This is a genomic window from Streptomyces sp. NPDC034085 (assembly GCF_055575555.1).
The window spans coordinates 54,917-167,157 of the sequence record NZ_JBVISL010000001.1 but is presented as its reverse complement, the minus strand read 5'-3'; the positions used below and the strand labels follow the sequence as shown (position 1 = coordinate 167,157).

General features: G+C 73.4%; 104 protein-coding genes, 1 pseudogene and 1 riboswitch (2 of these 106 running past the window's edge). Of the genes and pseudogenes, 60 read left to right on the top strand and 45 right to left on the bottom strand.

The features are described 5' to 3' along the window. Positions 1-89, bottom strand: the 5' portion of a protein-coding gene (locus ACZ501_RS00805) for a class I SAM-dependent methyltransferase (protein ID WP_361603132.1). It extends 760 nt beyond the left edge of the window; the window shows 89 of its 849 coding nt (coding positions 1-89); it begins with the start codon at positions 87-89; its stop codon lies off the left edge, out of view. A gap of 364 nt (positions 90-453) precedes the next feature. On the opposite strand from ACZ501_RS00805, the gene rpsA reads away from it, so the two are divergent. The 4 genes from rpsA (at position 454) to ACZ501_RS00785 (ending at position 4,263) form a co-directional block, all read left to right on the top strand. After that, a complete protein-coding gene (rpsA, locus tag ACZ501_RS00800) occupies positions 454-1,971 on the top strand; it encodes a 30S ribosomal protein S1 (protein WP_361603129.1) in 1,518 nt (505 codons plus the stop codon). A gap of 174 nt (positions 1,972-2,145) precedes the next feature. Beyond that, positions 2,146-3,084, top strand: a complete 939-nt coding sequence (locus ACZ501_RS00795) for a PAC2 family protein (protein ID WP_362463729.1) — start codon at positions 2,146-2,148, stop codon at positions 3,082-3,084. Positions 3,085-3,144: 60 nt separating this feature from the next. Then, positions 3,145-3,774 (top strand): dephospho-CoA kinase, encoded by a 630-nt coding sequence (gene coaE, locus ACZ501_RS00790; protein ID WP_468791492.1) that lies wholly within the window; start codon positions 3,145-3,147, stop codon positions 3,772-3,774. Positions 3,775-3,909: 135 nt separating this feature from the next. Next, positions 3,910-4,263: a tetratricopeptide repeat protein gene (locus tag ACZ501_RS00785; protein ID WP_361603121.1), complete on the top strand. Its 354-nt coding sequence runs from the start codon at positions 3,910-3,912 to the stop codon at positions 4,261-4,263. 28 nt (positions 4,264-4,291) lie between these two features. Here ACZ501_RS00785 and ACZ501_RS00780 read toward each other — a convergent pair whose 3' ends face one another. Together ACZ501_RS00780 and ACZ501_RS00775 are read right to left on the bottom strand one after the other, a co-directional pair. After that, complete coding sequence (locus ACZ501_RS00780) at positions 4,292-4,552, bottom strand: DUF6343 family protein (RefSeq protein ID WP_361603118.1); 261 nt, start codon at positions 4,550-4,552, stop codon at positions 4,292-4,294. Between the two features lie 60 nt (positions 4,553-4,612). Continuing rightward, a complete protein-coding gene (locus ACZ501_RS00775) occupies positions 4,613-5,227 on the bottom strand; it encodes a hypothetical protein (RefSeq protein WP_468791490.1) in 615 nt (204 codons plus the stop codon). Between the two features lie 259 nt (positions 5,228-5,486). Between ACZ501_RS00775 and ACZ501_RS00770 the strand changes: the two genes are divergently transcribed. After that, positions 5,487-8,354, top strand: a complete 2,868-nt coding sequence (locus ACZ501_RS00770; RefSeq protein WP_468791487.1) for a DEAD/DEAH box helicase — start codon at positions 5,487-5,489, stop codon at positions 8,352-8,354. Further along, positions 8,351-9,556 (top strand): SWIM zinc finger family protein, encoded by a 1,206-nt coding sequence (locus ACZ501_RS00765; protein ID WP_468791484.1) that lies wholly within the window; start codon positions 8,351-8,353, stop codon positions 9,554-9,556. The genes ACZ501_RS00770 and ACZ501_RS00765 overlap by 4 nt, the downstream gene beginning before the upstream one ends. Here the strand turns inward: ACZ501_RS00765 and ACZ501_RS00760 are convergent. Beyond that, positions 9,537-10,085 carry a hypothetical protein gene (locus ACZ501_RS00760; protein ID WP_361603106.1) on the bottom strand — a complete coding sequence of 183 codons (549 nt, stop codon included), beginning with the start codon at positions 10,083-10,085 and terminating at the stop codon, positions 9,537-9,539. The genes ACZ501_RS00765 and ACZ501_RS00760 overlap by 20 nt on opposite strands. A 126-nt stretch (positions 10,086-10,211) precedes the next feature. Here ACZ501_RS00760 and ACZ501_RS00755 point away from each other — a divergent pair, with 126 nt between their 5' ends. After that, positions 10,212-10,904: a chaplin gene (locus tag ACZ501_RS00755; protein WP_468791481.1), complete on the top strand. Its 693-nt coding sequence runs from the start codon at positions 10,212-10,214 to the stop codon at positions 10,902-10,904. Here the strand turns inward: ACZ501_RS00755 and ACZ501_RS00750 are convergent. Then, positions 10,897-11,556 carry a DUF2293 domain-containing protein gene (locus ACZ501_RS00750; RefSeq protein WP_361603100.1) on the bottom strand — a complete coding sequence of 220 codons (660 nt, stop codon included), beginning with the start codon at positions 11,554-11,556 and terminating at the stop codon, positions 10,897-10,899. The two genes, ACZ501_RS00755 and ACZ501_RS00750, sit on opposite strands and share 8 nt — an antisense overlap. 123 nt (positions 11,557-11,679) lie before the next feature. On the opposite strand from ACZ501_RS00750, the gene ACZ501_RS00745 reads away from it, so the two are divergent. Next, entirely contained in the window at positions 11,680-12,054 is a 375-nt protein-coding gene (locus tag ACZ501_RS00745; protein WP_361603097.1) for a cupin domain-containing protein, read from the top strand. A gap of 10 nt (positions 12,055-12,064) precedes the next feature. Continuing rightward, positions 12,065-12,712 carry a nucleoside/nucleotide kinase family protein gene (locus tag ACZ501_RS00740; protein WP_468791478.1) on the top strand — a complete coding sequence of 216 codons (648 nt, stop codon included), beginning with the start codon at positions 12,065-12,067 and terminating at the stop codon, positions 12,710-12,712. 208 nt (positions 12,713-12,920) lie between these two features. On the opposite strand, the gene ACZ501_RS00735 is transcribed toward ACZ501_RS00740, so the two are convergent. Together ACZ501_RS00735 and ACZ501_RS00730 are read right to left on the bottom strand one after the other, a co-directional pair. Next, positions 12,921-13,832 carry a carbohydrate kinase family protein gene (locus ACZ501_RS00735; protein WP_468791475.1) on the bottom strand — a complete coding sequence of 304 codons (912 nt, stop codon included), beginning with the start codon at positions 13,830-13,832 and terminating at the stop codon, positions 12,921-12,923. Beyond that, the gene (locus tag ACZ501_RS00730; RefSeq protein WP_468791472.1) at positions 13,829-14,773 is read right to left on the bottom strand and encodes a pseudouridine-5'-phosphate glycosidase; all 945 of its coding nucleotides are present in this window, start codon (positions 14,771-14,773) and stop codon (positions 13,829-13,831) included. The genes ACZ501_RS00735 and ACZ501_RS00730 overlap by 4 nt, the downstream gene beginning before the upstream one ends. A gap of 246 nt (positions 14,774-15,019) precedes the next feature. Between ACZ501_RS00730 and ACZ501_RS00725 the strand changes: the two genes are divergently transcribed. Continuing rightward, positions 15,020-15,400: a cupin domain-containing protein gene (locus tag ACZ501_RS00725; RefSeq protein WP_361603085.1), complete on the top strand. Its 381-nt coding sequence runs from the start codon at positions 15,020-15,022 to the stop codon at positions 15,398-15,400. 103 nt (positions 15,401-15,503) lie between these two features. Here ACZ501_RS00725 and ACZ501_RS00720 read toward each other — a convergent pair whose 3' ends face one another. The 3 genes from ACZ501_RS00720 to ACZ501_RS00710 form a co-directional block, all read right to left on the bottom strand. Beyond that, on the bottom strand, positions 15,504-16,805 hold the full coding sequence (locus ACZ501_RS00720) for an MFS transporter (RefSeq protein ID WP_468791469.1): 1,302 nt from the start codon (positions 16,803-16,805) through the stop codon (positions 15,504-15,506). Between the two features lie 169 nt (positions 16,806-16,974). After that, the gene (locus ACZ501_RS00715; RefSeq protein ID WP_361603079.1) at positions 16,975-17,538 is read right to left on the bottom strand and encodes a methylated-DNA--[protein]-cysteine S-methyltransferase; all 564 of its coding nucleotides are present in this window, start codon (positions 17,536-17,538) and stop codon (positions 16,975-16,977) included. Positions 17,539-17,649: 111 nt separating this feature from the next. Further along, entirely contained in the window at positions 17,650-18,552 is a 903-nt protein-coding gene (locus tag ACZ501_RS00710) for a glycerophosphodiester phosphodiesterase (RefSeq protein WP_361603076.1), read from the bottom strand. Between the two features lie 247 nt (positions 18,553-18,799). On the opposite strand from ACZ501_RS00710, the gene uvrB reads away from it, so the two are divergent. The 4 genes from uvrB to ACZ501_RS00690 all read left to right on the top strand — a co-directional run bounded on the left by uvrB (position 18,800) and on the right by ACZ501_RS00690 (position 24,881). Next, the gene (gene uvrB / locus ACZ501_RS00705; protein ID WP_361603074.1) at positions 18,800-20,959 is read left to right on the top strand and encodes an excinuclease ABC subunit UvrB; all 2,160 of its coding nucleotides are present in this window, start codon (positions 18,800-18,802) and stop codon (positions 20,957-20,959) included. 88 nt (positions 20,960-21,047) lie between these two features. Further along, positions 21,048-21,626, top strand: coding sequence for a TerD family protein (locus tag ACZ501_RS00700; RefSeq protein ID WP_361603072.1), 579 nt, complete (start codon positions 21,048-21,050; stop codon positions 21,624-21,626). Between the two features lie 47 nt (positions 21,627-21,673). After that, positions 21,674-23,641 carry a TerD family protein gene (locus ACZ501_RS00695; RefSeq protein ID WP_468791466.1) on the top strand — a complete coding sequence of 656 codons (1,968 nt, stop codon included), beginning with the start codon at positions 21,674-21,676 and terminating at the stop codon, positions 23,639-23,641. Between the two features lie 259 nt (positions 23,642-23,900). After that, complete coding sequence (locus ACZ501_RS00690) at positions 23,901-24,881, top strand: TerC family protein (protein ID WP_468791463.1); 981 nt, start codon at positions 23,901-23,903, stop codon at positions 24,879-24,881. Between the two features lie 111 nt (positions 24,882-24,992). Here ACZ501_RS00690 and ACZ501_RS00685 read toward each other — a convergent pair whose 3' ends face one another. Both ACZ501_RS00685 and ACZ501_RS00680 read right to left on the bottom strand, forming a co-directional pair. Next, entirely contained in the window at positions 24,993-26,276 is a 1,284-nt protein-coding gene (locus tag ACZ501_RS00685; protein WP_468791460.1) for an MFS transporter, read from the bottom strand. A gap of 149 nt (positions 26,277-26,425) precedes the next feature. After that, positions 26,426-26,622, bottom strand: a pseudogene (locus ACZ501_RS00680) (MBL fold metallo-hydrolase); the annotation flags it as partial. Positions 26,623-26,680: 58 nt separating this feature from the next. On the opposite strand from ACZ501_RS00680, the gene ACZ501_RS00675 reads away from it, so the two are divergent. Next, complete coding sequence (locus ACZ501_RS00675) at positions 26,681-28,168, top strand: PP2C family protein-serine/threonine phosphatase (RefSeq protein WP_468792636.1); 1,488 nt, start codon at positions 26,681-26,683, stop codon at positions 28,166-28,168. Beyond that, the gene (locus ACZ501_RS00670; RefSeq protein WP_361606732.1) at positions 28,165-28,533 is read left to right on the top strand and encodes an STAS domain-containing protein; all 369 of its coding nucleotides are present in this window, start codon (positions 28,165-28,167) and stop codon (positions 28,531-28,533) included. The genes ACZ501_RS00675 and ACZ501_RS00670 overlap by 4 nt, the downstream gene beginning before the upstream one ends. Before the next feature lie 170 nt (positions 28,534-28,703). On the opposite strand, the gene ACZ501_RS00665 is transcribed toward ACZ501_RS00670, so the two are convergent. Beyond that, entirely contained in the window at positions 28,704-29,357 is a 654-nt protein-coding gene (locus tag ACZ501_RS00665; RefSeq protein WP_468791457.1) for an MBL fold metallo-hydrolase, read from the bottom strand. A 9-nt stretch (positions 29,358-29,366) separates the two neighbouring features. Continuing rightward, on the bottom strand, positions 29,367-30,062 hold the full coding sequence (locus ACZ501_RS00660; RefSeq protein WP_361606726.1) for a maleylpyruvate isomerase family mycothiol-dependent enzyme: 696 nt from the start codon (positions 30,060-30,062) through the stop codon (positions 29,367-29,369). 188 nt (positions 30,063-30,250) lie between these two features. Here ACZ501_RS00660 and uvrA point away from each other — a divergent pair, with 188 nt between their 5' ends. After that, entirely contained in the window at positions 30,251-33,226 is a 2,976-nt protein-coding gene (gene uvrA, locus ACZ501_RS00655; RefSeq protein WP_468791454.1) for an excinuclease ABC subunit UvrA, read from the top strand. A gap of 100 nt (positions 33,227-33,326) precedes the next feature. Here the strand turns inward: uvrA and ACZ501_RS00650 are convergent, their stop codons facing one another. Beyond that, positions 33,327-33,977: an NAD(P)-dependent oxidoreductase gene (locus tag ACZ501_RS00650; protein WP_362463671.1), complete on the bottom strand. Its 651-nt coding sequence runs from the start codon at positions 33,975-33,977 to the stop codon at positions 33,327-33,329. A 65-nt stretch (positions 33,978-34,042) separates the two neighbouring features. On the opposite strand from ACZ501_RS00650, the gene ACZ501_RS00645 reads away from it, so the two are divergent. Next, a complete protein-coding gene (locus tag ACZ501_RS00645) occupies positions 34,043-34,648 on the top strand; it encodes a TetR/AcrR family transcriptional regulator (RefSeq protein WP_362463669.1) in 606 nt (201 codons plus the stop codon). Here ACZ501_RS00645 and ACZ501_RS00640 read toward each other — a convergent pair. Beyond that, positions 34,638-35,531: a carbohydrate kinase family protein gene (locus tag ACZ501_RS00640; protein ID WP_468791451.1), complete on the bottom strand. Its 894-nt coding sequence runs from the start codon at positions 35,529-35,531 to the stop codon at positions 34,638-34,640. The genes ACZ501_RS00645 and ACZ501_RS00640 overlap by 11 nt on opposite strands. Before the next feature lie 83 nt (positions 35,532-35,614). Here ACZ501_RS00640 and ACZ501_RS00635 point away from each other — a divergent pair, with 83 nt between their 5' ends. Further along, positions 35,615-36,046: a QcrA and Rieske domain-containing protein gene (locus ACZ501_RS00635; RefSeq protein ID WP_361606714.1), complete on the top strand. Its 432-nt coding sequence runs from the start codon at positions 35,615-35,617 to the stop codon at positions 36,044-36,046. Positions 36,047-36,067: 21 nt separating this feature from the next. Here the strand turns inward: ACZ501_RS00635 and ACZ501_RS00630 are convergent, their stop codons facing one another. Beyond that, a complete protein-coding gene (locus ACZ501_RS00630; RefSeq protein ID WP_468791448.1) occupies positions 36,068-37,027 on the bottom strand; it encodes a hypothetical protein in 960 nt (319 codons plus the stop codon). A gap of 236 nt (positions 37,028-37,263) precedes the next feature. On the opposite strand from ACZ501_RS00630, the gene ACZ501_RS00625 reads away from it, so the two are divergent. The 13 genes from ACZ501_RS00625 (at position 37,264) to pgi (ending at position 53,053) form a co-directional block, all read left to right on the top strand. Next, entirely contained in the window at positions 37,264-37,884 is a 621-nt protein-coding gene (locus ACZ501_RS00625; protein WP_361606708.1) for a papain-like cysteine protease family protein, read from the top strand. Between the two features lie 5 nt (positions 37,885-37,889). Beyond that, complete coding sequence (locus ACZ501_RS00620) at positions 37,890-38,675, top strand: hypothetical protein (RefSeq protein WP_468792634.1); 786 nt, start codon at positions 37,890-37,892, stop codon at positions 38,673-38,675. Between the two features lie 154 nt (positions 38,676-38,829). Beyond that, positions 38,830-40,830 (top strand): excinuclease ABC subunit UvrC, encoded by a 2,001-nt coding sequence (uvrC, locus tag ACZ501_RS00615; protein WP_361608507.1) that lies wholly within the window; start codon positions 38,830-38,832, stop codon positions 40,828-40,830. Continuing rightward, positions 40,827-41,822, top strand: coding sequence for an RNase adapter RapZ (rapZ, locus tag ACZ501_RS00610; RefSeq protein ID WP_361608509.1), 996 nt, complete (start codon positions 40,827-40,829; stop codon positions 41,820-41,822). Before uvrC ends, rapZ begins: the two co-directional genes overlap by 4 nt. Then, positions 41,819-42,874: a gluconeogenesis factor YvcK family protein gene (locus tag ACZ501_RS00605; RefSeq protein ID WP_361608511.1), complete on the top strand. Its 1,056-nt coding sequence runs from the start codon at positions 41,819-41,821 to the stop codon at positions 42,872-42,874. Before rapZ ends, ACZ501_RS00605 begins: the two co-directional genes overlap by 4 nt. Continuing rightward, positions 42,865-43,860, top strand: coding sequence for a DNA-binding protein WhiA (gene whiA, locus ACZ501_RS00600; protein WP_030237199.1), 996 nt, complete (start codon positions 42,865-42,867; stop codon positions 43,858-43,860). Before ACZ501_RS00605 ends, whiA begins: the two co-directional genes overlap by 10 nt. 152 nt (positions 43,861-44,012) lie before the next feature. Then, on the top strand, positions 44,013-46,973 hold the full coding sequence (locus ACZ501_RS00595) for a M14 family metallopeptidase (protein WP_468791445.1): 2,961 nt from the start codon (positions 44,013-44,015) through the stop codon (positions 46,971-46,973). A gap of 232 nt (positions 46,974-47,205) precedes the next feature. Then, positions 47,206-48,210 carry a type I glyceraldehyde-3-phosphate dehydrogenase gene (gene gap, locus ACZ501_RS00590; RefSeq protein ID WP_361608515.1) on the top strand — a complete coding sequence of 335 codons (1,005 nt, stop codon included), beginning with the start codon at positions 47,206-47,208 and terminating at the stop codon, positions 48,208-48,210. Positions 48,211-48,360: 150 nt separating this feature from the next. Then, positions 48,361-49,572: a phosphoglycerate kinase gene (locus tag ACZ501_RS00585; RefSeq protein ID WP_468791442.1), complete on the top strand. Its 1,212-nt coding sequence runs from the start codon at positions 48,361-48,363 to the stop codon at positions 49,570-49,572. Positions 49,573-49,587: 15 nt separating this feature from the next. Next, positions 49,588-50,364, top strand: coding sequence for a triose-phosphate isomerase (tpiA, locus tag ACZ501_RS00580; protein ID WP_361608520.1), 777 nt, complete (start codon positions 49,588-49,590; stop codon positions 50,362-50,364). 118 nt (positions 50,365-50,482) lie between these two features. Beyond that, positions 50,483-50,716, top strand: a complete 234-nt coding sequence (secG, locus tag ACZ501_RS00575) for a preprotein translocase subunit SecG (RefSeq protein WP_361608522.1) — start codon at positions 50,483-50,485, stop codon at positions 50,714-50,716. A 179-nt stretch (positions 50,717-50,895) separates the two neighbouring features. Continuing rightward, positions 50,896-51,231 (top strand): RNA polymerase-binding protein RbpA, encoded by a 336-nt coding sequence (locus ACZ501_RS00570; RefSeq protein WP_007263454.1) that lies wholly within the window; start codon positions 50,896-50,898, stop codon positions 51,229-51,231. Positions 51,232-51,400: 169 nt separating this feature from the next. Continuing rightward, complete coding sequence (gene pgi / locus ACZ501_RS00565; protein ID WP_468792631.1) at positions 51,401-53,053, top strand: glucose-6-phosphate isomerase; 1,653 nt, start codon at positions 51,401-51,403, stop codon at positions 53,051-53,053. Positions 53,054-53,116: 63 nt separating this feature from the next. Here pgi and pgl read toward each other — a convergent pair whose 3' ends face one another. The 5 genes from pgl to tkt form a co-directional block, all read right to left on the bottom strand. Beyond that, the gene (pgl, locus tag ACZ501_RS00560) at positions 53,117-53,899 is read right to left on the bottom strand and encodes a 6-phosphogluconolactonase (protein ID WP_361611403.1); all 783 of its coding nucleotides are present in this window, start codon (positions 53,897-53,899) and stop codon (positions 53,117-53,119) included. 372 nt (positions 53,900-54,271) lie between these two features. Continuing rightward, positions 54,272-55,408 (bottom strand): glucose-6-phosphate dehydrogenase assembly protein OpcA, encoded by a 1,137-nt coding sequence (gene opcA, locus ACZ501_RS00555; RefSeq protein ID WP_468791439.1) that lies wholly within the window; start codon positions 55,406-55,408, stop codon positions 54,272-54,274. Continuing rightward, positions 55,405-56,934, bottom strand: a complete 1,530-nt coding sequence (zwf, locus tag ACZ501_RS00550; protein WP_361599261.1) for a glucose-6-phosphate dehydrogenase — start codon at positions 56,932-56,934, stop codon at positions 55,405-55,407. Before zwf ends, opcA begins: the two co-directional genes overlap by 4 nt. A gap of 2 nt (positions 56,935-56,936) precedes the next feature. Continuing rightward, positions 56,937-58,055, bottom strand: a complete 1,119-nt coding sequence (tal, locus tag ACZ501_RS00545) for a transaldolase (protein ID WP_361599132.1) — start codon at positions 58,053-58,055, stop codon at positions 56,937-56,939. Between the two features lie 35 nt (positions 58,056-58,090). Continuing rightward, positions 58,091-60,178: a transketolase gene (tkt, locus tag ACZ501_RS00540; RefSeq protein ID WP_361599135.1), complete on the bottom strand. Its 2,088-nt coding sequence runs from the start codon at positions 60,176-60,178 to the stop codon at positions 58,091-58,093. A gap of 319 nt (positions 60,179-60,497) precedes the next feature. Here tkt and ACZ501_RS00535 point away from each other — a divergent pair, with 319 nt between their 5' ends. The 3 genes from ACZ501_RS00535 to ACZ501_RS00525 all read left to right on the top strand — a co-directional run bounded on the left by ACZ501_RS00535 (position 60,498) and on the right by ACZ501_RS00525 (position 63,015). Then, positions 60,498-61,439, top strand: a complete 942-nt coding sequence (locus tag ACZ501_RS00535; protein ID WP_361599138.1) for a heme o synthase — start codon at positions 60,498-60,500, stop codon at positions 61,437-61,439. A gap of 15 nt (positions 61,440-61,454) precedes the next feature. Continuing rightward, positions 61,455-61,814 carry a hypothetical protein gene (locus tag ACZ501_RS00530; protein WP_468791436.1) on the top strand — a complete coding sequence of 120 codons (360 nt, stop codon included), beginning with the start codon at positions 61,455-61,457 and terminating at the stop codon, positions 61,812-61,814. Positions 61,815-61,920: 106 nt separating this feature from the next. Continuing rightward, positions 61,921-63,015, top strand: a complete 1,095-nt coding sequence (locus ACZ501_RS00525) for an amidohydrolase family protein (protein ID WP_468791433.1) — start codon at positions 61,921-61,923, stop codon at positions 63,013-63,015. Between the two features lie 25 nt (positions 63,016-63,040). On the opposite strand, the gene ACZ501_RS00520 is transcribed toward ACZ501_RS00525, so the two are convergent. The 4 genes from ACZ501_RS00520 to ACZ501_RS00505 form a co-directional block, all read right to left on the bottom strand. Further along, on the bottom strand, positions 63,041-64,033 hold the full coding sequence (locus ACZ501_RS00520) for a COX15/CtaA family protein (RefSeq protein WP_468791430.1): 993 nt from the start codon (positions 64,031-64,033) through the stop codon (positions 63,041-63,043). Between the two features lie 4 nt (positions 64,034-64,037). Continuing rightward, positions 64,038-65,174, bottom strand: coding sequence for a hypothetical protein (locus ACZ501_RS00515; protein WP_468791427.1), 1,137 nt, complete (start codon positions 65,172-65,174; stop codon positions 64,038-64,040). A 92-nt stretch (positions 65,175-65,266) separates the two neighbouring features. Next, positions 65,267-66,034 (bottom strand): ABC transporter permease, encoded by a 768-nt coding sequence (locus ACZ501_RS00510; RefSeq protein ID WP_361599153.1) that lies wholly within the window; start codon positions 66,032-66,034, stop codon positions 65,267-65,269. Next, positions 66,031-66,957, bottom strand: a complete 927-nt coding sequence (locus tag ACZ501_RS00505) for an ABC transporter ATP-binding protein (RefSeq protein WP_468791424.1) — start codon at positions 66,955-66,957, stop codon at positions 66,031-66,033. Before ACZ501_RS00505 ends, ACZ501_RS00510 begins: the two co-directional genes overlap by 4 nt. 313 nt (positions 66,958-67,270) lie before the next feature. Between ACZ501_RS00505 and ACZ501_RS00500 the strand changes: the two genes are divergently transcribed. From ACZ501_RS00500 to ACZ501_RS00465, 8 genes are read left to right on the top strand one after another with little or no spacing between them, the layout of a single operon-like run. Then, positions 67,271-68,032: a helix-turn-helix transcriptional regulator gene (locus ACZ501_RS00500; protein ID WP_468791421.1), complete on the top strand. Its 762-nt coding sequence runs from the start codon at positions 67,271-67,273 to the stop codon at positions 68,030-68,032. Next, complete coding sequence (gene sufB / locus ACZ501_RS00495) at positions 68,029-69,444, top strand: Fe-S cluster assembly protein SufB (RefSeq protein ID WP_361599162.1); 1,416 nt, start codon at positions 68,029-68,031, stop codon at positions 69,442-69,444. Before ACZ501_RS00500 ends, sufB begins: the two co-directional genes overlap by 4 nt. A 60-nt stretch (positions 69,445-69,504) precedes the next feature. Beyond that, positions 69,505-70,683 (top strand): Fe-S cluster assembly protein SufD, encoded by a 1,179-nt coding sequence (gene sufD / locus ACZ501_RS00490; RefSeq protein ID WP_361599165.1) that lies wholly within the window; start codon positions 69,505-69,507, stop codon positions 70,681-70,683. Continuing rightward, a complete protein-coding gene (locus ACZ501_RS00485; protein WP_007263437.1) occupies positions 70,683-71,000 on the top strand; it encodes a bifunctional 3-phenylpropionate/cinnamic acid dioxygenase ferredoxin subunit in 318 nt (105 codons plus the stop codon). The genes sufD and ACZ501_RS00485 overlap by 1 nt, the downstream gene beginning before the upstream one ends. 7 nt (positions 71,001-71,007) lie before the next feature. Then, positions 71,008-71,775 carry a Fe-S cluster assembly ATPase SufC gene (sufC, locus tag ACZ501_RS00480; RefSeq protein WP_361599169.1) on the top strand — a complete coding sequence of 256 codons (768 nt, stop codon included), beginning with the start codon at positions 71,008-71,010 and terminating at the stop codon, positions 71,773-71,775. Continuing rightward, complete coding sequence (locus ACZ501_RS00475; RefSeq protein ID WP_361599172.1) at positions 71,772-73,028, top strand: cysteine desulfurase; 1,257 nt, start codon at positions 71,772-71,774, stop codon at positions 73,026-73,028. Before sufC ends, ACZ501_RS00475 begins: the two co-directional genes overlap by 4 nt. 36 nt (positions 73,029-73,064) lie before the next feature. Beyond that, complete coding sequence (gene sufU, locus ACZ501_RS00470; RefSeq protein WP_361599175.1) at positions 73,065-73,526, top strand: Fe-S cluster assembly sulfur transfer protein SufU; 462 nt, start codon at positions 73,065-73,067, stop codon at positions 73,524-73,526. Further along, positions 73,523-73,867 carry a metal-sulfur cluster assembly factor gene (locus ACZ501_RS00465; protein ID WP_361599178.1) on the top strand — a complete coding sequence of 115 codons (345 nt, stop codon included), beginning with the start codon at positions 73,523-73,525 and terminating at the stop codon, positions 73,865-73,867. The genes sufU and ACZ501_RS00465 overlap by 4 nt, the downstream gene beginning before the upstream one ends. A gap of 153 nt (positions 73,868-74,020) precedes the next feature. Here ACZ501_RS00465 and ACZ501_RS00460 read toward each other — a convergent pair whose 3' ends face one another. After that, complete coding sequence (locus ACZ501_RS00460) at positions 74,021-74,887, bottom strand: hypothetical protein (RefSeq protein WP_468791418.1); 867 nt, start codon at positions 74,885-74,887, stop codon at positions 74,021-74,023. A gap of 106 nt (positions 74,888-74,993) precedes the next feature. Here ACZ501_RS00460 and ACZ501_RS00455 point away from each other — a divergent pair, with 106 nt between their 5' ends. Continuing rightward, complete coding sequence (locus ACZ501_RS00455; RefSeq protein WP_468791415.1) at positions 74,994-75,317, top strand: DMT family transporter; 324 nt, start codon at positions 74,994-74,996, stop codon at positions 75,315-75,317. Continuing rightward, entirely contained in the window at positions 75,317-75,856 is a 540-nt protein-coding gene (locus ACZ501_RS00450) for a TetR/AcrR family transcriptional regulator (RefSeq protein ID WP_361599187.1), read from the top strand. Before ACZ501_RS00455 ends, ACZ501_RS00450 begins: the two co-directional genes overlap by 1 nt. Before the next feature lie 83 nt (positions 75,857-75,939). Here the strand turns inward: ACZ501_RS00450 and ACZ501_RS00445 are convergent, their stop codons facing one another. Beyond that, on the bottom strand, positions 75,940-76,824 hold the full coding sequence (locus ACZ501_RS00445; protein ID WP_468791412.1) for a winged helix-turn-helix transcriptional regulator: 885 nt from the start codon (positions 76,822-76,824) through the stop codon (positions 75,940-75,942). A gap of 95 nt (positions 76,825-76,919) precedes the next feature. On the opposite strand from ACZ501_RS00445, the gene ACZ501_RS00440 reads away from it, so the two are divergent. Both ACZ501_RS00440 and dapD read left to right on the top strand, forming a co-directional pair. Beyond that, complete coding sequence (locus tag ACZ501_RS00440; RefSeq protein WP_468792628.1) at positions 76,920-78,176, top strand: MFS transporter; 1,257 nt, start codon at positions 76,920-76,922, stop codon at positions 78,174-78,176. Between the two features lie 9 nt (positions 78,177-78,185). Continuing rightward, positions 78,186-79,166, top strand: coding sequence for a 2,3,4,5-tetrahydropyridine-2,6-dicarboxylate N-succinyltransferase (dapD, locus tag ACZ501_RS00435; RefSeq protein WP_361599193.1), 981 nt, complete (start codon positions 78,186-78,188; stop codon positions 79,164-79,166). 103 nt (positions 79,167-79,269) lie between these two features. On the opposite strand, the gene ACZ501_RS00430 is transcribed toward dapD, so the two are convergent. From ACZ501_RS00430 to ACZ501_RS00420, 3 genes are all read right to left on the bottom strand, one after another. Next, entirely contained in the window at positions 79,270-79,524 is a 255-nt protein-coding gene (locus tag ACZ501_RS00430) for a hypothetical protein (RefSeq protein ID WP_361599196.1), read from the bottom strand. A gap of 137 nt (positions 79,525-79,661) precedes the next feature. After that, a complete protein-coding gene (locus ACZ501_RS00425; protein WP_468791410.1) occupies positions 79,662-80,129 on the bottom strand; it encodes a GNAT family N-acetyltransferase in 468 nt (155 codons plus the stop codon). 56 nt (positions 80,130-80,185) lie between these two features. Further along, positions 80,186-82,027: an endonuclease/exonuclease/phosphatase family protein gene (locus tag ACZ501_RS00420; protein ID WP_468791407.1), complete on the bottom strand. Its 1,842-nt coding sequence runs from the start codon at positions 82,025-82,027 to the stop codon at positions 80,186-80,188. Between the two features lie 349 nt (positions 82,028-82,376). On the opposite strand from ACZ501_RS00420, the gene ACZ501_RS00415 reads away from it, so the two are divergent. After that, positions 82,377-83,882 carry a hypothetical protein gene (locus ACZ501_RS00415; RefSeq protein ID WP_468791404.1) on the top strand — a complete coding sequence of 502 codons (1,506 nt, stop codon included), beginning with the start codon at positions 82,377-82,379 and terminating at the stop codon, positions 83,880-83,882. 226 nt (positions 83,883-84,108) lie between these two features. Next, complete coding sequence (locus tag ACZ501_RS00410) at positions 84,109-85,557, top strand: alkaline phosphatase PhoX (protein ID WP_468791401.1); 1,449 nt, start codon at positions 84,109-84,111, stop codon at positions 85,555-85,557. 90 nt (positions 85,558-85,647) lie between these two features. Here ACZ501_RS00410 and ACZ501_RS00405 read toward each other — a convergent pair whose 3' ends face one another. From ACZ501_RS00405 to ACZ501_RS00390, 4 genes are all read right to left on the bottom strand, one after another. Then, positions 85,648-85,827 carry a hypothetical protein gene (locus ACZ501_RS00405; RefSeq protein ID WP_361599210.1) on the bottom strand — a complete coding sequence of 60 codons (180 nt, stop codon included), beginning with the start codon at positions 85,825-85,827 and terminating at the stop codon, positions 85,648-85,650. Between the two features lie 113 nt (positions 85,828-85,940). Then, positions 85,941-87,185: a TerD family protein gene (locus ACZ501_RS00400; protein WP_468791398.1), complete on the bottom strand. Its 1,245-nt coding sequence runs from the start codon at positions 87,183-87,185 to the stop codon at positions 85,941-85,943. Positions 87,186-87,247: 62 nt separating this feature from the next. After that, positions 87,248-87,469: a hypothetical protein gene (locus tag ACZ501_RS00395; protein WP_361599216.1), complete on the bottom strand. Its 222-nt coding sequence runs from the start codon at positions 87,467-87,469 to the stop codon at positions 87,248-87,250. A 41-nt stretch (positions 87,470-87,510) separates the two neighbouring features. Continuing rightward, positions 87,511-89,037, bottom strand: a complete 1,527-nt coding sequence (locus tag ACZ501_RS00390) for an aldehyde dehydrogenase (NADP(+)) (protein ID WP_468791395.1) — start codon at positions 89,035-89,037, stop codon at positions 87,511-87,513. A gap of 137 nt (positions 89,038-89,174) precedes the next feature. Between ACZ501_RS00390 and ACZ501_RS00385 the strand changes: the two genes are divergently transcribed. The 8 genes from ACZ501_RS00385 (at position 89,175) to ACZ501_RS00350 (ending at position 97,267) form a co-directional block, all read left to right on the top strand. Then, positions 89,175-89,975, top strand: a complete 801-nt coding sequence (locus ACZ501_RS00385) for an IclR family transcriptional regulator (protein WP_362457885.1) — start codon at positions 89,175-89,177, stop codon at positions 89,973-89,975. A 96-nt stretch (positions 89,976-90,071) separates the two neighbouring features. Continuing rightward, positions 90,072-91,166 carry a hypothetical protein gene (locus tag ACZ501_RS00380; protein ID WP_468791392.1) on the top strand — a complete coding sequence of 365 codons (1,095 nt, stop codon included), beginning with the start codon at positions 90,072-90,074 and terminating at the stop codon, positions 91,164-91,166. A 117-nt stretch (positions 91,167-91,283) separates the two neighbouring features. Further along, a complete protein-coding gene (locus ACZ501_RS00375) occupies positions 91,284-92,630 on the top strand; it encodes a sensor histidine kinase (protein ID WP_468791389.1) in 1,347 nt (448 codons plus the stop codon). After that, a complete protein-coding gene (locus ACZ501_RS00370) occupies positions 92,627-93,289 on the top strand; it encodes a response regulator (protein ID WP_468791386.1) in 663 nt (220 codons plus the stop codon). Before ACZ501_RS00375 ends, ACZ501_RS00370 begins: the two co-directional genes overlap by 4 nt. A 62-nt stretch (positions 93,290-93,351) precedes the next feature. Further along, entirely contained in the window at positions 93,352-94,800 is a 1,449-nt protein-coding gene (locus ACZ501_RS00365; RefSeq protein ID WP_468791383.1) for a peptidoglycan D,D-transpeptidase FtsI family protein, read from the top strand. Between the two features lie 63 nt (positions 94,801-94,863). Further along, entirely contained in the window at positions 94,864-95,352 is a 489-nt protein-coding gene (locus ACZ501_RS00360; protein ID WP_468791380.1) for a GNAT family N-acetyltransferase, read from the top strand. 72 nt (positions 95,353-95,424) lie between these two features. Further along, entirely contained in the window at positions 95,425-96,129 is a 705-nt protein-coding gene (locus tag ACZ501_RS00355) for a DsbA family oxidoreductase (protein WP_468791377.1), read from the top strand. Positions 96,130-96,199: 70 nt separating this feature from the next. Beyond that, a complete protein-coding gene (locus ACZ501_RS00350) occupies positions 96,200-97,267 on the top strand; it encodes an aminotransferase class V-fold PLP-dependent enzyme (protein WP_468791374.1) in 1,068 nt (355 codons plus the stop codon). Positions 97,268-97,286: 19 nt separating this feature from the next. Here the strand turns inward: ACZ501_RS00350 and ACZ501_RS00345 are convergent, their stop codons facing one another. Next, the gene (locus tag ACZ501_RS00345; protein ID WP_361599246.1) at positions 97,287-98,357 is read right to left on the bottom strand and encodes a pyridoxal-phosphate-dependent aminotransferase family protein; all 1,071 of its coding nucleotides are present in this window, start codon (positions 98,355-98,357) and stop codon (positions 97,287-97,289) included. Positions 98,358-98,421: 64 nt separating this feature from the next. Between ACZ501_RS00345 and ACZ501_RS00340 the strand changes: the two genes are divergently transcribed. Both ACZ501_RS00340 and ACZ501_RS00335 read left to right on the top strand, forming a co-directional pair. Continuing rightward, complete coding sequence (locus tag ACZ501_RS00340) at positions 98,422-99,516, top strand: amidohydrolase family protein (RefSeq protein WP_468791371.1); 1,095 nt, start codon at positions 98,422-98,424, stop codon at positions 99,514-99,516. Positions 99,517-99,713: 197 nt separating this feature from the next. Next, positions 99,714-100,616, top strand: coding sequence for an SCO1860 family LAETG-anchored protein (locus ACZ501_RS00335; RefSeq protein WP_468791368.1), 903 nt, complete (start codon positions 99,714-99,716; stop codon positions 100,614-100,616). 3 nt (positions 100,617-100,619) lie between these two features. On the opposite strand, the gene ACZ501_RS00330 is transcribed toward ACZ501_RS00335, so the two are convergent. Beyond that, positions 100,620-101,804 carry a CapA family protein gene (locus tag ACZ501_RS00330; protein ID WP_361599255.1) on the bottom strand — a complete coding sequence of 395 codons (1,185 nt, stop codon included), beginning with the start codon at positions 101,802-101,804 and terminating at the stop codon, positions 100,620-100,622. A gap of 129 nt (positions 101,805-101,933) precedes the next feature. Then, positions 101,934-103,343, bottom strand: coding sequence for an Rv2231c family pyridoxal phosphate-dependent protein CobC (gene cobC, locus ACZ501_RS00325; protein WP_468792626.1), 1,410 nt, complete (start codon positions 103,341-103,343; stop codon positions 101,934-101,936). 116 nt (positions 103,344-103,459) lie between these two features. Here cobC and ACZ501_RS00320 point away from each other — a divergent pair, with 116 nt between their 5' ends. Then, positions 103,460-104,230 carry a ZIP family metal transporter gene (locus tag ACZ501_RS00320; protein WP_468791365.1) on the top strand — a complete coding sequence of 257 codons (771 nt, stop codon included), beginning with the start codon at positions 103,460-103,462 and terminating at the stop codon, positions 104,228-104,230. A gap of 20 nt (positions 104,231-104,250) precedes the next feature. Here the strand turns inward: ACZ501_RS00320 and ACZ501_RS00315 are convergent, their stop codons facing one another. From ACZ501_RS00315 to ACZ501_RS00285, 7 genes are all read right to left on the bottom strand, one after another. After that, a complete protein-coding gene (locus tag ACZ501_RS00315; protein WP_362458037.1) occupies positions 104,251-105,609 on the bottom strand; it encodes a cobyrinate a,c-diamide synthase in 1,359 nt (452 codons plus the stop codon). A 5-nt stretch (positions 105,610-105,614) separates the two neighbouring features. Then, positions 105,615-106,214: a cob(I)yrinic acid a,c-diamide adenosyltransferase gene (gene cobO / locus ACZ501_RS00310; protein WP_361610884.1), complete on the bottom strand. Its 600-nt coding sequence runs from the start codon at positions 106,212-106,214 to the stop codon at positions 105,615-105,617. After that, entirely contained in the window at positions 106,214-108,334 is a 2,121-nt protein-coding gene (locus ACZ501_RS00305) for a putative cobaltochelatase (RefSeq protein ID WP_468791362.1), read from the bottom strand. The genes cobO and ACZ501_RS00305 overlap by 1 nt, the downstream gene beginning before the upstream one ends. A gap of 220 nt (positions 108,335-108,554) precedes the next feature. After that, complete coding sequence (locus ACZ501_RS00300; protein WP_468791359.1) at positions 108,555-110,075, bottom strand: cobyric acid synthase; 1,521 nt, start codon at positions 110,073-110,075, stop codon at positions 108,555-108,557. After that, complete coding sequence (locus tag ACZ501_RS00295) at positions 110,072-111,061, bottom strand: cobalamin biosynthesis protein (protein WP_361609007.1); 990 nt, start codon at positions 111,059-111,061, stop codon at positions 110,072-110,074. Before ACZ501_RS00295 ends, ACZ501_RS00300 begins: the two co-directional genes overlap by 4 nt. A 58-nt stretch (positions 111,062-111,119) precedes the next feature. After that, positions 111,120-111,205: riboswitch (cobalamin riboswitch) on the bottom strand. Positions 111,206-111,363: 158 nt separating this feature from the next. Beyond that, positions 111,364-111,585 (bottom strand): hypothetical protein, encoded by a 222-nt coding sequence (locus ACZ501_RS00290; protein ID WP_362457933.1) that lies wholly within the window; start codon positions 111,583-111,585, stop codon positions 111,364-111,366. Positions 111,586-111,613: 28 nt separating this feature from the next. Beyond that, positions 111,614-112,241 carry the end of an inorganic phosphate transporter gene (locus ACZ501_RS00285; RefSeq protein WP_361609011.1) on the bottom strand. Its footprint extends 647 nt past the window's final position, so the window shows 628 of its 1,275 coding nt (coding positions 648-1,275); the start codon falls outside the window, past its right edge; the stop codon is at positions 111,614-111,616.

Below are 112,241 nucleotides of genomic sequence, written 5' to 3'. Positions count from 1 at the left end.
CCCGCGTCACGCCGCGTGGCCTCGGCGTCCTCCTCGGCGGCGCCGGCCGTCCCGGGCGCGTCTTCGGGGGCGTAGTCCTCTTGGTTCATGGGGCCCGTCGTCGTAGTCTGCGTATGGCTGGAAGATGCGGCTGGTGGGAAGTTTGCGGATCGCTCATCGCCGCGTCCCCGCCCACGAATTGCGCCGGTTATGCGGTGATCTGCCCGCGGTGTGCGCCTTCGCGCATTGACCCTGTCCGGCTGCCCCCGTATGCTACAAGTTGCGCTGCGAGCCTGTGCTCCTCAGACCTAGCAGGCTGCGCTTGCTTCTGTTGATGTCCCCTCGGTTTTCGAGGCCCTACCGCTCCAGCGGATTCGGGGCTTCCTTGGCTGTCCGGCTTCGGCAGATGCCGATAAGGGCTCCCGGCGTAGCAGTACCTACGACTTTCTGTCCGTAACCGGAGCCCTTTCCCACATGACGAGCAGCACCGAGACCACCGCCACCACCCCTCCGCAGGTAGCGGTCAACGACATCGGCGACGCGGACGCGTTCCTCGCGGCGATCGACGAGACGATCAAGTACTTCAACGACGGCGACATCGTCGACGGCGTCATCGTCAAGGTGGACCGGGACGAGGTTCTCCTCGACATCGGTTACAAGACGGAAGGCGTGATCCCGAGCCGCGAGCTCTCGATCAAGCACGACGTCGACCCGAACGAGGTCGTCAAGGTCGGCGACGAGATCGAGGCCCTGGTTCTCCAGAAGGAGGACAAGGAAGGCCGCCTGATCCTGTCCAAGAAGCGCGCTCAGTACGAGCGTGCCTGGGGCACGATCGAGAAGATCAAGGAAGAAGACGGCATCGTCACCGGTACCGTCATCGAGGTCGTCAAGGGTGGTCTCATCCTCGACATCGGCCTCCGCGGCTTCCTGCCGGCCTCCCTCGTCGAGATGCGCCGCGTCCGCGACCTCCAGCCCTACGTGGGCAAGGAGCTCGAGGCGAAGATCATCGAGCTGGACAAGAACCGCAACAACGTGGTCCTGTCCCGCCGCGCCTGGCTCGAGCAGACCCAGTCCGAGGTTCGCCAGACGTTCCTCACCACCCTGCAGAAGGGTCAGGTCCGCTCCGGCGTCGTCTCCTCGATCGTCAACTTCGGTGCCTTCGTGGACCTGGGCGGCGTCGACGGTCTCGTGCACGTCTCCGAGCTGTCCTGGAAGCACATCGACCACCCGTCCGAGGTCGTCGAGGTCGGTCAGGAAGTCACCGTCGAGGTCCTCGACGTGGACATGGACCGCGAGCGCGTCTCCCTGTCGCTGAAGGCGACGCAGGAGGACCCGTGGCAGCAGTTCGCCCGGACCCACCAGATCGGCCAGGTCGTCCCGGGTAAGGTCACCAAGCTGGTTCCGTTCGGTGCGTTCGTCCGCGTGGACGAGGGCATCGAGGGTCTGGTCCACATCTCCGAGCTGGCCGAGCGCCACGTGGAGATCCCGGAGCAGGTCGTCCAGGTCAACGACGAGATCTTCGTCAAGGTCATCGACATCGACCTCGAGCGTCGCCGGATCTCGCTGTCCCTGAAGCAGGCCAACGAGTCCTTCGGTGCCGACCCGGCGTCGGTCGAGTTCGACCCGACCCTGTACGGCATGGCCGCGTCCTACGACGACCAGGGCAACTACATCTACCCCGAGGGCTTCGACCCCGAGACCAACGACTGGCTCGAGGGCTACGAGACCCAGCGCGAGACGTGGGAGCGCCAGTACGCCGAGGCGCAGGTCCGCTTCGAGCAGCACCAGGCGCAGGTCATCAAGAGCCGCGAGGCCGACGAGGCCGCTGCCGCCGAGGGCGCTGCCGCCCCGGCCGCCGGTGGCAACGCCGGTGCGGGCGTCTCGGGTGGCGGTTCGTACTCCTCCGAGGGTGCGGACGAGACCTCCGGCGCCCTGGCGTCGGACGAGGCCCTGGCCGCGCTCCGCGAGAAGCTGGCCGGCGGCCAGAGCTGATCGCAGCGCATCGCACTCCGGTGTGAGCTGAGCTGAGCAGAACGACGAGGCCCGTCCCCTTCGGGGGGCGGGCCTCGCCGCGTTGCGTTTCCGTGAATGCGGCCAACCGGGGAATGGGGGCGCGACCTTGGACGTTCTGTGCAGAGAACACGGCGCGAGGGAGGAGTGGTGACGGTGCTTGATCCACAGGGTCTGTACGAATGGGATGCCAAGGGTCTGGCGGTGGCAGACCTGGCGCTCGCCCAGGACTCGGCCGGACTGGTCATGCTCTACCACTTCGAGGGGTACATCGACGCGGGCGAGACCGGCGAGCAGATCGTCGAACGGCTCCTGGACACCCTGCCCCACCAGGTGGTGGCCCGCTTCGACGCGGACCGGCTGGTGGACTACCGGGCGCGCCGCCCCCTGCTGACCTTCCAGCGCGACCACTGGACCGAGTTCGAGGAGCCCCGCCTGGAGGTGCGCCTCGTCCAGGACGCCACCGGCGCGCCCTTCCTGCTGCTCTCCGGCCCCGAGCCGGACGTGGAGTGGGAGCGCTTCGCCGTGGCCGTCCGGCAGATCGTGGAGCGGCTCGGGGTCCGGCTCTCGGTCAACTTCCACGGCATCCCGATGGGCGTGCCGCACACCCGGCCCGTCGGCATCACCCCGCACGGCAACCGCACCGACCTGATGCCCGGCCACCGCAGCCCCTTCGACGAGGCCCAGGTGCCGGGCAGCGCGGAGTCGCTGGTCGAGTTCCGCCTCGCCCAGGCCGGGCACGACGTCCTCGGCGTCGCCGCACACGTACCGCACTACGTCGCCCGCTCCCCGTACCCCGACGCGGCCCTGACCGTGCTGGAGGCGATCACGGCCGCCACCGGGCTCGTCCTGCCGGCCGTCGCGCACGCGCTGCGCACCGAGGCGCACCGGACCCAGACGGAGATCGACCGGCAGATCCGCGAGGGCGACGAGGAACTCGTCAGCCTGGTCCAGGGACTGGAGCACCAGTACGACGCCGCGGCCGGGGCCGAGACCCGGGGCAACATGATCGCCGAAGCGGCCGAGATCCCCTCCGCGGACGAGATCGGCCGGGAGTTCGAGCGGTTCCTGGCGGAGCGCGAGGGCGAGGCGTAGCACGATGCCCGACGCCGGCCGCTGTTCCCCGGCGGCGCGGCACCGCCTAGGGTGCTGACCATGCTGAAAGTGGGCCTGACGGGCGGAATCGGAGCCGGCAAGAGCGAGGTCTCGCGGCTGCTGGCGCAGTACGGGGCGGTCGTCGTGGACGCCGACCGGATCGCGCGGGAGGTCGTGGAGCCGGGCACGCCCGGGCTCGCGGCCGTGGTGGAGGCCTTCGGGGAGTCCGTGCTCACGGCCGACGGCCGCCTGGACCGCCCCGGTCTGGGTGCCGTCGTCTTCGCCGACCCGGCGAAGCTCCGGATCCTGAACGCCATCGTGCACCCGCTCGTGGGGGCCCGGTCCGCCGAGCTGGAGCGGGCGGCGGGGCCCGACGCGATCGTGGTGCACGACGTACCCCTCCTGGCGGAGAACGGGCTCGCGCCGCTGTACGACCTGGTCATGGTCGTGGACGCGGCCCCCGGCACCCAGCTGGCCCGGCTGACCGCGCTGCGCGGGATGGCCGAGGAGGAGGCGCGGGCCCGGATGGCCGCCCAGGCCACGCGGGAGCAGCGGCTGGCGGTGGCCACCCTCGTGATCGACAACGACGGGCCGCTGGAGGCGCTGGAACCGCAGGTGCGCAAGGTGTGGGAAGAGCTCACCGCGCGGGCCGCGCGGAGCGCCGCCGAGGGCGCCGGGCCCGCGGAATAGGGGGAGCGGCGGGGTGCGTTGAACGCGCCCGTAGAGGGAAGGAAAGACACCGTGTCCGATACCACGCCCCCGCCGCCGTCCACCGGACCCGGATCCGGACCCGGGGAATCGTCCGGAGCCGGATCATCCGGTTCTGTGAGTCCCGAAACGCACGTCATCGACTACCGGGCCGCCGAGCAGCTGCTGGCCGCCCGGGACCCGCGCGGCGCGGTCCGGTTGCTCGACTCCGTCATAGCCGCCCACCCCGAGAACACCGCGGCCCGCCTCCTGCGCGCCCGCGCCTTTTTCGCGGCGGCCCAGCTGCGGCCCGCACAGCTGGAGTTCGAGCTGGTGCTGGAGCGGGAGCCGGACAACGCCTTCGCCCACTTCGCGCTCGCCCGCACCCACGAGCGGTCGGGGCGCCCGGAACAGGCCCGGCGCCACTTCCGGCTCGCCGCTGCCCTCGATCCGCAGCCCGAGTACCTGGAGGCGGCCCGCTTCGAGCGCTGAGCCGGCGCCCGAAGGGGGCGCCGGCGGTTCAGCGGCTGCGCGGGGGTTCGTACGGGGGGATGTCCGGGCCCGGCTGGTAGTGGGGGCCCTGGTGCATGTGCCGGACGACGACGGCCAGGTCGACGGCCGCCACCAGCGCGAGCGCCGCGCAGGCGGCCGCCCACCCGGGACGGGCGGCCAGCGAGAACGCGGCCGCCCCGCCGGCGGCCCAGACCAGCCCCCACAGGCTCAGCCAGAACCGCAGCCGCAGCGGACTGCGGGCGGTCACCGGCTCGTTTCCGGTACGCATGGCCATCACCTCGCCCTGGGTGGAAGCCTTGCTTCCATGGTCCCACGCGGGTGGGGCGGGTCAGGGGTTGAGCTTGTTCACCGCCGTCGTGGTCGTCTTCCTGAAGGCGGGCACGGGCGCGTCGGGCAGGTTGCCCATCTGTCCCCACTTCACGACGGTCACGGTGGAGCCGTCGCGCCCGATCCCGTACAGGTGTACGCCCGGCTCCGAGTCCGGGACGGAGGCGCCGACCCCGTAGACGTGGGCGCCCTCCTCGACGGCCAGCCCGCCGTAGTCCTGCCAGGAGGCCGTCCCGCCCGGGTTCGCGCGCAGCCAGTCGGCGGCGCAGGCGGCGACCTTGCGCTCCAGAGCGGCCGCGAGCCTGGCCGCGGCGGCGTCCGAGGCGGCCCGTACGGAGATCTGCACGGCGCCCGTGTCCAACTCCGTACCGAAGGTCCGGTGCCAGCTGCCGCCCACCGGGAGGACCCCGTCCAGGCAGAAGGGCGCGTTCTCGGGCAGCCCCCTGGTGACCTTGCCCGGGTACCAGGGGGAGGAGGGGTGCGGCGGCAGGTCGGCGCCGGCCAGGAACCCGGGTGCGGTGGCCGCCGTGGCGGTGGCCGGGGCGGTGAGGACGAGGGCTGCGGCCGCCGCGAGGACGGCGGTGGCGAGGGCCGGGGCGCTGGAACGTCGGAACACGGAGTCTCCCCCTGCGGGATGCGGTCGGGACGGTTCGGGACGCGGCCGGGGTACGACCGCCCGGAGAGCCTTCCCCGGCACGGGCCGCCGCCTGCGGTTCGGGACGGAACCGTGACACGGGGCATCCCCCGGCCGGGCCGGCGCCCACGGAGGGGGCCCGTATGCGCAGGTCAGCGGGGGTTGTCAGTGGGCGCGCCTAGACTCGGCTGGAGTGGATCCGCCATGACCGGGCGGAGCCGAGCAGCAGGGAGGGGGACCCGTGACCGCGCAGCCGCCGCCGCAGCCGTCGTCGCCGCGCCATGCCGCGGTGTTCCTCCCCGCCGCCGTACCCCGGGAGGGGCGGGTGGCCTTCTGGTGCCCCGAGGGCGGCCCGCTGCCCGAGACGGGGACCCCGTACCCGCTCAAGGTGGTCCGGCCGCACGGCGACGGCGTCCGCACCCGTGAGGTGCCCGCGGTGGCGCTGTCCGTGGCCGCCGCCCTGCCCGTGCTGGTGCGGGCGGCCCGCAGCCCCGCCGCCCACCCCGCGGCCCGCGCCTGGGGCACCGCCGCCACGCAGGCGCTCTCCCTCGCCGCCCGGGGCCGTCTGCTGCCCGGGCTCACCGCCGACGGTGTCGACGCCTGGCGCGCCGGGCCGCTGGACGCCGAGGACGTGGGGTACCTGCGCGCCGTCGCCGCCGCCCTGCCGTACGAGGCGTACGCCACCCCGCTCGCCGGCCGCCGCCCGCTCGCGCTGCCCGAACCGGAGGCCCTGGTGCGGGCCTTCCTCGACGCCGTCGCCGACGTGCTGCCCCGGACGCCCGCCGCGCCGTACGCCGCCGGCCGGCCCTTCGCCGCGCTGGAGCCGCAGCGGGTGCCCGGCATACAGGAGTGGGCCGCTCAGGTCGCGGCCGGCGCCGATGCGGGGGTGGGGATCTCGCTGCGGCTCGACCTGTCCTCCTTCCGCCTGTTCGACGAGGCCGAGCCCGAGGAGGTCCGCCGCGCCGGAGCCGCCGTGGTCCAGGTCCACAGCCTCGCCGACCCCACCCTGGTCACCGACGCGGCGCAGCTGTGGGCCGGGGCGGCGGCCGCCGGATTCGGCCCGCGCGCCCGGATCGACGCCGTGCTCGCGCTGCGCCGGGCCGCCCGGGTCTGGCCCCCGCTGCTGCGCCTGCTCGACCAGCCGGTGCCGGACGCCCTGGCGCTGTCCGACCCGGAGCTGGAAGACCTGCTGGGCATCGCCGCGACGCGGCTGGCGGCGGCCGGGGTGGTGGTGCACTGGCCGCGCGAGCTGGCCCGTACGCTCACCGCGACCGCCGTCGTACGGCCGGCCGCGCCCGGCTCCGCCACCGACGGCACCGCCTTCTTCGACGCGGCCGCCCTCTTCTCCTTCTCCTGGGAACTGGCCCTGGGCGGAGACCGGCTCACCCCGGGCGAGATGGACGCCCTCGCGCAGGCCCACCGGCCCGTCGTGCGGCTGCGGGACCAGTGGGTGCGGGTCGACCCCGCGCTGGTGCGCAAGGCGCGCAAGCGGGAGCTGGGACTCCTGGACCCGGTGGACGCGCTCGCCACCGTACTGACCGGCACGGCCGAGGTCGCGGGAGAGACGGTACCGGCGGTCCCCGTGGGGGCGCTGGCCGCGCTGCGGGACCGCCTGACCGGGGACCTGGCCCCGGTGCCGGCGCCCGCCGGCCTGAAGGCGACCCTGCGGGACTACCAGCTGCGGGGGCTGGCCTGGCTGGACCTGATGACCTCGTTGGGGCTGGGCGGCTGCCTCGCCGACGACATGGGACTGGGCAAGACGGTCACCCTGATCGCCCTGCACCTGCACCGGGACCGGCCCGAGCCCACCCTCGTCGTCTGCCCGGCGTCCCTGCTGGGCAACTGGCAGCGCGAGATCGAGAAGTTCGCCCCCGGCACCCCCGTACGCCGCTTCCACGGCGCGGGCCGCAGCCTGGACGGCCTGACCGGCGGCTTCGTCCTCACCACGTACGGGACGATGCGGGCCGCGGCCGCCCGGCTGGCCGAGCAGGGCTGGGGCATGGTCGTCGCGGACGAGGCCCAGCACGTGAAGAACCCGCACTCGGCGACGGCGAAGGCGCTGCGCACCATCCCGGCCCCGGCCCGCGTGGCCCTCACCGGAACCCCCGTCGAGAACAACCTCTCCGAACTGTGGGCGCTGCTCGACTGGACGACCCCGGGGCTGCTGGGCCCGCTCACCGCCTTCCGGGCCCGCCACGCCCGCCCGGTGGAGCACCAGCAGGAGGAGGACGGCGGGAACGAGGCGGCGGTGGCCCGGCTGGCCGCCCTGGTCCGGCCGTTCCTGCTGCGCCGCAAGAAGTCCGACCCCGGCATCGCCCCCGAGCTGCCCCCGAAGACGGAGACCGACCATCCGGTGTCCCTGACCCGCGAGCAGGTCTCCCTCTACCAGGCCGCGGTGGACGAGGCGATGGCCGTGATCGAGGCGAGCGAGGGCATCGAGCGCCGCGGCATGATCATGAAGCTGCTGGCCTCGCTCAAGCAGATCTGCAACCACCCCGCGCAGTACCTGAAGGAACCCGTCCCGCAGGAGCACGGCCGGAGCGGGCACGGCCCGCGGGGGGCCGAGCCGCGCATCGCGCACCGCTCGGGCAAACTCGCCCTGCTGGACGAGCTGCTGGACACGATCCTCGCGGAAGACGGCTCGGTCCTGGTCTTCACCCAGTACGTGACCATGGCCCGGATCCTGGAACAGCACCTCACCGCCCGCGGCATCCCCTGCCAGCTCCTGCACGGAGGCACCCCCGTGCCCCGCCGCGAGGAACTCGTCGACCGCTTCCAGTCCGGTGAGGTGCCCGTCTTCCTGCTGTCCCTCAAGGCCGCCGGCACCGGCCTCAACCTCACCCGCGCCGGCCACGTCGTGCACTACGACCGCTGGTGGAACCCCGCCGTCGAGGAGCAGGCCACCGACCGCGCCTACCGCATCGGCCAGACCCAGCCCGTCCAGGTGCACCGCATCATCGCCGAAGGCACCGTCGAGGACCGCATCGCCGAACTGCTGGAGGCCAAGCGGGCCCTGGCCGACGCGGTCCTCGGCTCCGGCGAGTCGGCGCTGACCGAGCTGACCGACCGCGAGCTGGCCGATCTCGTCTCCCTGCGGAGGCCGGCGTGATCACCGCGCGGGACGACCGCCGCCGCACCTTCGAGACCGTGCCCCCGGGGGTGGAGGCCGCGACGTGGTGGGGCCGGGCCTGGGTGGCCGCACTGGAGGCGCGCGCGCAGGACGCGGCCCGCCTCCAGCGCGGGCACGCGTACGCCGCCGAGGGCCATGTCGAGGCGGTCACGGTCACCCCGGGCCGGATCGTGGCCTACGTCCGCGGCAGCCGGGCCCGCCCCTACCGCACGGAACTGTCCCTGGCCGCCTTCGCCGACGCCGAGTGGTCCGCACTGCTGGAGACGGTGGCCGCCGACCCCTCGGCCCTCGCAGCCCTGCTGGAGCGGGAGGTTCCGCAGTCCCTCGCGCAGACCGTGCTGCCCGGCGCGGGCGAGCTCGTCCCGCGCTGCTCCTGCCCGGACACCAGCCGCCCGCCCTGCAAGCACGCCGCGGCCCTCTGCTACCGGGCCGCCCGGCTCCTCGACGCCGACCCGTTCGTCCTGCTGCTCCTGCGCGGCCGCGGCGAGCGCGAGCTCCTCGACGACCTGGCCCGGCGCAACGCCGCCCACGCGGCGCGCGAACAGCCCGACGCCGCGCCGGACTTCCCCGGCACCCCGGCCCGGGCGGCGTTCGCCCGCACGGGCCCGCCGCCGCTGCCGGCACCGCTCACCGCACCCGCCGCCGCCGGCCTGCCCCCCGCCTACCCCGCCGATCCGGCCGCGCCAGACCCGCTGGCCCTGGACCAGCTCGCCACCGACGCGGCCGCCCGCGCCCTGGCCCTGCTCGCGACCGGCGAGGACCCCCTCGCCGGGCTCACCCTCTGGCAGGACGCCGTCCGGCTGGCCTCCGCGCACCCCACCTCGGGCCTCACCGGCTCCGCCCGCACCCTCTACCGCGACCTGGCCCGGGCCACCGGCCGCAGCACCACGGACCTGGCCCGCGCCGCCGCGGCCTGGCGCCAGGGCGGCCTGCCCGCGCTCGTCGTCCTCGACGAGCCCTGGGACCCCCCGGCCGGCCCCTTCGACCGGGCCCGCCCCGCCCTGCTCGCCGCCGGCCAGGGCTCCTTCCGCCCCGAGCACAACCGCCTCACCGCCCGAACCCGCCAGCTGCGCCTGAGCCGCGAGGGCCTCTGGTACGCCTACGAGTCCCGCCCGGACGCCGCCGACTGGTGGCCCACCGGCACACCGTCCCCCGACCCGGTCACCGCCCTGCTGCGCTGATCCCGCCCGCCCAGGCGGCCAGGGTGGCGAAGTCCCGCTCGCGCAGTCCGTGGCGGGGGTGGATGCGCAGCAGGAGGCTCGGAGCCGGGTGGTGCGCGGCGACCCAGGCCCGGTCCTGTGCGGTGATCATGTCGTCGACCCAGGCGAACGGCCGGCCGGCCGCCCAGGCGAGGATCGGGCGGGTCTTCCAGAAGAGGCCGTCCGGGTCCCGGGCGAAGAGCTCCGGCCACTCCACCACCGGGAGATCGGCGGGGAGCCCGATGTGCGGGGCGATCAGGGTGTTGGCCTCGTGCGTCCAGGCCGTGGCCCAGGCGAGGTCGTAGGGCAGGGCCCGCAGCCGGGCGCCGTGGGCGGGATGCAGGCGCACCCGGACGCCGCGCCTCGCCCGGCGGGACCGCGGGTCGCGGTACGAGAGCCAGACCTCCGGCCGCATCCGGTGGCTCGTATAGCCGCGCAGACCGGCGAGGCGGGACCGGAAGGGGTTGAGCGGGCCGTCCACGTCGAGCAGGAGGAGCGGTCGTTCCGTCATGACGTAGGCAGTACCCAGTACACGATGGAGTGAAATGCCTATCGGCTCTATAACCCGAATGGGTTTACCGCGTTGTCTCCGGTGCGGGCGCGATGCCCTTGAACCCTCCGGAAGGCAGGAAAACTGATGCGTCACAGTCGTCGGAACGGCTTGATCGCGGCGATGGTCGCCGGTGGCGGACTGGCGGTCGCGGGGGTGGGCGGCCTCGCGCACGCCGACGCCGACGCGGCCGGGCAGGCCGAGCGCTCCCCGGGGCTGCTCTCCGGGAACCTGGTGCAGCTGCCCGTGCACACCCCGGTGAACGTGTGCGGGAACACCGTGAACGTGGTCGGCCTCCTCAACCCCGCCGCCGGCAACCGCTGTACGAACGCCGCGCCTGAGGCGGGGAAGCCGGACCCGCGGCCCTCCCATCCGTCGAAACCGGGGCCCGGCCACGGGGGAGGGGCGACAGCCGGGGGAAGCGCGCAGGGCTCCCCCGGCCTGCTGTCCGGCAACGGGATCCAGCTTCCCGTCGATCTCCCGCTGAACGTCAGCGGGAACTCGGTCAACGTCGTCGGCGTCGGCAACGGCACCCACGGGAACACCTCCGTGAACGGCGAGACCCCGACCGGCGGGAAGCCGGCCCAGCCGCCCGCCGTCCAGCCGCCCGTCGCCCCGCGGCCCGCGACCCCTCCGGCCCCGCCCGCCTCCTCCCACCACGGGCAGGGCCCGGCGGCCCTGGCCCACACGGGTTCCGACGGCCTCGGCTACCTGGTGCCCGGCGGCGGTGCCCTGCTGCTCGGCGGAGCGCTCCTCTACCGCCGCTTCCGCCTCAACTGAGGGGCCCCGCGCGCCAGCCGTCCAGGATCGCGTCGATCCGCGCCGCCAGCCGGGCCCGCGCCGCGAACCGGGGCACCCCCGCCATCAGCAGCGCGTCGTACTCGGTGTCGGTGTGCCGCACCGCGGCCCGTACCGCCACCGACACCGCCTGCGCGTCGAGCGCCCGGCCGGCGGCGGTACGCCCGACCCGGCCGCTGCCGCGCACCGAGGCGTGGGCGGCGATCGCCTGGGCGCGGTCGGCCGGGCATCCGGGGAACAGCCGCCGTATCTCCGCGGCGAACGCCGCCGTGAACCGGACGTCCTCGGCCGCGCGGCGCAGCCGGTCCCGCTCCCGGCGGCGGGCCCGGGCATCGGCGTCGGCGAGGCAGGCGCGCTCGGCGCGGACCAGCGCGGCGTCCTCCACCAGCAGCCCCTGGCGCTCGTAGCGGCGGCGGCCGCGGTGCCGGCGCACCACGACGGCGTGCAGCGAACTGGCCTCGCGCGCCCGGCGCGTGAGCGCCGCGTCGCCGCGCGGCAGGTAGACGAGATGGCCGAGGTCGGCGCAGTCCAGGCAGCGGGGCACCCCGGACTCGCGGACGAGGTGCCGCAGCGGCCCCCGCCGGCACGCGGCGCAGTGGATCGGCTTCTGTACCTCGAAGACGACGAGACTCATGTGGTGGGGATACCGCCCGCCGAGCTCCTTATCACCTCGCGGGGCAAGGTCGTTGGACTTTCGTAAAATCCGACTGAATGTCATGAGGTCCGTCTACCGTGAGCCCCTGGCGAGGAGGAGCACATGGGGGGACGACAGGCGACGGCACGCCGCACGAGAGCGGCGGTGCCCTCGGGCCTCACCGGCCGGGAGGTCGTCATAGCACCTGGTGAGTGCACGGGATGGCACTACCACCACGTGCCGCTCATGGCGGTGGTCAAGTCCGGGACCCTGACCAGGTTCCTGCCCGACGGCACCGTCGAGGTGCATCCGGCGGGGGCCACCTTCGTCGAGCCGGCGGGTGTCCGGAACACGCACGCCGGCCGCAACCTCGGCTCCCGGCCCGTCGTCCTCCAGGTGACCTGCGCGCTCGCCGACGACGACCCGTGGTCGGTCCCCGCGCCGGCCCCGCCGGGCGCCGCGCCCTGCCTCTGCCCGGCGGCCGGCGCCCACGGCTGACAATGGTCCGGTGAAGCTCGAAGCGATCACCTGGCAGCGGATGGCCGAGCGGCTCGCCGGCCGCCTCGACGGCTCCCCGGCCCCCGCCGGGCAGGCGACCTGGCAGCGCGTCGGCATCGACGGGGCGCCCGCCGCCGGCACCGGCATCCTCGCGGAGGAACTCGCCGGCGCGCTGCGCCTGCGCGGCCGGTCGGTGCTCGTGGTACCGGTCGGCGGCTTCCTGCGGCCGGCCTCGCTCCGCTACGAGTTCGGGCGCGAGGACGTGGACGCGTACCTCGGCGGCTGGTACGACACCGGAGCCCTGTGGCGGGAGGTGTTCGGCCCGACGGATCCCGGCGGCAGCGGGCGGGTCCTGCCCGACCTGTGGGACCCGGTGACCGACCGGGCCACCCGCAGCCCCTACGCCGAACTCCCGCCGGGCGGTGTGCTGATCGTGCACGGGCCGCTGCTGCTGGGGCACTGGTTCCCCTTCGACCTCAGCGTGCACATCAGCCTCTCCGCCGGTGCGCTGTCCCGCCGGACGGAGGAGTCCGAGCGGTGGACGCTGCCCGCGTTCGCCCGCTACGCGCGGGAGACGGACCCGGAGTCGGCCGCCGACGTGCTGGTCCGCGCCGACGACCCGCGGCACCCGGCGTGGACGGGACTCCGGGACCCGTAGGGGGTGTCCGCACAGTCCCGCCTGCCCTGCGACGCCTGGCACCGCACCTCGCCGCGTTGTCGGGCCGACCCGAGTAGTCCAGTACGCGGGCGGCCCTCCGCCTTGCGATGCACGGCACCAGACGCCGCAGGGCCCGCCCTTCGGGCGGCCGGCGCTACTGTGCGGACACCCCCTAGGCCCGCGCTCCGCGACGCTCACCGGGCGGGGTCTACGGGCGGCCGCCCATGCGGGTCACCGCGCCGGCCGCCGCGCGGCAGCCCGCACGGGCCGACTCCGCCGGGGTGGCCCCCGACAGGCGGGCCGAGAGGAAGCCGCCGGTGAAGGCGTCCCCGGCGCCCGTGGTGTCCACCGCCTCGGCCGGCTCCGCCTCGACCTCGGCGGTGATCCGGCCGCCCTCCGCGACGAGCGCTCCGCCGGTGCCCCGGGTGACCACCACCAGCGGCACCCGCCGGCTCAGCTCCTCGGCCGCCCGGGCCGTTCCGGCCGTCCCCCGCACCCCGGCCAGCAGCCGGGCCTCGTCCTCGTTCGGCAGCAGTACGCCGGCCCCCGCCACCGCCTCCAGGAACCGCTCCGCCCCCAGCTCGGCCAGGAACCCCGCCGAGGCGGGGTCCACGCTGACGGGCACCCCCCGCGCCCGGGCGGCCCGCAGCGCGACCAGGGCCAGCTCCCGGCTGCTGTCCGAGAAGAACAGGTAGCCCGACAGGTGCAGGTGCCCGGCACCGTCCAGCAGCGCCGGCACCCAGTCGGCCGGGCACAGCCGCAGCGAGGCCCCGCTGTCGGTGAGGAACGTGCGCTGCGCGTCCTCGCCGACCAGCGCCACCACCGTCCCCGTCGGCTCCGCCGGATCCACCACCAGCCGGGGGCACACCCCCGCGTCGACCAGCGCCCGCTCGTGCCAGCGGGCCGACTCCGCACCCACCCTCGCGAGGAGGCGTACCTCCGCCGTACCCGTACGGGCCGCCCAGCAGGCCGCGTTGGCCCCGGCGCCGCCCGGGAGGGTGCGGATGCGGGCGGCGGTGTCGGTGGCCGGGGCCAGGGGCTCGCGGTGCACCGCCACCACGTCCGTCACCACGTCGCCGACCACCAGCAGCGCCCCCGGTGCGGGCACCGCCCCCGTCATGCCCGGGCCGCCCAGGCCCGGGCGATGCGGGCGCCGAGCCGCACGTTGCCCCGTACCGCCGCCAGGTTCGCCTCCAGCGAGGCACCGCCGGTCGCGCGGACCAGGAACGCCAGCAGGAACGGCGTCACCGCCTGTCCCGTGATGTCCCGCTCCCGGCACTCGGCCAGGGCCTCGGCCAGCACCGCGTCGTGCAGCGCCGGATCCAGCTGATCCGCCTCCGCCACCGGATGGGCCACCAGCAGCGCCGACTCCGGTCCGCCCACGGCGTCCTGGGCGGCCATCACCGCAGCCACCTCCTCCGGCTCCTCCACCGTCCAGTCGACCGGCTCGCCGGAGTCGGCCAGGTAGAACCCGGGAAAGCGCTGCGTGCGGTAGCCGACGACACCGACGCCCAGCGTCTCCAGCCGCTGGAGCGTGGCCGGTACGTCCAGGATCGACTTGACCCCCGCGCACACGACCGTGATCCGGGTCCGGGCGAGCAGCGACAGGTCCGCCGACTCGTCCTGCGAGCGCGTCCACTCCCGGTGCACGCCGCCCAGCCCGCCCGTGGCGAACACCCGCAGCCCCGCCCGCGCGGCCAGCGACGCCGTCGCCGACACCGTCGTCGCCCCGGTCGCGCCCGCCGCGACGGCGGGAGCGAGGTCCCGGTGGCCCAGTTTGCGCACGCCCACGCCCGCCGCGATCCGCTCCAGGGCGGCCTTGTCGAGCCCCACCCGGGCCACGCCGTCCAGCACGGCCACGGTCGCCGGGACCGCGCCCTCCGCCCGGACCAGGGCCTCCAGTTCGAGACCCACCTCCAGATTGCGCGGGCGCGGCAGGCCGTGCGCGATGATCGTCGACTCCAGGGCGACGACGGGCCGGCGCGCGGCGAGCGCCTCGCGCACCTCGTCCGACAGGACCGGTCCACCGGACGGGGATGCAGTTGCTCCGTGCTGTGACATGTCCCCATCCCTGGCACGGGATCCGCGCCCCCAAACACCCCGGTCCCGCTCCGGCGCGAACCTGTCCGAGTAGCGTTCCCGCATCGGCCACCCGGGGCTTCCACGACGAACTCGATTCCGCCGGCCCGTGCTCGGTGCGCGCCCCCCTGGGGTGCGCGCGGTCGACGGAGTGACGCGTCGGACGCGCCCGTGCTGGACGCTCTGGTCACCCCGCGGGGCCGGTGGACGGCCCTAGGGTGACGGATCATGAGCACCAGTGACCGCGGCCCCGCCGCCCCCGGCTCCTTCGCCGTGCCCGTCGCGGACCTCCCCGACTCCGAGCTGGAGGCCGAGGACCTCGACCCCGCACAGATCGTCTCCGGCGCCCCGGTCGTGACGGGCAAGGTGCTGTGGGAGTCGCCGGACGGCTCGCAGATCCGGGGGATCTGGCAGATCACCCCGGGGGTGGTCACCGACACCGAGGCCGACGAGCTGTTCGTGGTGGTCAGCGGCCGCGCCACCATCGAGGTCGAGGGCGGGGCGACGCTGGAGGTGGGCCCCGGCTCCGCCTGCGTGCTCCGGGAGGGCGACCGGACCACCTGGACGGTCCACGAGACGCTGCGCAAGGCCTACCACATCAACTGCTGACCCCGCCCGGGACGCCCGTGCTGCCGCACGGCGCCCGTCGACCGGCGGGCGGGGACCGTCATACCCGGGCCCCACCGGCCAGGAGGGGCCTCGACGCCACGGGCTAGGAGCCGGACTTCGGCGGCGCGGCGTGCCGCCGGGCCGTGAACAGGGCGAGCGCCGCCATCGGCAGGAGCAGCGCCGCGCCGATCGCGTTGAGCCAGCCGTAGCCGGCCTGGGCCATGACCAGGCCCGCTGCGGCGCCGCCCACGCCGGCCGCGGTGTTCATCGTCAGGTCGCTCAGCCCCTGTACGGCGGCCCGCGCGGCCTGCGGCACCGAGTCGGTCAGCAGCGCCGAGCCGGAGACCATCCCGGCGGACCAGCCGAGCCCGAGCAGGAAGAGGCCGGCGGCGCTCTGGGCGTGGTGGCCGTCCGCGGTGCCGGCGAGCAGCGCGGCGACCGAGAGCAGCCCGGCGGCGAGCCCGATCACGGACAGCCGGCCGAGGCGGTCGGCGAGCCAGCCCATGACCGGGGAGAAGGCGAACATCCCGGCGATGTGCCCGCTGATCACCAGGCCGACGAGTTTGAGGCCGGCGCCGTGATGGCCGAGGTCGACCGGGGTCATGACCATGATCGAGACCATGGTGGTGTGCGATACGGCGACCGTCAGCAGCGCGAGCCGTGCCCGCGGGGAGGCCTTCACGGCGGCGAAGCCGGCGCGCAGGGAGCGGGCGTGACGGGACTGTTCGCCGGTCCCGGCCAGCGCGCGGGCGGTCAGCAGCGGGTCCGGCCGCAGGAACACGGCGATCAGCGTGCCGGTGAGGACGAAGACGGCGGCGGCCCAGACGAAGGGGCCTGCCGTCTGGGGTATGGAGGTGCCGGCGAAGCTGTCGCTGGCCGGGGCGGAGAGGTTGGGGCCGAGCACCGCACCGAGGGTGGAGGACCAGACGACCAGCGAGATCGCGCGGGCCCGCCGGTCGGGCGCGGCGAGGTCGGCGGCGGCGAAGCGGGCCTGGAGGTTGGCGGAGGAGGCCGCTCCGAAGGCGGCCATGCCGAGCATCAGCAGCGGGAAGCTCTTGACCGAGGCGGCCAGGACCACCAGGGCCGCGCCGAGCGTGCCGATCGCGTACGCCACCACCAGGCCCGGCCGGCGTCCGCGCGCGGTCATCAGGGCGGCGAGCGGCAGCGAGACCAGCGCGGTGCCGATCACGGAGGCGGTGGAGGCGAGGCCGGACAGGGCCTCGGTGCCGCTGATCTCGGTGGCGAGTACGGGGGCCAGGGCGATGCTGATCGGCACACCCAGGCCGCCCAGCATCTGGCTGGCCATGAGCACGGCGGATATCCGGCGCTGCAGGCCGGGCAGCGCGGCCGCGTCGACCGGCGCGGTGCCCGTCGTACCGGCGGAGGTGCCGGGGGAGGCGGTCACGCCGCGCACCCCCGTCGCGGGAGTTCGGCGGGGGCGGACGGAGCGGGGCCTGGTGCGGCGGGAGTGGTCACGGCGGCAGTTTCCCACCGCGGGCCGCCCGGGGAAACCGGGTATGGCCGATCGCGGTCCGGCCGGCACCGGCTGCCGGCGGGGCGGGAGACGGCGCAGGTCAGAAGAGGGGCTGCGGGAGCACGCCCTCCAGCGCGAGCAGGATCCGCTTGGTCTCCACACCGCCCCCGAAGCCCCCGATCCCGCCGTCGTTCTCCACCACGCGATGGCAGGGCACGACCACCGGCAGCGGATTCGAGCCCATGGCGTTGCCCACCGCCTGGGCCGCCCCCGGCTGCCCGGCCCGGGCGGCCAGCTCCCCGTACCCGACGACCGAGCCGTAGGGCACCGAGCGGTCGAGCTCCAACAGCACCTGGCGGTTGAAGCCGGAGCTGAGCCGCCAGTCCAGCGGCAGCTCGAAGCGGCGCAGCGAACCGGCGAAGTACGCGTCCAGCTGGCGTATCGGCTCGGCCAGCAGCACCTCCTCGCCCGGGGCCGGGCGCCAGGCGTCGGCGCCGAGCCGGGAGACGAGCGAGCCGATCATCCGGCCGGCCCGGTCGGGGCCCGCGTGGAACTCGACCCGGACCAGGCCCTCGGGGGTCGCGGCCAGGAGCAGGGGGCCGATGTCGCTGGGGACGACGGTCCATTCGAGGTGCGGCCCGCGCGGCCGCTCGGTGCTGTCCACGCCCCCACGGTACGGCCCCCCACCGACAGCGCCGCCGCCCCGCCCCGGGAGGCCCGCCCCGCCTCGCCCGCGCCCCGCGCCGCCGGCCCCGGTCCGCCCCCGCCCCGCTCCTCAGAAGCCGGTCACGGCGTTCTGCACGACGTCGGGGGCGTTCGTGATGATCCCGTCCACGCCCATGTCCTGGACCCTGCGGGCCGTGGCCGCGTCGTCCACGATCCAGGTGTCCACCTCCAGGGCCCGGCCGTGGGCCCCCAGCAGCGCGTGGACCGCCCGCACCCAATCCGCCGAGATCGTCGTGTGCCACGGGTTGATCCGGTCCGTGAACTCCGCGTACCGCGGCAGGTCGGCCACGGCTGGGGTGCCCAGGAAGGCCGTCACCAGGTCCGGGCGCAGGCCGTGCACGGTCCGTACCGAGTCGGCGCTGAAGCTCTGCACCACCAGCCGGCGGGCCACGTGCTCCTCGTCGAGCCAGCCCGTCTCGTCCAGGAGCTCCAGCGTCTCCTCCTCGATCCCGGGGTAGAGCTCCGGCTTCTTGATCTCCAGCAGCAGCCGCTGCCGGTTCTGCTGGGCCCGCCGCAGGTACGCGCGCAGCGTCGGCACGCGGGCGCCCGCGAACCGCGGCGCGAACCAGCTCCCCGCGTCGAGCCGCGCAATCTCCGCCGCCGTGAAGTCCTTCACCCGCCAGGGCCGGCGGCCGGGGAAGAGCTCCTCGACGTCGGTGGTGCGGGCGAGGGTGTCGTCGTGGACCACCACCAGCTGGCCGTCGCGGGTCCGCTGGACGTCGTTCTCGACCCAGTCGAAGCCCAGCCGCCTCGCCAGGTCGACCGCCTCGAGGGTGTTCTCCGGGGCGTACGCGGAGGCCCCCCGGTGGGCGTACACGACGGGGCCCAGCAGCCCGGTCGTGCCGGCGGGGGAGCCGGGGCCGGTGGCGGCCGGGGAGGCCGTCCCGCCCAGCACCGCGAGGGTGAGGCCCAGGATCGCGGCGGCGGCCGCGGCGGCGGGTCGGACGTACATGTGCTCTCTCCTCGGGTCGTGAGCCCTGTTCCTGCGTCAGACGGCGGCGCGGAGGCAGACGTTGTGGCGGTGCACTTCACGGCGGAGCGTTCACGGCGATCATCGGCGCGAAGATCACCGGGCCGCCACCGGACTACGACAAAAGGACCGGAAAGGGGGAGATCCGCTCCGCCCGCCGGACCTGTGGCGGGGCACCGCGGCCCGGCGGGGGGACGTGAGTGTCAGTGCGGAGTCGTACGGTGGAGTCATGCGGCCCGTATCGAAGATCGAACGCACGGTGGCACCCTTTGAGGTCGTCAGCCCGTACCAGCCCAGTGGTGACCAGCCGGCGGCCATCGCCGAGCTGGAGAAGCGCATCCGCGCAGGTGAGAAGGACGTCGTACTACTCGGTGCGACCGGCACGGGCAAGTCCGCCACCACGGCCTGGATGATCGAGAAGCTCCAGCGCCCCACGCTGGTGATGGCGCCGAACAAGACGCTGGCCGCCCAGCTGGCGAACGAGTTCCGCGAGCTCCTGCCGAACAACGCCGTCGAGTACTTCGTCTCGTACTACGACTACTACCAGCCCGAGGCCTACGTTCCGCAGTCGGACACCTACATCGAGAAGGACTCCTCGATCAACGAGGAGGTGGAGCGGCTGCGCCACTCCGCGACCAACTCGCTGCTGACCCGGCGCGACGTCATCGTCGTCGCCTCCGTGTCCTGCATCTACGGCCTCGGCACCCCGCAGGAGTACGTGGACCGGATGGTCCCCCTCAAGGTGGGCGAGGAGATCGACCGGGACCAGCTGCTGCGCCGCTTCGTCGACATCCAGTACACGCGCAACGACCTCGCCTTCACCCGGGGCACCTTCCGGGTGCGCGGCGACACCATCGAGATCTTCCCGGTCTACGAGGAACTGGCCGTCCGCATCGAGATGTTCGGCGACGAGATCGAGGCACTGTCCACCCTGCACCCGCTGACCGGCGAGGTCATCAGCGCGGACCGCGAGCTGTACGTCTTCCCCGCCAGCCACTACGTCGCCGGCCCCGAGCGCATGCAGAAGGCGATCGCCGGCATCGAGGCCGAGCTCGCCGAGCGCCTCGCGGAGCTGGAGAAGCAGGGCAAGCTGCTGGAGGCCCAGCGGCTGCGCATGCGCACCACGTACGACCTGGAGATGATGCGCCAGATCGGCTCCTGCTCCGGCATCGAGAACTACTCGCTGCACATGGACGACCGCGAGCGGGGCTCGGCGCCCAACACCCTCATCGACTACTTCCCCGAGGACTTCCTCCTCGTCATCGACGAGTCCCACGTCACCGTGCCGCAGATCGGGGCGATGTACGAGGGCGACGCCTCGCGCAAGCGGACTCTGGTCGACCACGGGTTCCGGCTGCCGTCCGCCCTGGACAACCGGCCCCTGAAGTGGGAGGAGTTCCTGGAGCGGGTCGGCCAGACCGTCTACCTGTCGGCCACCCCCGGCAAGTACGAGCTCTCCCGCTCCGACGGCTTCGTCGAGCAGATCATCCGCCCCACCGGCCTCGTCGACCCCGAGGTCGTGGTCAAGCCCACCGAGGGCCAGATCGACGACCTCGTGCACGAGATCCGCAGCCGGGTGGAGAAGGACGAGCGCGTCCTGGTCACCACCCTCACGAAGAAGATGGCCGAGGACCTCACCGACTACTTCCTGGAGCTCGGCATCCAGGTCCGCTACCTGCACAGCGACGTCGACACGCTGCGCCGCATCGAGCTGCTGCGCGAGCTGCGGGCCGGCGAGTACGACGTCCTGGTCGGCATCAACCTGCTGCGCGAGGGCCTCGACCTGCCCGAGGTGTCGCTCGTGGCGATCCTCGACGCGGACAAGGAGGGCTTCCTGCGCTCGGGGACCTCCCTCATCCAGACCATCGGCCGCGCCGCCCGCAACGTCTCCGGCCAGGTCCACATGTACGCGGACAAGATGACCCCGGCGATGGAGAAGGCCATCGAGGAGACCAACCGGCGCCGCGAGAAGCAGATCGCCTACAACACGGCCAGGGGGATCGACCCCCAGCCGCTGCGCAAGAAGATCAACGACATCGTCGCCACCATCGCCCGCGAGGAGCTGGACACCGAGGAGCTGCTCGGCACCGGCTACCGGCAGGCCAAGGACGGCAAGGGGCCCAAGGCCCCCGTCCCGGCGCTCGGCGGGGCGGCGACGGCATCGGCCAAGGGCGGCAAGGCCAGGGGCGGCAAGGCGGCCAAGGGCGCGGCGGCCGCCGTGCCGACCGACCGGCCCGCCGCCGAACTCGCGGCGCTCATCGAGCAGATGACCGACCGGATGAGGGGAGCGGCGGCGGAGCTCCAGTTCGAGGTGGCCGCCCGGATCCGCGACGAGGTGGGCGAACTGAAGAAGGAGCTTCGGCAGATGAGGGAAGCGGGCCTCGCCTGACCCGGGGGCGGTCAGTAGGGTGTGGAACCAGCCGCAGGTGCACGCTGCGGGCCCTTTTAGGGGGCGGGCTATGGAGAGGGGAACGCGCGTGACGGTCAACATGACCAAGGGTCAGGCCATCAGTCTGCAGAAGACGGACGGTGGCACGCTGACCGCGGTCCGGATGGGCCTCGGCTGGCAGGCGGCCAAGCGCCGGGGTCTGTTCGGCTCGCGGACGCGGGAGATCGACCTGGACGCGTCGGCGGTGCTGTTCGCCGACAAGCAGCCGGTGGACGTGGTGTTCTTCCGCCACCTCCAGAGCGACGACGGCTCGGTCCGGCACACCGGCGACAACCTCGTCGGCGGCGTCGGCCAGGGCGGGGACGACGAGGCCATCCTCGTCGACCTCCAGCGGGTCCCGGTCCACATCGACCAGATCGTCTTCACGGTGAACTCGTTCACCGGGCAGACCTTCCAGGAAGTGCAGAACGCGTTCTGCCGCATCGTCGACGAGACCAACGGCCAGGAGCTGGCCCGCTACACCCTCGACGGCGGCGGCCAGTACACCGCCCAGATCATGGCGAAGGTGTCCCGGGCCGGCGCCGGATGGCAGATGACGGCCCTCGGCAACCCGGCCAACGGCCGGACCTTCCAGGACCTGATGCCGGCGATCCTGCCGCACCTGTAAGAGCACGACGGGAACAAGAGAAGAAGGCACGGGGGAGGGGCTGCACGATGACGGCCGAACTGGTCCGGGGGCAGAACCTCCCCGTGCCCCACGAGAGGATCGAGGTCAGGGTCTCGGCGGGCACCCCGGTGCTCGCCCTGGCCGCGCTGGCCGACGAGGAGGGCCGCCTCGCGGGCCCCGGGGCGCTGGCCCATCCGGGAGCCCCGGCCCCGTCCTGGCTCGGGCTGCCGGGAGAGGCCGCCGACCGGCACACGCTGGCCGTCGACCTCGACGCCGTCGCGGCGGAGGTCCACCGGATCGGCGTGCTCCTCGTGCTGCCGCCCGGCGGGCCGTCGCGCTTCGGCGCCGTGCCGGCCGCGCGCGCCGCGGTGGCCGCGCCGGACGGGCCCGAGTTCGCCGGCTTCACCCTCACCGGTCTTGACGCCGAGACCGCCGTGGTGGCCCTGGAGCTCTACCGGCGCCAGGGTGCCTGGAAGGTCCGGGCCGTGGGCCAGGGGTACGCCGACGGGCTGGGCGCGCTGCTCACCGACGGCGGCCTGGCCGCGCCGCAGGCCGCCGAGCTGGCCGGCGCCGCCCTGCGCGCGGCCGCCCGGACCGCCGGGGACGGCCACGCCCTCGCCTCCCTCCCCCCGCAGGCCGGGGCGGAGCCGCAGGACGGCGGCACCGGCCGTCCCCCCGCGCCGCAGGCGCCCGCGGCCGTCCCCGGGCCGCCGCCGGAGCCGGTCCCGGTCTCCGGGGCGCCCTACGCCGGCACCCCCGGGCCCGCGGCCGCCGCGGGACCGCCCACCATCGACTACGCCCACCCGCGCCGGCGCCGCACCAGCGCCGAGGCGCCCGAACCGGCGCCCCGCCCCGCGCCCGCCGCCGAGCCCGGCCGGCCCCCGGCCCCCGTCGCCGGGGACGCCGCCGGCTGGTCCATGGACGAGCGGCTCTACAACCAGGTCTGGGGCATGTTCGAGGACCTGGCCCGGACCGTCGCCGCCTACCGCAGCGCCGTCGACTTCGCCGACTCGCGCCTCGACCGCGAACTGGACGAAGCCCTGTCCGACCCGCGCCACCGCATCGGCGGCGCCGCGGACGCCGCCCGCGACACCGCCCGGGCCCGCCGCGACGACCTGGTCGCGCAGGCCCGGGCCGTCCTCGACCGGGACCTGGCCCAGCTGGTCGCCGAGTCCGAGGTGGTCGAGCCCGCGCTGCCGCCCGCGTACGCCCGCTGGGACAACCCCGTCTGGCACGGCCGGGGCGTCCCCGAGGAGGCCCCGCTGGCGCTGCGCCTGGGCAACCTGAGCCTGCCCGAGATGCCCGGCCTGCGGATCCCGATGCTGATGCGGGTGCCGCTGGAGCGCGGCCTCTGGATCGACAACGGCCGTACCGGCTCCGAGGCCGCCATGGCGATGGACACCGACCGGTTGCGCCGGGCCGCCATGGACATGGCCGTCGCGCACGCCGTGCGGCTGCTCGCGGTGCACCCGGCCGACCGGATCTCCGTCCACGTCATCGACGCCGCCGGGGCGGGCGCCGCCTCCCTGGCCCCGCTGGTGCGCGCCGGAGTGCTGGCGGCGCCGCCGGCCGCCGGCGCCGAGGGCGTCAGCCGGACCCTCGCGCAGCTCACGCGGCGCGTGGACCTCGTCCAGATGGCGCTGCGCGCCGACGCCCCCGAGGACCTGCCCGCGGACGTGGACCGGGCCGAGCAGCTGCTGCTGGTGCACGACTTCCCGCACGGCTTCGACGACCGGGCGGTGACCCAGCTGCGCTACCTGGCCGACGAGGGCCCGGCGGTCGGGGTGCACCTGCTGATGGTCGCCGACCGGGACGAGGCCTCCGCGTACGGGCCGCTGCTGGACCCGCTGTGGCGCTCGCTGATGCGGCTCTCGCCGGTGCCGGACAGCCACCTCGCCGACCCCTGGGTCCAGCACGCCTGGACCTTCGAGCCGGACCTGCCCCCGCAGGGCAGCACGGTCCTCGACCAGGCGCTGGACCGAGTGAGGGAGGCCCGCCGCGCGGCCCGCCCGTGAAGCGCCCATGACCGATCGGTGACCCCTTCTTGGGGAGCCCTTTACCTTTCACCCCTTCCGCCGGTACTGTGGGACCCGCGGAGGGGAGTATTCCTGCTATTTCCTGCGCGGCGTGCCCGTCAATACGGACCTGTGTGCTGATGTGACGCAGTCGGTCCCGGGGCGCCGGCCCGCGGCCTCCCGGCCGCCGGGTGGAAGAGACCTCCGGCAGCGATGACGCTGACCCTGTGCTGAGCCATCCGCCGGAGGCGTGAATACCGTGGACGTTTCGATGAACCTGTGGGTGCTGACCGTTGCCGGTCTGTGCATCCTCATCGGCGCCGATTTCCTCATCGGCCGCAAACCGCACGACGTTTCGATCAAGGAAGCGGGCATCTGGACGGTCGTCTGGATCGTGCTCGCCGTCCTCTTCGGCCTCGGCCTGCTGTTCTTCGGCAACGGCCAGGCCTCCCAGGAGTTCTTCGCCGGCTTCATCACCGAGAAGTCCCTGAGCGTGGACAACCTCTTCGTCTTCGTCCTGATCATGGCGAAGTTCTCCGTACCCTCCCACCTCCAGCAGCGCGTCCTGCTGGTGGGCGTTCTGATCGCCCTCGTGCTGCGCGCCGTCTTCATCGCCGCCGGCGCCGCGATCATCACCACCTTCTCGTGGGTCTTCTACCTCTTCGGCGCCTTCCTGATCTACACCGCCTGGAAGCTGATCCAGGAGGCCCGCAAGGACGAGGAGGACGAGGAGTTCGAGGAGAACCGCCTCCTGAAGACGATCGAGAAGAAGTTCGGCGTCGCCGACCGCTACCACGGCACCAAGCTCTTCATCCGCAGCAACGGCAAGCGCGTGCTGACCCCGCTGATGGTCGTCATGCTGGCCATCGGCACCACCGACGTGCTGTTCGCCCTGGACTCGATCCCCGCGATCTTCGGCCTCACCCAGGACCCGTACATCGTCTTCACCGCCAACGCCTTCGCCCTGATGGGCCTGCGCCAGCTGTACTTCCTGATCGGCGGCCTGCTCAAGAAGCTGGTCCACCTCAGCTACGGCCTGTCCGTCATCCTCGGCTTCATCGGCGTCAAGCTGGTGCTGCACGCCCTGCACGAATCCGGGGTGCACGTCCCGCAGATCTCGATCCCGCTCTCCCTGGGCGTCATCTGCGGCGTCCTCGCGATCACCACCGTCACGAGCCTGCTGGCCTCCAGGAAGCAGCAGGCCGCCGAGGAGGCGCAGGCCAAGAGCATCGACGCCTGACCGGCGGCCGCACGCCCGACGGGCCCGGGAGCACGCTCCCGGGCCCGTCCCGTCATTCCGGTCCGACATACCGTCAACTTGGCGCCGTGTCACGTCCGACGGCCCGAAGGGTCAGGCCGCCGCCGGTTCCGTTGCGGGTACCCGGGCCGGCGCCGGGTGGGTGTTCGGGAGCAGGGCGAAGCAGCCGAGGCTGGTCAGTGAGAGCAGCGTCAGGTACACCGCCACGCCCCAGGGCGGGCCTGAGCCGTCCGCCAGTGCCGTCGCCACGACCGGGGTCAGCGCGCCGCCCAGCACGCCGCCCAGGTTGTAGCCGACCGCCGCGCCCGTGCAGCGGAGGCGCGGGGCGTACAGCTCGGGCAGGTAGGCGCCGACCACGGCGAACATCACCGCCATCGCCAGCAGCGCGACGACGCAGCCCAGGGTCATCAGCAGCGGGTTCCCCGTGCTCAGCAGAGCCACGAAGGGGAACATCCACACCGCGCACGCCGCGCTGCCGGCCAGGCACAGCGGCCGCCGTCCCCAGCGGTCGCCCAGCACCGCCAGCGGCGGGGTGACCAGCCCCATGAGCAGGACCGCCGCCATCACGACGGCCAGCATCACGGTGCGGTCCACGCCCGGGCGGCCGGTGGCGTACGCGAGGGACCAGGTGGTGACCGAGTAGAAGACGGCGTACCCGACCGCCATCGCCCCGCCGGTCAGCAGGAGCAGCCGCCAGTGGCCGCGTACCACCTCGGTGAGCGGGGCGTCGGCCTGCCGGCCGGCCTCGGCGAGCGCCCGGAACTCGGGGGTCTCCTCGACCGACCGGCGCAGCCACAGCCCGGCCAGCGCCAGCAGCCCGGCCGCCCAGAACGGCACCCGCCAGCCCCAGGCGGCGAACCGGTCCTCGCTGAGGGCCCCGGACAGGGCCAGCGTCAGGCCGTTGGCGAGCAGGAAGCCCACGGCGGGGCCCATCTGCGGGAAGCTCGACCACAGTCCGCGCCGCCGCTCGGGGGCGTGCTCGCCGGTCAGCAGTACGGCTCCGCCCCATTCGCCGCCCAGGCCCAGCCCCTGGAGGAAGCGCAGCAGGAGCAGCAGCACGGGCGCGGCGAGGCCGATGGAGGCGAAGGAGGGCACGCATCCAACGGCCACCGTGGCCAGGCCGGTCAGGAGCAGGGAGCCGAGCAGCACCGGACGGCGCCCGTAGCGGTCGCCGATGTGGCCGAAGAGGGCGGAGCCGAGCGGGCGGGCGAGGAAGCCGACGCCGAACGTGCCGAAGGCGGCGAGGGTTCCGGCGAGCGGGGAGAACGAGGGGAAGAAGAGCGGGCCGAGCACCAGGGCGGCGGCCGTGCCGTAGACGAAGAAGTCGTAGAACTCGATGGCGGTGCCGACCAGGGCGGCGGTGGCCAGCCGCAGCATTGAGGGGGAGGAAGGGGAGGGGAGCGGGAAAGGGGACGGGGAGGGGTGTTGCTGCATGGTGCAGCAACTACCCCGGCCCGCCCCCCTGGGACATGCGTTCGGTCAAGGTCGACCGGAAGGAGTGCACGGCCCCGCGGCGTTGACCGCGCTCACCAGCCGCGCTCGCGCCACTCCGCGAGGTGCGGCCGCTCGGTGCCGAGCGTGGTGTCGTTCCCGTGGCCCGGGTAGACCCAGGTCTCGTCCGGCAGCTGCTCGAAGAGCTTGTGCTGGACGTCGTCGATGAGGCTGGCGAAGTTCTTCGCGTCGCCCCCGTGTTGCCGACGCCGCCCGGGAATCGGGCGGCGCCGGGGCGTTCGGTACAGTGCTGGGGTGCTGACTGTCTGGTCGGCGCCTTCCTGGGGGGGATGAGCGAGACGAGGGTTATGCCGGAGCAAGCGAGCCCGCCTGCGATAGCACCGAAGGAACCTCTGGGCGCGTCGGCCGAGGCGGCACGGATGGCGGCGGTGCGCCGTTACGACATTCTCGATACCCCTCCAGACGGCGCCTACGACCGAGTCGCAGCGCTGGCGGCGCGTCTGTTCGAGGTGCCGGTGGCGACGGTGACGATCGTGGACGAGGACCGGATCTGGTTCAAAGCCACACACGGCCTGGAAGGCGTCACCGAGATCGGCCGCGACCCGGGCCTGTGCGCCTCGGCGGTCCTGACCGATGACACCACCGTCATCCCCGACACCCTGCTGGACCCGGTCGCCTGCTCCAACCCGCTGGTCGCCGGCCCGATGGGGGTGCGGTTCTACGCCGCCGCTCCGATCATCACCGCTGACGGGTACCGGCTGGGCACGGTCAACGTCCTCGACACCCGCCCCCGCGAGATCAGCGAGGCGGATTCGGCCACGCTCGCGGACCTGGCGGCGGTGGTGCGCGATCAGCTGGAGCTGCGGCTGTCGGCGTTGCACGTGGTGCGGGCCGAGCAGGAGCGCCGCAAGGTCGAGGAGGAGAAGCGCCAGGCGGAGGAAGAGGCACGGCAGCGCGCGGAGCGGGACAAGGCGGCCATCGCCGCGTTCGCCTCCACCCTGCAGCGCACCCTGGTGCCTCCCGCCCTGCCCGCAGTACCGGGCCTGGAGCTGGCCTGCCACTACAAGACCGCCTCCCCGCAGGAAGTGGGCGGCGACTTCTACGACGTCTTCCCCGTCAAGCGAGGCCGGTGGGCGTTCTTCCTGGGCGATGTGTGCGGCAAGGGCGCCGAAGCCGCCTCGGTCACCTCACTGACCCGCTACACGCTGCGGGCCGCGGCCCTCGTGGATGCGGACCCCACGGCCGCGCTGAAGGCCCTGAACACCGCGCTGCTGCTGGACGCGGCGGTCGGTACCCGTTTCTGCACCGCCATCTTCGGTCTGCTCGATCCGGCCCGGGACGGCGGTTTCACGGTCACGCTGGCCACCGGCGGCCACCCGCCCGCCTACCACCTCAGCCCCACCGAGGAGGGCGGTGTGCGGGTCGAGGCGGTCCGCGCCAAGGGCGGCATGCTGGTCGGCGCGATCGCCGAAGCCACCTTCGCCTCACGCACCCTGCACCTGGCACCCAGCCAGGGCCTGCTGCTGTACACCGACGGACTGACCGAGGCCCGCACCGCCGATGGCCGCATGCTCGACGATGCCGGTCTGACAGGCTTCCTGGCCCAGCGCCGGGGGCCGGTAAGTGCCGGCGCCTTGATCGACGACACCGTAGCGCTGCTGGCCACACTTCCCGACACCGAACGCGACGACGTGGCGCTGCTGGCTCTGTCCGTTCCCACCGCGGATGCTGCTCCTGTGGGCATCACCGCCACCGCTCACAGCGCCGCCGCCCCGACCGCCGACGTCTCCGTCGGGCAGGAGAACCGACGCCCATGACCGACGCATTCCACATCGACGTCTCCCACACCGACGGCGCCCTGGCCGTGATCGCACTGTCCGGCGAATTCGACATCGCCGCCGCACCCGCCGTGCGGGCCCGCGCCCTGGAACTCATAGCGGCCGGGCACCCCGACCTGGTCGCCGACCTGTCCGGCGTTACCTTCTGCGACTCCTCCGGGCTGGGAGCCCTCGTAGGCATCTGGCGCTGCGCCAAGGACGCTGACGGCTCCCTCACGCTGGCGGCCATCCCTGACCGACTGGGCCGCCTGCTCAGCGTCACCGGGATGGACACCTTCCTGCCCACCCATCCCAGCGCCGAGGCCGCGCTCACTGCCCGCCAGGGCAACCGCACCACCGCCTGAAAACCCCTCACGCGCGGAACTGGTTTCAGCGGGTTCGCCTGACACGGCACAGTGACGCGCGGGGGCATGACCAAGCGCGCGCCGCGACCTACGAACTGATCGCGACGCGCGCTCGGCCGCTCTGTTCAGGGCGCCACAAGTCGCGCGGCGGCTTCGGCCAAGCCGAACGGTTACCAGCCTCGTGCTCGCCACTCCGCGAGGTGGGGCCGCTCCGTGCCTAGGGTGGTGTCGTTACCGTGGCCGGGGTAAACCCACGTCTCGTCGGGCAGGGCGCCGAACAGCTTGGTCTCCAGGTCGCCCATCAGGGAGTCGAACTCCTCCGGATGTGTTGTCCGTCCAGGACCGCCGGGGAAGAGGCAGTCGCCGGTGAACACGTGCGGGTGCCCGTGCGGGTCGTCGTAGACCAGCGCGATCGAGCCCGGGGTGTGCCCGACCAGGTGGCGCGCGGTCAGGGAGACCCGCCCGACCCGGATCGTGTCCCCGTCCCCGACCGGGACGTCCGTGGGGACCGGGATCCCCTCGGCGTCGAGGGCGCCCGCGTAGGTCCGCGCGCCGGTGGCGTCGACGACGGCCTGGAGCGCGCCCCAGTGGTCGCCGTGCTGGTGAGTGGTGACGACGGACGCGATGCCGTCGTCGCCGATCAGGTGCAGCAGCGTTTCCGCCTCGGCCGCCGCGTCGATCAGCAGCTGCTCGCCGGTGGCCCGGCAGCGCAGCAGGTACGCGTTGTTGTTCATCGGGCCGACCGCGACCTTGGAGATCATCAGGTCCGCGAGTTCGTGCACGTCGGCGGGACCGCCGACCTTGACCGCTCCGCTGTACGTCATGTCGGCATCCTAGAGCGCGGGGAGCTCGGGCAGGCCGTCGCCGGCCTCGACGGTGAGGTGGGCGCCCTTGGGGCCGCGGCCGGCCAGCCAGCCGAGCAGCTCGTCCTTGGGGCCGCTGAGGGTGACCGGGGTGCCCTCGGTGCCGCCCGTGCGCGCGACCGGCTCGCCGTCGGGCAGGGTGAGGGTGACCGGCGGGACCTCGGGGCGCCCCGACCAGCGGTCGGCGAGGAAGGCGATCTCGCGGTCGGTGAACTCCTCCGGGAGGTCGCTGAGCCCGTAGCCGATGTTCAGGTCGACGTGGTGGAGCTCGACCTCGACGAGCCGGCGGAACGGCACGTTGGCGGCGAGGTCGGTGATCCCGTTGCGCAGCTCGACGGTGCGCTGCCAGTCCTGGGCGGCCTCGGTGGTGGCGAGGAAGCGGGCCGCGGAATCACGGAGGTCCGTCAGGTGTTCTTCCAGGGGCCGGCCGGAGTCGCGTTCGATGTCCGCGTCGCGGGCGGCGCCGCTCTCGTACATGGGGCGGCCCTCGAAGACGTTGACCAGGGCGTCGGCGTTGCGTGCCAGGTGGGCCAGGATGTGGCCGCGGGTCCAGCCCGGGAGGTGTGACTCCTCGGACAGGGAGGCGTTGTCCATTTTCGCGACCGCGGTCAGCAGCCGGTCCGTGGCTTCACGTACAGAGGCCAGGTCGTGCACATGATCAGTCATGGATCCGAGCCTAGTGGCACGCGGGCGTCGGCCACACGATCGGGTGAAGCGCTCTTGCGAGTGCCGTAAATCGAATGTGCGTGCTATACGCTCGGAAGGCCAGACCCACTCCATCGCAGAGGCGCCCCCCATACCCTGGACAGCCGGGGGCCCGTGCCCCCGCTCTCTCAAGAAAGGTGCGGACCGGCGTGACCGACCGTCTCATCGTTCGTGGCGCTCGCGAGCACAACCTGAAGAACGTCTCGCTCGACCTGCCCCGCGATTCCCTCATCGTCTTCACCGGACTCTCCGGCTCGGGCAAGTCCTCCCTGGCCTTCGACACGATCTTCGCCGAGGGCCAGCGCCGCTACGTCGAGTCGCTCTCGTCGTACGCCCGCCAGTTCCTGGGGCAGATGGACAAGCCCGACGTCGACTTCATCGAGGGCCTCTCCCCGGCCGTCTCGATCGACCAGAAGTCGACCTCGCGCAACCCCCGCTCCACCGTCGGCACCATCACCGAGGTCTACGACTACCTCCGCCTGCTCTTCGCCCGCATCGGCAAGCCGCACTGCCCCGAGTGCCGCCGTCCGATCTCCCGCCAGTCGCCGCAGGCGATCGTCGACAAGGTCCTCGCGCTCCCCGAGGGCAGCCGCTTCCAGGTGCTGTCCCCGCTGGTCCGCGAGCGCAAGGGCGAATTCGTCGACCTCTTCGCCGACCTCCAGACCAAGGGCTACAGCCGGGCGCGGGTGGACGGGGAGACGATCCAGCTCGCCGAGCCGCCCGTGCTGAAGAAGCAGGAGAAGCACACCATCGAGGTGGTCGTCGACCGCCTCACCGTCAAGGACAGCGCCAAGCGCCGGCTCACCGACTCCGTCGAGACCGCGCTGGGCCTCTCCGGCGGCATGGTCATCCTGGACTTCGTCGACCTCGCCGAGGACGACCCCGAGCGTGAGCGGATGTTCTCCGAGCACCTCTACTGCCCGTACGACGACCTCTCCTTCGAGGAGCTGGAGCCGCGCTCCTTCTCCTTCAACTCGCCCTTCGGCGCCTGCCCCGAGTGCACCGGCATCGGCACGCGCATGGAGGTGGACCCGGAACTGATCGTCCCGGACGAGGACAAGTCCCTGGACGAGGGCGCCGTCTCGCCGTGGTCGCTCGGCCACACCAAGGACTACTTCCAGCGGCTGATCGGCGCGCTCGCCGGGGAGCTGGGCTTCCGCACCGACATCCCCTGGGCCGGGCTGCCGCAGCGCGCCAGGAAGGCCCTGCTGTACGGGCACAAGACCCAGATCGAGGTCCGCTACCGCAACCGGTACGGGCGCGAGCGGGCGTACACGACGGCCTTCGAGGGTGCCGTGCCGTTCGTCAAGCGCCGGCACGCCGAGTCCGAGAGCGACGCCAGCCGCGAGCGCTTCGAGGGCTACATGCGCGAGGTGCCCTGCCCGACCTGTGAGGGCACCCGGCTCAAGCCGATCGTGCTCGCGGTGACGGTGATGGAGCGCTCCATCGCCGAAGTGGCCGCCATGTCGATCAGCGAGTGCGCGGACTTCCTGGGCAGGCTGCGGCTGGACGCCCGCGACAAGAAGATCGCCGAGCGGGTCCTCAAGGAGGTCAACGAGCGGCTGCGCTTCCTGGTGGACGTGGGCCTGGACTACCTCTCGCTGAACCGCGCCGCCGGCACCCTGTCGGGCGGCGAGGCCCAGCGCATCCGGCTGGCCACGCAGATCGGCTCCGGCCTGGTCGGCGTGCTGTACGTACTGGACGAGCCGTCCATCGGCCTGCACCAGCGGGACAACCACCGGCTGATCGAGACGCTGGTGCGGCTGCGGGACATGGGCAACACGCTCATCGTGGTCGAGCACGACGAGGACACCATCAAGGTGGCCGACTGGGTCGTGGACATCGGCCCCGGCGCCGGCGAGCACGGCGGCAAGGTGGTGCACAGCGGCTCGCTGAAGGAGCTGCTGGCGAACACCGAGTCGATGACCGGCCAGTACCTGTCCGGCAAGAAGTCCATCCCCGTGCCGGACGTGCGCCGCCCCGTGAACGGCGAGCGCAGGCTGACCGTCCACGGCGCCAAGGAGAACAACCTGCGGGACATCGACGTGTCCTTCCCGCTGGGCGTCCTCACGGCCGTCACCGGTGTCTCCGGTTCCGGCAAGTCGACGCTGGTCAACGACATCCTGTACACGCACCTGGCGCGCGAGCTGAACGGCGCCCGGTCGGTGCCGGGCCGCCACACGCGGGTGGAGGGCGACGACCTCGTCGACAAGGTGGTGCACGTCGACCAGTCGCCGATCGGCCGGACCCCGCGGTCCAACCCGGCGACGTACACGGGCGTCTTCGACCACGTGCGCAGGCTCTTTGCGGAGACGATGGAGGCGAAGGTGCGCGGCTACCTGCCGGGCCGCTTCTCCTTCAACGTCAAGGGCGGCCGGTGCGAGAACTGCTCCGGTGACGGCACCATCAAGATCGAGATGAACTTCCTGCCGGACGTGTACGTCCCGTGCGAGGTGTGCCACGGCGACCGGTACAACCGGGAGACGCTGGAGGTGCACTACAAGGGCAAGTCCATCGCCGAGGTCCTGAACATGCCGATCGAGGAGGCGCTGGACTTCTTCGAGGCCGTCCCGACGATCGCGCGGCACCTGCGCACGCTGAACGAGGTGGGGCTGGGGTACGTCCGCCTCGGCCAGTCGGCGCCGACGCTGTCGGGCGGTGAGGCACAGCGCGTGAAGCTGGCGTCGGAGCTGCAGAAGCGGTCGACGGGCCGGACGGTCTACGTACTGGACGAGCCGACGACGGGCCTGCACTTCGAGGACATCTCGAAGCTGATCAAGGTCCTGTCCGGGCTGGTGGACAAGGGGAACTCGGTGATCGTCATCGAGCACAACCTCGACGTCATCAAGACGGCGGACTGGGTCGTCGACATGGGCCCCGAGGGCGGGTACGGCGGCGGCCTCGTGGTGGCCGAGGGCACGCCGGAGCAGGTCGCGTCGGTGGGTGCGAGCCACACCGGCAAGTTCCTGCGGGACATCCTGGGGGCGGAGCGGGTATCGGACGCGGGGGCGCCTCCGGCGCCGGCCCGGCGGACGAAGAAGACGGCCGCCACCGCCAAGAAGGCGACCCCGGCGAAGAAGGCGACCCCGGCCAAGAAGGCGGCGCCCCGCACCCGCAAGGCATAGCCGCCGCCTCCGGCGGGCGTGGGGCTGGAGTGCCCGGAGGGCACTTCCAGCCCCACGGGCGCTTGAGGCGCGCGCGGGGCGCCGCGTCGGAAGGGGCCGGTCAGGCCGCGATGCCGAGGGCGTGGCCCGCCGTCGCCGGGTCGGTCAGCGTCGTCAGCAGCGCGTCCGCGACATCCGCGCGGGCGATGACCTTCCCGCCCGGCACGTTGGCGTCCAGGGCGCGCCGGTACGCCCCCGTGCGGGGCCGGTCCAGCAGTCGTGGCGGCCGGACCACCGTCCACCGGGCCCGGCTCGCGCCGATCGCGGCCTCCATCACCGCCAGGTCCGCGTACACGTCCCGCAGCAGGCGCCGCAGCAACGGGTAGACCACCACCCGCATCAGCGCCCCGTCCCCCGGCGCATCCGGCCCCAGCGGTGCGGCGCTGACCGCGGAGAGCCGGCTCACCCCGGCGCGGTCCATCGCGGAGACGATCGCCCGCAGCGCCGGGCCGGCGACCGGGGTCAGCCGGGCCTGCTTGTTGCTCGAGGGGCCGAGGGCGGACACCACCGCCTCCCGGCCCGCCAGGACGGGCACCAGCGCGTCCTCGTCGGTCAGGTCGGCCACCACCGCCACCAGGAGCCGGTCGTGCGGCGGCACGTCCAGCCGGGCCGGGTCGCGTACGACGGCCGTCACCTCATGGCCCGCGTCGAGGGCCTGCCGGACCACCTCGCGACCGACCCCGCCCGTCGCTCCGAACACCGTGATCTTCATCGTGGACCCCGTCGAAGATGGGTGGGTGAGCATTTACTCACCCATCGGTCCACTAGGGTGAGTGAATGCCCACCCCCACGTCAAGCCGCCCCACCCCCGAGCGCCTCCTGGACGCCGCCGAGGCCCTCATGCGCACCGTCGGCCTCGCCAACACCACCACCAAGGCCATCGCCCGCGAAGCGGGCTGCTCGGAGGCGGCGCTCTACAAGCACTACGCCAACAAGGAAGAGCTGTTCGTACGCGTGCTGCTGGAGCGCACCCCCAACGCGGGCCCGCTCATGGCCGCCCTCACCGCCGAGCCCGGCGGGGGCGGGGTCGAGGAGGCGCTGGCCGGCATCGCCCGGCACGCCTCGCTGTTCTACGCCGAGGCCATGCCGATGGCCGCCTCCCTCTTCGCGGAGCCGGCCCTCCTCATGCGCCACCGCGAGGGCATCCAGGAGATCGGCACGGGCCCCCACGTGGTGCTGGACGCCCTGGAGGGGAGGCTGCGCCGCGAGCTCGCCGCCGGCCGGCTCCGGGAGGGCGCCGACCCGCGGGCCGCCGCCCAGCTGCTGCTCGGCGCCTGCTTCCAGCGGGCCTTCTTCCTGCACTTCTCCGGAGCCGAGTCCGTGCAGCCGGCCGAGGAGTTCGCCGCGGCGCTCGCCCGGACCCTGTGGGCCGCTATCGGCTGAGCTCCAGCTCCGCCGCGTACGGGGGCTCGGCGCCCGCCCGGGTACAGGTCAGCGCGGCCGCGCGGGCCGCATAGGCGAGGACGTCGGGCCAGTCGGCTCCGGCCGCGCCGGGGTCCGCGGCCGCCGTGAGGCGGTGCAGCAGCGCCGCGTTGACGGTGTCGCCCGCGCCGATGGTGTCCGCCACGGCGACCGGGCGGGCCGCCGCGCCGTACTCGGCGCCGTCCGCGGTCCACACCGTCAGCCCCGCCGCACCCCGGGTCAGCACCACCGCCGACGGGCCGGCCGCCAGCCAGTCGCCGGGCCTGCCGCCCAGCCAGGCCGCGTCCTCCTCCGAGAGCTTGAGCACCGACACGTACGGCAGCCACTCCAGGAACCGCCTCCGGTACGCCGCCGGGTCCGCGATCAGCGCCGGGCGGACGTTCGGGTCCAGCAGGGTCAGCAGCCCGCGCCGCGACTCCCGCCGCAGCAGCGCCTCGTACGCCGACGCGCCGGGCTCCAGCACCAGCGAGCACGTGCCGAGCGCGAGGGCCCGTACCGCCGGGGGCAGCGCGGGCGGCAGGGCGAAGAGCCGGTCGGCGGTCCCCTCGACGTAGAAGCGGTACGAGGCCGAGCCGTCCGGGGCCAGCGAGGGCACCGCCAGCGTCGTCGGCTCGGGCCCGCGCTGCACCAGCGAGAGGTCCACCCCGGCGGCCCGCAGCCCGGCGAGCAGGCTCTCGCCGAAACCGTCCTGCGACACCCGGGAGCAGAAGGCGGCCTCCGCCCCGAGCCGGCCCAGCGCCAGGGCGGTGTTGTAGGGCCCGCCACCGGGCCGGGGCAGCAGCGCGCCCGGCGGCCGCTCGACGGGCACGAGGTCGATCAGGGCTTCTCCACCGACGACGATCACGCGGGGGAAGGTATCCCATCCGGCGCCGGTATCGTCGGGTGGACCCCGCCCCCGGGGCCCGTCACTCGTGCCAGGAGAACCACATGTCCGCGTCGCAGCCCGCCGCCCGCCGTACCGTCCTGAAGGGCGCCGCCGCGCTCGCCGGGGCCGTGGGCGCGGGGACGGCGCTCACCGCGTGCTCCACCGAGGGCAACAGCGGCGCCGGCAGCCCGGCCGTCCCGAAGGAGCCGGTCGAGCTGGGCGGCGTGGCGGACGTCCCGGTCGGCGGCGCGAAGCTGTTCCGCGAGCGGAAGGTCATCGTCAGCTGCCCGGCGGAGGGGCAGTACAAGGCGTTCAGCGCCCAGTGCACGCACGCCGGCTGCGTCCTGGACAAGATCGTCGAGGGTGAGGGCAACTGCCCGTGCCACGGCAGCCGCTTCGACGTCGCCACCGGCAAGGTCCTGCGCGGCCCGGCCACCGACCCGCTGCCGGCCGTCCCGGTCAAGGCGGAGAACGGCAAGCTGATCGCCGGCTAGCGGGGGAGTGCCGCCGACGGGCTACTCCCAGTCCCAGGCGATCCCCAGGATCCCGCGCCGCACGGCCTGTTCGACCAGGTGGACCGCGCGGTGGCGGCCGCTCGGGGTGAGGTCGTGCAGGGCGGTGCGGGGGGCGTGGGGGCCCGTGCGGGCGAAGCGGCGGCAGCGCACCGGCAGGGCCGCCTCGTCGAAGCGGACCTGGAGCATGTACTGCCCGCCCGCGTAGCTGAAGCCCCGTACGTACTCGGTGCTGCGCCCGCCCGTGGCGTCCTCGATGCCGTAGCCGAAGACGTACGTGTCCCCGCACCGCAGCCGCGCGTCGAACAGCAGCTCCGCCACCACCACCCCGGCCTCGGGGTGGCAGCGCACCCGGCCCGTGCGGCAGTTCTCGTACGCCGTCACCCGCACCCGCGCCGCGTCGCAGCCCGGGTCGCCGTGGTGGACGGCCAGGTAGCGGTCGACGCCGTCGCGGTGGGCCCGCACGATCTGCTGCGACTCGCGCGTGCGCAGCTCGCCCCCCGGGCCGATGCGGACGCGCTCGTGGTGGCCGACCGAGTGCAGGCCGCCGTCCGCCGGGAGTTCCATGCCCGCCAGCAGCTGCTCCACCGCCGCGCCGACGCTCACCAGCGCCCGGTAGGAGCGGGCGGCCGGGCGGGCCGGTCCGGCGGCGGGCAGGGGGTCGGCCAGCAGGCGCAGCAGGGCGCCCGGCGGCAGGTCCAGGATCTCCTCCAGGGCGGACACCGCCCGCAGGGACTCGGAGTGGCGCGGCCGCCGGGCGCCCTGCTGCCAGTAACTCAGGCTGGTCACGCCGACCTTGATGCCGCGCGCCGCGAGCCGGTGCTGCACCCGGTGCAGGGGCAGGCCGCGGGCGGCGAGGGCGGCGCGCAGGGCGAGGTGGAAGGGGCCGCCGCGCAGGAGCTCGTGCAGCTCCGGCGTGCCTGCCGTGCCCGTCGTGCCGGGACGGTCGCCGTCGGGCCGCATGGCGACTCCTCTGTGAACGTTCACACGCGCCGGGTGGGGGGCCGGGCCGGTGGTGCCGGGGGACCTGGTGGAACGGCAGCAACCGTTCACACCACAGCCCCACCGTTCACACTGCAATGTCACCGCGTATTGAAGCGTGTTGACCTGGTCGCGACAACACCCTGATGCTCCTCCACAGCGTCCGGACGCGCTCCCCCCCACTTCCCACACCGGGTCCCCACCTCGGGAGGAACGCGATGCGCAACAGAAGCGGGCGGCTGTCCCTGGCCGCCCTGATCTCCGCCCTGCTCCTCGTCCTGCTGCCCGTCGGCACCGGCGCCGGTACCGCCACCGCCGCCACCGCCACGGGCGGCTCCGACACCCCGAACGCCGCACTGGCCTCCAAGCGGCTCGACATCACCATGCAGGCCCAGCAGAAGAACAACTGGTGCTGGGCCGCAGGCGGCAACACCATCGCCACCTGGTTCGGCCGCACCTACAGCCAGAACCAGTTCTGCAACGCCGCCTTCAACCGCCAGCAGGGCACCGAGTGCCCCAACAACCAGGCCACCCTGGGCAACGTCCAGACCGCCCTGCGCTGGGCCGGCATCAACTCCGGCAGCTACGTCAACGGCTGGCTCCAGTACTCGACCGTCCAGACCGAGATCAACGCCGGCCGGCCCGTCGAGACCCGTATCCAGTGGTCCAACGGCGGCGGCCACATGCACGTGCTCTACGGGTACGACACGGCGAGCAGCTGGGTCTACTGGGGCGACCCCTGGCCCTCCAGCAACCGCTACAACTGGGCCTCCCACGCCTGGTACGTCGACAACGGCACCTTCTCCTGGACCCACTCCCTCTACCGGATCGGGGCGTGACCGCCATGACCCTGCGCGCCTCCGCCGCCGCCGCGGTCCTCGCGGCCGCCGCCCTCCTCTCCCTGGGCGGCCAGGCCTCCGCCTCCCCCGTACCCCAGCCCCGGGCGGCCACCGCCGAGCACCGGGCGGCCGCCCACGAGGCCGCCACCGCGCCCGGCACCCTGGCGACGCTCTCCCGGTTCTTCGCCCGCGAGGGGAGGCTGTCGGCGGCCGACGCCCGGCCCCGGATCGAGGGCGAGGCGGTCCCCGTGCACTACCTGTCGCCCGACTTCGTCGCGGGCACGGCCGGTGCGCCGGTCGCCCGGCTGGAGTTCCTGGCGAGCGAGGCCGTCTCCGCCGACGGGCAGAAGGCGGCCCTGTGGACCGCGAGGACGGAAGCCGGCTGGCAGGTGGTGAACATCGCCACCGGCGACGACGAGTTCCGCTACGCGCGGCTGGGCGAGCGGAAGCTGCCCGGCGGGACGGTGTTCCGCGAGCCGCAGACCGACGCCTGGTACGTGGCCCGGGGCGACCGGGTGCTGCCGCTGGACGAGGACGCCGCGGGGGCGGTGGGCGAGCGGGGCACGACACTGGCCGGGTACCGGGCCCGGGTGACGACGCTGTACGGGGACAAGCTGCCGGGGTCCGCGTACGCCGAGCGGGGCGTGGCCGGGGGCTTCGACGGCCCCGGCGGCGGCCGGGCCGGCGGTGTGCCGGCGGTGGCGGCCGCAGGGGGCGCCGGGGCGCTGGCGCTGGGCGCGGGCGGGGCGGTCGTCCTGCTGCGGCGGCGCCGCACCGCCGCCGGGGGGTAGCCCGCGCACCCGCGGGGTCCGGCCGCCCGCCGTCGGCCGGGCCCCGCGGGTCCGTCCCCTCCCCGCCCCGCCCCGCCGGGGGGCCCTCCGGGGCCCCGTTCCGGGTGGGGCGGGGTGCGGGGGGTTGTCGGTGGGCGCCAGTAGGGTGGTTGGCATGGCCGACCCTTCCAGCTACCGTCCCGCGCCCGGGCAGGTCCCCGACTCCCCGGGGGTCTACAGGTTCCGCGACGACCACCGCCGGGTGATCTACGTCGGGAAGGCCAAGAGCCTGCGCCAGCGCCTGGCCAGCTACTTCCAGGACCTCGCCAACCTGCACCCCCGTACCGCCACCATGGTCACCACGGCCGCCTCCGTCGAGTGGACCGTCGTGTCCACCGAGGTCGAGGCGCTCCAGCTCGAGTACTCCTGGATCAAGGAGTTCGACCCCCGGTTCAACGTCAAGTACCGGGACGACAAGAGCTACCCCTCCCTCGCCGTGACGATGAACGAGCAGTACCCCCGGGTCCAGGTCATGCGCGGCCCCAAGAAGAAGGGCGTGCGCTACTTCGGCCCGTACGGGCACGCCTGGGCGATCCGCGAGACCGTCGACCTGATGCTGCGCGTCTTCCCGGTGCGCACCTGCTCCGCCGGCGTGTTCAAGCGCTCCGCGCAGATCGGCCGCCCCTGCCTGCTCGGCTACATCGGCAAGTGCTCCGCGCCCTGCGTCGGCCGGGTCACCCCCGAGGAGCACCGCGAACTGGCCGAGGACTTCTGCGACTTCATGGCGGGCCGCACCGGGACCTACCTCTCCCGGCTCGAGAAGCAGATGCACGAGGCCGCCGAGGAGATGGAGTACGAGAAGGCCGCCCGGCTGCGCGACGACATAGGCGCCCTGCGCCGCGCGATGGAGAAGAACGCCGTCGTGCTCGCCGACGCCACCGACGCCGACCTCATCGCGGTCGCCGAGGACGAGCTGGAGGCCGCCGTGCAGATCTTCCACGTCCGCGGCGGCCGGGTCCGCGGCCAGCGCGGCTGGGTCACCGACAAGGTCGAGGCCGTGGACACCGCCGGGCTCGTCGAGCACGCCCTCCAGCAGCTGTACGGGGAGGAGAAGGGCGAGGCCGTCCCCAAGGAGGTCCTCGTACCGGCGCTCCCCGAGGACACGCCCGCCCTGAGCCAGTGGCTCGCCGGCCGGCGCGGGTCCGGCGTCAGCCTGCGCATCCCGCAGCGCGGGGACAAGAAGGCCCTGATGGAGACCGTCCACCGCAACGCCCAGCAGTCCCTCGCCCTGCACAAGACCAAGCGCGCCGGCGACCTCACCACCCGCTCCCGGGCCCTGGAGGAGATCGCCGAGGCCCTGGAGCTGGACGGCGCGCCGCTGCGCATCGAGTGCTTCGACATCTCGCACCTCCAGGGCGAGGACGTCGTGGCCTCCATGGTCGTCTTCGAGGACGGGCTCCCCCGCAAGAGCGAGTACCGCAGGTTCCAGATCAAGGGCTTCGAGGGGCAGGACGACGTCCGGTCCATGCACGAGGTCGTCTCCCGGCGCTTCCGGCGCTACCTCCAGGAGAAGCTCACGACGGGGGAGTGGTCCCCGGAGGACGGCGAGCCCGAGGACGACGGCCGGCCCAAGCGCTTCGCGTACCCGCCGCAGCTCGTCGTCGTGGACGGCGGGCAGCCCCAGGTGGCGGCGGCCAAGCGGGCCCTGGAAGAGCTCGGGGTCGACGACGTGGCGGTCTGCGGGCTCGCCAAGCGGCTGGAGGAGGTCTGGCTGCCGGGCGAGGACGACCCCGTCGTGCTGCCCCGCACCAGCGAGGGCCTCTACCTGCTCCAGCGGGTACGTGACGAAGCCCACCGGTTCGCCATCCAGTACCAGCGCAACAAGCGCGGCAAGCGGCTGAGGACGAGCCCGCTGGACGACGTCGCAGGCCTCGGCGAGAGCCGCAAGCTGGCCCTGCTGAAGCACTTCGGTTCGGTGAAGAAGCTGAGACAGGCGACAATCGACCAGATCTGCGAGGTCCCCGGCATAGGCCGCAAGACGGCGGAGACGGTGGCCGCCGCCCTCGCCGGGGCGGCTCCCGCCGGTCCTGCCGTCAACACGGCGACAGGAGAGATCATTGAGGACGAACCCTCCGCACCTGCGGAGACATCGTCCGAACGGGGGACCGCGCCATGACCGAGCACGAGACCGCACAGACGACCGAGCGCACGGCCGACAGCACGGCCGGGCACACGACCGAGCACGACCGAGACGGAGCACAGGTGAGTACGGGCACGACCCTGGAGCCCGGCGACAACGCCGAGGCGGCCATCCCCGAGCTGGTGATCATCTCCGGGATGTCCGGAGCCGGCCGCAGTACGGCGGCCAAGTGTCTGGAGGACCTCGGCTGGTTCGTCGTCGACAACCTGCCGCCCGCGCTGATCCCCACCATGGTGGAGCTCGGCGCCCGCTCCCAGGGCAACGTCGCGCGGATCGCCGTCGTCGTCGACGTCCGCGGCCGGCAGTTCTTCGACGCCCTGCGCGAGTCCCTCGCCGACCTGGAGGCCCGCGGCGTCACCCGGCGCATCGTCTTCCTCGAGTCCTCCGACGACGCGCTGGTCCGCCGCTTCGAGTCGGTGCGCCGCCCGCACCCCCTCCAGGGCGACGGCCGCATCGTCGACGGCATCGCCGCCGAGCGCGACCTGCTGCGCGAGCTGCGCGGCGACGCCGACCTGGTCATCGACACCTCCAGCCTGAACGTCCACGAGCTGCGCGCCAAGATGGACGCCCAGTTCGCGGGCGACGAGGAGCCCGAGCTGCGGGCCACCGTCATGTCCTTCGGCTACAAGTACGGCCTGCCCGTCGACGCCGACCTCGTCGTCGACTGCCGTTTCATCCCCAACCCGCACTGGGTCCCCGAGCTGCGCCCCTTCACCGGGCTCAACGAGGAGGTGTCGGGCTACGTCTTCAGCCAGCCCGGCTCCAAGGAGTTCCTCGACCGGTACACCGAGCTGCTCCAGCTCATCGCCGCCGGCTACCGCCGCGAGGGCAAGCGGTACGTGACCATCGCGGTCGGCTGCACCGGCGGCAAGCACCGCAGCGTGGCCATGTCCGAGAAGCTCGCCGCCCGCCTCGCCTCCGAGGGAGTCGAGACCGTCGTCGTCCACCGGGACATGGGGCGCGAGTGACCGGACGGACCCCGCGGCTGAGCCGCCTGCGCCGCCTCACCCCGGGACGGGGAGAGGAAGGGGCGGGCCGCTCCGGCCGCCGGAGGGGCGCCACGCCCAAGGTGGTCGCGCTCGGTGGCGGCCAGGGCCTGTCGGCCTCACTCGCCGCCCTCCGCCGGATCACCGGTGACCTCACCGCCGTGGTCACCGTCGCCGACGACGGCGGCTCCAGCGGACGGCTCCGGGAGGAGCTCGGCGTGCTGCCCCCCGGCGACCTGCGCAAGGCGCTGGCCGCGCTGTGCGGCGACGACGACTGGGGCCAGACCTGGGCGCGCGTCATCCAGCACCGCTTCCAGTCCGAGGGGGACCTGCACGGGCACGCCGTCGGCAACCTGCTGATCGTCGCCCTGTGGGAGCAGCTCGGCGACCCCGTGCAGGCCCTCGACCTGGTCGGCCGGCTGCTGGGCGCGCAGGGCCGGGTGCTGCCGATGTCGGCGGTGCCGCTGGAGCTCCAGGCCCTGGTCAAGGGGCACGACCCGGCGCGCCCGGACGACGTCGACACCGTCCGGGGGCAGGCCACGGTGGCCCTCACCCCGGGCGAGGTGCTCTCCGTGCAGGTCGTGCCCGCCGACCCGCCGGCCGTGCCGGAGGCCGTCGCCGCCGTGCTCGACGCCGACTGGGTGGTGCTCGGCCCGGGGTCCTGGTTCTCCTCCGTGATCCCGCACCTGCTGGTGCCCGAGCTGCTGGACGCGCTGGTCCAGACCAAGGCCCGGCGGGTCCTGTCGCTGAACCTGGCACCGCAGCCCGGCGAAACCGAGGGCTTCTCTCCGCAGCGTCATTTGGAGGTTTTGGCCCGACACGCCCCTAAACTCGCCCTGGACGTGGTGCTGGCCGACGAGGCCGCCGTGCCCGACCGCGAGTCCCTCGCCGATGCCGCCAAACGGTTCGGTGCCGCGGTCGAGCTGGCGCCCGTGGCCAGGCAGGACGGTTCTCCGAAGCACGATCCGGAGCTGCTGGCCGCCGCGTACGACCGTATTTTTCGGATGCATGGAAGGATCGGCCCATGGCGATGACGCCCGCGGTGAAGGATGAGATCTCACGCCTCCCCGTCACCCGGACCTGCTGCAGGAAGGCGGAGGTCTCGGCGATCCTTCGGTTCGCGGGCGGCCTGCACCTGGTGAGCGGCCGTATCGTCATCGAGGCGGAGCTGGATACCGGGATCGCGGCCCGGCGGCTGCGCAAGGACATCCTGGAGATCTTCGGGCACTCCTCCGACCTGGTGGTGATGGCCCCGGGCGGACTGCGCCGGGGCAGCCGGTTCGTCGTACGCGTCGTGGCGGGCGGGGACCAGCTGGCACGCCAGACGGGCCTGGTCGACGGCCGCGGCCGCCCCATCCGGGGCCTCCCCCCGCAGGTGGTCTCCGGGGCCACCTGTGACGCGGAGGCGGCCTGGCGCGGTGCCTTCCTGGCCCACGGCTCCCTCACCGAGCCGGGCCGGTCCTCCTCCCTGGAGGTCACCTGCCCCGGCCCGGAGGCCGCCCTGGCCCTGGTGGGCGCCGCCCGCAGGCTCTCCATCGCCGCCAAGGCGCGCGAGGTGCGCGGCGTCGACCGGGTCGTGGTCCGCGACGGTGACGCGATCGGCGCGCTGCTGACCCGCCTGGGCGCCCACGAGTCGGTGCTGGCCTGGGAGGAGCGGCGGATGCGGCGCGAGGTGCGCGCCACCGCCAACCGCCTCGCCAACTTCGACGACGCCAACCTGCGCCGCTCGGCGCGGGCCGCGGTGGCCGCCGGAGCCCGGGTCCAGCGTGCGCTGGAGATCCTCGGCGAGGAGGTCCCCGAACACCTCGCCGCGGCCGGCCGGCTGCGCATGGAGCACAAGCAGGCCTCCCTGGAGGAGCTCGGCGCGCTCGCCGACCCGCCGCTGACCAAGGACGCCGTCGCGGGCCGGATCCGCCGGCTGCTGGCGATGGCCGACAAGCGGGCCCAGGACCTCGGAATCCCGGGCACCGAGTCGAACCTGGACCTCAGCGAGGAGCTGGCCGACAACATGGCCGGCTGACCTGCACCTCCCGGACGCGAGGCCGGGCCGGGCCCGCACCCCCAGCCGGTGCGGGCCCGTTCCGCTCCCCTTTGTCCCGTTGACATGGGCATCGCCGGATCGTGAGCCTGGCGTCCGAACGCTTTCGTGGCAGACGACGCCCAGGGGGGCACATGAGGCACCGCGCGAGATCGATCCTCGCCGCAAGCGCACTCGTCTTGGGAACCACACTGGCCGCACTACCCGTCGCGGCCCAGGCCCAGCCCGCGTCCGGCCCGGCATCCGGAGCCGACGAGGTACGGGCCTACGACGCCGACATCACCCGCGAGCAGGTCCCGCTCGTCCTCGCCGCCGGCCAGGACGCCCACGAACTCTCCGAGCGGGCCCCGCAGAGCGGGACCGCCCGGGTCGAACTTTTCCTCACCGGGGAGCAGGCGGAGGAACTCGCCGCCCAGGGGGTCCGCCTCGCCGAGCGCCGGATCTCCGCCCAGGGGCTGGCCCGCGCCAAGGCCGCGGGGGACGGGGTCTTCCGCCCGTACAGCGGCAAGGGCGGCCTCCAGGAGGAGATCCTGCGGACCGCGCAGGAGAACCCGGCGCTCACCAAGGTCGTCTCCATCGGCAAGACCGTCCAGGGCAAGGACATCCTCGCCCTCAAGGTCACCAAGGACGCCAAGAGGACCGAGGACGGCGACAAGCCGTCCGTGCTCTACATGTCCAACCAGCACGCCCGGGAGTGGATCACGCCCGAGATGACCCGGCGGCTGATGCACCACACCCTGGACAACTACGGCAAGGACGAGCGGATCACCAGGCTCGTCGACTCCACCGAGCTGTGGTTCCTGCTCTCCGCCAACCCGGACGGCTACGACCACACCTTCACCTCCGACGACGCCCGGCTGTGGCGCAAGAACATGCGCGACAACAACGGCGACGGCAAGATCACCGCCGTCGACGGGGTCGACCTCAACCGCAACTTCGCCTACAAGTGGGGCTACGACAACGAGGGTTCCTCGCCGAACCCGTCGAGCGAGACCTACCGCGGCCCCAAGGCGTCGTCGGAGCCCGAGACCGCCGCCCTCGACGGCTTCGAGAAGCGCATCGGCTTCGCGTACGCCATCAACTACCACTCCGCCTCGGAGCTGCTGCTCTACGGAGTGGGCTGGCAGGTCGCCACCCCGACCCCCGACGACGTCGCCTACAGGGCGCTCGCCGGCACCCCCGAGCACCCCGCCGTCCCCGGCTACTACCCGCAGCTCTCCTCCGAGCTGTACACCACCAACGGCGAGGCGGACGGCCACGCGGCGAACGCCAACGGCGTCATGATGTTCACGCCGGAGATGACCACCTGCCAGACGGCCTCCGCCGCCGATCCCCAGGACCGGTGGAAGCCGGAGGACTGCCGCTCCGGCTTCAACTTCCCGGACGACGAGAAGCTCATCCAGGCGGAGTTCGCCAAGAACGTCCCCTTCGCGCTGTCGGTCGGCGAGAGCGCCGCCCACCCCGACCAGCCGAAGTCGTCGGTCGGCACGAGCGCCGCGGACTTCACCCTCGACCCGTTCACCACCTCCTACGCCGAGCGCGGCGAGGACCAGACCGTCTCGGTCACCGCGCGCAAGGCGCTCGCCGACAAGCAGCTGAAGTTCCGCATCAACGGCGGCCGGACGCACGACGACGGGCTGAGGGCCTGGAAGGGCGGCGACGTCTACGGCGGCGAGGACAACAACTGGTACGACGAGTACCGGGCCACGGTGGACGGCGCGAAGCCCGGCGACAGGGTCGAGGCGTGGTTCACCGGCCGCGACCGCTCCGGCAGGGAGGTCTCCAGCGCGCACTTCACCTACACCGTGGCGCAGCGCCCCCGCGCCGACGTCCTGGTGATCGCGGAGGAGGGCGCGAAGGCGCGGCACGCCCAGGAGTACGTCGACGCGCTGCGGGCCGCCGGGAAGCCGGCCGCGGTGTGGGACGTGGCCACCCAGGGCGCCCCGCACCACCTCGGGGTGCTCTCGCACTTCCGCACCGCCGTGCACTACACCGGCGCCGGCGCTCCCGGCGGCCCGACCCAGCTGGCGGTCCGCGACTTCCTCAACGAGGGGGGCAGGCTGATCGAGGCCGGCGAGCTCGCGGGCGGCCGGGCCGAGGTCGGCCGCGCACTGACGGACGACTTCAGCCAGTACTACCTCGGCGCCTACGGCCGGGCCTCGGTCAAGGGTGCGACCGCGTTCACCGGCGCGGGCTCCCTGGCCGGCGCCAAGGGCTCCCTCGGTGACGCGGCCGGCAACCCGTTCGACGCCCCCGGTGCCTACACCGTCACCTCCGACGCCCTCCCGCCGGCGCAGTTCCCGCAGTTCAAGAGCGCGCGGGCGGGCCAGTACGCCGGAGTCGTGAACCCGTACGCGCCCTACGCGGGCACCGGCATGGCTGCGGCCGCCCATGACGACGACGACTGGAAGCGCCTCACGCGGACCATCGACCTCACCCGGGTGACCGCCGCCGACGCGCCGCGGTTGAAGGCCGCCCTCAACTGGAACACCGAGGAGGGCTACGACCACGCGGTCCTGGAGGCCCGTACGGCCGGCGGGGACGACTGGACCACACTTCCGGAAGCGAGCGGGCTGACGTCCGCCACAGTCCCGGCGGAGTGCGGAGCCGGCTTCTTCGTCAACGGCCACCCGTTCCTGCGCCGCTACCTCACCGTGGACGCCGGCGGCTGCACCGCGGCCGGCACCAGCGGAGCGTGGAACAGCTTCACCGGCTCCTCCGGCGGCTGGAAGCAGGTCGCCTTCGACCTGAGCGCCTACGCCGGCAAGACGGTCGAGGTGTCCCTCTCCTACATCACCGACCCCGGCTCGGGCGGCCGCGGCGTCTTCGCCGACGAGGCGCGGGTGTCCGTCGGCGGCACCGACCAGCCCGCCGAGGGCTTCGAGACCTCCCTCGGGGCGTGGACCGCGCAGGCCTCGCCCGCCGGAAGCCCGGACGTCCCCGGGGATTGGTCCAGGAGCGGCGAGCTGTTCAAGTCCTACGCGGCGGTCACTACGCGTGACACGGTCCTCCTCGGTTTCGGGCTGGAACACGTGCCGGCCGCGGCGGACCGCGCCGTAATCGTCGGCAAGGCGCTCCGTTCCCTGGACCGCTGATCCACCACCCCGTCACCGCTCACACAGGGTGACGGGGGTCCGGGCCCCCGGGGTTCCGTACAAGAGCAACTGGTACAGGGCTTCGGGGGCGTCCCCCGCGGGGTAGGGGGAGTGTCAGGCCCCGGCCGATGTCACTCGGAAGCTCACAGAGAGGTAGGGTCGTAAGCGGTCGGGGACATCCCATACAGCTCGCCGGCGGGACAGGCCGGCGCACCAACGAGGAGATCGGTTCGTGACGATCCGCGTAGGCATCAATGGTTTTGGCCGAATTGGCCGTAACTACTTCCGGGCTCTTCTCGAGCAGGGAGCGGACATCGAGATCGTCGGTGTCAACGACCTGACGGACAACGCCACCCTGGTGCACCTGCTCAAGTACGACACCATTCTGGGCCGCCTCAAGGCCGAGGTCTCCCACACCGACGACACCATCACGGTGGACGGCAAGACCTTCAAGACCTTCGCCGAACGCGACCCCGCGAACCTCCCCTGGGGCGAACTGGGCGCCGACATCGTCATCGAGTCGACCGGCATCTTCACGAAGAAGGCCGACGCCGCCAAGCACATCGCGGCCGGCGCGAAGAAGGTCCTCATCTCGGCTCCGGCCAAGGACGAGGACATCACCATCGTGATGGGCGTCAACCAGGACAAGTACGACGCCGCCAGCCACCACGTGATCTCCAACGCCTCCTGCACCACCAACTGCGTGGCGCCGATGGCCAAGGTCCTCGACGAGAACTTCGGCATCGTCAAGGGCATGATGACGACGGTCCACGCCTACACCAACGACCAGCGCATCCTGGACTTCCCGCACTCGGACCTGCGTCGTGCCCGCGCCGCCGCCGAGAACATCATCCCGACCTCCACCGGTGCCGCCAAGGCCACCGCGCTGGTCCTGCCGCAGCTCAAGGGCAAGCTCGACGGCATCGCCATGCGCGTCCCGGTCCCGACCGGCTCGGTCACCGACCTCGTCCTCGAGCTCGACCGCGAGGTCACCAAGGACGAGATCAACGCCGCCTTCCAGAAGGCCGCGGAGGGCCAGCTCAAGGGCATCCTCGACTACACCGAGGACGCGATCGTCTCCTCCGACATCGTGAACTGGCCGGCCTCCTGCACCTTCGACTCCTCCCTGACCATGGTCCAGGGCAAGCAGGTCAAGGTCGTCGGCTGGTACGACAACGAGTGGGGCTACTCCAACCGACTCGTCGACCTCACCGTCTTCGTCGGCGGTCAGCTCTAAGACCGTCAGCTCTTAAAAGCGTAGGGCAAGGCACCACGATGTGAGCACAGGGTCCGCTCGGCGCGATGAGGCGCCGTCCGGGCCCTGTTGCTTGCCTGGCCCTCCCGTCCTCGCCCTCCGGGCGAAGGTCTCCCAAGGAGTAGGAAACACATGAAGACGATCGACGAACTGCTCGCCGAGGGCGTCGCCGGCAAGCGGGTCTTCGTCCGCGCCGACCTCAACGTGCCGCTTTCGAACGGTGAGATCACCGACGACGGCCGCATCCGCGCCGTCCAGCCGACCATCGCGAAGCTGGCCGAGGCCGGCGCCCGCGTGGTCGTCGCCTCGCACCTCGGCCGCCCCAAGGGCGCCCCGGACCCGGCCTTCTCGCTGGCCCCGGCCGCCCAGCGGCTCGGCAAGCTGCTCGGCGCGGAGGTGGCCTTCGCCACCGACACCGTCGGCGCCTCCGCCAAGGAGACCGTCGCGGCCCTCGCCGACGGACAGGTCGCCGTCATCGAGAACCTGCGCTTCAACGCCGGTGAGACCTCGAAGGACGACGCCGAGCGCGCCGCCTTCGCGGACCAGCTCGCCGAGCTGGCCGACGTCTACGTCGGCGACGGCTTCGGCGCCGTCCACCGCAAGCACGCCTCGGTCTTCGACCTGCCGGCGCGCCTCCCGCACGCGGCCGGCTACCTCATCGCCACCGAGGTCGGCGTCCTGCAGAAGCTGACCGCGGACGTCCGGCGCCCCTACGTGGTCGTCCTCGGCGGCGCCAAGGTCTCCGACAAGCTCGCCGTCATCGACGAGCTGCTCGGCAAGGCCGACCGCATCCTCATCGGCGGCGGCATGGCCTACACCTTCCTCAAGGCCAAGGGCTACGAGGTCGGCATCTCCCTGCTCCAGGAAGACCAGCTGCTCAAGGTCACCGAGTACATGGAGCGCGCCGAGAAGAACGGTGTCGAGCTGGTCCTCCCCGTCGACATCCTGGCCTCCTCGGACTTCCCCGACCTCAAGGGCAAGACCCCGGCCGAGTTCATCACCGTCCCCGCGGACGGGATCCCCGCGGACAAGGAGGGCCTGGACATCGGCCCCAAGACGCGTGAGCTGTACGCTTCGAAGATCGCCGATGCCGAGACCGTCTTCTGGAACGGTCCGGTGGGCGTCTTCGAGCACCCCGACTACGCGGGCGGCACCACCGCCATCGCGCAGGCGCTCGTCGACAGCAGCGCCTTCACCGTGGTCGGCGGTGGCGACAGCGCCGCCGCGGTCCGCATCCTCGGCTTCGACGAGAACGCCTTCGGTCACATTTCCACCGGTGGTGGCGCCAGCCTCGAATACCTCGAGGGCAAGACGCTCCCCGGCCTCGCCGCCCTGGAGGGCTGAACCCCCATGACCCCTGTGAACGGCCGCACCCCGCTGATGGCGGGCAACTGGAAGATGAACCTCAACCACCTCGAGGCCATCGCCCACGTGCAGAAGCTCGCCTTCGCGCTCGCCGACAAGGACTACGACGCCGTCGACGTCGCGGTGCTCCCGCCCTTCACCGACCTCCGCTCGGTCCAGACCCTGGTGGACGGCGACAAGCTGAAGATCAAGTACGGCGCCCAGGACATCTCGGCGCACGACTCCGGCGCGTACACCGGCGAGATCTCCGGCCCGATGCTGGCGAAGCTGAACTGCGCCTTCGTCGCCGTCGGCCACAGCGAGCGCCGCCAGTACCACGGCGAGAGCGACGAGCTCTGCAACGCCAAGGTCAAGGCCGCCTACCGCAACGGGATCACCCCGATCCTGTGCGTCGGCGAGGGCCTGGACGTCCGCAAGGCCGGCAACCAGGTCGCCCACACGCTCGCCCAGGTCGACGGCGGTCTCAAGGACGTCCCGGCCGAGCAGGTCGAGTCCATCGTGATCGCGTACGAGCCCGTCTGGGCGATCGGCACCGGCGAGGTGGCCACCCCCGAGGACGCGCAGGAGGTCTGCGGGGCGATCCGCGGCCGCCTCGCGGAGCTGTACTCCCAGGAGCTGGCCGACAAGGTCCGCATCCAGTACGGCGGCTCGGTGAAGGCCGGCAACATCGCCGCGATCATGGCCCAGCCGGACGTCGACGGCGCGCTGATCGGCGGCGCGGCACTGGACCCGGACGAGTTCGTCAAGATCGTCCGCTTCCGCGACCAGTGAGTATGCGGTAGGGCCGATCCGTCGTACCCTTGCGGGGGCCGGGGGCTGCGCGAGCAGCTGCCGGCCCCCGCTTCCTCCCAGCAGCAGAAAGCCCAGAAAGTAGGAATCAGCCGTGGTTATGGGGTTCTCGGTCGCCCTGATCGTCTTCAGTGCTCTGCTGATGCTCCTCGTGCTGATGCACAAGGGCAAGGGCGGCGGCCTTTCCGACATGTTCGGCGGCGGCATGCAGTCCTCGGTCGGCGGCTCCTCCGTGGCGGAGCGCAACCTCGACCGCATCACGGTCGTCGTCGGCCTGCTGTGGTTCGCCTGCATCGTCGCGCTCGGCCTGCTCATGAAGTCCACCGCCGCCTGACGGTTCTGGCCATTCCGCCCGTACCGCCGGTTCCGTCCGGCCTATCATGAGGTCCTGCGTCCACGGCTGGAGCGAGTAACTCCGGTTGCTGGACGCGCGTTGGGCCTTACGTAGACTGGGGCGCCCGCAGCGGGCACCCCCTCACGCTCCGCGGCACCATCACGCAGGGAGTTACGACCGTGGCAAGTGGCAACGCGATTCGTGGAAGTCGGGTCGGAGCCGGGCCGATGGGCGAGGCCGAGCGCGGTGAGTCCGCGCCCCGCCTGCGCATCTCCTTCTGGTGCTCGAACGGGCACGAGACGCAGCCGAGCTTCGCCAGCGACGCGCAGGTGCCGGACACCTGGGACTGCCCGCGCTGCGGGTTCCCGGCCGGCCAGGACCGGGACAACCCGCCCGCGCCGCCGCGCACCGAGCCGTACAAGACGCACCTCGCGTACGTCCGAGAGCGCCGCACGGACGCCGACGGCGAGGCGATCCTCGCCGAGGCCCTGGCCAAGCTCCGCGGCGAGATCTGACACCCGGCCGACGACGGCGGGGCCGCACTCGAGAGCGACTGGGGGCCCGGCCCGTGGGAAAGCGAATCCCGCGGGCCGGGCCCCTTTGTGTGCGTTGTCCCCCATCCGATCCCTTAGGTTGGACGGTGGCGGGGCACAACAGGACGGAAGAAGTGGGTTGATGTCCGAGATGAACGCAGACAGCCGTACGAGGCTCAACCGGACGCCCGAGTGGCAGGCACTCGGCAAGCACCGGGAAGAGCTGGGGCAGACGCATCTGCGGGAGCTGTTCGAGTCGGACCCGGGCCGGGGCACCGGCTACACGCTGCGGGTCGGGGACCTGCACATCGACTACTCGAAGCACCTCGTGACCGACGAGACGCTCGGGCTGCTGCGCGAACTGGCCGCGGCCACCGGCGTGGCACAGCTGCGGGACGCGATGTTCCGCGGCGAGAAGATCAACGTGACGGAGGACCGCGCGGTCCTGCACACCGCGCTGCGCGCCCCCCGGGACGCGGTCGTCGAGGTGGACGGCGAGAACGTCGTCCCCGCCGTGCACGCGGTCCTCGACAAGATGGCGGCCTTCTCCGACCAGGTCAGGTCGGGCCGGTGGACCGGGTCCACCGGCAAGCGCATCAAGAACGTCGTCAACATCGGCATCGGCGGCTCCGACCTGGGCCCCGCGATGGCGTACGAGGCGCTGCGCGCCTTCACCGACCGCGGGCTGACCCTGCGGTTCGTGTCCAACGTGGACGGCGCCGACCTGCACGAGGCCGTACGGGAACTCGACCCGGCGGAAACGCTGTTCATCATCGCCTCGAAGACCTTCACCACCATCGAGACCATCACCAACGCCACTTCGGCGCGGGAATGGCTGCTCGCGGGCCTCGGCGGTGACCAGGCCGCCGTGGCACGGCACTTCGTGGCGCTGTCCACCAACGCCGAGAAGGTCACCGAGTTCGGCATCGACCCGGCCAACATGTTCGAGTTCTGGGACTGGGTCGGCGGACGCTACTCCTTCGACTCGGCCATCGGCCTCTCCCTGATGATCGCCATCGGCCCGGACGCGTTCCGCGAGCTGCTCGGCGGGTTCCACGCCATGGACGAGCACTTCCGCACCGCGCCCGCCGAGCGCAACGCCCCGCTCCTGCTGGGCCTGTTGGGCATCTGGTACAGCGCCTTCTTCGACGCGCAGTCGCACGCGGTGCTCCCGTACAGCCACTACCTCTCCCGGTTCACCGCCTACTTGCAGCAGCTGGACATGGAGTCCAACGGCAAGTCCGTCGACCGCAACGGCGACCGGGTGGACTGGCAGACCGGCCCGGTGGTGTGGGGCACGCCCGGCACCAACGGACAGCACGCCTACTACCAGCTGATCCACCAGGGCACCCGGATGATCCCGGCCGACTTCATCGGCTTCGCCCGCCCGGTGGCCGAGCTGTCCCCGGCGCTGGCGGCCCAGCACGACCTGCTGATGGCGAACTTCTTCGCGCAGACCCAGGCCCTGGCCTTCGGCAAGACCGCCGAGGAGGTCCGGGCGGAGGGCGTCGCCGAGGACCTCGTCCCGCACAAGACCTTCCAGGGCAACCACCCGACGACGACCATCCTCGCCGGGGAACTGACCCCGTCGGTACTGGGCCAGCTCATCGCCCTGTACGAGCACAAGGTGTTCGTCCAGGGCGCGGTGTGGAACATCGACTCCTTCGACCAGTGGGGCGTCGAACTCGGCAAGGTCCTCGCCAAGCGCGTGGAGCCGGCCCTGACCGAGGGCTCGCACGTGGAGAGCCTGGACCCGTCGACGCGGGCGCTGGTGGCCACGTACCGGGAGCTGCGCGGGCGCTGACGAACGCCGGAAGGGCCCCGCACCGGACACGATCCGGTGCGGGGCCCTTCGCCGTGCCCCCGTTCAGGCCGAGGCAGGGGGGTACAGCCCGGCGGGCAGCTTGGCAGCCGCCGCGCGGTCCAGCAGCCACAGGGTGCGGGAGCGGCCGTACGCCTCCGCGGCCGGGGCCTGCACCCCGCCGGCGCCGCCGAGGGCGATGGCCACCGCCCCGGCCTTGTCCTCGCCGGCCGCGAGCAGCCAGACCTCGCGGGCCGCGCGGATCGCCGGGAGGGTGAGCGAGATCCGGGTCGGCGGGGGCTTGGGGGCCCCGTGCACGCCGACGACGGTGCGCTCGGTCTCGCGGGCCGCCGGGTGCTCGGGGAACAGGGACGCCACGTGGGTGTCCGGGCCCACGCCCAGCATCAGGACGTCGAACCGGGGCACCGGGCCGTGGTCCTCGGGCCCGGCGGCCCGGGCCAGCTCGGCGGCGTAGGCGGCCGCGGCGGCGTCCGCGTCGGCACCGTACGGGCCGTCCGAGGCGGGCATGGCGTGCACGCGGGCCGGGTCGACCGGGACGGAGTCCAGGAGGGCCTCGCGGGCCTGTACGTGGTTGCGCTCGGGGTCGTCGGCGGGCACGTACCGCTCGTCGCCCCACCAGAGGTCGATGCGGGACCAGTCGACCGCGTCCCGGGCGGGGGCGGCGGCGAGGGCCGCGAGCAGCCCGTTGCCGTTGCGGCCGCCGGTGAGGACCACGGAGGCCGAACCGCGGGCCGCCTGTGCGTCCACGATCTTGGTGATGAGCCGGGCCGCCGCGGCCTGGGCCATCAGCTCCTTGTCCCGGTGGACGACGACCTGAGGAGTCGTCATGCCCATGTGCTGCCGCCTTCTTGGTGGTTGGGGTGGTGGGCGCTGCGGTGTGCCGCGCCCCTCCGGGTGCCGGGTGCCGGGTGCCGCTGCGCGGAGCTGTTCCCCACCCCGCCCCTTCCCGAAACCGGGGCTGCGCCCCGGACCCCGTTGCGCTCGAACGGCGCGCGGGCTGGAATTTCGCTGCGCGAAATCCAGCCCCGCCGGCGTTTGAGGCGCGGGGTCTGGGGCGGAGCCCCAGGTCTTGCAGCCCCGCCGGCGTTCGAGGCGCGGGGGTGCGGGGGCGGAGCCCCGGAAGGGGTCCGGGCGGAGCCCGGGGAACGGTGGAAGGGCGGGTAGGGGACCGCTCCGCGCAGCGGCCCCCGTCCCGCTTCGCTACTTGGCCGTCGCCCGCTTGGCCGGCTTGCCCGCCGGCTTCGCCGCGGAAGCCTTGGATCCGGCCCCGGAACGGGCCTCGGCCCCGGCGCTGGTGCCGGCCTCCGCCTCGGCTCCGGATCCCGAGCCGCCCTCGGCCCCGGCGCCGGGCTCGGCACCGGTACCGGCCGAGGCGCTGGCGCCGTTGGCCGGTTTGGTCCGGGTCGGGGCCGACGCGTGGAGGCGGGTGACGCCGAACTTCAGCGACGCCTCGTACGTGTTGTCCGGATCCAGCCGGCGCAGCTCCTCCGCCAGCAGCTCCGCCGTGTCCCGGCGCTTGAGCGCCACCGCGCGGTCCGGCTGCCCCGGCATGCACAGCGTCGCCAGCGCGCCGTCCGCCCGGTCCAGGACGATCACGCCGTCCTTGGTCTCCAGCCGTACGGCGGTCAGCCCGGGCCCGTCCGACAGGGTCCGCTCGACCGGGACCCCGAGGCGGTCCGCCAGCCACATGGCCAGCAGCTCGCAGCTCGGGTTCTCGTCCTCGCCCTCGACGGTCGCCGAGACCACCGACACCGACTGCTGGTCCAGCGCGGCGGCCAGCATGGAGCGCCACGGGGTGATCCGGGTCCACGACAGGTCCGTGTCACCCGGCCGGTACGCCTCCGCCCGCAGGCCGAGGGCCCCGATCGGGTCCTCGGCGGAGTACGTGTCCGTGATCCGGCGCTGCCCCAGCGCGCCCAGCGGGTCGCCCGCCAGGTTCCCGGGGGCGCCCTCCGGCCACCAGACCACCACGGGGGCGTCGGGCAGCAGCAGCGGCAGCACGACCGACTGGGCGTGGTTGACCAGTTCGCCGTGCAGGCGCAGCACCACCGTCTCCCCGGTGCCGGAGTCCGCCCCGACACGGATCTCCGCGTCGAGACGGGCGTCGCGGCGGCTGCGCGGGGAGCGGCTGACCCGCTTGACCACGACGACGATCCGCGAGGGGTGTTCGTGGGACGCGTCGTTCGCCGACTTGAGCGCGTCGTACGCGTTCTCTTCGTCGGTCACGATCACCAGCGTGAGGACCATGCCGATGGCCGGCGTGCCGATGTCCCGGCGCGCCTGCACCAACGCGGCGTTGATCTTGCTGGAGGTGGTCTCCGTGAGGTCGATCTTCATGGCCGGCGCCAGCTCCGTCCGTCTCGTGCGAGCATCTCGTCCGCCTCGACCGGCCCCCAGGTGCCCGCCGCGTACTGCGCGGGCTTGCCGTGCTTGTCCCAGTACTCCTCGATCGGGTCGAGGATGTTCCAGGAGAGCTCGACTTCCTGGTGACGCGGGAAGAGGTTCGCGTCGCCGAGGAGGACGTCGAGGATGAGCCGCTCGTAGGCCTCGGGGCTGGACTCCGTGAAGGACTCGCCGTAGGCGAAGTCCATCGTGACGTCCCGGACCTCCATGGAGGTGCCCGGTACCTTCGAGCCGAAGCGCACCGTCACGCCCTCGTCCGGCTGGACCCGGATGACCAGGGCGTTCTGCCCCAGTTCCTCGGTCGCGCCCGACTCGAACGGCAGGTACGGGGCCCGCTTGAAGACCACCGCGATCTCCGTCACCCGGCGGCCCAGGCGCTTGCCCGTGCGCAGGTAGAAGGGGACGCCCGCCCAGCGGCGGTTGTTGATCTCCAGGCGGATGGCCGCGTAGGTGTCGGTCTTCGACTTGGGGTCGATGCCGTCCTCTTCGAGGTACCCGACGACCTTCTCGCCACCCTGCCAGGCCGCCGAGTACTGGCCGCGCACGGTGTGCTTGCCCAGGTCCTCGGGGATCTCCACGGCGCTGAGCACCTTCAGCTTCTCCGCGACGAGCGCCTTGGGGTGGAAGGAGCCGGGCTCCTCCATCGCCGTGAGCGCCAGCAGCTGGAGCAGGTGGTTCTGGATGACGTCGCGGGCCGCGCCGATGCCGTCGTAGTAGCCGGCCCGGCCGCCGATGCCGATGTCCTCGGCCATGGTGATCTGGACGTGGTCGACGTACGACCGGTTCCAGATCGGCTCGAACATCGTGTTGGCGAAGCGGAGCGCCAGGATGTTCTGGACGGTCTCCTTGCCGAGGTAGTGGTCGATCCGGAAGACCTCGTCACGGGGGAAGACCTCGTGGACGACCTGGTTGAGCTCTTCCGCGCTCTTCAGGTCGTGGCCGAAGGGCTTCTCGATGACGGCGCGCCGCCAGGAGCCTTCCTTCTGCGCCAGCCCGTGGTTCTTGAGCTGCTGGACCACCTTGGGGAAGAACTTCGGCGGCACCGAGAGGTAGAAGGCGAAGTTGCCGCCCGTGCCCTGGGCCTTGTCGAGTTCCTCGATCGTCGACTTGAGCGTCTCGAAGGCCGCGTCGTCGTCGAACTCGCCCTGCACGAACCGGCAGCCCTGCACCAGCTGCTGCCAGACCTCCTCACGGAAGGGGGTGCGCGAGTGCTGCTTGACCGCCTCGTACACCTCCTGGGCGAAATCCTCGTCCTGCCATTCACGGCGGGCGAAACCGATCAGCGAGAAGCCCGGAGGCAGCAGGCCGCGGTTCGCCAGGTCGTAGACGGCGGGCATGAGCTTCTTGCGCGACAGGTCACCCGTAACGCCGAAAATGACCAGGCCGGACGGCCCCGCGATGCGCGGGAGCCGCCGGTCCTGTGCGTCACGAAGCGGGTTCGCTCCGTTTACCGACAAAATACTCAGTCCTCCGCGGGGGCGAGGCGCTTGAGCTCCGCCTCGGTCGACTTCAGCAGGTCGTTCCACGACGCCTCGAACTTCTCGACGCCTTCGTCTTCGAGCAGCTGCACCACATCGTCGTACGAGATGCCGAGCTTCGCGACCGCGTCCAGCTCGGCGCGCGCCTGCTCGTAGGTGCCGCGGATGGTGTCGCCGGACACCTCGCCGTGGTCGGCGGTGGCCTCCAGGGTCGCCTCGGGCATGGTGTTCACGGTGCCGGGCGCGACCAGGTCCACCACGTACAGGGTGTCCTTGTACGCCGGGTCCTTGACGCCGGTCGAGGCCCACAGCGGGCGCTGCTTGTTGGCGTGCGCCTTGTCCAGGGCCGCCCAGCGCTCGGAGGAGAAGACCTCCTCGTACGCCTCGTAGGCCAGACGGGCGTTGGCGAGGGCCGCCTTGCCCTTCAGGGCCTTGGCCTCGTCGGTGCCGATGCCGTCCAGGCGCTTGTCGATCTCGGTGTCCACGCGGGACACGAAGAAGGAGGCCACCGAGTGGATCTTGGACAGGTCCAGGCCCGCGGCCTTGGCCTTCTCCAGGCCCGCCAGGTAGGCGTCCATGACCTGGCGGTAACGCTCCAGCGAGAAGATCAGCGTGACGTTGACGCTGATGCCCCGGCCGATGACCTCGGTGATCGCGGGCAGGCCGCCCATGGTCGCCGGGATCTTGATGAGCGTGTTCGGGCGGTCCACCAGCCAGGCCAGCTGCTTGGCCTCGGCGACGGTGGCCTTGGTGTTGTGGGCCAGGCGCGGGTCGACCTCGATCGAGACCCGGCCGTCCTGGCCGTCGGTGGCGTCGAAGACCGGCCGCAGGATGTCGGCGGCGTCGCGGACGTCCGCCGTGGTGATCATGCGGATGGCTTCCTCGACGGTCACTTTGCGGGCGGCGAGGTCCGAGAGCTGCTGGTCGTAACCGTCGCCCTGGCTGATGGCCTTCTGGAAGATCGACGGGTTGGTGGTGACACCGACCACGTGCTGCTGGTCGATGAGCTCGGCCAGGTTGCCGGACGTGATGCGCTTGCGGGACAGGTCGTCCAGCCAGATCGCCACGCCCTCGTCGGAGAGGCGCTTGAGTGCGTCTGCCATGGGATTACATCTCCTACTGGTTCAGGTGCCGGTCGTCAGCGCGCGGCGGCGGCGATGGAGGCCTTGGCGGCTGCGGTCACGGCTTCGGCGGTGAGGCCGAACTCGCGGAACAGGACGGCGCCGTCGGCCGAGGCACCGAAGTGCTCCAGCGAGACGATCCGTCCCGCGTCCCCGACGTAACGGTGCCAGGTCAGGCCGATGCCCGCCTCGACCGCGACTCGGGCCTTGACGGAAGGCGGCAGCACGCTGTCCTTGTACTCCTGGGACTGCTCCTCAAACCACTCGACGCAAGGCATCGAGACGACCCGGGCGGGCACGCCCTCGGCCTGGAGCGCCTCGCGCGCGGCGACGGCGAGCTGGACCTCGGAGCCGGTGCCGATCAGGACGACCTCGGCGGGACCGCCCTCGGCCTCCAGCAGCACGTAGCCACCCTTGACCGTGTCCTCGTTGCGCTCGTACGTCGGCACGCCCTGGCGGGTGAGCGCCAGGCCGTGCGGGGCGCCCTTGCCGAACACCTTGGTGTGGCGCCGCAGGATCTCGCGCCAGGCGACGGCGGTCTCGTTCGCGTCCGCCGGGCGGACGACGTTCAGACCCGGGATGGCGCGCAGGGAGGCGACGTGCTCGACCGGCTGGTGGGTCGGGCCGTCCTCGCCGAGGCCGATGGAGTCGTGCGTCCACACGTACGTCACCGGCAGGTGCATCAGGGCGGAGAGGCGGACGGCGTTGCGCATGTAGTCGGAGAACACCAGGAAGGTGCCGCCGTAGATGCGGGTGTGGCCGTGCAGCGCGATGCCGTTCATGACCGCGGCCATGGCGTGCTCGCGGATGCCGTAGTGGATGGTGCGGCCGTACGGGTCGGCCTCCGGCAGCGGGTTGCCCACCGGCAGGAACGAGGAGGTCTTGTCGATGGTCGTGTTGTTGGAGCCGGCCAGGTCGGCCGAGCCGCCCCACAGCTCCGGGATGACCGCGCCGAGCGCTTCGAGGACCTTGCCGGAGGCGGCGCGGGTGGCGACGCCCTTGCCGGGCTCGAAGACGGGGATCTTGTCCTCCCAGCCCTCGGGCAGCTCGTTGGACTCGATGCGGTCGAAGGCGGCGGCGCGCTCCGGGTTGGCGGTGCGCCAGGCGGAGAAGTCCTTCTCCCAGGCGGCGCGGGCGTCGCGGCCGCGGTCCCCCAGGCCGCGGGTGTGGGCCAGGACCTCGTCGGAGACCTCGAAGGTCTGCTCCGGGTCGAAGCCGAGCACGCGCTTGGTCGCGGCGACCTCGTCACCGCCGAGGGCCGAGCCGTGCGCGGCCTCGGTGCCCTGGGCGTGCGGGGCGGGCCAGGCGATGATCGAGCGGGCCGCGATGAAGGACGGGCGGCCGGTCTCGGCCTTGGCGGCCTGGAGGGCGGCGAACAGCGCCTTCGGGTCGAGGTCGCCGTTCTCCTGCTGCTCGACGCGCTGGACGTGCCAGCCGTACGCCTCGTAGCGCTTCATGGTGTCCTCGGAGACGGCCGTCTCCGTGTCACCCTCGATGGAGATGTGGTTGTCGTCCCACAGCAGGACCAGGTTGCCGAGCTTCTGGTGGCCGGCCAGCGCGGACGCCTCGTGGGAGATGCCCTCCTGGAGGCAGCCGTCGCCCGCGATCGCGTAGACCATGTGGTCGAACGGGGAGGTGCCCGGGGCCGCCTCCGGGTCGAACAGGCCGCGCTCGTAGCGGGCGGCCATGGCCATGCCCACCGCGTTGGCGACGCCCTGGCCCAGCGGGCCGGTGGTGGTCTCCACGCCGGCCGTGTGGCCGTACTCCGGGTGGCCGGGGGTCTTGGAGCCCCAGGTGCGGAAGGACTTGAGGTCGTCCAGCTCCAGGCCGAAGCCGCCCAGGTAGAGCTGGGTGTAAAGGGTCAGGGACGAGTGCCCCGCGGAGAGCACGAAACGGTCACGGCCGACCCACTGGGGGTCCGCCGGGTCGTGCCGCATGACCTTCTGGAAAAGCGTGTACGCGGCGGGGGCCAGGCTCATCGCCGTACCGGGGTGGCCGTTCCCGACCTTCTGGACCGCGTCGGCGGCCAGGATGCGGGCGGTGTCGACGGCCCGCTGGTCCAGTTCGGTCCACTCGAGCTCTGGGGTGGTCGGCTTGGTGCTCACCGTTGGTCAGGGCTCCTCTCCACATGTTGTTTTGCCGGTGACGAACGGTGACACCGGCGCGATTCCGAGCCTACCCCCGCGAGGCCGTGCGGCTATTCGAGTGCCGGGGATGCGTCGCCCTCCCGGTGTCCGCCGTTCACCTGCGGTCCGCCGTCGCGGACCCGGCCCTCGGTCCGATCGGCCCAACACGAGGCGACCCCCGCGCAGGGCGGAGGAAGAGCTACGTCTACAGTGGCGTGGTACGCGCAAGCCTTTACCGGCCCTTCATTTACTGAAGGGGCCGTGACGGAGCTTGCTGGATTCTCTCTCAGGGGTGTGCGTGACGGCCGTCGAATCCCGTCCAGCGGGGGTGCTCGGGACGAGCTCCGGTCACCGGCCGTTCGGGGCCCGGGCCATGGCTTTCGTGGCTTTGACCAAGCCGCGGATCATCGAACTTCTGCTGATCACCACAGTGCCGGTGATGTTCCTCGCCGAGCAGGGTGTGCCGTCGCTGTGGCTGGTGCTCGCCACCTGCTTCGGCGGCTACCTCTCCGCGGGCGGCGCCAACGCGCTGAACATGTACATCGACCGCGACATCGACGCGCTGATGGACCGCACGTCGCAGCGCCCGCTGGTGACCGGCATGGTGAGCCCGACCGAGTGCCTGGTCTTCGGCATCTCCCTCGGGGTCGCCTCGACCCTGTTCTTCGGTCTGCTGATCAACTGGCTGTCGGCCGCCCTCGCGCTCGGCGCGCTCCTCTTCTACGTGGTCGTCTACACGATGCTGCTGAAGCGGCGCACCGCGCAGAACATCGTCTGGGGCGGGATCGCCGGCTGCATGCCGGTGCTCATCGGCTGGTCGTCGGTGAAGAACGAGGTCTCCTGGGCCGCCGTCATCCTCTTCCTCGTCATCTTCTTCTGGACGCCGCCGCACTACTGGCCGCTGTCCATGAAGGTGAAGGACGACTACGCGCGGGTCGGCGTGCCGATGCTGCCGGTGGTGGCGGGCAACAAGGCCGTCGCGCGCCAGATCGTCCTCTACAGCTGGGTGATGGTGGCGGTCTCGCTGCTGCTGACCCCGCTGGGGTACACCGGCTGGTTCTACACCTCGGTCGCCCTGCTGGCAGGCGGCTGGTGGCTGTGGGAGGCGCACGGGCTGAGCGCGCGGGCCAAGGCCGGGGTGACGGGTGCGAAGCTCAAGGAGATGCGGCTGTTCCACTGGTCGATCACCTATGTGTCGCTCCTCTTCGTCGCCGTCGCCGTGGATCCCTTCCTCCGCTGATTACTCGCCGGTAGCATGCCCTCCATGGCAGAGACCGCGGACACCGCACCCACCGCAGACAAGAAGCAGGACCGTAAGGCCGCGAAGCTGGCCAGGCAGATCGGCGCGTTCGCCAGGAAGCACGGCGGCGCCGAGGGCCAGCTCGCGCACATCGGCCAGGCCGGCACCCGGATCGTGCTCGTGGGCACCGACGGCGCCTGGGGCGACCTGGTGGCCCCGACGTACGCCGTGGCCGAGCTGGCCGCCGAGCAGGCCGGGCTGACCCTCCACGAGGAGTTCGACGGCGAGTTCGCCGCCCGGGTGAAGACCGGCCCCTACGAGTGGACCCGGATGGCCGGCATCCAGCTCGGCGGCCCCGCCAACCCGGCCGCCTGAGGACTTCGAACGCGGGTCGGTCAACAGAGCGGGCAAAACTTCACACCCCGCTCACCCGTTAGGACGTGTGGAAGCCGCTTCCTCACGTCCGCAACGGGATGCCCGGATGATCGAAACGCCGCCCCTGGTGGACCAGTACTGCCAGGGAGTGCTCCGTACGGAGCTGGGACTCGCCACCTTCGAGGCCCAGCTGACCGGCTCGGCCGGCCCGCCCGCCCCGGGCACCACCTTCTTCGACACCCAGACCGGCTTCGCCGTACGCCGCTGGTGCCCGCCGCTGCTCGGCCTGGAGCCGCACTGCGCGCCCGCCCGCTACCTGGCCCGGCGGCGCGAGCTGGGTGCGTCCGAGACCGCCAGGCGGCTGCTGCGGGGCTCGGGGACCGGGGCGTACCTCGTCGACACGGGCGCCCCGGGGGACCTCACCGACCCCAAGGAGCTGGCCCTCGCCGGGGACGCCGAGGCCTTCGAGGTGGTCCGGCTGGAGTTGCTGGCCGGGCAGGCCGCCGACACCTCCGGGACCGTCGCCGCCTTCCTCGCCAACCTCGCCGCGGCCGTCCACCACGCCGCCGCGGCGGCCGTCGCCTTCGCGTGCGGGACCCGCACCGGCTTCGCGGCCGCCCTGGCCGCCGACCCGGGGCCGCCCGGGCCCGGCGAGGTACGGGGGGCGGCCGAGAGGTGGCTGGCCGCGCGGACCAGGGGGGCGGAGCCGCGGGACCCCGTACTCCTGCGGCACCTGCTGTGGAGCGCGGTGACCTGCGGGCTGCCGCTCCAGCTGCACACCGGCGGGGCCGACCCCGGGCCGCTGGCCGGGTTCGTACGGGCCACCGAGGGCCTGGGCGCGCGGCTCGTGCTGCGCGGCGGGTACCCGTACCACCGGCACACCGCCCGCCTGGCGGCGGCGTACCCGCACGTCCACGCCGACCTCGGCCCGGTCCTCGTACGGACGGGGCCGCGGGCCGGAGCCGTCCTGGCCGAGCTGCTGGAGCTCGCGCCCTTCGGCAAGCTGATGTTCTCCAGCGGCGGGCGGAACCTGCCCGAGCTGCACGCCGTCGGCGCGCTGGTGTTCCGCGAGGCGCTGGGCCGGGTCCTGGGCGGCTGGGTCGCCGAGGGGGCCTGGTCCTGGCAGGACGCGCAGCGCGTCGCGGGGATGCTCGCGGCGGACAACGCCCGGCGCGTCTACCGGCTCGGAGAGCGGGGCTGACGGCGCCGGGCCGCGGGGCCGCGGATCAGACCGCCGAGAGCTGTTCCTCGTCCCGCGCCGGGCTCTCCTGCGGCTGCTCGGCGGAGCGCTCGCGCAGGGCGAGGGCCACGCGGAGCACCGAGATCCACACCAGGCAGGAGCCCAGCATGTGCACGGCGACGAGCACCTCGGGCAGCTGCGTGAAGAACTGCACGTAGCCGACGGCGCCCTGGGCGAGCAGGACGACCAGCAGGTCGCGGGCGCGCGCCCGGGTGTCCGCCGGGGCGTCCACCACCCGCAGCACCAGCCACACGGCGACGGCGAGCGCACAGACCAGCCACGCGGCGATCGCGTGCACGTGGGCGGTGGCCGCCCAGTCGAACGGCATCCGCTTGATCTCGCTCTTGTCACCGGCGTGCGGACCGGAGCCGGTCACGACCGTGCCCGCCGCGATCAGCACGAGGGTGGTGGCGATCAGCGCCCAGGACAGCTTGCGCACCGGTGCGGGCACGCGCGGCCGGGGGGCGCCGTCGCCCTCGCGGGTGCGCTGCCAGGAGACGGTGGTCACCGCGATCAGGGCGGTGGCGAGCAGGAAGTGCCCCGCGACGCTGTACGGGTTGAGCCCGGTCCGGACGGTGATGCCGCCGAGGACCGCGTTGCACATCACCACGGCGAACTGGATCCAGCCGAGCCTGGTCAGCGAGTGCCGCCACGGCTTGGCCGCACGGGCCGCGAGGATGAACCAGCCGACGGCCGCGGACAGCACGTACGTGAGCATCCGGTTGCCGAACTCGATGGCCCCGTGGAAGCCCTGGGCCTGCGTGACGACCAGGCTGTCGTCGGTGCACTTGGGCCAGGTGTCGCAGCCGAGACCGGAGCCGGTCAGCCGCACCGCGCCGCCGGTGACGATGATGGCCACGCTCATCAGCAGCGCGGCGGACGCGGCCCTCCGGACGACCCGGGGTGACGGCGTCCAGCGGTCGGCGATGTATGCGAATGGGTTCAACACGGCGCCTATCGTATGCGGCGCCTTGTGCAAAGTTTCACGAGGGGGTGCCGGCCGGTGAGCCGGGCCCGGTGACCAGGCGGAACGCGGCCCCGGCCGGGTCGCCCTCCTCGTGCCACCACACGAGGACCCGCCACGGGACGCCCTCACCGGGACGCAGCGGCGACTTCGCGAACCCCCGCACCAGCCCGCCCCCCACCTCCGCGGCGGTCCGCCCCCGCACCTGCGCCGACCCCTGCCACGGCGCCGGCTGCACGCTCCACAGCCCGTCGGGGCCGCGCACCTCGACCCGCCACACCGCGAGCCACGGGGTGACCTCCAGCATCGTGGCCACCTGCTCGGCGTCCAGCCCCAGCCGCGCCCCGATCCCGGCCTCGGGCAGGCCCCGGATGCGGGCGGCCACCACCGCCTGCGGCAGCAGCCGGTCGGGCAGCAGCCCCCGGCCCCGCAGCCCCGCCAGCGCGTCGGGGTCCAGGAAGCGCAGCCGCAGCTCCAGCTGGCGGCCGACGTGGTCCAGGGCCTCCTCGGCCTCCCGCGCCTCCTCGGGCGAGGGCGCGGCGAGCAGCAGCCGGCGGAACCCGGCCTCGGCGTCCACCGCCCAGGCGACCGCCTCGGCGGCCGAGCCCAGCTCCGCGAGCCGGTCCGCGAGGAACACCTTGGCCTGCGCGAGCCCCCGGCGGTTGACGGGATCCTCCTGGTCGAGGCCCGCCCAGACCTCGACGGCGGTCCGCGTCAGGTCGCGGGCGCGCTCGCCGGCCGCCCGTTCCATCACGCCCGGGCCGTTCCCGGCGCCCCCGCCCAGCGGGTGCCGGGGCAGCCGGGCCCCGTCGCTCAGCGGCCAGGCCAGCCAGACCCCCTGGTTGATCAGACCCCGGGCGTACCAGCGGGCGTACTCCGGCGCGTGCGGCGCGGCCCGCCGCGCGTGGCCGAGCCCCTCCTCGACGGCGGCCAGCGCCCCGGCCCGGTCCCCGCCCCCGAACCGGCGTGCCGCGAGGTCGCCCAGGCGCAGCCCGAGCCGGGCGGCGCACTCGGGGTCGGTGCGGGCGGGCTCGCGCAGCGCGCCGATCAGCTCCCGCAGCAGCCGCTCGCTCTCGGCGGGCCCGGCGTGCGCCTCCCCCGACCTGATCCGCGCCCACTGTTCGTCCAGCCGCAGAGCGGCCTCCCGCTGCGCCATGCCACGCCCCCCGGCGTCCCGGTCTGTGGAGGCTGGTCAACCTCCCGGAGGCTGGTCATCCTCCCGACGGGCCAACGACCAGGAGGGTGGATTCACTCCCAGCGGAACAGCTTCGCCGCGGCGCCGAGGCCCAGGACCGCCCAGCCGGCGAGTACGGCCGCGTCCCCCCACGGCAGCGCGGCCCCGTGCTGGAGCACCTCGCGCAGCCCGTCGGACAGCGCCGAGATCGGCAGCAGGCCGAGGACGGCCTGCACCGCGCCGGGGAACTTCTCCAGCGGCACGATCACCCCGCCGCCGACCAGCAGCAGCAGGAACACCAGGTTCGCCGCGGCCAGGGTCACCTCGGCCTTGAGGGTGCCGGCCATCAGCAGCCCGAGCCCGGAGAAGGCGGCCGTGCCGAGCAGCAGCAGCACCGCGACCGACAGCGGGTTCCCGTGCGGGGACCAGCCCAGCGCGAGCGCGATCACCGTCAGCAGGGCGACCTGGAGCACCTCCGTCACCAGCACCGACAGGGTCTTGGCGGCCATCAGCGCCCAGCGCGGCAGCGGGGAGGCGCCGAGCCGCTTGAGCACCCCGTAGCGGCGGTCGAAGCCGGTGGCGATGGCCTGGCCGGTGAAGGCGGTGGACATCACGGCGAGCGCGAGGACGCCCGGGGCCAGGAAGTCGACGGCCGCGCCCGTTCCCGTGTCGACGATGTCCACGGCGGAGAAGAGGGTCAGCAGCAGCGCCGGGATGATCACGGTGAGCAGCAGCTGCTCCCCGTTGCGCAGGAGCATCCGGGTCTCCAGCGCGGTCTGCGCCCGGATCATCCGGGCGACCGGCGCGGCACCGGGCCGGGGGGTGAACGTACCGGCGCTCATGCGCGCAGCTCCTTACCGGTCAGCTCGAGGAAGACGTCTTCGAGGGTGTGCCGCTCCACCGAGAGGCTGTCGGGCAGTACGCCGTGCTGGGCGCACCACGAGGCGACGGTGGCCAGCAGCTGCGGGTCCACGTCGCCGGTGACCCGGTACGCGCCCGGGGTGAGCTCGGCGGCGTGCGTGCCGTCGGGCAGGGCCTTCAGCAGCGAGGCGAGGTCGAGGGAGGGGCGGCCGGTGAAGCGCAGGGTGTTCTCGGCGCCGCCGCGGCACAGCTGCTCGGGGCTGCCGTGGGCGATGACCTTGCCGGCGTCCACGATGGCGACCTCGTCGCAGAGCTGCTCGGCCTCGTCCATGTGGTGGGTGGTGAGGACGACGGTGACGCCGTCGGCGCGCAGTTCCCGTACGAGGTCCCAGGTGGCGCGGCGGGCCTGCGGGTCGAGTCCGGCGGTGGGCTCGTCCAGGAAGACCAGTTCCGGGCGGCCGACGACGGCCATGGCCAGGGCGAGCCGCTGCTGCTGGCCGCCGGAGAGCCGGCGGTACGGGGTGCGGCCGCAGCCGTCGAGGCCGAGGCGCTCCACGAGGGCGCCGACGTCGAGGGGGTCGGCGTACAGCCCGGCCATGTGGCGCAGCATCTCGACGGCGCGGGCGCCGGAGTAGACCCCGCCGGACTGGAGCATCACGCCGACGCGCGGGCGCAGCCGCTCGGCCTCGGCGACCGGGTCGAGGCCGAGGACGCGGACGGTGCCGGCGTCGGGGCGGTGGTATCCCTCGCAGGTCTCCACGGTGGTGGTCTTGCCCGCGCCGTTGGGGCCGAGTACCGCGGTGACGGAGCCGCGCGCGACGGTGAGGTCCAGGCCGTCCACGGCGGTTTTGGGGCCGTACCGCTTCACCAGTCCGCGGATCTCCACGGCGGGGTCGTTGCTCATGGTGAGTGAGTCTACGGAGCCCCGGATGGCGGCCGGACACCGCTCTTTTCAGCCGTGTGGTCCTGGGCGGCCCCACGGCTTTCGGTGACTTTTTCCGGAACCTGACGCTCAGCCTCCCGGGAGCCGCCGTGGGTGCAGGTCCGCTGGTGGGGGCCGTTTCCCGGCGTACGGGCGGCGCCGCGCGGGAAAGCGTAATGACATATACCGTTTAACTCTCCGTAGATAAATAAGGTAACCCTTAGTGATGGACGCCACCGGACGTGGCCTCCGTCACGGCTTGTCGGGGCTCACGTAATTACGCAACAATGGCGTTGTGAAAAACGGCGAACGGATCAGTGAGGCCCCCCAGGGGGAGCTCGCGACCGGGGAGCGGTCAACCCGCAACCGGGTCGCGCGGTCCATCCTGGACCACGGCCCCTCCACCGTCGCCGACCTCGCACAGCGCCTAGGCCTCACCCAGGCCGCCGTCCGCCGCCACCTCGACACGCTCGTCGCCGACGACGTGGTCGCACCCCGTGAGCAGCGCGTGTACGGCACGCGCACCCGGGGTAGGCCCGCCAAGGTGTTCGCGCTCACCGACTGCGGCCGCGACGCCTTCGACCAGTCCTACGACACCCTCGCCGCGGACGCCCTGCGCTGGATCGCGCAGTCCGTCGGCGGAGGCGAGAAGGGCGAGGCGGCCATCGCCGCCTTCGCGAGGGCGCGGATGGAGACGCAGGCGCGGGGCTACCGGGAAGCCGTGGAGGCGGCCGCGCCCGCGGCCCGCACCGAGGCCCTGGCCAGGGCGTTGACCGCGGACGGGTACGCTGCTACGGCGAAGAGCGCTCCCGGTCCGCACAGCGGTGAACAGCTCTGTCAGCACCACTGCCCGGTCGCACACGTCGCCGAGCAGTTCCCGCAGCTCTGCGAGGCGGAGACCGAGGTCTTCTCCCGCCTGCTCGGGACGCACGTGCAGCGACTCGCGACCATCGCCCACGGCGACGGGGTGTGCACCACGTTCATCCCGCGCGGCGCGAGCGCCACACAGACCGACACATCAGTATCTGCAAGTACGGCCGGGAGGAACCCCGCATGACCACGGAGACTGCTCACCCTGAGCTCGATGGCCTGGGCACCTACGAATACGGCTGGGCCGACTCCGACGCGGCCGGTGCCGCCGCCAAGCGGGGTCTGTCCGAGGACGTCGTCCGCGACATCTCGGCGAAGAAGTCCGAGCCGGAGTGGATGCTGAACCTCCGCCTCAAGGGCCTCAAGCTGTTCGACAAGAAGCCCATGCCGATGTGGGGCTCCGACCTCTCCGGCATCGACTTCAACAACATCAAGTACTTCGTGCGCTCCACCGAGAAGCAGGCCGCTTCCTGGGAGGACCTGCCCGAGGACATCAAGAACACGTACGACAAGCTCGGCATCCCCGAGGCGGAGAAGCAGCGCCTCGTCGCCGGTGTCGCGGCCCAGTACGAGTCCGAGGTCGTCTACCACCAGATCCGCGAGGACCTGGAGGAGCAGGGCGTCATCTTCCTCGACACGGACACCGCGCTCAAGGAGCACCCGGAGCTCTTCCAGGAGTACTTCGGCACGGTCATCCCGGTCGGCGACAACAAGTTCGCCTCGCTGAACACGGCCGTGTGGTCGGGCGGATCCTTCATCTACGTCCCCAAGGGTGTCCACGTGGACATCCCGCTCCAGGCCTACTTCCGCATCAACACGGAGAACATGGGCCAGTTCGAGCGGACGCTGATCATCGTCGACGAGGACGCCTACGTCCACTACGTCGAGGGCTGCACCGCCCCGATCTACTCCTCGGACTCGCTGCACAGCGCCGTGGTCGAGATCATCGTGAAGAAGGGCGGCCGCTGCCGCTACACGACCATCCAGAACTGGTCGAACAACGTCTACAACCTGGTCACCAAGCGCGCCGTGGCGTACGAGGGCGCGACCATGGAGTGGATCGACGGCAACATCGGTTCCAAGGTCACCATGAAGTACCCGGCCGTCTACCTCATGGGCGAGCACGCCAAGGGCGAGACCCTGTCCATCGCCTTCGCGGGCGAGGGCCAGCACCAGGACGCCGGCTCCAAGATGGTGCACATGGCGCCGAACACCTCCTCCAACATCGTCTCCAAGTCGGTGGCGCGAGGCGGCGGCCGCACCTCGTACCGCGGTCTGGTCGAGATCGGCGAGGGCGCCGCGGGCTCCAAGTCCAACGTGCTGTGCGACGCGCTGCTGGTCGACACCATCTCCCGCTCGGACACGTACCCCTACGTGGACGTCCGCGAGGACGACGTGACGATGGGCCACGAGGCCACCGTCTCCAAGGTCTCCGACGACCAGCTCTTCTACCTGATGCAGCGCGGCCTCACCGAGTTCGAGGCCATGGCCATGATCGTGCGCGGCTTCGTCGAGCCGATCGCGAAGGAGCTGCCCATGGAGTACGCGCTGGAGCTCAACCGGCTGATCGAGCTGCAGATGGAGGGGTCGGTCGGCTAGTCCCCGGCCGTCCCGCACGCAGCACATTCTTTGACGTAGGAAGAGAGCAAGACGACAGCCATGGCTGAGCCTCAGAACATCCCGGCGGGCTCCACCACCGCCGGCGCGATCGCGGTGGCCGCCGAGTCCACCGTCGCCACCCGGATGAGCGCGCCCCCGTCCTTCGACGTGGCCGACTTCCCCGTTCCGCACGGCCGCGAGGAGGAGTGGCGGTTCACCCCGCTCGCCCGCCTCAAGGGCCTGCACGACGGCACCGCGGTCGCCAACGGCACCATGAAGGCCCAGATCGACGCCCCCGAGGGCGTGACGGTCGAGTCCGTCGAGCGCGGCGACGAGCGGATCGGCAAGGCCGGCGTCCCCGTCGACCGGGTCGCCGCCCAGGCCTTCTCCTCGTTCGCCAAGGCCACGGTCGTCACCGTGCCCAAGGAGACCGTGCTCGCCGAGCCCATCCGGGTCTCGCTCCACGGTGAGGGCGGCACGACCTTCGGGCACACCGTCTTCGACATCAAGCCCTTCGCCGAGGCGATCATCGTGATCGACCACACCGGTGACGGCGTGCGCGCCGCCAACGTCGACATCCTCGTCGGCGACGGCGCCAAGGTGACCTTCGTGTCCGTCCAGGACTGGGACGACACCGCGGTGCACACCTCGCAGCACAACGCCCTCATCGGCCGCGACGCGAGCTTCAAGTCCGTGGTCGTGACCTTCGGCGGCGACGTCGTACGCCTGCACCCGCGCGTGCGCTACGCCGGCCCCGGCGGCGAGTCCGAGATGCTCGGCCTGTACTTCACGGACGCCGGCCAGCACCAGGAGCACCGTCTCCTGGTCACGCACGACGCCCCGCACTGCAAGTCCAACGTGGTCTACAAGGGCGCGCTCCAGGGCCAGGACGCCCACGCGGTCTGGATCGGTGACGTCCTCATCGAGAAGACCGCCGAGGGCACCGACACCTACGAGATGAACCGCAACCTGGTCCTCACGGACGGCGCGCGGGTCGACTCGGTGCCGAACCTCGAGATCGAGACGGGCGAGATCGTCGGCGCCGGCCACGCCTCCGCGACCGGCCGCTTCGACGACGAGCAGCTCTTCTACCTCCAGGCCCGCGGCATCCCGGCCGACGACGCCCGCCGCCTGGTGGTGCGCGGCTTCTTCGCCGAGCTCGTCCAGCAGATCGGTGTCGCGGACATCGAGGAGCGCCTCATCACGAAGATCGAGGCCGAGCTGGCGGCGGCCGTCTGATGGGCTACGTCAAGGCCTGTGCGCTGAGCGAGCTGGAGGAGAACACCCCCAAGCGGGTGGAACTCGACGGCACGCCGGTGTCCATCGTCTCCACCGAGGGGGAGGTGTTCGCGATCAACGACATCTGCTCGCACGCGAACGTCTCGCTCTCGGAGGGTGAGGTCGAGGACTGCATGATCGAGTGCTGGCTGCACGGGTCGGCCTTCGACCTGCGCACCGGCAAGCCCTCCGGTCTGCCCGCGACGCGCCCCGTCCCCGTTTACCCCGTAAAGATCGAAGGGGACGACGTGCTCGTCTCCCTCACCCAGGAGTCCTGAGGTACCCATGGCAACGCTTGAAATCCACGACCTGCACGTCTCCGTCGAAGCCGAGAACGGCGCCCGCGAGATCCTCAAGGGCGTCGACCTCACGGTCAAGCAGGGTGAGACGCACGCCATCATGGGCCCCAACGGCTCCGGCAAGTCCACCCTGGCGTACTCGCTCGCCGGTCACCCGAAGTACACCATCACCGGTGGCACCGTGACCCTCGACGGCGAGGACGTCCTGGAGATGTCCGTCGACGAGCGCGCCCGCGCCGGCGTCTTCCTCGCCATGCAGTACCCGGTCGAGGTCCCCGGCGTCTCGGTCTCCAACTTCCTGCGCACCTCCGCCACCGCCATCCGCGGCGAGGCCCCCAAGCTGCGCACCTGGGTGAAGGAGGTCAAGTCCGCGATGGAGCAGCTCCAGATGGACCCGGCCTTCGCCGAGCGCAACGTCAACGAGGGCTTCTCCGGCGGTGAGAAGAAGCGCCACGAGATCCTCCAGCTGGAGCTCCTCAAGCCGAAGATCGCGATCCTCGACGAGACGGACTCCGGTCTGGACGTCGACGCGCTGCGCCAGGTCTCCGAGGGCGTCAACCGCGTCCGCTCGACCGGCGAGGTCGGCACGCTGCTGATCACGCACTACACGCGGATCCTCCGCTACATCAAGCCCGACTTCGTCCACGTCTTCTCGGAAGGCCGCATCGTCGAGTCCGGTGGCGCCGAGCTCGCCGACAAGCTGGAGGCGGAAGGCTACGAGTCGTACAGCACGAAGGGTGGCGCGACCGCGTGACACAGCTGCCTGGCCTCCTCGACATCGAGGCGATCCGCAAGGACTTCCCCCTGCTGGATCGTGTGGTCCACGACGGGAAGAAGATCGTTTACCTGGACAACGCGGCGACCTCGCAGAAGCCGCGCCAGGTGCTCGACGCGCTGAACGAGTACTACGAGCAGCACAACGCCAACGTCCACCGCGGCGTGCACGTGCTCGCCGAGGAGGCCACGGCGCTGTACGAGGGTGCCCGCGACAAGGTCGCCGCCTTCATCAACGCGCCGAGCCGCGACGAGGTGATCTTCACCAAGAACGCCTCGGAGTCGCTCAACCTGGTCGCGAACATGCTCGGCTGGGCGGACGAGCCCTACCGGGTCGACCGCGAGACCGAGATCGCCATCACGGAGATGGAGCACCACTCCAACATCGTCCCGTGGCAGCTGCTCTCGCAGCGCACCGGCGCGAAGCTGAAGTGGTTCGGCCTCACCGACGACGGCCGGCTCGACCTGTCCAACATCGAAGAGGTCATCACGGAGAAGACGAAGATCGTCTCCTTCACGCTGGTCTCCAACATCATGGGCACGGTCAACCCGGTCGAGGCGATCGTCCGGCGCGCCCAGGACGTCGGCGCCCTGGTGCTGATCGACGCCTCGCAGGCCGCCCCGCACATGCCGCTGGACGTCCAGGCGCTGGGTGCCGACTTCGTGGCCTTCACCGGCCACAAGATGTGCGGCCCGACCGGCATCGGCGTCCTCTGGGGCCGTCAGGAGCTGCTCGAGGACCTGCCCCCGTTCCTCGGCGGCGGCGAGATGATCGAGACCGTGTCGATGCACGCCTCGACCTATGCCCCCGCGCCCCACAAGTTCGAGGCCGGCACGCCCCCGATCGCCCAGGCCGTCGGCCTCGGCGCGGCCGTGGACTACCTGTCCTCGATCGGCATGGAGAACATCGCCGCGCACGAGCACGCGATCACCGAGTACGCGGTCCAGCGCCTCCTCGAGGTGCCCGACCTGCGGATCATCGGCCCGATGACGGCCGAGGACCGCGGCGCCGCGATCTCCTTCACGCTCGGGGACATCCACCCGCACGACGTCGGCCAGGTGCTGGACGAGCAGGGCATCGCCGTCCGCGTCGGCCACCACTGCGCGCGCCCCGTCTGCCTGCGGTACGGAATTCCGGCGACCACGCGAGCGTCTTTCTATCTGTACTCCTCTCCCGCCGAGGTCGACGCGCTGATCGACGGGCTGGAGCACGTACGGAACTTCTTCGGATGACGACGAGTCGGACGACACGAGGCTGACGAGGACGCTGTGAAGCTGGATTCGATGTACCAGGAACTGATCCTGGACCACTACAAGCACCCGCACGGGCGCGGCCTGCGCGACGGCGACGCCGAGGTGCACCACGTCAACCCGACGTGCGGCGACGAGATCACGCTGCGCGTGAAGTACGACGGCGAGACGCTCACCGACGTCTCCTACGAGGGCCAGGGCTGCTCCATCAGCCAGGCCAGCGCGTCCGTGCTCAACGAGCTGCTCGTGGGCAAGGAACTCGCCGAGGCGCAGAAGATCCAGGGCGTGTTCCTGGAGCTGATGCAGTCCAAGGGCAAGATGGAGCCCGACGAGGAGATGGAGGAGGTGCTGGAGGACGCGGTCGCGTTCGCCGGCGTCTCCAAGTATCCGGCGCGCGTGAAGTGTGCTCTGCTGAGCTGGATGGCGTGGAAGGACGCGACCGCCCAGGTGCTGGGCGACGCGGAGAGGAAGACGGCATGACCGAGAACGCGACGCCCGAGGCGTCGATCAAGCCGGCCACCGAGGAGGAGGTCCGTGAGGCCCTCTACGACGTGGTCGACCCCGAGCTGGGCATCGACGTCGTCAACCTGGGGCTGATCTACGGCATCCACGTCGACGACGCGAACATCGCCACCCTCGACATGACCCTGACCTCGGCGGCCTGCCCGCTGACGGACGTCATCGAGGACCAGGCGAAGTCCGCGACGGAGGGCATCGTCAACGAGCTGCGCATCAACTGGGTCTGGATGCCCCCGTGGGGCCCGGACAAGATCACGGACGACGGCCGTGAGCAGCTGCGCGCGCTCGGCTTCAACGTCTGACCCACGCGTACGCGTGAGGGCCCCCGGCACGGTCGTGCGGGGGCCTTCGGCGTTCCCGGGGGTTCTCCGGCGTTCTCCGGGCCGGCGGTTCGCACCGGGAGTCGGCCGCGGTGTCCGGATCCCCGGAGCGGGGGAAGGGCCGGGCGGCCTGGGTCACGCCGGGCTGACCGGCTTCCGGTCAGGGTCCGGGTCCGGGTGCGCGCTCGCCGCCAGTGACGCGGCCAGGTGTTCGCGGCGGATCCGCCGGTCCACGTACAGCAGCCCGGTGGGCAGCTGTGGGAAGGCCGGCAGCAGCACGAGGGCCGACAACGCTCCGGCGAGGCCGAACCAGGCCTGGAGCGCGTACCCGGCCGCCCCGGTGAACGCCACCGCCGGGACGGTGACGCCGAGGGTGCGCCACCACGCGCCCCGCACCAGGCGGGCCGAGCGCCGCAGCGCCGCCACCGGCCCGAGCCCCTCGAACCCGGCGGCGGTCGGCGCCAGGGCGAACAGCACACCGAGCCACAGGGCGACGGGGACCAGCGGCAGCAGCGCGGGGGCCGGCAGCCCGGCCGCCGCGCCGGCCGCCAGGGGGGCCGCCGCGGTGAGCAGGGCCAGCAGCTGCGCGCCGAGCACGCCCGGCGTCCGGGGCAGCGCCGCCCGCAGCAGCCCCGGCGCGGTGACCGGGCGGCCGAGCACCGCCGGGCGCAGCAGCACCGCGGTCAAGGCGGTGGCCAGCGCGCAGGTGAACAGCAGGAACAGGGCCGCCGCCGGGAACAGGGTCCACACGAAGACCCGGCTGCCGGAGCTGCGGCTGAGGGAGGCGAGGGTCGCCGCCCCGGCCGCCGCGGCGACCAGCAGCCCGGCCGTCAGCTGGCCGAGGAGGAGCGCGCCGCCCAGCGCGCCGCCGTACCGGCGCAATGTGGTGACCGCGGCCCCGAGGATGTCCCCGGGCCCCAGGGGCCGCAGCGGCACCACGCCGGGCCGGGGTCGCGGCGGGGGCAGCCAGCCGCCGCCCGTGTGGGTCCCGTACTGCGCCATGCGCGGCCCCCCGTCCCCTGAGGGGGACACCGTAGCTCCGCGCCGCGCGCGTGTCTGCGGGCGTGCGTGTGTACATGTGTACGCATCGATGTGTACTGTCGTACACATGCCCTACGTCCTGCTCGCCGCGGCCATAGCCGCGGAAGTCGCCGGCACCACCGCCATGAAGTACAGCGACGGCTTCACCCGGCTGTGGCCCTCGCTGGGCACGCTGCTGGGCTACGTCATCGCCTTCACCCTGCTCGCGCGGACGCTGAAGACGATGTCGGTCGGCACCGCGTACGCGATCTGGGCCGGTGTGGGCACCGCCGCCATCGCCGCGATCGGCATGGTGTTCCTGGGGGAGGCGGCCACCGCCGCGAGGATCGCCGGGATCGCCCTGGTCATCGGCGGCGTGGTGCTGCTGAACCTGGGCGGGACGGCGCACTGATGGCCGCCGGAGTGCGGCGGTACGACCCCGGGCGCCGTCAGCGGATCATCGACGCCGCGATCCGGGTGGTGGCGGCCAAGGGCATCGGGGGGCTCAGCCACCGCAGCGTGGCGGCGGAGGCGGACGTACCGCTGGGTTCGACCACCTACCACTTCGCGACCCTGGACGACCTGCTGACCGCCGCCCTGCGGCAGGCGGCCGAGGCCTTCGCCCCCGTCCTGGCCGTGCGCCCGGGCGAGGACCTCGCCGGGGCGCTGGCGCGGCTGCTGGGCGAGACCCTGTCGGCGGACCGGGGCCGGGCGGAGCTGGAGTACGAGCTCTACCTGGCCGCGCTGCGCCGGCCCGCGCTGCGGCCGGTCGCCGCCGAATGGTGCGGGGCCCTGGCGGGCGCGATGGAGGAGCACACCGACCCGGTCACGGCGCGGGCGCTGGTGGCGGTGATGGACGGCATCAGCCTCCAGGTGCTGCTGACGGGCGCCCCGTACGACGAGCCGTACGCCCGCGAGGTCCTGGCCCGGGTGCTGGGGCCGGGAGCCTGAGGCGGGGCGGCCCGGGCCCCGCGGTCGGTCCGGGGAGCCGCCGGACCGGGGCGGTCGGTCCGGGGAGCCGCCGGGCCGGGCGGTCAGCCCGCGGAGCCGCCGGCGCGCACCGCCGTCAGGGCCGCCGTCACGCTCGCCTCGATGTCGCCGATCGGGTACAGCACCTCGCGCACCGTGCGGTCCCGGTCCACGACCAGCGTCAGCCGCTTGATCCGGCTCACCCCCGCCGCACGGAACGTCGGCAGCCGCAGGGCCGTCACCAGGTCCAGTCCGGCGTCCGACAGCAGCGGGAAGCGCAGCTGCTCCTGCTCCGCGAACTCCCGTTGCTCGTCGGGCCGCTGCGTGGAGACCCCGTGCACGGTGGCTCCGGCGGCGGTGAACTCCGCGAGCTGGTCGCGGAAGCTGCACGACTCCAGCGTGCAGCCCTTCGCCCCCGGGATCCCGGCCCAGCCGGGCGGGTAGGACTCGGCCCGGGCGTAGGCGCCGGGGAAGCAGTACAGGACGGTGAACGGGGTGTCCGCCACCGGGTCGCGGAGCTCGCCGAAACGGTCCGGCAGCAGCAACTCCGGCAGCCGGGTGCCGCGCAGCGCGTGGACCCGTACGGCCTCCTTCGAGGACTCCTCGGCCGTCGCCGTCATCTCTCCCTCTCCCAGGACCCAGGTGTCACCCCAGTCCTGGAGGGCCACCAGGACCGGCAGCAGCCCCCGCCCGCGCGGGGTCAGCCGGTACTCGTGCCGCACCGGGCGCTCCCGGTACGGCTCGCGCGTCAGCACCCCGGCCTCGACCAGCAGCTTCAGCCGCTCGGCGAGCACCTTGCGGGACATCCCGAGCTCGCGCTGGAGCTCGTCGAAGCGGTACAGGCCGCGCGCGGTGTCGCGCACGATCAGCAGCGTCCACCAGTCGCCCACGACGTCGAGGGCCTGGGCGATGGAGCAGTCCGCGTCACCGAGGTGCGTGCGCTGGGCCATGGGACCTCCTTAGTCCGTTGACCCAAGGCTGTCATGCTGACATAGTCCGTTCCCAAAAGGAACTTACTCGGTCGGGGCGCGGGGGTGGCGGTGTGCTGCAAGGGTTCAAGGACGTACCGAGGGTCGTGTGGCTGCTGGCCGCGGGGGTCTTCGTCAATGCCGTCGTCAGCGTCACCTTCGTCTTCGTCTTCCTGTACCTGAGCGGCCCGCGCGGCCTCGGGGCAGCCCAGGCGGGCCTGGTCACCGGCATCGGCGGCGTCGGGCTCGTCGCGGGCAACTTCACCGGCGGCTGGTACGGCGACCGCTTCGGCCACCGCCGGGTGCTGCTCGCCGCCTCCGCCCTCGGCGGCGCCGCCCTGACGGTCTTCCCGCTGCTGCCCACCCCGCTGCTGTACGCCGCCCTGCCGCTGGCGCAGTACGCGGCCGGCGTCGTCCGGGCCGCGAACGCCGCCCTGGTCGCCGTCACCGTCCCCGAAGGGTCCCGCCGGCAGGCCTTCGCGGTCGTCCGCTGCGTGTCCAACGGCGGCTTCACCCTGGGCCCGCCGCTGGGGGCCCTGGTCGCGTCCGGGATCTCGTACGACTGGCTGTTCGTCGGTGACGGCCTCGGCACCCTCTTCTTCGCCGTCTGGACCGCCCGCGTCGTCCCCGCCCGCGGCGCCGCCCGCACACCCGCCGCGGCCCCGGACGGGGGTCGGGGCCGCGACGGGGTGTGGGCGGCGCTGCGGGCGCGCCCCAGCGTGCTGGTACTGCTCGGTGCGGTCCTGGTCGTGGACGTGGTCTACCGGCAGCAGTACTCCGTCTTCCCCGTCTTCCTCGCCGACCACGGCCTCGACGTCCGCGCCTTCGGCCTGGTCATGGCCCTCAACGGAGCCGTCATCCTGCTGCTGGAACTGCCCGCCGCCGTCGCCCTGCGCGCCCGGCCGCCCCTGGCGGTCATCGGCACCGGGCTGGTGCTGGTCGGCGCCGGCTACGCGGCACTGCTCCTCGGTGCGGGCCTCGCGACCGCCGTCGCCATGATGGTGCTGCTCAGCCTCGGCGAGATCCTCTACAAGACCACCGCCACCGCGTACGTCGCCGACCAGGCCCCCGAGCACGCCGTCGGGCGCTTCCAGAGCCTGTACGCCGGGGTCTCCGTCAGCGGGACCGTCCTCGCCCCGCCCGCCGGCGGAGCCCTGTACGCGGCGGCCCCCGGCCTGCTGTGGCCGCTGTGCGCGGCCCTGGCGGCGGGCGCCGGGGCGGTCGTACTGGCCCGGCACCGGAGCGAGGCGCGGGCGGCCGGCCGGCCGGGGGAGCGACACGCCGCCCGACCGGCACATGAGACCGGTTCGCGACCGCGGGCCGTCGCCGGTTAGGTTTCGGGCATGACTGCTACGCGTACCACCGGCGCCGTCGCCGCCGGACTTGCCACCCTCGCCGCCGACGGCACCGTCCTCGACACCTGGTTCCCCGCCCCCGAGCTGACCGCAGAGCCCGGCCCGGCCGGCACCGAGCGCCTCACGGCCGAGCGGGCCGTGGAGCTGCTCGGCGCGGCCGCCGCCAAGGCCGTCCGCTCGGACGCGGTGCGCGGCGTCGAGGTCGTAGCCGTCCGCACCGTCATCGCCTCCCTGGAGGACAAGCCGCTGGACGCGCACGACGCGTACCTGCGCCTGCACCTGCTGAGCCACCGCCTGGTCAAGCCGCACGGCCAGAACCTGGACGGCGTCTTCGGCCTGCTGGCCAACGTCGCCTGGACCTCCCTGGGCCCCGTCGCCGTAGACCAGGTCGAGACCGTGCGGCTCAACGCCCGCGCCGAGGGCCTGCACCTCCAGGTCACCTCGATCGACAAGTTCCCCCGCATGACCGACTACGTCGCCCCCAAGGGCGTGCGCATCGCCGACGCGGACCGCGTCCGCCTCGGCGCGCACCTCGCCGAGGGCACCACCGTCATGCACGAGGGCTTCGTCAACTTCAACGCCGGCACCCTGGGCACCTCCATGGTCGAGGGCCGCATCTCCGCGGGCGTCGTGGTCGGGGACGGCTCCGACATCGGCGGCGGCGCGTCCACCATGGGCACCCTCTCCGGCGGCGGCAAGCAGATCATCTCGATCGGCGAGCGCACCCTGATCGGCGCCGAGGCGGGCATCGGCATCGCGCTGGGCAGCGAGTGCGTGGTCGAGGCCGGCCTCTACGTCACCGCCGGCACCCGGGTGACCCTGCCGGACGGCCAGATCGTCAAGGCCCTGGAGCTGTCCGGCGCCGACAACATCCTCTTCCGCCGCAACTCGGTCACCGGCGCCGTCGAGGCCCGCCCGTACAAGGCGAACTGGGGCGGCCTGAACGAGGTCCTGCACAGCCACAACTGATGCCCCGCCGGCAGTCGTCGGCCCGTCAGCAGCGAGTGCCCTCCCGGTCGGACCGGGAGGGCACTCGTCGTGGGCGGGGGCCGGCGGCCGGTCCGGGCTGCGGTCAGTGCAGCGGGAGCGTGCGGATCAGGCCCGCGAAGGCCTGCTCCTCCGCCTCCGTCAGCTGGACCGACTCCATCGGGTGCGCGTCGGCGCCGCGCTGGCCCGGGATGGCGGCGAGGCCCTCGGGGGAGCCCGGCTCCGGGTGGTGGAAGCGGCTGTCCCACAGCATGTGGCCGAGGCCGAAGACCCAGACGAGGGCCGCCACGAGGAGGACGGCGACGCCGATTTCCTGGGCGAGGGAGATGGAGGGGAACACGCGGTCCTCCCGGGGTGCGGACGGTACAAGGAGGGCAAGTTCGGGCGTGGGGACACTCAACACCACAACCGGAAGATTTTGGCACCGGTGTGTCCAGCGTCACGCCAGGGCCGGAGCCCCGGCGCGGTGCGGCCGCCCTACGGCTCCAGCCGCAGCTTGAAGCCCTCGTGGCTGCGTGCGAAGCCCAGGCGCTCGTAGAAGCGGTGCGCGGCGGACCTCCGCTTGCCGCTGGTCAGCTGGACCAGCCCGCAGCCCCGCGCGCGGGCCCGCTCGACCGCGAGGCGCATCAGCTCCGCGCCCAGGCCGCCGCCCCGGCGGTCCGCGCGGATCCGTACCGCCTCCACCAGCGCCCGGTCGCGGCCGCCCTGTCCCAGACCCGGGACGTACGTCAGCTGGAGGCAGCCCAGCACCTCTGCCCCCGGTCCGCCGGCCTCCTCCGCGGTGAGGACCAGCATCTCGTTGCGCGGATCCGCCCCGATGGCGGCGAAGGCCCGTTCGTGCGCCTCGCCGACGGTGACCGAGGCCGGATCGAGGACCCGCTCCTCGTCGGCCAGCAGGGCGAGTACGGCGGGCAGGTCCTGACGGGTCGCGGTACGGAGGATCATGGCCGGATTGTGACAGGGGCCCGGCCCGGGACGGTGGCCGGGCCCCTGCGGCCGGGTTACGGACGGAAGCGCAGCACCTGCGGGTCGTGGTCGCTGTTCTGCGCCGAGAACTCGGCGTTGATGTGCACGCTGTCGTAGCTGAAGTTCTTGATCGACGGGCTGGTCAGGATCTGGTCCAGCACCTGCGCGTTGCCCTGGTAGACGTAGGAGTAACGTTCCGCCTTCGGCAGCGACTTGATCGCCGAGTACAGCGCCCCGCCGTCCTCCAGCGCCTTCGCCGTCCCGGAGAACTCGAAGTCGTTGATGTCGCCGACCGCGAGGACGGCCGCGTTCTTGTCCACCGCCAGCAGCTCCTTGACGAAGCCGTTCACCGCCTGCGCCTGCAGGAGCCGCTTCTCCTCCGACTTGCGCACCGGCGGCTGGTGGTGCGAGACCAGGCCCTCGTCGCCGCCCTTGGAGCCGAAGTGGTTGGCGATCACGAAGACGGTGCGGCCGCGGAAGACGAACTCGCCGGCCAGCGGCTTGCGGCTGTCGGCCCACGCCGGGTTCGCCGGGTCGATCCGGCCGGGGGAGTGGGTCAGGGCGGCCTTGCCCTTCTCCTGCGCCACACCGGTCGCCGTCACCGCGTCGCCCGCGGCACGGTCGGTGAAGGACACCCGGGCCGGGTTGAACAGGAACACCTGGCGGATGTTGCCGCCGGGCTCGCCGCCGTCCTTGTTGTTCTCCGGGGCGATCGAGCGCCACTGGTACGCGGGGCCGCCCGCGGCCTTGATCGCCTCGGTGAACTTCGTCAGCGTCTGCTCGGCCGAGACCGTGCCGTCGTTCTTGGCGCCGTTGTCGTCCTGGATCTCCTCCAGGGCCACGATGTCGGGCGAGGCCAGGTTGTCGACGACCGCCTTGGCGAGGTTGTCGAACTTCTCCTGCGGGTCGCTCGGGTCGAGGTTCTCCACGTTGTACGTGGCCACCGCCAGCTCGCCGGGCGACTGGGCCTTGGTCTTCTCGGGGGCGAGCGTGCCCGCCTTGACCGTGCCGAGATTGCGCGCCACGAGGGTGTAGCCGCCGAACTGGTTGAAGTCGAGCGGGCCCTCGGTGGTGCCGGTGAGCTTGTCGCCGACGTTGGCCACCGGGAAGGGCTGCTGCGCCAGCGGCGCGAGCTGCTGGATCTGGAGACGGCCGGTGTTCTGGGACTCGTACGAGCCGTAGACGGTGCCGCCGCGCTTGGCGGGGTTCTCCCAGCCCTTCACCGTCACCCACAGCTCCGCGTACGGGTCGGTGGCGCCGACGACGCGCGAGGTGCCGATGCGGACGTTCATCCCCTCGAGGGACTCGTAGAAGTCCAGGGCGTAGCGCGAGGGCTCCAGGGTGAGGCCGTTGATGCTGCCGCCGGCCGCCGGGTCGCCCGCCGGGGCGTACTCCGCGGGGACCGTGTACTCGCTGATCGCGGCGGCCGCGGGCAGCGCGTTGCCCGAGGAGACCACCGTCACCGCGGGCTTGGCGATCTGGGTGACGGACTGGTTGCCGGAGCCCGCACCGCCGGGGACGTACTCGCCGACCGTGCCGGAGACCTTGACGGCGTCGCCGACGGCGACGGTCGGGGCGGAGCTGGTGAAGACGAAGACGCCCTCGCTGGTGGCGGAGTTGTCGTCGGCGTCCGGGTCCTGGATCCAGAAGCCGCGGGAGCCGTAGGTGCGCACGCCCGTGACGATGCCCTCGACCCCGGCGACCTGCTTGCCGTTGAGGGGGGAGATCCGGGTCGTGCCCTGGATGTCGTGGATGCGTATCGGATCGGCGGACCCGGCGCCTTCGGCCGCGTCGGCGGTGCCCGCGAGCAGGCCGGTGGCCAGCGCGGTGGCGACGAGGGCCGCGACGGCGGCGGAACGGGGATGCGAGGAGCGCATGGGCGGGAACTCCGGTGTGTGGAGGAGAAGGTGCGGGCGCTTGACGGCCCGTGTACATCTACGCGCGTCAATTTCCTGGGTGACCAGGGACGTTGTCAAGGGCTCCAGGGGATACGACGGTCGACTGTGCGATGAACCAAAGGTGATGGCCGCCTGGCCTGCGCCGAATGCGTCTACGCTTGGTCGCCGCACCGGGCCTGACGGTCCGTCCGTATGTGTTTTCGGCCACATGGCCGGACGGCATCCGTCGCCCGGCGCCGTGGCACTGCCCGAACCACCCGACCGCCTGACTGCCCCACCGCTCAGCCGCCCCACCGCCCCGCGCGGCCCGTCCGAGGAGAACCACCCCATGTCCGCAGAGCCGCACCCCACGCTGCCGCCGGTACGGCTGCCCTCCGACGCGGAGCTGGCCCGCGACGCCCTCGTCGCCCCGCTGTTCGCCCGCGCCGTACGCCTCGCCCGCTGGGCCGGACCCGCCACCCGCGTCGACGTCGGCGGCGAACTCGCGTCCGACCAGCTGCCCGAGGCCGCCGAGGCCCTCGGCCTCGACGCCGCGGACGAGGACGCCCCCGTGTACGCGAGCCAGGCCTGGCGGGTGGCCGTCGACACCGGCCTGGTCGACGTGACCGAGCCGGAGGAGGACAGCGGCGACGGCGCCGACGGCGGCGAGCCCGAGTACGGCACCGCCACCCCCGGCGAGGACCTCGCGCTGGTGGCCGGCGGCGCGCCCGGGGACGTGCTCGACCTGTGGCTGGCGGCCCTGGACACCGTCCTCGCGGACGCGGCCGTACCCGAACTGGACGACCTCGTCGACGCCCTGGACGCCGGCGGCGAGATCGACTTCGACCGCCTCGACTGGAACCCGCAGCGCGAGGCGGACTTCCTCGACGGGGTCCTCGCCAACCTCTACCTGCTCACCGTCGCCGAAGGCGGCGCGGGCGAGGGCCCGGTGCCGCTGCCGGTGCTCGCCGCGTCGATGATCGTGCCCGACGAGATGGGCGATCCGACCGACGCCGTGCTGGAGCAGGTGTCGGACGCGATGATGCGGCTGGACGACCAGTTCCGCCAGCTGGAGCCCATCGGGCTGGTCGAGTACCGGCCCGTGGACGAGGCCCTGCTGGCCGAGGAGGACGACCTCGCGGACGCCGGTGCCGCCGACTCCTCCGGCGGGCCCGGTCCCGAGGACGACGAGGACGTGTCCCGCTACGGGATGGTACGGCTGACCCCGCTCGGCCTCTACGGTGTCCGCGCCCGGATGCTGGAGGCCGGGGTCGAGGCCCCCGCGGTCGGGGAACTGGCCGACAAGGGCGCCGAAGCGCTGCTCGACGCCGTCTCCCGCTACCCGGGGGGCGCCGCCCAGGCCGAGATCGAGCAGTGGCTGGCCGGGCGCTCCCTGCCGGACGCCGTGGCCGAGCTGCTCGCCGCCGCCCGCGGCGACGACGAGGGGGCCCCGCTGCGCCGACTGCGGTGCCAGCAGGCGCTCGCCCCGGCCGGGCCGGAGGCCGAGCCGGCGATGCGGGCGGTCCTGGACGACCCGGAACTGGGCGGGCTCGCCCGCGTCTGGCTCGCCGAGCACGGGGTGACCGGCGTACCGGCGCCCGACGGAGCGATGGTGTTCTGGCTGACGGTGGACACCATCGCGGCACAGCTCGCGGCGGACGGGGAGACCGAGGAGCTGCCGCAGCTCATGAGCAGCCTGACGGAGCACCACGCCGGCTTCTTCGAGCAGGTCTGGCGGGTGGACCACCCCTCCACGGCGTACGTCCTGGAGGCGATGGGCCGGCTGCACCCGGACAAGAAGGCCTCCAAGGAGGCGCGGAAGGCGGCGTTCAAGGCCCGCTCCCGGCAGGCCTGACCGCGCGGGGGCGCCTCGCCGCCCGTCACCCGGCGCGGCCTGTGGCGGGCGCCGGGGCGGGGGGTGTACAACAGGCCGTTTCGGGTGCCGGAGTTCGCCATTCCGGCTTCAGGGAAGGGCTCGGTCCGCATTCTCGGGTAGTTCAGCCGCCGTTCACGTACGGGCGGGAGCGTGTGCGCCGACGACCGTACGTCAGGCGCACCACCTCCCCACCCCTGGAGCCCCGATGCCCCTCAGCCGCAGAGACTTCACCGCCCGCACCGTCATCGCCGGTGCGGGCGTCGCACTGACCGGGACGGTCGGCGCCCTCGCCACCGCCCCCGGGGCGCTGGCCGCCGACGACCCGACGCCCGACGCCCTCGACGCACAGGGACGTCCGCACGCCCCCGGATACGGTCCGCTCGTCCCGGACCCGGCCGGACTGCTGGCCCTCCCCGCCGGGTTCCGCTACCGGGTGATCACCCGTTCCGGCGTCACCACCCTCGACTCCGGTGAGAGCACCCCGTCCCACCACGACGGCACCGCCGCCTTCGAGGGGCACCGCGGTGTCACCCTCCTCGTCAACAACCACGAGCTCAAGGGGCCGCGCACCGGTTGGGCCCACCCCGTACCGCTCGCCGAGGGCCTCGTCTACGACCCGGCGGCGGCCGGCGGCTGCACCGTCGTGGAGGTCCGGCGCGGCGGCGAGGTCGCCGAATGGGTGGGCATCGCCGGTACGTCGACCAACTGCGCGGGCGGCGCCACCCCCTGGGGCACCTGGCTGACCTGCGAGGAGACCGAGGACCTGGCCGGCAAGAACGGCATGACCAAGGACCACGGCTACGTCTTCGAGGTCGACCCGCACGACCGCAGGGCCAACCGCGACCCGCAGCCGGTCAAGGCGTTCGGGCGGTACGCGCACGAAGCCGTCGTCATCGACCCGCGCCAGGGCCACGCCTACCTGACCGAGGACGCCTCCGGCCCCAACGGGCTGCTCTACCGCTGGACCCCGCCGCACGGCTTCCGGCACGGGCGCGGCAAGCTGCGTACCCTCGCCGCCGACGCCGGGGTGCTCGCGGCCGCCAAGTGCTTCGACAGCCAGGGCCGTTTCGTCGACGACCTCTCGCGCGCGACGAAGACCGGCACCGTGTACGGGGTCGACTGGGCGGAGGTGACCGACCGCGACGCGCGCGGCCTGCCGGTGCGCAAGCAGTTCGCGGCCGGCGCCGTGACCCGGGGGCGCAAGCTGGAGGGCATGTGGTGGGCCGACGGGGGCGCCTACTTCGTCTCCTCCTACGCGCGCGAGGAGAGCCCGGGCACCGCGCACGACGGCCAGGTGTGGTTCTACGACCCCAAGCGGCGCACGGTCCGGCTCGTCGTCCTGATCGGGGTCAACCGGGAGCCGGGCGCCGAGGGCGGGTACGACGGCCCCGACAACATCACCGTGTCGCCGCACGGGGGCCTGGTCATCGCCGAGGACGGCGAGGGCGTGCAACACCTGCTCGGGGCCACCGAATCGGGCCGCGTCTACCCGCTGGCGCGCAACGAGCTCAACATCGGGACGGCCGAGGAGCCCGAGTACTCGGAATTCACCGGGGTCTGCTTCTCCCCGGACGGGCGCACCCTGTACGCCAACATCCAGGACCCGGGCATCATGCTGGCCATCACCGGCCCCTGGCGGCGCTCGCCCCGCTGACGCGGGAGCCCGGCGGAGGTGCTCCCGCCGAAGTGGCGCTCCCCCCAAGGGGGGACGGCGGTCCCGGGGCATCCTGTGCCCCGGGACCGCTCACTGAACGGTGGCCATCTCCTCGGCGCGGGAGGCCGCTGCCCACTCCTCGAGCAGGAACTCGTACGCCTCAGAAGGCCACTCGCCGTCCACCCGGGTCTCGACAAGACGCCGTATCGCCTCGTTCGCCTCGGCGGCGGACGGGCGCGCGGGACCCGCGGGCTGGAGTGTCTTCTGCATGCTTCCAAGGCTACGGGCGGGCACTGACAGCCACCTCCGGATTACGCGTGGCATCCATCACCCGGATCGCCGCCCGTCGGGCAGCGGGTCTCGGCATATGCCCGCCCACCTGGTCAGAGAGCCTGCGAGGCGGGCTTGACCATGCCGCGCACTGTGCGGGACTTCACAAACTCGCCCATGGCCGTCATCTCCCATTCGCCGGAGAACTGCTTGATCAGCTTGGCCATCATGACGCCGGTCTGGGGCTCGGCGCCGGTCAGGTCGAAGCGGACCAGCTCCTCCCCGCTCGCCGCGTCGATCAGTCGGCAGTAGGCCTTGGCGACCTCGGTGAACTTCTGGCCGGAGAAGGAGTTCACCGTGAAGACCAGTCCGGTGGCGTCGGCGGGCAGCCGGCCGAGGTCCACGACGATCACCTCGTCGTCCCCGGCGCCTGCACCCGTGAGGTTGTCCCCGGAGTGCTTGACGGCGCCGTTCAGGATCGACAGCTTGCCGAAGTAGCAGCTGTCGATGTGGTTGCGCTGCGGGCCGTAGGCGATGACGGACGCGTCCAGGTCGATGTCGCGGCCGCCGAAGGCCGGCTCCCAGCCCAGCCCCATCTTGACCTGCGAGAGCAGCGGGCGGCCGCCCTTGACCAGGGACACGGTCTGGTTCTTCTGGAGGTTCACCCGCCCCTTGTCGAGGTTGATCTTCCCGCCCCCGGGCGGCGCGGCCGGCGGTGCCGCGGGGGCCGGCGGGGAGGGGGCAGCCGGGGCGGGGGCGGCCGGACCGCCGAGCCAGGGGGACGCGGGCGGCGCGGCCGGCGGGGCGGGGGGTGCCGCGGGCGCCGGCGGGGCGACCGGAGCGGCCGCCGCGGGCGGGGCCGGCTCCTCGTCCACGGAGACCCCGAAGTCGGTGGCGATGCCCGCGAGGCCGTTCGCGTATCCCTGGCCGACGGCGCGTACCTTCCAGACGCCGCCGCGCTGGTAGATCTCGACGACCACGAGGGCCGTCTCGGGGCCGAGCCGCGGCGGGGTGAAGGTGGCGATCACTGTGCCGCCCGCCGCGTCCCGCACGGTGGCGGTGGGCTCGATGCCCTGGAAGCTCTGGCCGGCCGCGTCGGGGCTGGCCGTGACCACGATGCGTTCAATGCCGGGCGGCAGCGCGCCGGTGTCCACGGTGATCGAGTCCGGCGCCGAACCGCCGCCGGACCGGTGGCTGACACCGGGCCCGGAGGGCTGGTTGTAGAAGATGAAGTCGGCGTCGGAGCGCACCTTGCCGTCCGCCGCGAGCAGGAGCCCCGACACGTCGAGCCGCACCGGGGCAGCCACGTCCACCGTCACGCGGTCGGTGTTGAGCGGCAGGTTGGAACCAGGGGTCATAGCGGTCATGCCCGGAGAACGAGCGGAGCGGCTTTGCCGTTCCCTTACTCTCCGCCCGGATTTCAGCGCCGGTTGCGGGGGTGGTTCCTGGCGGTGCGCTCGTTGCCGATCTTGTAGGCGCCGGTCCAGCGGGCCATCACCAGCTGCGCGTCACCGGACTCGACCTCGGCCAGGAACGCGTCGGCCCGGGCACCCCGCAGGGTGCCCGCGGCGCGGCCCCGGTGCGTGATGCGGACGGTGCGGTCGCTGTGCACTGCGTACGTGAACCCCTGTGGCTTCGGCATGCGGCGCAGCCTGCCCCGCCTCGGGCGGGGCGGCAACGCATTTACGCGGTGGCGGTCACCCGCCGCGGCAGCCCCAGCGGGTTGGCCTCGCGCAGCTCGGGCGGGAGCAGGGCGTCCGGCACCGACTGGTAGGCCACCGGGCGCAGCCACCGCTCGATGGCGGTGCCGCCGACGGAGGTGGAGTGCGAGGTGGCCGCCGGGTAGGGGCCGCCGTGGTGCTGGGCCGGCGCCACCGCGACCCCGGTCGGCCAGCCGTTCACCACGATCCGCCCCGCCAGCCCCGTGACCTGCGCGATCAGCTCGGCGGCCGGCCCGGGCGCACCCCCGGTCTCGGCGGCCGACAGCTGGAGGGTGGCGCTGAGGTTCCCGCCGAGCCGGCCCAGTACCTCGGCGGCCTCGCGCTGGGCGGCGTACCGCACGACGACGGTCACCGGCCCGAAGCACTCCTCCAGGAGCAGCTCGTGCCCGGCGCCCTCCAGCAGGGTGGCCGCCGGGACGCTCAGGAAGCCGGCCGCGACGGTGTGCCCGCCGCCCGGCCCCGGCAGGACGGGCGCGGTCACCCCGGGCAGGGCGGCGCGCTCACGGACGCCGGAGACGAAGGCGTCCCGCATCCGGTGGTCGAGCAGGACCCCCGGCCCGGTCTCCTGGAGGGACTTGGCGAGGGCGTCGGCGAGCCGGTCGCCGTCGGGGCCCCCGGGGACCAGCACCAGGCCGGGCTTGACGCAGAACTGGCCGACGCCCAGGGTGACCGAGCCGGCGAGCCCGGCGCCGATCTCCTCGGCGCGCTCGGCGGCGGCCGCCGGGGTGACCACGACGGGGTTCAGGGAGCCGAGTTCACCGTGGAAGGGGATCGGCACCGGCCGGGCCGCGGCCGCGTCGAACAGCGCCCGCCCGCCCCGGATGGAACCGGTGAACCCGGCCGCGGCCACCAGCGGGTGGCGGACCAGCTCCAGCCCGGCGTCGAAGCCGTGGACCACGGCGACCACGTCCGCCGGCAGCCCGCACGCCGCCGCCGCGCGGCGCAGCAGCGAGGCGCACAGCTCGGAGGTGGCCGGATGGTCGGGGTGGGCCTTGACCACCACCGGGCAGCCCGCGGCCAGCGCGCTCGCGGTGTCCCCGCCGGGCACGGAGAAGGCCAGCGGGAAGTTGGAGGCGGCGTAGACGGCGACCACCCCCAGCGGCACCTTGTAGCGGCGCAGCTCGGGGCGCGGCGGGCTGAGGGACGGGTCGGCGCGGTCGATCCGCACGTCGAGGTAGGAGCCCTCCTCGACCACGTCGGCGAAGGCGCGCAGCTGTCCGGTGGTGCGGGCCAGCTCGCCGGTGAGGCGCGGGGCCCCCAGCGCGGTCTCGGCGTCGGCGGTCTCCACCACGCGCGGTGCGGCCGCGTCCAGCAGGTCGGCGGCGGTCCGCAGGAAACCGGCCCGGACGGTGGCGTCCGCCAGGGCGGGGCGGGCGGCGTGGGCCGCGCGCACGGCCCGGTCCACCTCTCCGGGTGTGGCTTCCGCCGCAACCCGTTCCCGCTGCTTCCCGGTGCGGGGGTCCACACTCCAGACTGGTGTCGCTGTCATGGCCCGCTACCTCCTGGACCGTTCAGTATTCTGAACGCCGTTCCGGTGGATGAATGATCACGTCTGTTGCGGACTCTATTTCCGCGTCCACCGGGTGACAAGAGGCGATCAGAGCCGACCAGAGGGGAAGTAGGCGTATGACGACAGCCGAGACGGCCGGCCCGGCCGAGCCCGGGGTCCCCGCGACGGCGGCGCCGGTGAAATCGGCCGTGCGCACGGTCCTGCTGCTCGAGCACTTCGCGGCGCGGCCCGGCCTGCACAGCCTTGCCGACATCCAGAACGACCTGTCCCTGCCGAAGTCCAGCCTCTACATGCTGCTGCGCACGCTGGTGAACCTCGGCTGGGTGGAGACCGACGCCACCGGCACGCGCTACGGCATCGGCGTACGGGCCCTGCTGGTCGGGAGCTCGTACATCGACGGGGACGAGGTGGTCGCGGCGGCCAGGCCCACCCTGGACCGGCTCTCCGACGACACCACCGAGACCATCCACCTGGCGCGGCTGGACGGCACCAGCGTCGTCTACCTCGCCACCCGGCAGTCCCAGCACTACCTGCGGCCCTTCACCCGGGTGGGGCGCAGGCTGCCCGTCCACTCGACCGCCCTCGGCAAGGCGCTGCTCGCCACGCACACCGACGAGGAGGTGCGGGCGCTGCTGCCGAGGCGGCTGGAGGCGGTCACCGAGCACACCGTCACCGACCGGGAGCAACTGGTCGAGGAGCTGGCGCTGGTGCGGGAGCAGGGGTACGCGGTGGACCGGGAGGAGAACACCCTCGGGCTGCGCTGCTTCGGCGTGGCGGTGCCGTACCGGACGCCGGCCCGCGACGCGGTGAGCTGCTCGGTGCCGGTGGCACGGCTGACGGAGGAGCACGAACGGGCCATCAAGGCGGCGCTGTTCGAAGCGCGGGACCGGCTGTCGGTGGTGACGCGGCGGATGTGACGGGCCGGGTCCGGTGAACCGCCTCCCCCGCATGGGGGAGGCGGTTCACCTTCACGGGGGAGGTGGAGGGGGGCCGGCGCGGGCGACCGTGGGGACATGACGACACGAGCAATCCACACGACCGGACCGACCGAACCCACCGAACCGACCGGCCCGACCGGCCTGACGAATCCGACGACTCCGACCGACCCGACCGACCTGACGAAACCGGCGACTCCGGCCGGCCTCGACGGCGGCGACAAGGCCACCCGCGGCCGGCGCCTCGGGGCCGGGCGGCGGATCCTGAGCGCCGTGGCGCTGGCCGCCACGCTGCCGTACCTCACGCTCAAGACGGCCTGGCTGGCCGGGAGCCGCATCGGGATACCGGACGGCAGCCTGCTGCTGGACGGCGGGCTGCCGATCACCGTGGCCAACGCGGTCACGCTGGCCATGGACGCCACCGTCATCGTGCTCGTACTGGCGCTCACCAGACCCTGGGGCAGACGGGTGCCGGGATGGCTCCTCGTCGTTCCGGCGTACGTCGCCACCGGGCTGCTCACCCCGATCGTCCTCGGGTTCCCCGCCCAAGCGCTCGTCAAGGCCCTGGGCATGGGCGCCGGCGAGGCCGTCCGGGCGGCCCGGGAACCCTTCCTCGACTCCTGGGTGTTCATCGTCGTCTACAGCGGTTTCATCCTTCAGGCGATCGCCCTGGCCGGGCTGTTCGTCGCCTACGTGCGGGAGCGCTGGGGCGGCGGCCGGCGGGGCGTGCCGGAGCGGCGGCTCCCGTCTCCCACGGGGGTGGTGGCAGGAGCCGCCGCGCTGGCGGGCACCGCGGTGGCCGCGGCGCACCTGTACTGGGCCTTCGGCGGCAGCGCGGGGCTGCCCGCCGATCGGGTGGCGGCGTACTCGGCCGAGTCGGGCGTGGTGTCGGCGGCGTACGCGGTGTGCGCGCTCGCCGCGGCGGCGGGGACCGTGCTGCTGAGCCGGGGCGGCGGGCACCCGGCGCGATGGCCGCTGGCCCTCGCCTGGACCGGCTCGGCGACGATGCTGAGCTGGGGGGCGTTCACCATGGCCGCGACCCTCGGGGTGAACTTCGGGACGAACGAAGAGGCCACCACGGCCATGTACCTGACCTACGCTGGCCAGATGATCACCGGGCTGCTCGCCGCAGCGGTCCTCGTCCGCCACCTCCCCTCCCGCCGGGCGCGCTGAGGCGGAGCGGGCGGCCGGGGGAGCGGGGAGGCCGGCGAGCGGGGACAGCGGGGGCCGCGCCGACCGACGGGGAACGGGCGGCGTGGGAACAAGGGGCGGGAAGAAGGGGGGCGGGGTATGAACGGGGTGGGGGTGCTGCGTCGGTGGCCCGGGGCGGTGCTGGGGAGACGGGCCCGGCTGCGCTGGGTGCACCTGGTCCTCGGCGGGGCCCTGCTGATGCCGTACTTCCTCCTCACCCAGGTCTTCGTCGGCGTCGCGGCCGACGGGGCGAACGTCCTGTCCTCGCTGCCCCTGACCCTCGCCGCCTACGCCTCCGCGCTGCCGCTCGCCGCCGTCACCGGGCTGTTCGGGCTGGTCCGGCCGATGTCGGTGACCGCGGTAAGGGCCATGAGCGGGGTGCCCGGGGACCTGTTGGCCGACGGGCCGGCCCGGTCCTGGGGAGCCCGGTGGCGGGCCTCCGCCTGGTGGACGCTCCACCTCGGGGTCGGGGCCGTGATCAGCGGGATGACCCTCGCGGCGACGCCCATGGCGGTGGTGCTGATCCTGCTGCCGTTCTCCGCCGCGCTGCGGGCGCAGCCCGTCGCGACGGGCTGGTTCGGCAACGCGGCGGCCCCCTGGGTCGCCCCCCTGCTCGGGGCGGGGCTGGTGGTCCTGGTCGTCCTCTGCTCGGCCGCGGCGGGGGCGCTGCTGGCCCGGCTGGCCCCCGGACTCCTCGGGCCGACCACGGCGGACCGGCTGGCCGCCGCCGAGGAGCGGGCCGCCGACCTCGCCGTGCGCAACCGGCTGGCCCGGGAGCTGCACGACGCGGTGGGCCACGCCCTGAGCGCCGTCACCCTCCAGGCGGGGGCGGCCCGGCGGGTGCTCGACCGCGATCCGGAATTCGTACGGGAGGCGCTGGCCGCGATCGAGGACACCACCCGGCGCACCGTGGGCGAGCTGGACGCGGTGCTCGGCCTGCTGCGGGACGGGGACCCGGCCCGGGCCGACGCCGCGCCCGCCCCGACCCTGGCCGCCGACCTCGACGGGCTGCTGTCCCGCACCCGGGCCGGCGGCACGGCCATCACCTGCCGGCAGGACCCGGGCCCGGTGGGGCACTGGGGCCAGCTCCCGGCGATCGCCTCCCGCGAGGCCTACCGGATCGTGCAGGAGGGCCTGAGCAACGCCCTGCGCCACGGCCTGGGCCCCGTCGACCTGCTGATCCGCGTCCACACACCCGACGGCCACCGTGAACTGGAGATCACCATGACCAACCCGCCGGCCCAGCCCCCGCCCGGCCGTGAGGGCGGGCAGCCGCGGCGCACCGGAGGCCGCGGCCTGCGCGGCGCCGCCGAGCGGGCCGCCCTGCTCGGGGGACGGATAGACGCCGGCCCGCACGGGAGCCGCTGGCGCCTGCGCGCGGTCCTGCCGCTCGGCGCCGCCCCCGGCCCGTTCCCCGCCGCCGCGTTCCCCGGCGCCGGGCGATGAGCCGGCCCCCGCTGCGGATCGTCATCGCCGACGACGAGCGGATGGTCCGCACCGCCCTGCGCGTCATCCTCGACGCGGAGCCCGACATGGAGGTCGTCGGCGAGGCGGCGACCGGCGCCGAAGCCGTCCCGCTGGTCCGCTCCCTGGCCCCCGACGTGGTGCTGATGGACGTCCGCATGCCGGAGATCGACGGCATCCGCGCGACCGGGCAGATCCTGCGGACCATGCCCGACCCGCCCCGGATCGTGGTCGTCACCACCTTCGAGAACGACGCCTACGTCTACGACGCGCTGCGCGCCGGCGCCAGCGGGTTCCTCCTCAAGCGGGCGGACCCCGACGAGCTCATCGGCGCGGTCCGCCTCGTCGCCCGCGGGGACTCGCTGCTCTTCCCGGCCGCCGTCCGCTCCCTGGCCGCCGCCCACACCGCGGCCGCCCCGCCCGCCCCCGCCTGGGCGGCGCGTCTGACGGACCGGGAGGCCGACGTCCTGCGCCTGATGGCCACCGGACTGTCCAACCACGAGATGAGCGAGCACCTCGGCGTCGGCCCGCAGACGGTCAAGACGCACGTGGCCGCGGTCCTCGCCAAGACCGGCTCCCGCGACCGCACCCAGGCCGTCATCGCCGCCTACGAGGGGGGCTTCATCATGAAGAAAGCCTGAGAAGGCGGTCACAATCCGGGCAGAGCGGAACGCGCACGGCTGCTGGTACGTCCTTCCGGGGGATGAACAAGACGATCAGGCGTGCGTCGGTCTTCTGTCTGCTTCTGGTGCTGGCCCTTTTGGTGCGGGTCACCTGGGTGCAGGCGTACCAAGGCCAGGCCCTCGCAGACGACAAGAACAACCGCCGCAACCTCATCGGGCAGTACGAGAACCCGCTGGGGAACATCATCGTGGGCGGTGAGGCCATCACCGGCTCGGCGAAGACGGGCGGCAAGGACTTCGGGTACAAGCGGACGTACGTGGACGGCCCGCTGTACGCGCCGATCACCGGCTACAGCTCCCAGGCCTACGGCACGACGATGCTGGAGGGCGTCTACAAGAACGTCCTGAACGGCTCGGACACCCGGCTGAAGACGGTGATGGACATGCTCACCAACAAGCGGGCCGACCCGGGCAACGTCCTGACCACCCTCGACAAGAACGTCCAGAAGGCGGCCTACGACGCCCTCGACGGCAAACAGGGTGCGGCCGTCGCCATCGACCCGGCGAACGGGCAGATCCTCGCGGTGGTCAACAACCCCTCCTACGACCCCGGCCGGATCACGGGCGCCAACGACTCGGCGGCCTGGGAGCAGTTGTCCGCCGACAAGGGCAAGGCCATGGAGAACGTGGCGCTGCGCAAGCCGCAGGCGCCCGGCTCCACCTTCAAGCTGGTCACCCTCGCCGCGGCGATCGAGAGCGGCCTGGTGACGGGCATCGACACGCCGACCGGCGTTCCGGGTGCCTACACGATCCCCGGCACCCGCACGAAGCTGCCCAGCGAGGCCGGCGACGAGGCCTGCAACAACGTGTCGGCCCGCACCGCCCTCAGGTTGTCCTGCAACAACGTCTTCGCGGAGCTGGCCTCCAAGCTCGGCCAGGAGAAGATGCGGGCGATGGCGGAGAAGCTGGGCTTCAACACGCAGATCGACACCCCGGTGCGCACCAACCCGCCGAGCAAGTACCCGACGAAGAAGCTGTCCGTCGACCAGGTCGCGCAGACGGGCATCGGCCAGTTCGACGTGCAGGCCACTCCGCTCCAGATGGCCATGGTGACCGCAGCGATCGAGAACGGCGGCAAGCTCGTCGTCCCGCACATGGTCTCGGAGGTGACCGACGGCGACGGCAACGTCCTGGAGGACTTCAAGGACCCGAAGACCGAGCAGGTGATGAGCCCGAAGACCGCCTCGATGCTCCAGGACGCCATGCGCACGGTGGCCACCGAGGGCGGCGGCAAGCCCGCGCAGGTGGCGGGCGCCGAGGTGGGCGGCAAGACGGGCACCGCCCAGCGCGGCGTCAACAACAACATCCCGCCGCTGGCCTGGTTCACCTCGTACGGCAAGGCGGGCGGCAAGCAGATCGCGGTGGCGGTGATGATCGAGAACTCGGACACCGACCGCTCCGAGATCGGCGGCGGCAAGCTGGCCGCGCCGATCGCCCAGAAGATGATGGCGGCGTGGCTGAAGAAGTAGCCGCCGCACGCACGGGGCCGACGCGCCGGGAACCGACACGGTTCCCGGCGCGTTCCCCTTCCCGTGATCCGGACCGCGCACGCCGCCGACCTCGACGCCATCGCCGCCCTGCACACCCGGGCCCGGGCCACCTACTACCGGGGCCGCGTCCCCGAGGAGGCCTACGCGGGTGAGACCGAGCAGGCGCGTACCCGCGAGGGCTGGGCCCGGGCGGTGGCCCGCCCGGCGTGGCAGGGGCAGGTGTTGTGCGCGGAGCGGGACGGCGAGGTCACCGGGGTCGCGGCCTTCCTCACCGCCGACGGGGTGACCACCCTCACCCAGCTCCACGTCGACCCCGGCCACTGGCGCCGGGGCACCGGAGCCGCCCTGCACGCCGCCTGCCTCGCCGCCTGGCGGCGCGCCGGGATCGAGCGGGTCCGCCTGGAGGTCTACGCACACAACTTGCGGGCCCAGGCCTTCTACGCCTCCCACGGCTGGCGCCCGGATTCCGCCGGCCCCGCCGGCTCCCACCGCACGCTCTGGCTGGAGGTCGGTGCGGCGTCCGGGGAATGAGACGGGACACCAGGTGGTTGAACAGCAAACCGTTTAGTCGTCCCTCAGCCGTCCCCGGAGAGAAGAAGGAACATGCGCGTCGAGATCTGGAGCGACATCGCCTGCCCCTGGTGCTACATCGGCAAGGCCCGGTTCGCGAAGGGGCTGGCCGGGTTCGCCCACCGCGACGAGGTGGAGGTCGTCTTCCGGTCCTTCGAGCTCGATCCGAACGGCGCCAAGGGGGTCACCGCCCCGGTCCTGGAGATGCTCGCCCGCAAGTACGGCCGCACCCTCGAGGAGGCGCGCGGCATGGAGGAGCACGTCGCCGCCAGCGCCCGCGCCGAGGGGCTGGCGTACCTGACCGAGGGCCGCGACCACGGCAACACCTTCGACATCCACCGCCTGCTGCACCTGGCCGCCGCCCGCGGACGGCAGGAGGAGCTCCTCGACCTCGCCTTCCGCGCCCACTTCGCCGAGGAGCGGTCCGTCTTCGACCCCGAGGTGCTGGTCGCCCTGGCCGTCGAGGCCGGGCTGGACGAGACGGAGGCCCGCGCGGTCCTCGCCGACGACTCCGCCTACGCGGACCGGGTGCGGGCGGACGAGCGCGAGGCGGCCGAACTGGGTGCGAACGCCGTGCCGTTCTTCGTCCTCGACCGGCGCTACGGCATCTCCGGCGGCCAGCCCGCCGAGGTGTTCACCCGTGCGCTGGAGCAGGCCTGGGCCGGGCGCGAGACGGTGGAGACGCCCACCGCCGAAGCCTGCGAGCCCGACGGGGCGTGCACGGTCCCCCAGGTATAAGAACCCCTTTGAGTTCGTACGCAAAACTCGGCAATGGACTTTGAGGTGGCGGCGGCGCAGAGTGGACGGCATGGATCTTCCGCTCTCCGCCGTGTCCCGCCTGTCCGCCGCCGAGTTCGCGCACTCCACCACCTACCTCGACACCGCTGCCGCCGGCGTGCTCCCGCGGTCCGCCGTCGCCGCGGTACGGGACCTGGCCGAAGCGGCCGGAGCCGGACTGCCCGGCGGCTCCGGTGACTTCGACGTCGTCGAGCGGGTGCGGGCCGCCTTCGCCCGGCTCGTGGCGGTAGACCCGCAGCGCGTGGCCGTCGGCTCGTCCGTCGCCACCCACGTGGGCCTGATCGCGGCCTCCCTGCCCGCCGGAGCCGAAGTCCTCGTTCCCGAGCGGGACTTCGCCTCCGTCATGAACCCCTTCGTGCTGCGCGGCGACCTCAAGGTCCGCTTCGCCCCGCTGGAGTCCCTCGCCGACGCCGTCCGCCCCGGCACCCGCCTGGTCTCGCTGAGCGCCGTACAGTCCGCCGACGGCCGCACGGCCGACCTCGCCGCCGTCCGCGCGGCGGCGGACGCCCACGGGGCGCGGATGCTCGTGGACGCCACCCAGGCCGCCGGGTGGCTGCCGTTCGACGCCTCGCCGTACGAGTACACCGTCACCGGCGGCTACAAGTGGCTGCTCGGCGGCCGCGGCACCTCGTACCTGACCGTCTCCGAGGAGGCCCAGCCCGGCCTGACGCCGCTGCACGCCGGCTGGGTGGCGGCCGAGTCCAAGTGGGAGGCCTGCTACGGCCCGATGCGGCAACTCGCGGCCGACGCGCGCCGCTTCGACGAGTCCGCGGCGTTCCTCCCGTACTACGCCGCGCAGCCCTCGCTGGCCCTGCTGGAGCGCATCGGCGTCGAGGCCGTACACGCCCACGACACCGCCCTCGCCCGCCGCTACCGGGCCGGACTCGCGGGCCTCGGCCACGAGCCCGTCCCCGGCGACGCCGCCATCGTCTCGGTGGCGGGCCTGGAGCACCGGCAGGCCGCCCTGCAGGCCGCCGGGATCCACACCTCCGCCCGTGGGGGAACCCTGCGGGCCTCCTTCCACCTCTACAACACCGAGGCGGACGTCGACCGGCTGCTGGACGTGCTGTCCGGCTGACCGCAGCCGGCTCCGGAGGTTACGCCCAGGCCGCCGAAGCCGCCGCCAGCGCCGGCGCCGGATCGGCGTCCAGGGCGCGGGCCAGCGCCCCCAGGGCCGCTCCGACCGCCTCCCGCGATGCCGCCGGGCCGTAGTGGTTGACGCGGACCATCTCCCGGGCCAGCGTCCCGCCACCCGCCGCGAGCGGCGCCGACGGGTCCGCCGCCAGGGCCTTCGCCACCACCAGCGAGGCGTCCGCGACCCGCAGCGTGGTCGCCACCGGGGCGGCCTCTGCCGGGTTCCCGACCCACGGTGCGACCCCGAGCACCTCCGCACCCGCCCGGACGGCCCGGGCGGCCGCGGCGTGCCGCTCCAGCACGCCCGCCAACCCCTCGGCCGCGATCCGGTCCAGGCAGGCCTCCAGGGCCAGCATCTCCAGCTGCGCGGGCGCGTGGAGCAGCGCCTTGCGGCCGCCGTCGATCCAGCGCTCCTTCCAGTCGAGCAGCGAGAGGTACGAACGGCGCGGCGCCGCCGGGTTGGCCGCGAACCGCTCCCAGGCCCGCTCGCTCACCGACACCGCCGAGACGCCCGCCGGGCCTCCCATCGCCTTCTGGGCGCCGATCACGCACAGGTCCACGCCCCACGCGTCCGGCAGCAGCGGCTCGGCGCCCACCGAGGCCACCGCGTCCAGCATGAACAGCGCCCCGTGGGCCCGTACGGCCGCACCGATCTCCGCGACCGGGTTGGTGTTGCCGGTCGCCGCCTCGGCGTGCACCAGGGAGACGAAGTCGATCTCCGGGTGCGCGGCCAGGGCCTCGGCGACCTGCTCGCCGGTGACGGCGGTGTCGAAGGGCACGGCCAGGTCCACCACGCGTGCCCCGGCGTCGCGCAGCCAGTTGCCGAAGGTGGTCCCGTACGGCCCCGTGACGACGTTCAGCGCCGTCGACCCCGGCCGCGCCCCCGAGCGGATGCACCCCTCCAGCGGGAGCAGCGCCTCGCCCTGGGTGATCACCACGTCGTGCCGGGTGTCCAGCAGCCGCGCGACCCCCTCCTCGATGGAGGCGAACCGCTCGGCGGTCAGCGGCGGGAGGTCCAGCAGGGGGTGGGTCACGGCGGTGCTCTCTTCGTCGGGGGTATCCGGTCGAGCGTACCCAGCACGCACGTACAGTGCCGCCATGAGTGATCACAAGGGTGTGCTCCATGTGAAGGGACGCGTGCTCGTCGGGCCCCACGAGGTCCGCGACGAGCTGTGGGTCGTCGGCGGGCGGATCTCCTACGAGCGGCCGACCGCCGCCCGCGAGGTCACCACCGTCACCGGCTGGGTGCTGCCCGGGCTGGTCGACGCGCACTGCCACGTGGGCCTCGACGCCCACGGCCCGGTCGACGCCCCGACCGCCGAACGGCAGGCCCTCACCGACCGGGACGCCGGCACCCTCCTCATCCGGGACGCCGGGTCGCCCTCCGACACCCGTTGGATCGACGGCCGCGAGGACCTGCCCAAGATCATTCGGGCGGGCCGGCACATCGCCCGCACCCGCCGCTACATCCGCAACTACGCCCACGAGATCGAGCCGGACCGGCTGGTGGAGTACGTGGGCCGGGAGGCCCGGCGCGGCGACGGCTGGGTGAAGCTGGTGGGGGACTGGATCGACCGCGACGCCGGCGACCTGACGGCCTGCTGGCCGCGCGCCGAGGTCGCGGCCGCCATCGCCGAGGCGCACCGGCTGGGGGCCCGGGTCACCGCGCACTGCTTCGCGGAGGACTCGCTACGGGACCTGGTCGAGGCGGGCATCGACTGCATCGAGCACGCCACGGGGCTCACCGAGGACACCATCCCGCTGTTCGCGGAGCGCGGGGTGGCGATCGTGCCGACCCTGGTGAACATCGGGACGTTCCCGAAGCTCGCCGCGGGCGGCGAGGCCAAGTTCCCCCGCTGGTCCGCGCACATGCGGCGGCTGCACGAGCGCCGGTACGACACCGTCCGGGCCGCCTGGGACGCGGGCATCGAGGTGTACGTCGGCACGGACGCGGGGGGTTCCCTGCCGCACGGCCTGGTCGCCGCGGAGGTCGCGGAACTGGTGAAGGCCGGGATCCCGCCGCTGGACGCCCTCTCGGCGACCGCCTGGGCGGCCCGGGAATGGCTCGGCAGGCCGGGTCTGACCGAGGGCGCCCCGGCCGACCTCGTGGTCTACGCCGCCGACCCGCGGGCCGACGTACGGGCCCTGGCCCAGCCGGAGCGGGTGATCGTGAACGGCGTGGTCCGGGCCTGACGCGTGTGCCGGACGGTGCCGTTGGGGCGCGGAAAATCGAATACATGCGTGGAAACCACCCTTTGGGGTGAACTCACGTCAGGCTGCTGACCGTTCACTCTCCGTGCGTAAGGATTTCGAACGTCGAAGCCGTCGGCGTGCGCGATGTCCCCCATTGGCGCCGCGACGGCACCCATCTCCCCGGGGGTTCCACCATCTTGAACAGCAACACCTTCCGCATGCCCGCGGCCGTCCTGCTCGCCACGGGGGCGGTGGCCCTGCTCGCCGCGCCGCCCGCCCTCGCCGCGGACGGCGGGGCCGGCAAGGAGGGAACGTCCGGCGCCGTCGTCCTGCGGGCCGGGCTGGACGTGGGCCTGCTCAACAAGGCCGTGCACGTGCCGCTGAAGGCCAGCCTCAACGAGGTCACCGCCCCCGCCACCGCCGAGAAGACGGCCCTCACCGTCACCCTCGACGGCGCCGAACAGGGCCGGCCGGTCAGCGTCCTGCGGGCGGACGTCGCCACCGCCAAGGCCACCGCCGACAAGGACCGCGCCCAGGCCGAGTCGAACCTCGCCCACGCCCGCGTGCACGTCCCCGGGCTGCCCGCGCTCTCCCTCGTCGAGGTGGAGAAGGTCACCTCCAAGGCCGTCTGCGAGGCGGGCAAGAAGCCGGTCGCCTCCGCGAACGTCCTCGGGACGGTCACCGCCCTCGGCAAGAAGGTCACCCTGACCGCCGGCGGCCCCACCCGGGTCGAGGTCCCCGGCGTCGGCCAGGTCTCCCTGGAGCTCTCCGGTACGCAGACCACCTCCACCACCGCCGCGGCGGCCGCCCTGCGCCTGAAGGTGACGGTCAACCCGCTCAACCTGAACGTCGCCCAGGTCGACGGCGAGGTCGTGCTCGCCGAAGCGCACTGCGAGGCACCCGGTCGGGCCGCGCCCGGCCCCCGGCCGGCGACCACGCCCGACGTCAAGCCGCAGACCGCGACGCGGAGCACGACACAGGCCAACCTCGCCGAGACCGGAGCCGGTTCGGTGACCCCCTACGTCGCCGGCGGCGCCCTGCTCCTGCTCGGCATCGGCGCCGGCGCACTCGTCGTGACCCGGCGCGGCAGGACCCGCTGACGCTCAGCGGGAGGCGTGCTCCAGCCCCTGGCCGACGGCACCGCGCGAGGTGACGGCCGCGGTGACCTCCTTGTCGACCCGGGCGTACTCGGGGCGGTCCGCCGCGCAGGAGGCGCAGACGACCCGGAACGGCGGGCCCATGTCCGAGTACTGCGTCAGGTACTCGGCCTTGACCACCTCCCAGCGGCCGCTGTGCGCGGCCGCCGGGGCGAAGGTGAAGCGGGGGATCGAGGACATGTTGCCCCGGGCCTTCTCGGGCTCGTAGAAGCTGGCGACCTGGTCGCCCATGCCGAACACCACCCAGGTGCCGTTGATCTTCTCGTAGGGCTGCGGCACGTGGTTGTGCGTACCGAGGACCAGATCGATGTCGGGCAGGCCGTCGGCCCCGCGAGAGGCCGTCAGCGCCTGTGCCAGATCGCGCTGCTGCTGGTCGGGCGCCGTCTGCCACTCGGTACCCCAGTGGATGCTGAGGACGACGACGTTCGCGCCGGCCGCCCGCGCCGCGCGGGCGTCGGCGATGATCCGGCCCTGGTCGATCAGGTTCACGGCCCAGGGCTTGCCGGCCGGGAGCGGTATGCCGTTCGTCCCGTACGTGTAGTCCAGCTGGGCGACCTTCGCGCCGCCGGCCGAGAGCAGCGCCGGCGCCTTGGCCTCCTCGGCGCTGCGCGCCGAGCCGACGTGCCGCAGGCCGACGCGGTCGAGGTGGTCGAGGGTGCGGGTGAGGCCGTCGTAGCCGTCGTCGAGGGTGTGGTTCGAGGCGGTGGAACAGCTGTCGTACCCGGCGTCCTTGAGGGCGTCGGCCAGCTGGTGCGGCGCCTTGAAGGCGGGGTAGCCGGTGTAGGGGCCGCCGGGCCTTCCGTACGGTATCTCGTGGTGGCATATCGCCAGGTCGGCGGCGGACACGAGGGGCTTGACGCCCGCCAGTATCTTCCGGAAGTCGTACTCGCCGGGCTTGCCGGCGTCGTCCTGCGAACGCTGGATGATCGAGGGGTACGGGATGATGTCGCCCGTCGCCACCAGCGTGAACGGCGTCCCGGCCGGAGCCGCTTTGGTGGTGCCGGGCCGGGCCCCGAGCCGCTGCTCGGCGGTGTCGGCGCCGTGCTCCAGGAACCGGGGCGCGGCGTACACGGCTCCGCCGACCACCGCCAGTCCCGCCAGGCCGAGGCCTATTCGCGTCGCCGCCTTCATGTGCCGCCCCCTCGTCGCAGTTCCCGCCATCGTAGGCGCCCCCGCCCCCGGCCGACGCGCAGCCACCCCGCCCCCGGCCCCGCCCCGCCGGGACGCCGGCAGCCGCCTCGCCGGGCAGCGGCGGGACCCCTACCGCGCGGCCAGCGCAAGGGCGTGGTCCAGTGCCTGGAGCAGGCTTCCCGTCGTCGCCCGGTCGCGGACCGCCAGGCGGAGCCAGGTCGCGTCCAGCCCCGGGAAGGTGTCGCCCCGCCGGACCGCGAAGCCCAGCGCGCGCAGCCGGGTGCGGACCTCCGCCGCGCCGGGGATCCGGATCAGGACGAACGGGCCCTCGGCCACCCCCGACACCGTCACCTCCTCGAACTCCGCCAGCCCCGCCAGCAGGTGCTCCCGGTCCACCGCGATCTGCCGCGCCGCGGCCTCCGCCTCGGCCAGCGCCCGCGGCGACACGCACGCCTGCGCCGCGACCAGCGCCGGCGTCGACACCGGCCACAGCGGCTGCGCGGCGGCCAGCTTCGCGATGACCTCCGGCTCCGCCAGGACGTACCCGATCCGCAGCCCCGCCAGCCCCCAGGTCTTCGTCAGGCTCCGCAGCACCACCAGCCCCGGCACGTCCATCCGCCCGGCCAGCGCTTCCCGTTCGCCCGGGACCGCGTCCATGAACGCCTCGTCCACCACCAGGATCCGCCCCGGCCGGGCCAGCGCGGCCAGCGCCCGCGCCGGGTGCAGGACGGACGTCGGGTTGGTCGGGTTGCCGACGACCACCAGGTCGGCTTCCTCCGGCACCGCCGCCGGGTCCAGCCGGAAGCCGTCCTCGGGCCGCAGGACCACCCGCTCCACCCGGTGCCCCGCGTCCCGCAGCGCTGCCTCCGGCTCCGTGAACTGCGGGTGCACCACGACCGGCCGTACGGCGCCCAGGGCCCGGGCGATCAGGACGAACGCCTCGGCCGCCCCCGCCGTCAACAGCACCCGTTCGGCAGGTACCCCGTGCCGCGCCGCCACCGCCGCCCGCGCCGCCCGCCCGTCCGGGTACGCCGCGAGGTCCCCGAGGCAGGACGCGATCCGCTCCTTGAGCCACTGGGGCGGCGTGTCCGAGCGGACGTTCACCGCGAGGTCCACCAGCGCGCCGCCCGCGTCCGCCACCTCCGCGTCCCCGTGGTGGCGCAGGTCGTGCTCCTCGGCGGTGGCCACCGCGCACGTCGCCGCCACCGACCGGCGCTTCGGCACGAGGAGCTCTCCGCCGCCCGCCAGCGCCGCGGCCTCCGCCACCGAGGCCGTCCCGGAGGCGTCCCACACCGCGGAGGAGGGGTGCGGGACCGCGATCCGCGCGAGCTCCTCGGCGGGATAGCCGACCAGCGGCACGCCGAAACGTTCCGCCGCCCCCGCGATCCCCGGCTCCCGCACCTTCGCCTCCACCGTGGCCAGCGCCGTCACCGCCCCCGTGGCCAGCCCGGCCCCCCGCAGCGTCTCCTCGACCAGCGCGCAGACCTCCGCGACGGAGACCCCCGCCCGCCCGCCGACCCCGACCACCAGCCGCGTCACGTACTCACCCACCGGGATCAGTCCCCCTTCTTTCCTCGGTCCGTCGTCAACACCGTGTCGTCCGCCGCCCGCGCGCGGAAGTGCGCACCGGGCCGCCAGTCGGTATCCAGGGGCACATGGCGGTGATCGTGGCTCTGGGCGCGTTCCTGATGACGCTGGCGGGCGGCTGGACGGCGCAACGCGTCACCGACCGCCGCCACCTGGTGCTCGGCCTGGCCGGCGGGCTGATGCTCGGCGTGGTCGGTCTCGACCTGCTGCCGGAGGCGATGCACGCGGCCGGCGGCGAGGTGTTCGGCGTCCCGCTGGCCCTGCTGCTCTTCGTGGGCGGCTTCCTGGTCGCCCACGTGGTGGAACGCCTGCTCGCCGTGCGCCAGGCCGCGCACGGCGCGGCGAACAACGGCGCGGCGACCACCCCGGACGGCCACGGCCACGGCCCCGGCGGCGGCCGCGTCCCCCAGGTCGGGCTCACGGCGGCCGCCGCGATGGTCGGCCACAGCGTGGCCGACGGGGTGGCGCTCGGCGCGGCCTTCCAGGTCGGCGGCGGCATGGGCGCGGCCGTCGCCCTGGCGGTCGTCACCCACGACTTCGCCGACGGGTTCAACACGTACACGCTCACCCGCCTGTACGGGAACGCCCGCCGCAGGGCCCTGATGATGCTCTTCGCGGACGCCGTGGCGCCGGTCGTGGGCGCCGCGTCCACCTTGCTGTTCACCCTTCCGGAGGAACCGCTCGGGGCGTACCTCGGATTCTTCGGCGGCGCCCTGCTCTACCTGGCGGCCGCCGAGATCCTTCCCGAGGCGCACCACAGGCACCCCGCCCTGTCCACGCTGCTGTGCACGGTGGGCGGGGTGGCCGGGATCTGGCTGGTGGTCGGCCTCGCGGACTGACCCCGGGCCGGGGGAGCGGGTCACCGGTACGCTGCCGCCGCCCGCGTGAAGCGCCGGGCGACCGACGGCTCCGCCGCCCAGTGGGTGTGCAGGTAGCTGGCGTGCACGCCCTGCCGTACGAAGCCCTCGACGCGGCGTTCGGGATGGACGAACCCCCACGCCGGCGCGTCCCCGGCGCCGGGCTCGGTCACCGTCCGGTGGAACTCGTGCCCCCGCATCCGCGTCCCGGCGACGGCCAGGGCGCTGTCGGAGACCGCCACCGCCTCCCGGTAGCCGAGCGTGAGCCGCTCCGACATCCGCGCGTCGGCGTCGAGCACCCCACACATGGGCTTCCCGTCGAGGGACCGGGCCAGGTACAGCAGCCCGGCGCACTCGGCGGCGACCGGCCCGCCGGCGGCGGCGAAGTCCGCGACGGCCGCCCGCAGCGGCTCGTTCGCCGACAGCTCGGGCGCGTACACCTCGGGGAACCCGCCGCCTATCACCAGTCCGGCGGTCCCCTCGGGGAGGGCCTCGTCCCGGAGCGGGTCGAAGGTGACCACCTCGGCTCCGGCGGCCGTCAGCAGCTCCGCGTGCTCGGCGTACGAGAACGTGAACGCGGCCCCGCCGGCGACGGCGACCACCGGACGCCGACCTCCCGGGACGGCCGGCTCCGCGGGCGCCGGCGACCACGGCGCGCAGTCCAGCGCCGGAGCCGTCCGCGCCAGGGCCATCAGCGCGTCCAGGTCGCAGCCCGCCCGCACCTGCCCGGCCAGCGCCGCCACCGCCGCGAGGGCGTCGGCCCGCCGCTCGGCCACCGGGACCAGCCCCAGGTGCCGGGACGGCGTCGCCACCTGCGGGGCCCGCCGCATCACACCGAGGACCGGCATCCCGGCCTCCTCCAGAGCCTCCCGCAGCATCACCTCGTGCCGGTCGGAGCCCACCTTGTTGAGGATCACCCCGCCGAGCCGCACCTGCGGGTCGAACGAGGCGAAGCCGTGCACCAGCGCCGCCACCGACCGCGACTGCGAGGAGGCGTCCACCACCAGCACCACCGGCGCCCGCAGCAGCTTCGCCACCTGCGCCGTCGACGCCAGCTCCCCGCGCCCGGCGGCCCCGTCGTAGAGCCCCATCACGCCCTCGACCACCGCGAGGTCGCACCCGGCGGAGCCGTGCGCGAACAGCGGGCCGACCAGCTCCGGCCCGCACATGAAGGCGTCCAGGTTGCGGCCCGGCCGGCCCGTGGCCAGCGCGTGGTACCCGGGGTCGATGTAGTCGGGCCCGGCCTTGTGCGGGGACACGGCGAGGCCGCGCTCCGCGAAGGCCGCCATCAGGCCCGTCGCCACGGTGGTCTTGCCGCTGCCGGAGGACGGCGCGGCGATGACCAGCCGGGGCACGTTCACGGACGTCACCACTCGATGCCCTTCTGGCCCTTCTGGCCGGCGTCCATGGGGTGCTTGACCTTGGTCATCTCGGTGACGAGGTCCGCGAACTCCACGAGCTTCTGCGGGGCGTTGCGGCCGGTGATGACCACGTGCTGGGTGCCGGGGCGGTCCCGCAGCACCTCGATCACCTCGTCCACGTCGATCCAGCCCCAGTGCAGCGGGTACGCGAACTCGTCGAGCACGTACAGCCGGTGCGTCTCGGCCGCCAGATCGCGCTTGACCTGCTCCCAGCCCTCCTTGGCCGCCTGCTCGTTGTCGAGCTGCGCGTCCCGCTGGACCCAGGACCAGCCCTCGCCCATCTTGTGCCAGACGACCGGGCCGCCCTCGCCGGAGGCGCCCAGCACCTTGAGCGCGTTCTCCTCGCCGACCTTCCACTTGGCCGACTTCACGAACTGGAACACCCCGATCGGCCAGCCCTGGTTCCAGGCGCGCAGCGCCAGCCCGAAGGCGGCCGTCGACTTGCCCTTGCCCGGGCCGGTGTGGACGAAGACGAGCGGACGGTTGCGGCGCTGACGCGTCGTGAGTCCGTCGTCCGGTACGACGGTCGGCTGTCCCTGCGGCATTACGCGGCCCTCCTGGTGGCGCTGTTGGACAGCGCAGTGTCGGTCACTGCGCTGCGTACGTTCTTCACGAGCCCGGCCAGTGAGTCGGCCCGCAGCCCGTCGAGGGTCACGGCGGGCCCGCCCAGATCGGCGGCCAGCGCCCCCGCCAGCCCCAGCCGGACCGGCCCGGACTCGCAGTCCACGACCACCGAGGCGGTCCCCGCGGCGGCCAGCAGCCGGGCGCTGCGCCCCGCCAGTTCGCGCGGGTCGCCGCCGACGGCCCCCGCCGAGGTGGCCCGCCCGTCGGTGACGACCACCAGCAGCGGCCGGCGCGAGGGGTCCCGCAACCGCTCGATGCGCAGGACCTCGTGGGCCTTGAGCAGCCCCGACGCCAGCGGGGTGCGGCCGCCGGTGGGCAGCCGCTCCAGCCGGGCGGCGGCCGCGTCCACCGACGAGGTGGGCGGCAGCGCGAGTTCGGCGCCGGAGCCGCGGAAGGTGATCAGGCCGACCTTGTCCCGGCGCTGGTAGGCGTCCAGCAGCAGCGAGAGCACCGCGCCCTTGACCGCGCCCATGCGCTGCCGGGCGGCCATCGAGCCGGAGGCGTCCACGACGAAGAGCACGAGGTTGCCCTCGCGGCCCTCCCGGGTGGCCTGGCGCAGGTCGTCCTTGCGCACGACGAGGCCGCGTCCGGCGCGTCCGCGCGCCTTCTGGTGCGGGGCGGCGGCGTGCACGGTGGCCGCCAGGTGCAGCTTCGTCAGCTGGCCGCGGGGACGCTGGGCGCCGGTGGTGCGGCCGTGCGCGGTGCGGGCGCGCGAGCGCCGCCCGGCCGCGCCCTCGCCGAGGCCGGGCACGCTGAGCATCTTGGTGCGGAACGGCTCGGCGGCCCGTACGGCGGCCTGCTCGGCGCCGCCGCCGGAGCCGGCCTGCGGGGCGGAGGGCTGCGGCTCGGGGGCCTCGGCTTCCGTGGCGGCCGTCTCCTCGGGCGCGTCGGGGGCGTGGCCGGTCTCGGGCCCGCCCTGCGGGGGCACCCCGCCGCCGTCCCCGTCCGGGCCGCCGTCGGGGCCGCCGTCCGGGCCGCCGCCGTCGTCCGGGCCTTCGGGCTCCGGGTCCGGCTCGGGCTCCGGCTCCTCGTCGGGGAACCGGTCCAGGATCTCGTCCAGCTTGTCCTCGTCCAGCCCGGGCGCGTCGAACGGGTTGCGCCGGCGCCGGTGGGGGAGGGCCAGCAGGGCGGCCTGCCGGACGTCCTCCTTGCGCACGGAGGTCCGCCCGGCCCAGGCCGCCAGCGCCGTCGCGGTACGGGCCATCACGATGTCGGCGCGCATGCCGTCGACCTCGAACCCGGCGCAGGTGGCGGCGATCTGGAGCAGCGCGGTGTCCCCGAGCCGGACCTGCGGGAGCAGCGCCCGGGCGGCCACGACCCGGGCGCGCACCTCGTGCTCGTCCCCGGCCCAGCGGGCGGCGAATCCGGCGGGATCGTCCTCGTACGCGAGTCGGCGGCGCACCACCTCGACCCGCTGCTCGGGCTCCCGGGAGGCCGCGACCTCGACGGTCAGCCCGAACCGGTCCAGGAGCTGCGGGCGCAGCTCGCCCTCCTCCGGGTTCATCGTGCCGACGAGCAGGAAGCGGGCGGCGTGCCGTACGGAGACGCCCTCGCGCTCCACGTAGGAGGCGCCCATGGCGGCGGCGTCCAGGAGCAGGTCGATGAGGTGGTCGTGGAGCAGGTTGACCTCGTCGACGTACAGGATGCCGCGGTGCGCGTCGGCGAGCAGCCCCGGCTCGAAGGCCTTCACGCCCTCCGCGAGGGCCCGCTCGATGTCGAGGGCACCGACGAGCCGGTCCTCGGAGGCGCCGACGGGCAGCTCGACCATGCGGGCGGGGCGGGCGGCGGTGGCCCCGGGCTCGTGGGGACCGTCGGGGCACGCCGGATCGGGCGCGGCCGGCGCGCACGAGAAACGGCAGCCGGGGACGACGTCCACCTGCGGCAGCAGCGCGGACAGCGCGCGCACGGCGGTGGACTTGGCGGTCCCCTTCTCCCCGCGCACGAGCACGCCGCCGACCGCCGGGCTCACGGCGTTGAGCAGCAGCGCGAGGCGCAGGTCGGTCTGGCCGACCACGGCCGTGAACGGGTAGGGCGTGCTCATACGGTTGCCCCTCCTTCGTGGGTACGGATACGCGGGCACGGGCTGTGACGAGTGGGGTGCGCCCGTTCCCCGGGGGGCTCCGCCCCCGGACCCCCGCGCCTCGAACGCCGGCGGGGCCGAACGTCCAGCCCGTCCGGCGTTCGAGGACCGGGGTCAGGGGCGGAGCCCCTGGGAACGGGGGAAGGGCGGGTAGGGGAACAGCCCCGCAGGGCCGCCGCGCTCACGGCGCGCCCGGGGGGAGGAACGGGAGGCCCGCCGGGGCGCCGGACTCGATCAGCCGGAGCAGCGCTTCCGTGTCGGCGTGTTCGGCGATCAGGTCGCCCAGCACGTCCAGCTGTTCCTCCCGCAGCGCGGCGAAGGACGTGTCCGGGGCCGGGACGAAGCGGCGCCCGGCAGCCGCGGCGACCTCCCGCAGGAACGCCCGGCGGAAGCCGTCCGACTCCAGGGAGCCGTGCCAGTGGGTGCCCCACACGGACCCGACCCGGCACCCGTCGAGGAACGGCTCCCCGCCCAGCACCTCGGCGACCCCGTGGTGGATCTCGTACCCCTCCACCGGCTCGCCGAGGGCGGTACCCGTCGGCCGGGCCAGTGTCTTGTCCGCCGCGAAGCGCACCCGCACCGGCAGCAGTCCGAGCCCCGCCACGGAGCCCGCCTTGGACTCGACCTCGTCCTCGATGTGTTCGCCCAGCGCCTGGAAGCCGCCGCAGATGCCCAGCACCGGACGCCCCTCGGCGGCCCGCCGCGCCAGCGAGGCCGCGAGCCCGCGCTCGCGCAGCCACTCCAGGGCCTTCACCGTGCCGCGCGTGCCCGGTACGACGACCAGGTCGGCGTCGGCCAGCTCCTCGGCCCGGTCCACGAACCGCACGACCACGCCCGGCTCCGCCGCCAGCGCGTCCACGTCGGTGAAGTTCGACATCAGCGGCACCGCGCACACCGCGACCCGCAGCACGTCCTCGCCGACCGGCGGGGCGACCACGGACTCCCGTACCGCACCCCGCAGGGAGACCCGCAGGCCGTCCTCCTCGTCGATGCCCAGCCCGTGCCGGAAGGGCAGCACCCCGTACGTCGCCCGCCCGGTCAGGCCGCGCAGCATCTCCATGCCGGGCTCCAGCAGCGACACGTCGCCGCGGAACTTGTTGACCATGTACCCGGCTATCAGCGACTGGTCCTCGGGGGAGAGCAGCGCAGTCGTCCCGAAGAAGGAGGCGAAGACGCCGCCCCGGTCGATGTCGCCGACCACGACCACGGGGAACCGCGCGGCCCGCGCGATGCCCATGTTCACGATGTCGGTCCGGCGCAGGTTGATCTCGGCCGGACTGCCCGCCCCCTCGCAGATCACGGCGTCATACGTGCCCCGCAGCTGTTCCAGGCAGTCCGTGACGATCCCGAGGAGCTGCTCCTGGCGTCCGCCGTGGTAGCCGCGGGCGCTCATCTCGCCCACCGGCCTGCCCAGCAGCACCACCTGGCTGCTGCGGTCGCCGCCCGGCTTGAGCAGTACGGGGTTCATCAGCGCGGTCGGCTCCACCCGGGCCGCCTGGGCCTGCATGGCCTGGGCGCGACCGATCTCGGCGCCCTCCCGCGTCACGAACGAGTTCAGCGACATGTTCTGGGCCTTGAACGGGGCCACCTTCACGCCCTGGCGGGCCAGCCAGCGGCAGATGCCCGCCGTGACCACGCTCTTGCCCGCGTCCGACGTCGTACCCGCGACCAGCAGTCCGCCGCCGCGCTTCGCGCCGCTCATGCCCCCGCCCTCCTCACGCGGCGTCCCCCGCGTCCTCGTGCCGCCACTGTCCGTGCGGCCAGCGTCCGGGCCGCGACGCACGCCCCCAGCGCCAGCCAGGTCACCCGCCGCGACAGCCGTACGGCCCGCTCGATGTCGGCCACCTCCACCGGCCGTCCGGTGGCTCCGTTCAGTACCGCCCGGTGCTCGACCCGGCCGCCGTAGGCGAGGGTCCCGCCCAGGCGGACGCCGAGCGCACCCGCGAAGGAGGCCTCCACCGGGCCGGCGTTGGGGCTGGGATGGGCGGCGGCGTCCGCGCGCCAGGCCCGTACGGCTCCCCGCCGGTCGGGACCGGCCGCCACGGCGGCGAGGGCCGTCAGCCGGGCTCCGGGCCAGCCCGCCACGTCGTCCAGCCGGGCGGAGGCCCAGCCGTAGCGCAGGTAGCGGGGCGACTTGTGGCCCACCATGGCGTCCAGGGTGTTCACGGCGCGGAAGGCCAGCAGCCCGGGCACCCCGGCGACGGCGCCCCACACCAGGGCCCCGACCACCGCGTCGGAGGTGTTCTCCGCGACGGACTCCACGACCGCTCGGGCCATCTGCTGTTCGTCCAGCGCCTGGGGGTCCCGCCCGCACAGGTGCGGAAGCCGCTCCCGGGCCACCTCCGCGTCCCCGGCGGCGAGCGCTCCGCCGATGGCGCGGGCCTCCCGGCCGAGCGAGGTGCCGCCGACCACGGCCCAGGTGGCCGCGGCGGTCAGGGCGACACGGGCGGCCGCGGGCCGGGAGCGCACGGCGCGCGCGCCCAGCGCACCGACGGCGGCGGCGCCGCCCGCGCAGACGAGGGTGTGCAGGAGGCCCCGGGCGCGGTCGTCGCGCCACAGGGCGCCCTCGACGGCGGCGGCGGCTCGTCCGAAGGCGGCCACGGGGTGCCCCCGGCGCGGATCCCCGAGGATCCGGTCGCCGATCAGGCCCGCCGTGACGCCGTACGCGAAGACGCGGTCGGCACGCATGGTGGCAGGTATGTCCTCACTCAGGGTCCGCGCCCTGGTTCGACGTGTCCGGCGGCGAGAGTTCCTGGCTCCCGGGACGCACGCGCCGCGTGCGCTCCCCGGTGACAGTGGCGGGACCGCGCCGGATTCGCACCGGACTTCCTCTCCATGCCGCCGTGTTGGCTCGGGCAGTCCACCACGCCCCGCGAACGCCCGTCAACTTGCCGTTGACCTGGCGGGACGGAGGGCCGGGAAAGGGCGCGGGCACGCGAAAGCTCCCTCCGGTGGACCCGGAGGGAGCTTTCGTACGCGGTGCGCCGGTGTCAGCTGACGATCAGGTAGATCCCGTAGGCGACGGCCGCGGCGCAGAGCGCGAAGCAGGCGTAGGCGCCGCTGCGGGCCATGGTCGCGGCCCCGCCCCGCTCGGTGGCGGCCTCGTGCTTGGACAGGCCCACCAGGCCCAGGGAGAAGAGGGCCACGAGGGCGACGGTGGCGGAGAGGCTGACCCCGAAGACGGAGCCGAGTGCTGCCCAGTCGATCTTCATACTGCCGTTTCCTCTGTCGTTCTCGGGGTCAGACCGCTGCGGCCGGGGCCGCGGGGGTCGCCGGGGTGGCCGTCACGGCCGGGATGGTGGCCCTGAGGTCCTCGTCGGTCACCGCGGCGGTGGTGCCCGCGACCGGCGGGACGGCGACGGCGGCCATGGCGGTGGTGACCACGCCGGGCTGCTCGCCCGCGGAGGAGGCCGCGGCCGCTTCGTTGACGTTGGTGTGGTCGACGACCTGGCGGCGGGAGATCACCCAGATGGCGGCGCAGGAGGCGACCAGGAAGGCCGCGACGGCGGCGACGCCGACGTCACCGGTGCGCATGACCAGCTCGGCGCCGGAGGCGACGAGGGCGGCGGCCGGCAGGGTCAGGCCCCACGCGACGAACATGCGGGTGGCGGTGGACCAGCGGACCACGCCGCCCTTGCGGCCCAGGCCCGCGCCCATGACGGCGCCGGAGCAGGCGTGCGTGGTGGAGAGGGAGAAGCCGAGGTTCGAGGAGGCCAGGATGACGCTGGCGGCCGAGGTCTGGGCGGCGAAGCCCTGCTGCGGCTGGAGGTCGGTGAGGCCGCTGCCCATGGTGCGGATGATGCGCCAGCCGCCCAGGTAGGTGCCCATGGCGATGGCCAGGCCGGCGGAGACGATGACCCAGACCGGC

What these genes read in the sequence shown, in the direction of transcription:
- tal (WP_361599132.1), bottom strand. Translation starts at nt 58,055, where the DNA reads ATGGCAGACGCACTCAAGCGCCTCTCCGACGAGGGCGTGGCGATCTGG.
- pgl (WP_361611403.1), bottom strand. Translation starts at nt 53,899, where the DNA reads ATGACGACTCCTCAGGTCGTCGTCCACCGGGACAAGGAGCTGATGGCC.
- ACZ501_RS00635 (WP_361606714.1), top strand. Translation starts at nt 35,615, where the DNA reads ATGTCCGCGTCGCAGCCCGCCGCCCGCCGTACCGTCCTGAAGGGCGCC.
- ACZ501_RS00685 (WP_468791460.1), bottom strand. Translation starts at nt 26,276, where the DNA reads ATGCTGCGGCTGGCCACCGCCGCCCTGGTCGGCACCGCCATCGAGTTC.
- ACZ501_RS00340 (WP_468791371.1), top strand. Translation starts at nt 98,422, where the DNA reads ATGAGTGATCACAAGGGTGTGCTCCATGTGAAGGGACGCGTGCTCGTC.
- ACZ501_RS00595 (WP_468791445.1), top strand. Translation starts at nt 44,013, where the DNA reads ATGAGGCACCGCGCGAGATCGATCCTCGCCGCAAGCGCACTCGTCTTG.
- rpsA (WP_361603129.1), top strand. Translation starts at nt 454, where the DNA reads ATGACGAGCAGCACCGAGACCACCGCCACCACCCCTCCGCAGGTAGCG.
- ACZ501_RS00525 (WP_468791433.1), top strand. Translation starts at nt 61,921, where the DNA reads ATGATCGAAACGCCGCCCCTGGTGGACCAGTACTGCCAGGGAGTGCTC.
- ACZ501_RS00385 (WP_362457885.1), top strand. Translation starts at nt 89,175, where the DNA reads ATGACGACAGCCGAGACGGCCGGCCCGGCCGAGCCCGGGGTCCCCGCG.
- ACZ501_RS00665 (WP_468791457.1), bottom strand. Translation starts at nt 29,357, where the DNA reads ATGACGTACAGCGGAGCGGTCAAGGTCGGCGGTCCCGCCGACGTGCAC.
- ACZ501_RS00760 (WP_361603106.1), bottom strand. Translation starts at nt 10,085, where the DNA reads ATGACGGAACGACCGCTCCTCCTGCTCGACGTGGACGGCCCGCTCAAC.
- ACZ501_RS00695 (WP_468791466.1), top strand. Translation starts at nt 21,674, where the DNA reads ATGACGGCCGAACTGGTCCGGGGGCAGAACCTCCCCGTGCCCCACGAG.
- ACZ501_RS00745 (WP_361603097.1), top strand. Translation starts at nt 11,680, where the DNA reads ATGGGGGGACGACAGGCGACGGCACGCCGCACGAGAGCGGCGGTGCCC.
- ACZ501_RS00460 (WP_468791418.1), bottom strand. Translation starts at nt 74,887, where the DNA reads ATGGCGCAGTACGGGACCCACACGGGCGGCGGCTGGCTGCCCCCGCCG.
- ACZ501_RS00330 (WP_361599255.1), bottom strand. Translation starts at nt 101,804, where the DNA reads ATGAAGGCGGCGACGCGAATAGGCCTCGGCCTGGCGGGACTGGCGGTG.
- ACZ501_RS00455 (WP_468791415.1), top strand. Translation starts at nt 74,994, where the DNA reads ATGCCCTACGTCCTGCTCGCCGCGGCCATAGCCGCGGAAGTCGCCGGC.
- ACZ501_RS00300 (WP_468791359.1), bottom strand. Translation starts at nt 110,075, where the DNA reads ATGAGCGGCGCGAAGCGCGGCGGCGGACTGCTGGTCGCGGGTACGACG.
- ACZ501_RS00410 (WP_468791401.1), top strand. Translation starts at nt 84,109, where the DNA reads ATGCCCCTCAGCCGCAGAGACTTCACCGCCCGCACCGTCATCGCCGGT.
- ACZ501_RS00630 (WP_468791448.1), bottom strand. Translation starts at nt 37,027, where the DNA reads ATGCGGCCCGACGGCGACCGTCCCGGCACGACGGGCACGGCAGGCACG.
- ACZ501_RS00725 (WP_361603085.1), top strand. Translation starts at nt 15,020, where the DNA reads ATGAGCACCAGTGACCGCGGCCCCGCCGCCCCCGGCTCCTTCGCCGTG.
- ACZ501_RS00645 (WP_362463669.1), top strand. Translation starts at nt 34,043, where the DNA reads ATGCCCACCCCCACGTCAAGCCGCCCCACCCCCGAGCGCCTCCTGGAC.
- ACZ501_RS00485 (WP_007263437.1), top strand. Translation starts at nt 70,683, where the DNA reads ATGGGCTACGTCAAGGCCTGTGCGCTGAGCGAGCTGGAGGAGAACACC.
- ACZ501_RS00650 (WP_362463671.1), bottom strand. Translation starts at nt 33,977, where the DNA reads ATGAAGATCACGGTGTTCGGAGCGACGGGCGGGGTCGGTCGCGAGGTG.
- ACZ501_RS00395 (WP_361599216.1), bottom strand. Translation starts at nt 87,469, where the DNA reads ATGCCGAAGCCACAGGGGTTCACGTACGCAGTGCACAGCGACCGCACC.
- ACZ501_RS00505 (WP_468791424.1), bottom strand. Translation starts at nt 66,957, where the DNA reads ATGAGCAACGACCCCGCCGTGGAGATCCGCGGACTGGTGAAGCGGTAC.
- ACZ501_RS00450 (WP_361599187.1), top strand. Translation starts at nt 75,317, where the DNA reads ATGGCCGCCGGAGTGCGGCGGTACGACCCCGGGCGCCGTCAGCGGATC.
- ACZ501_RS00660 (WP_361606726.1), bottom strand. Translation starts at nt 30,062, where the DNA reads ATGACTGATCATGTGCACGACCTGGCCTCTGTACGTGAAGCCACGGAC.
- ACZ501_RS00750 (WP_361603100.1), bottom strand. Translation starts at nt 11,556, where the DNA reads ATGAGTCTCGTCGTCTTCGAGGTACAGAAGCCGATCCACTGCGCCGCG.
- ACZ501_RS00510 (WP_361599153.1), bottom strand. Translation starts at nt 66,034, where the DNA reads ATGAGCGCCGGTACGTTCACCCCCCGGCCCGGTGCCGCGCCGGTCGCC.
- ACZ501_RS00415 (WP_468791404.1), top strand. Translation starts at nt 82,377, where the DNA reads ATGTCCGCAGAGCCGCACCCCACGCTGCCGCCGGTACGGCTGCCCTCC.
- ACZ501_RS00320 (WP_468791365.1), top strand. Translation starts at nt 103,460, where the DNA reads ATGGCGGTGATCGTGGCTCTGGGCGCGTTCCTGATGACGCTGGCGGGC.
- ACZ501_RS00710 (WP_361603076.1), bottom strand. Translation starts at nt 18,552, where the DNA reads ATGTACGTCCGACCCGCCGCCGCGGCCGCCGCCGCGATCCTGGGCCTC.
- pgi (WP_468792631.1), top strand. Translation starts at nt 51,401, where the DNA reads ATGAACGCAGACAGCCGTACGAGGCTCAACCGGACGCCCGAGTGGCAG.
- ACZ501_RS00305 (WP_468791362.1), bottom strand. Translation starts at nt 108,334, where the DNA reads ATGAGCACGCCCTACCCGTTCACGGCCGTGGTCGGCCAGACCGACCTG.
- ACZ501_RS00405 (WP_361599210.1), bottom strand. Translation starts at nt 85,827, where the DNA reads ATGCAGAAGACACTCCAGCCCGCGGGTCCCGCGCGCCCGTCCGCCGCC.
- ACZ501_RS00420 (WP_468791407.1), bottom strand. Translation starts at nt 82,027, where the DNA reads ATGCGCTCCTCGCATCCCCGTTCCGCCGCCGTCGCGGCCCTCGTCGCC.
- ACZ501_RS00735 (WP_468791475.1), bottom strand. Translation starts at nt 13,832, where the DNA reads ATGACGGGGGCGGTGCCCGCACCGGGGGCGCTGCTGGTGGTCGGCGAC.
- ACZ501_RS00375 (WP_468791389.1), top strand. Translation starts at nt 91,284, where the DNA reads ATGAACGGGGTGGGGGTGCTGCGTCGGTGGCCCGGGGCGGTGCTGGGG.
- rapZ (WP_361608509.1), top strand. Translation starts at nt 40,827, where the DNA reads ATGACCGAGCACGAGACCGCACAGACGACCGAGCGCACGGCCGACAGC.
- ACZ501_RS00465 (WP_361599178.1), top strand. Translation starts at nt 73,523, where the DNA reads ATGACCGAGAACGCGACGCCCGAGGCGTCGATCAAGCCGGCCACCGAG.
- ACZ501_RS00380 (WP_468791392.1), top strand. Translation starts at nt 90,072, where the DNA reads ATGACGACACGAGCAATCCACACGACCGGACCGACCGAACCCACCGAA.
- ACZ501_RS00355 (WP_468791377.1), top strand. Translation starts at nt 95,425, where the DNA reads ATGCGCGTCGAGATCTGGAGCGACATCGCCTGCCCCTGGTGCTACATC.
- cobO (WP_361610884.1), bottom strand. Translation starts at nt 106,214, where the DNA reads ATGCCGCAGGGACAGCCGACCGTCGTACCGGACGACGGACTCACGACG.
- ACZ501_RS00780 (WP_361603118.1), bottom strand. Translation starts at nt 4,552, where the DNA reads ATGCGTACCGGAAACGAGCCGGTGACCGCCCGCAGTCCGCTGCGGCTG.
- ACZ501_RS00295 (WP_361609007.1), bottom strand. Translation starts at nt 111,061, where the DNA reads ATGCGTGCCGACCGCGTCTTCGCGTACGGCGTCACGGCGGGCCTGATC.
- ACZ501_RS00625 (WP_361606708.1), top strand. Translation starts at nt 37,264, where the DNA reads ATGCGCAACAGAAGCGGGCGGCTGTCCCTGGCCGCCCTGATCTCCGCC.
- ACZ501_RS00755 (WP_468791481.1), top strand. Translation starts at nt 10,212, where the DNA reads ATGCGTCACAGTCGTCGGAACGGCTTGATCGCGGCGATGGTCGCCGGT.
- ACZ501_RS00365 (WP_468791383.1), top strand. Translation starts at nt 93,352, where the DNA reads ATGAACAAGACGATCAGGCGTGCGTCGGTCTTCTGTCTGCTTCTGGTG.
- ACZ501_RS00675 (WP_468792636.1), top strand. Translation starts at nt 26,681, where the DNA reads ATGAGCGAGACGAGGGTTATGCCGGAGCAAGCGAGCCCGCCTGCGATA.
- ACZ501_RS00350 (WP_468791374.1), top strand. Translation starts at nt 96,200, where the DNA reads ATGGATCTTCCGCTCTCCGCCGTGTCCCGCCTGTCCGCCGCCGAGTTC.
- sufB (WP_361599162.1), top strand. Translation starts at nt 68,029, where the DNA reads ATGACCACGGAGACTGCTCACCCTGAGCTCGATGGCCTGGGCACCTAC.
- ACZ501_RS00390 (WP_468791395.1), bottom strand. Translation starts at nt 89,037, where the DNA reads ATGACAGCGACACCAGTCTGGAGTGTGGACCCCCGCACCGGGAAGCAG.
- coaE (WP_468791492.1), top strand. Translation starts at nt 3,145, where the DNA reads ATGCTGAAAGTGGGCCTGACGGGCGGAATCGGAGCCGGCAAGAGCGAG.
- ACZ501_RS00290 (WP_362457933.1), bottom strand. Translation starts at nt 111,585, where the DNA reads ATGAAGATCGACTGGGCAGCACTCGGCTCCGTCTTCGGGGTCAGCCTC.
- sufD (WP_361599165.1), top strand. Translation starts at nt 69,505, where the DNA reads ATGGCTGAGCCTCAGAACATCCCGGCGGGCTCCACCACCGCCGGCGCG.
- uvrC (WP_361608507.1), top strand. Translation starts at nt 38,830, where the DNA reads ATGGCCGACCCTTCCAGCTACCGTCCCGCGCCCGGGCAGGTCCCCGAC.
- ACZ501_RS00585 (WP_468791442.1), top strand. Translation starts at nt 48,361, where the DNA reads ATGAAGACGATCGACGAACTGCTCGCCGAGGGCGTCGCCGGCAAGCGG.
- ACZ501_RS00425 (WP_468791410.1), bottom strand. Translation starts at nt 80,129, where the DNA reads ATGATCCTCCGTACCGCGACCCGTCAGGACCTGCCCGCCGTACTCGCC.
- ACZ501_RS00670 (WP_361606732.1), top strand. Translation starts at nt 28,165, where the DNA reads ATGACCGACGCATTCCACATCGACGTCTCCCACACCGACGGCGCCCTG.
- ACZ501_RS00620 (WP_468792634.1), top strand. Translation starts at nt 37,890, where the DNA reads ATGACCCTGCGCGCCTCCGCCGCCGCCGCGGTCCTCGCGGCCGCCGCC.
- ACZ501_RS00530 (WP_468791436.1), top strand. Translation starts at nt 61,455, where the DNA reads ATGCCCTCCATGGCAGAGACCGCGGACACCGCACCCACCGCAGACAAG.
- ACZ501_RS00445 (WP_468791412.1), bottom strand. Translation starts at nt 76,824, where the DNA reads ATGGCCCAGCGCACGCACCTCGGTGACGCGGACTGCTCCATCGCCCAG.
- ACZ501_RS00370 (WP_468791386.1), top strand. Translation starts at nt 92,627, where the DNA reads ATGAGCCGGCCCCCGCTGCGGATCGTCATCGCCGACGACGAGCGGATG.
- ACZ501_RS00400 (WP_468791398.1), bottom strand. Translation starts at nt 87,185, where the DNA reads ATGACCCCTGGTTCCAACCTGCCGCTCAACACCGACCGCGTGACGGTG.
- ACZ501_RS00515 (WP_468791427.1), bottom strand. Translation starts at nt 65,174, where the DNA reads ATGGCGCAGCGGGAGGCCGCTCTGCGGCTGGACGAACAGTGGGCGCGG.
- whiA (WP_030237199.1), top strand. Translation starts at nt 42,865, where the DNA reads ATGGCGATGACGCCCGCGGTGAAGGATGAGATCTCACGCCTCCCCGTC.
- opcA (WP_468791439.1), bottom strand. Translation starts at nt 55,408, where the DNA reads ATGAAGATCGACCTCACGGAGACCACCTCCAGCAAGATCAACGCCGCG.
- ACZ501_RS00730 (WP_468791472.1), bottom strand. Translation starts at nt 14,773, where the DNA reads ATGTCACAGCACGGAGCAACTGCATCCCCGTCCGGTGGACCGGTCCTG.
- secG (WP_361608522.1), top strand. Translation starts at nt 50,483, where the DNA reads ATGGGGTTCTCGGTCGCCCTGATCGTCTTCAGTGCTCTGCTGATGCTC.
- uvrB (WP_361603074.1), top strand. Translation starts at nt 18,800, where the DNA reads ATGCGGCCCGTATCGAAGATCGAACGCACGGTGGCACCCTTTGAGGTC.
- sufC (WP_361599169.1), top strand. Translation starts at nt 71,008, where the DNA reads ATGGCAACGCTTGAAATCCACGACCTGCACGTCTCCGTCGAAGCCGAG.
- dapD (WP_361599193.1), top strand. Translation starts at nt 78,186, where the DNA reads ATGACTGCTACGCGTACCACCGGCGCCGTCGCCGCCGGACTTGCCACC.